100 protein-coding genes and 1 riboswitch (1 of these 101 only partly in view) are annotated in these 114,508 nt (G+C 67.0%); of the genes, 49 read left to right on the forward strand and 51 right to left on the reverse strand.

Going from position 1 to position 114,508, the window contains the following annotated elements:
• Positions 1–32: 32 nt before the first annotated feature.
• Positions 33–875 carry a DUF6635 family protein gene (locus GL279_RS05355; protein WP_155063583.1) on the forward strand — a complete coding sequence of 281 codons (843 nt, stop codon included), beginning with the start codon at positions 33–35 and terminating at the stop codon, positions 873–875.
• A 10-nt stretch (positions 876–885) separates the two neighbouring features.
• On the opposite strand, the gene GL279_RS05360 is transcribed toward GL279_RS05355, so the two are convergent.
• The 6 genes from GL279_RS05360 to pcaD all read right to left on the reverse strand — a co-directional run bounded on the left by GL279_RS05360 (position 886) and on the right by pcaD (position 5,669).
• Positions 886–2,199, reverse strand: coding sequence for a lyase family protein (locus tag GL279_RS05360; protein ID WP_155063584.1), 1,314 nt, complete (start codon positions 2,197–2,199; stop codon positions 886–888).
• Positions 2,200–2,287: 88 nt separating this feature from the next.
• Positions 2,288–3,133: a 3-oxoadipate:acetyl-CoA acetyltransferase gene (locus GL279_RS05365; RefSeq protein WP_155063585.1), complete on the reverse strand. Its 846-nt coding sequence runs from the start codon at positions 3,131–3,133 to the stop codon at positions 2,288–2,290.
• 8 nt (positions 3,134–3,141) lie between these two features.
• The gene (pcaG, locus tag GL279_RS05370; RefSeq protein WP_155063586.1) at positions 3,142–3,765 is read right to left on the reverse strand and encodes a protocatechuate 3,4-dioxygenase subunit alpha; all 624 of its coding nucleotides are present in this window, start codon (positions 3,763–3,765) and stop codon (positions 3,142–3,144) included.
• 1 nt (position 3,766) lies between these two features.
• Positions 3,767–4,489, reverse strand: a complete 723-nt coding sequence (gene pcaH / locus GL279_RS05375) for a protocatechuate 3,4-dioxygenase subunit beta (RefSeq protein WP_155063587.1) — start codon at positions 4,487–4,489, stop codon at positions 3,767–3,769.
• Complete coding sequence (pcaC, locus tag GL279_RS05380; protein ID WP_155063588.1) at positions 4,486–4,893, reverse strand: 4-carboxymuconolactone decarboxylase; 408 nt, start codon at positions 4,891–4,893, stop codon at positions 4,486–4,488. The genes pcaH and pcaC overlap by 4 nt, the downstream gene beginning before the upstream one ends.
• On the reverse strand, positions 4,890–5,669 hold the full coding sequence (pcaD, locus tag GL279_RS05385; protein ID WP_155063589.1) for a 3-oxoadipate enol-lactonase: 780 nt from the start codon (positions 5,667–5,669) through the stop codon (positions 4,890–4,892). The genes pcaC and pcaD overlap by 4 nt, the downstream gene beginning before the upstream one ends.
• 84 nt (positions 5,670–5,753) lie before the next feature.
• Here pcaD and GL279_RS05390 point away from each other — a divergent pair, with 84 nt between their 5' ends.
• The 4 genes from GL279_RS05390 (at position 5,754) to pobA (ending at position 10,272) form a co-directional block, all read left to right on the forward strand.
• Positions 5,754–6,659: a LysR substrate-binding domain-containing protein gene (locus tag GL279_RS05390; RefSeq protein WP_170293925.1), complete on the forward strand. Its 906-nt coding sequence runs from the start codon at positions 5,754–5,756 to the stop codon at positions 6,657–6,659.
• 132 nt (positions 6,660–6,791) lie between these two features.
• Entirely contained in the window at positions 6,792–8,075 is a 1,284-nt protein-coding gene (locus tag GL279_RS05395; protein ID WP_155063591.1) for an MFS transporter, read from the forward strand.
• Positions 8,076–8,123: 48 nt separating this feature from the next.
• Entirely contained in the window at positions 8,124–9,017 is an 894-nt protein-coding gene (locus GL279_RS05400; protein WP_155063592.1) for a helix-turn-helix domain-containing protein, read from the forward strand.
• Positions 9,018–9,105: 88 nt separating this feature from the next.
• Positions 9,106–10,272, forward strand: a complete 1,167-nt coding sequence (gene pobA / locus GL279_RS05405; protein WP_155063593.1) for a 4-hydroxybenzoate 3-monooxygenase — start codon at positions 9,106–9,108, stop codon at positions 10,270–10,272.
• 48 nt (positions 10,273–10,320) lie between these two features.
• Here pobA and GL279_RS05410 read toward each other — a convergent pair whose 3' ends face one another.
• Entirely contained in the window at positions 10,321–12,306 is a 1,986-nt protein-coding gene (locus tag GL279_RS05410; RefSeq protein WP_155063594.1) for a DEAD/DEAH box helicase, read from the reverse strand.
• Between the two features lie 308 nt (positions 12,307–12,614).
• Between GL279_RS05410 and ytfQ the strand changes: the two genes are divergently transcribed.
• Genes ytfQ through GL279_RS05435 form a run of 5 tightly spaced genes read left to right on the forward strand, consistent with a single transcriptional unit; the run spans position 12,615 to position 17,877 of the window.
• On the forward strand, positions 12,615–13,577 hold the full coding sequence (gene ytfQ / locus GL279_RS05415) for a galactofuranose ABC transporter, galactofuranose-binding protein YtfQ (protein WP_155063595.1): 963 nt from the start codon (positions 12,615–12,617) through the stop codon (positions 13,575–13,577).
• Between the two features lie 55 nt (positions 13,578–13,632).
• Positions 13,633–15,165: a sugar ABC transporter ATP-binding protein gene (locus tag GL279_RS05420; protein WP_155063596.1), complete on the forward strand. Its 1,533-nt coding sequence runs from the start codon at positions 13,633–13,635 to the stop codon at positions 15,163–15,165.
• Positions 15,162–16,160, forward strand: coding sequence for an ABC transporter permease (locus GL279_RS05425; RefSeq protein ID WP_155063597.1), 999 nt, complete (start codon positions 15,162–15,164; stop codon positions 16,158–16,160). The genes GL279_RS05420 and GL279_RS05425 overlap by 4 nt, the downstream gene beginning before the upstream one ends.
• On the forward strand, positions 16,157–17,137 hold the full coding sequence (yjfF, locus tag GL279_RS05430) for a galactofuranose ABC transporter, permease protein YjfF (protein ID WP_155063598.1): 981 nt from the start codon (positions 16,157–16,159) through the stop codon (positions 17,135–17,137). The genes GL279_RS05425 and yjfF overlap by 4 nt, the downstream gene beginning before the upstream one ends.
• Positions 17,138–17,139: 2 nt before the next feature.
• Positions 17,140–17,877, forward strand: a complete 738-nt coding sequence (locus tag GL279_RS05435) for a FadR/GntR family transcriptional regulator (protein WP_155063599.1) — start codon at positions 17,140–17,142, stop codon at positions 17,875–17,877.
• Here the strand turns inward: GL279_RS05435 and panC are convergent.
• The 4 genes from panC to GL279_RS05455 form a co-directional block, all read right to left on the reverse strand.
• Positions 17,860–18,741, reverse strand: a complete 882-nt coding sequence (gene panC, locus GL279_RS05440; RefSeq protein WP_155063600.1) for a pantoate--beta-alanine ligase — start codon at positions 18,739–18,741, stop codon at positions 17,860–17,862. The two genes, GL279_RS05435 and panC, sit on opposite strands and share 18 nt — an antisense overlap.
• On the reverse strand, positions 18,738–19,565 hold the full coding sequence (gene panB / locus GL279_RS05445) for a 3-methyl-2-oxobutanoate hydroxymethyltransferase (RefSeq protein WP_155063601.1): 828 nt from the start codon (positions 19,563–19,565) through the stop codon (positions 18,738–18,740). The genes panC and panB overlap by 4 nt, the downstream gene beginning before the upstream one ends.
• Before the next feature lie 205 nt (positions 19,566–19,770).
• The gene (gene rocF, locus GL279_RS05450) at positions 19,771–20,697 is read right to left on the reverse strand and encodes an arginase (protein ID WP_155063602.1); all 927 of its coding nucleotides are present in this window, start codon (positions 20,695–20,697) and stop codon (positions 19,771–19,773) included.
• A 133-nt stretch (positions 20,698–20,830) separates the two neighbouring features.
• Entirely contained in the window at positions 20,831–22,063 is a 1,233-nt protein-coding gene (locus GL279_RS05455; protein WP_343039714.1) for an MFS transporter, read from the reverse strand.
• Between the two features lie 304 nt (positions 22,064–22,367).
• Between GL279_RS05455 and GL279_RS05460 the strand changes: the two genes are divergently transcribed.
• Together GL279_RS05460 and GL279_RS05465 are read left to right on the forward strand one after the other, a co-directional pair.
• Complete coding sequence (locus tag GL279_RS05460; protein ID WP_155063603.1) at positions 22,368–23,834, forward strand: MATE family efflux transporter; 1,467 nt, start codon at positions 22,368–22,370, stop codon at positions 23,832–23,834.
• A 75-nt stretch (positions 23,835–23,909) separates the two neighbouring features.
• Entirely contained in the window at positions 23,910–25,163 is a 1,254-nt protein-coding gene (locus GL279_RS05465; RefSeq protein WP_155063604.1) for an Hsp70 family protein, read from the forward strand.
• Here GL279_RS05465 and GL279_RS05470 read toward each other — a convergent pair.
• A complete protein-coding gene (locus GL279_RS05470; RefSeq protein WP_155063605.1) occupies positions 25,148–25,795 on the reverse strand; it encodes a TenA family protein in 648 nt (215 codons plus the stop codon). The genes GL279_RS05465 and GL279_RS05470 overlap by 16 nt on opposite strands.
• Before the next feature lie 88 nt (positions 25,796–25,883).
• Positions 25,884–25,985: riboswitch (TPP riboswitch) on the reverse strand.
• 195 nt (positions 25,986–26,180) lie between these two features.
• Between GL279_RS05470 and GL279_RS05475 the strand changes: the two genes are divergently transcribed.
• From GL279_RS05475 to GL279_RS05490, 4 genes are all read left to right on the forward strand, one after another.
• Entirely contained in the window at positions 26,181–27,344 is a 1,164-nt protein-coding gene (locus tag GL279_RS05475; protein ID WP_246175190.1) for an AI-2E family transporter, read from the forward strand.
• 175 nt (positions 27,345–27,519) lie between these two features.
• The gene (locus GL279_RS05480; protein ID WP_155063607.1) at positions 27,520–30,846 is read left to right on the forward strand and encodes a transglutaminase family protein; all 3,327 of its coding nucleotides are present in this window, start codon (positions 27,520–27,522) and stop codon (positions 30,844–30,846) included.
• A gap of 8 nt (positions 30,847–30,854) precedes the next feature.
• Positions 30,855–33,269: a circularly permuted type 2 ATP-grasp protein gene (locus GL279_RS05485; protein WP_155063608.1), complete on the forward strand. Its 2,415-nt coding sequence runs from the start codon at positions 30,855–30,857 to the stop codon at positions 33,267–33,269.
• Positions 33,266–34,261 (forward strand): transglutaminase family protein, encoded by a 996-nt coding sequence (locus GL279_RS05490; protein WP_343039715.1) that lies wholly within the window; start codon positions 33,266–33,268, stop codon positions 34,259–34,261. Before GL279_RS05485 ends, GL279_RS05490 begins: the two co-directional genes overlap by 4 nt.
• Positions 34,262–34,339: 78 nt before the next feature.
• On the opposite strand, the gene GL279_RS05495 is transcribed toward GL279_RS05490, so the two are convergent.
• The 5 genes from GL279_RS05495 to rpiA all read right to left on the reverse strand — a co-directional run bounded on the left by GL279_RS05495 (position 34,340) and on the right by rpiA (position 40,628).
• Positions 34,340–35,890 (reverse strand): inorganic phosphate transporter, encoded by a 1,551-nt coding sequence (locus GL279_RS05495; protein WP_170293926.1) that lies wholly within the window; start codon positions 35,888–35,890, stop codon positions 34,340–34,342.
• 251 nt (positions 35,891–36,141) lie between these two features.
• The gene (hflC, locus tag GL279_RS05500) at positions 36,142–37,239 is read right to left on the reverse strand and encodes a protease modulator HflC (RefSeq protein ID WP_155063610.1); all 1,098 of its coding nucleotides are present in this window, start codon (positions 37,237–37,239) and stop codon (positions 36,142–36,144) included.
• Positions 37,239–38,447, reverse strand: a complete 1,209-nt coding sequence (gene hflK / locus GL279_RS05505; RefSeq protein ID WP_155063611.1) for an FtsH protease activity modulator HflK — start codon at positions 38,445–38,447, stop codon at positions 37,239–37,241. Before hflK ends, hflC begins: the two co-directional genes overlap by 1 nt.
• 58 nt (positions 38,448–38,505) lie before the next feature.
• Positions 38,506–39,906, reverse strand: a complete 1,401-nt coding sequence (gene gorA, locus GL279_RS05510; RefSeq protein WP_155063612.1) for a glutathione-disulfide reductase — start codon at positions 39,904–39,906, stop codon at positions 38,506–38,508.
• Complete coding sequence (gene rpiA / locus GL279_RS05515; protein WP_155063613.1) at positions 39,903–40,628, reverse strand: ribose-5-phosphate isomerase RpiA; 726 nt, start codon at positions 40,626–40,628, stop codon at positions 39,903–39,905. Before rpiA ends, gorA begins: the two co-directional genes overlap by 4 nt.
• 175 nt (positions 40,629–40,803) lie before the next feature.
• Here rpiA and GL279_RS05520 point away from each other — a divergent pair, with 175 nt between their 5' ends.
• The 3 genes from GL279_RS05520 to GL279_RS19245 are packed head-to-tail and all read left to right on the forward strand — an operon-like array spanning position 40,804 to position 42,928.
• Positions 40,804–41,958, forward strand: coding sequence for a bifunctional 2-C-methyl-D-erythritol 4-phosphate cytidylyltransferase/2-C-methyl-D-erythritol 2,4-cyclodiphosphate synthase (locus GL279_RS05520; RefSeq protein WP_155063614.1), 1,155 nt, complete (start codon positions 40,804–40,806; stop codon positions 41,956–41,958).
• Positions 41,959–41,963: 5 nt separating this feature from the next.
• Positions 41,964–42,461 carry a phosphatidylglycerophosphatase A family protein gene (locus GL279_RS19240; RefSeq protein ID WP_155063615.1) on the forward strand — a complete coding sequence of 166 codons (498 nt, stop codon included), beginning with the start codon at positions 41,964–41,966 and terminating at the stop codon, positions 42,459–42,461.
• Complete coding sequence (locus GL279_RS19245) at positions 42,458–42,928, forward strand: CinA family protein (RefSeq protein WP_343039717.1); 471 nt, start codon at positions 42,458–42,460, stop codon at positions 42,926–42,928. The genes GL279_RS19240 and GL279_RS19245 overlap by 4 nt, the downstream gene beginning before the upstream one ends.
• Here GL279_RS19245 and GL279_RS05535 read toward each other — a convergent pair.
• The 10 genes from GL279_RS05535 to GL279_RS05580 form a co-directional block, all read right to left on the reverse strand.
• Complete coding sequence (locus GL279_RS05535; RefSeq protein ID WP_343039718.1) at positions 42,919–43,956, reverse strand: threonine aldolase family protein; 1,038 nt, start codon at positions 43,954–43,956, stop codon at positions 42,919–42,921. The two genes, GL279_RS19245 and GL279_RS05535, sit on opposite strands and share 10 nt — an antisense overlap.
• Positions 43,953–44,393, reverse strand: a complete 441-nt coding sequence (locus GL279_RS05540; protein WP_155063617.1) for a YcgN family cysteine cluster protein — start codon at positions 44,391–44,393, stop codon at positions 43,953–43,955. Before GL279_RS05540 ends, GL279_RS05535 begins: the two co-directional genes overlap by 4 nt.
• A complete protein-coding gene (locus GL279_RS05545) occupies positions 44,393–45,322 on the reverse strand; it encodes a bifunctional riboflavin kinase/FAD synthetase (protein ID WP_155063618.1) in 930 nt (309 codons plus the stop codon). The genes GL279_RS05540 and GL279_RS05545 overlap by 1 nt, the downstream gene beginning before the upstream one ends.
• A gap of 32 nt (positions 45,323–45,354) precedes the next feature.
• Positions 45,355–45,798 (reverse strand): MaoC family dehydratase, encoded by a 444-nt coding sequence (locus GL279_RS05550; protein WP_155063619.1) that lies wholly within the window; start codon positions 45,796–45,798, stop codon positions 45,355–45,357.
• A gap of 105 nt (positions 45,799–45,903) precedes the next feature.
• Positions 45,904–46,773 carry a TIGR01459 family HAD-type hydrolase gene (locus GL279_RS05555; protein WP_155063620.1) on the reverse strand — a complete coding sequence of 290 codons (870 nt, stop codon included), beginning with the start codon at positions 46,771–46,773 and terminating at the stop codon, positions 45,904–45,906.
• Positions 46,774–46,789: 16 nt separating this feature from the next.
• Positions 46,790–47,710 (reverse strand): manganese-dependent inorganic pyrophosphatase, encoded by a 921-nt coding sequence (locus GL279_RS05560; RefSeq protein ID WP_155063621.1) that lies wholly within the window; start codon positions 47,708–47,710, stop codon positions 46,790–46,792.
• Positions 47,711–47,770: 60 nt separating this feature from the next.
• Positions 47,771–48,412, reverse strand: coding sequence for a DUF1345 domain-containing protein (locus GL279_RS05565; RefSeq protein ID WP_343039719.1), 642 nt, complete (start codon positions 48,410–48,412; stop codon positions 47,771–47,773).
• A complete protein-coding gene (locus GL279_RS05570; RefSeq protein ID WP_155063622.1) occupies positions 48,409–48,750 on the reverse strand; it encodes a DUF4440 domain-containing protein in 342 nt (113 codons plus the stop codon). The genes GL279_RS05565 and GL279_RS05570 overlap by 4 nt, the downstream gene beginning before the upstream one ends.
• Positions 48,740–49,789 carry a TraB/GumN family protein gene (locus GL279_RS05575; RefSeq protein ID WP_155063623.1) on the reverse strand — a complete coding sequence of 350 codons (1,050 nt, stop codon included), beginning with the start codon at positions 49,787–49,789 and terminating at the stop codon, positions 48,740–48,742. Before GL279_RS05575 ends, GL279_RS05570 begins: the two co-directional genes overlap by 11 nt.
• Positions 49,790–49,878: 89 nt before the next feature.
• Entirely contained in the window at positions 49,879–51,180 is a 1,302-nt protein-coding gene (locus GL279_RS05580; RefSeq protein ID WP_155063624.1) for a glycosyltransferase family 4 protein, read from the reverse strand.
• Positions 51,181–51,372: 192 nt separating this feature from the next.
• On the opposite strand from GL279_RS05580, the gene GL279_RS05585 reads away from it, so the two are divergent.
• The 4 genes from GL279_RS05585 (at position 51,373) to GL279_RS05600 (ending at position 54,760) form a co-directional block, all read left to right on the forward strand.
• Positions 51,373–51,660: a co-chaperone GroES gene (locus GL279_RS05585; protein WP_018000357.1), complete on the forward strand. Its 288-nt coding sequence runs from the start codon at positions 51,373–51,375 to the stop codon at positions 51,658–51,660.
• 38 nt (positions 51,661–51,698) lie between these two features.
• Positions 51,699–53,336, forward strand: coding sequence for a chaperonin GroEL (groL, locus tag GL279_RS05590; protein ID WP_155063625.1), 1,638 nt, complete (start codon positions 51,699–51,701; stop codon positions 53,334–53,336).
• A gap of 186 nt (positions 53,337–53,522) precedes the next feature.
• Positions 53,523–54,326, forward strand: coding sequence for a DUF2971 domain-containing protein (locus GL279_RS05595; RefSeq protein WP_155063626.1), 804 nt, complete (start codon positions 53,523–53,525; stop codon positions 54,324–54,326).
• Positions 54,327–54,400: 74 nt separating this feature from the next.
• Entirely contained in the window at positions 54,401–54,760 is a 360-nt protein-coding gene (locus tag GL279_RS05600) for a GFA family protein (protein WP_155063627.1), read from the forward strand.
• Between the two features lie 151 nt (positions 54,761–54,911).
• Here GL279_RS05600 and GL279_RS05605 read toward each other — a convergent pair whose 3' ends face one another.
• The 7 genes from GL279_RS05605 to GL279_RS05635 all read right to left on the reverse strand — a co-directional run bounded on the left by GL279_RS05605 (position 54,912) and on the right by GL279_RS05635 (position 62,079).
• Positions 54,912–55,682, reverse strand: coding sequence for an L-fucose dehydrogenase (locus tag GL279_RS05605; protein WP_155063628.1), 771 nt, complete (start codon positions 55,680–55,682; stop codon positions 54,912–54,914).
• A complete protein-coding gene (locus GL279_RS05610) occupies positions 55,682–56,959 on the reverse strand; it encodes an L-fuconate dehydratase (protein ID WP_155063629.1) in 1,278 nt (425 codons plus the stop codon). The genes GL279_RS05605 and GL279_RS05610 overlap by 1 nt, the downstream gene beginning before the upstream one ends.
• 61 nt (positions 56,960–57,020) lie before the next feature.
• A complete protein-coding gene (locus GL279_RS05615; RefSeq protein WP_155063630.1) occupies positions 57,021–57,965 on the reverse strand; it encodes an ABC transporter substrate-binding protein in 945 nt (314 codons plus the stop codon).
• A gap of 27 nt (positions 57,966–57,992) precedes the next feature.
• A complete protein-coding gene (locus GL279_RS05620) occupies positions 57,993–58,988 on the reverse strand; it encodes an ABC transporter permease (protein WP_155063631.1) in 996 nt (331 codons plus the stop codon).
• Positions 58,985–60,496 carry a sugar ABC transporter ATP-binding protein gene (locus tag GL279_RS05625; RefSeq protein ID WP_211371257.1) on the reverse strand — a complete coding sequence of 504 codons (1,512 nt, stop codon included), beginning with the start codon at positions 60,494–60,496 and terminating at the stop codon, positions 58,985–58,987. Before GL279_RS05625 ends, GL279_RS05620 begins: the two co-directional genes overlap by 4 nt.
• Entirely contained in the window at positions 60,493–61,308 is an 816-nt protein-coding gene (locus GL279_RS05630) for an amidohydrolase family protein (RefSeq protein WP_155063632.1), read from the reverse strand. Before GL279_RS05630 ends, GL279_RS05625 begins: the two co-directional genes overlap by 4 nt.
• A gap of 33 nt (positions 61,309–61,341) precedes the next feature.
• Positions 61,342–62,079 carry an SDR family oxidoreductase gene (locus GL279_RS05635; protein ID WP_155063633.1) on the reverse strand — a complete coding sequence of 246 codons (738 nt, stop codon included), beginning with the start codon at positions 62,077–62,079 and terminating at the stop codon, positions 61,342–61,344.
• 116 nt (positions 62,080–62,195) lie between these two features.
• On the opposite strand from GL279_RS05635, the gene GL279_RS05640 reads away from it, so the two are divergent.
• Entirely contained in the window at positions 62,196–62,978 is a 783-nt protein-coding gene (locus GL279_RS05640; RefSeq protein ID WP_155063634.1) for an IclR family transcriptional regulator, read from the forward strand.
• A gap of 250 nt (positions 62,979–63,228) precedes the next feature.
• Positions 63,229–64,902 carry an OpgD/OpgG family glucan biosynthesis protein gene (locus GL279_RS05645; protein ID WP_246175180.1) on the forward strand — a complete coding sequence of 558 codons (1,674 nt, stop codon included), beginning with the start codon at positions 63,229–63,231 and terminating at the stop codon, positions 64,900–64,902.
• 55 nt (positions 64,903–64,957) lie between these two features.
• Here the strand turns inward: GL279_RS05645 and GL279_RS05650 are convergent, their stop codons facing one another.
• The 8 genes from GL279_RS05650 to GL279_RS05685 form a co-directional block, all read right to left on the reverse strand.
• Positions 64,958–66,301: an MFS transporter gene (locus tag GL279_RS05650; protein ID WP_211371258.1), complete on the reverse strand. Its 1,344-nt coding sequence runs from the start codon at positions 66,299–66,301 to the stop codon at positions 64,958–64,960.
• Positions 66,302–66,408: 107 nt separating this feature from the next.
• The gene (locus GL279_RS05655) at positions 66,409–68,697 is read right to left on the reverse strand and encodes an arginine/lysine/ornithine decarboxylase (protein WP_155063635.1); all 2,289 of its coding nucleotides are present in this window, start codon (positions 68,695–68,697) and stop codon (positions 66,409–66,411) included.
• Between the two features lie 179 nt (positions 68,698–68,876).
• Positions 68,877–69,395 (reverse strand): GNAT family N-acetyltransferase, encoded by a 519-nt coding sequence (locus GL279_RS05660; RefSeq protein WP_155063636.1) that lies wholly within the window; start codon positions 69,393–69,395, stop codon positions 68,877–68,879.
• 23 nt (positions 69,396–69,418) lie between these two features.
• On the reverse strand, positions 69,419–71,149 hold the full coding sequence (dld, locus tag GL279_RS05665) for a D-lactate dehydrogenase (RefSeq protein WP_155063637.1): 1,731 nt from the start codon (positions 71,147–71,149) through the stop codon (positions 69,419–69,421).
• Between the two features lie 91 nt (positions 71,150–71,240).
• The gene (locus GL279_RS05670; protein WP_155063638.1) at positions 71,241–71,636 is read right to left on the reverse strand and encodes a VOC family protein; all 396 of its coding nucleotides are present in this window, start codon (positions 71,634–71,636) and stop codon (positions 71,241–71,243) included.
• Between the two features lie 64 nt (positions 71,637–71,700).
• A complete protein-coding gene (locus tag GL279_RS05675) occupies positions 71,701–72,903 on the reverse strand; it encodes a glycosyltransferase family 4 protein (protein WP_155063639.1) in 1,203 nt (400 codons plus the stop codon).
• Between the two features lie 12 nt (positions 72,904–72,915).
• Positions 72,916–73,959 (reverse strand): glycosyltransferase 61 family protein, encoded by a 1,044-nt coding sequence (locus tag GL279_RS05680; protein WP_155063640.1) that lies wholly within the window; start codon positions 73,957–73,959, stop codon positions 72,916–72,918.
• A complete protein-coding gene (locus tag GL279_RS05685) occupies positions 73,956–75,083 on the reverse strand; it encodes a DegT/DnrJ/EryC1/StrS family aminotransferase (RefSeq protein WP_155063641.1) in 1,128 nt (375 codons plus the stop codon). The genes GL279_RS05680 and GL279_RS05685 overlap by 4 nt, the downstream gene beginning before the upstream one ends.
• Positions 75,084–75,373: 290 nt before the next feature.
• Between GL279_RS05685 and GL279_RS05690 the strand changes: the two genes are divergently transcribed.
• The 14 genes from GL279_RS05690 to GL279_RS05755 all read left to right on the forward strand — a co-directional run bounded on the left by GL279_RS05690 (position 75,374) and on the right by GL279_RS05755 (position 93,028).
• Complete coding sequence (locus tag GL279_RS05690) at positions 75,374–76,516, forward strand: aminodeoxychorismate synthase component I (RefSeq protein ID WP_155063642.1); 1,143 nt, start codon at positions 75,374–75,376, stop codon at positions 76,514–76,516.
• Positions 76,459–77,100, forward strand: coding sequence for an aminotransferase class IV family protein (locus GL279_RS05695; protein WP_155063643.1), 642 nt, complete (start codon positions 76,459–76,461; stop codon positions 77,098–77,100). Before GL279_RS05690 ends, GL279_RS05695 begins: the two co-directional genes overlap by 58 nt.
• Before the next feature lie 129 nt (positions 77,101–77,229).
• Positions 77,230–79,488 carry a FepA family TonB-dependent siderophore receptor gene (locus GL279_RS05700; RefSeq protein ID WP_155063644.1) on the forward strand — a complete coding sequence of 753 codons (2,259 nt, stop codon included), beginning with the start codon at positions 77,230–77,232 and terminating at the stop codon, positions 79,486–79,488.
• A 95-nt stretch (positions 79,489–79,583) separates the two neighbouring features.
• Positions 79,584–80,300: a response regulator gene (locus tag GL279_RS05705; RefSeq protein ID WP_155063645.1), complete on the forward strand. Its 717-nt coding sequence runs from the start codon at positions 79,584–79,586 to the stop codon at positions 80,298–80,300.
• Entirely contained in the window at positions 80,297–81,622 is a 1,326-nt protein-coding gene (locus GL279_RS05710; RefSeq protein WP_170293928.1) for an ATP-binding protein, read from the forward strand. Before GL279_RS05705 ends, GL279_RS05710 begins: the two co-directional genes overlap by 4 nt.
• A gap of 325 nt (positions 81,623–81,947) precedes the next feature.
• Complete coding sequence (lldP, locus tag GL279_RS05715) at positions 81,948–83,603, forward strand: L-lactate permease (protein WP_155063647.1); 1,656 nt, start codon at positions 81,948–81,950, stop codon at positions 83,601–83,603.
• Positions 83,600–84,427, forward strand: coding sequence for an FCD domain-containing protein (locus GL279_RS05720; RefSeq protein ID WP_211371259.1), 828 nt, complete (start codon positions 83,600–83,602; stop codon positions 84,425–84,427). The genes lldP and GL279_RS05720 overlap by 4 nt, the downstream gene beginning before the upstream one ends.
• Positions 84,424–85,557 (forward strand): FMN-dependent L-lactate dehydrogenase LldD, encoded by a 1,134-nt coding sequence (gene lldD / locus GL279_RS05725; RefSeq protein ID WP_155063648.1) that lies wholly within the window; start codon positions 84,424–84,426, stop codon positions 85,555–85,557. Before GL279_RS05720 ends, lldD begins: the two co-directional genes overlap by 4 nt.
• Positions 85,558–85,649: 92 nt before the next feature.
• Positions 85,650–87,506: a sensor histidine kinase gene (locus tag GL279_RS05730; RefSeq protein ID WP_155063649.1), complete on the forward strand. Its 1,857-nt coding sequence runs from the start codon at positions 85,650–85,652 to the stop codon at positions 87,504–87,506.
• On the forward strand, positions 87,503–88,849 hold the full coding sequence (locus GL279_RS05735) for a sigma-54-dependent transcriptional regulator (RefSeq protein ID WP_155063650.1): 1,347 nt from the start codon (positions 87,503–87,505) through the stop codon (positions 88,847–88,849). Before GL279_RS05730 ends, GL279_RS05735 begins: the two co-directional genes overlap by 4 nt.
• A gap of 186 nt (positions 88,850–89,035) precedes the next feature.
• Positions 89,036–90,010 (forward strand): tripartite tricarboxylate transporter substrate-binding protein, encoded by a 975-nt coding sequence (locus tag GL279_RS05740; protein WP_155063651.1) that lies wholly within the window; start codon positions 89,036–89,038, stop codon positions 90,008–90,010.
• Between the two features lie 55 nt (positions 90,011–90,065).
• Positions 90,066–90,536, forward strand: a complete 471-nt coding sequence (locus tag GL279_RS05745; RefSeq protein WP_155063652.1) for a tripartite tricarboxylate transporter TctB family protein — start codon at positions 90,066–90,068, stop codon at positions 90,534–90,536.
• Between the two features lie 7 nt (positions 90,537–90,543).
• Positions 90,544–92,052 (forward strand): tripartite tricarboxylate transporter permease, encoded by a 1,509-nt coding sequence (locus GL279_RS05750; protein ID WP_155063653.1) that lies wholly within the window; start codon positions 90,544–90,546, stop codon positions 92,050–92,052.
• A 13-nt stretch (positions 92,053–92,065) separates the two neighbouring features.
• Positions 92,066–93,028 (forward strand): Bug family tripartite tricarboxylate transporter substrate binding protein, encoded by a 963-nt coding sequence (locus GL279_RS05755; protein ID WP_155063654.1) that lies wholly within the window; start codon positions 92,066–92,068, stop codon positions 93,026–93,028.
• 4 nt (positions 93,029–93,032) lie between these two features.
• On the opposite strand, the gene GL279_RS05760 is transcribed toward GL279_RS05755, so the two are convergent.
• Positions 93,033–94,241 carry an aminotransferase-like domain-containing protein gene (locus GL279_RS05760; RefSeq protein WP_155063655.1) on the reverse strand — a complete coding sequence of 403 codons (1,209 nt, stop codon included), beginning with the start codon at positions 94,239–94,241 and terminating at the stop codon, positions 93,033–93,035.
• A 142-nt stretch (positions 94,242–94,383) separates the two neighbouring features.
• On the reverse strand, positions 94,384–96,600 hold the full coding sequence (gene katG, locus GL279_RS05765) for a catalase/peroxidase HPI (protein WP_155063656.1): 2,217 nt from the start codon (positions 96,598–96,600) through the stop codon (positions 94,384–94,386).
• Positions 96,601–96,831: 231 nt separating this feature from the next.
• Here katG and GL279_RS05770 point away from each other — a divergent pair, with 231 nt between their 5' ends.
• On the forward strand, positions 96,832–97,011 hold the full coding sequence (locus GL279_RS05770) for a hypothetical protein (RefSeq protein WP_155063657.1): 180 nt from the start codon (positions 96,832–96,834) through the stop codon (positions 97,009–97,011).
• Here GL279_RS05770 and GL279_RS05775 read toward each other — a convergent pair.
• The 5 genes from GL279_RS05775 to GL279_RS05795 all read right to left on the reverse strand — a co-directional run bounded on the left by GL279_RS05775 (position 97,008) and on the right by GL279_RS05795 (position 100,769).
• Positions 97,008–97,976, reverse strand: a complete 969-nt coding sequence (locus GL279_RS05775) for a Fic family protein (RefSeq protein WP_155063658.1) — start codon at positions 97,974–97,976, stop codon at positions 97,008–97,010. The genes GL279_RS05770 and GL279_RS05775 overlap by 4 nt on opposite strands.
• 49 nt (positions 97,977–98,025) lie before the next feature.
• Entirely contained in the window at positions 98,026–98,532 is a 507-nt protein-coding gene (locus GL279_RS05780) for a cell wall hydrolase (protein WP_155063659.1), read from the reverse strand.
• An 89-nt stretch (positions 98,533–98,621) separates the two neighbouring features.
• Entirely contained in the window at positions 98,622–99,053 is a 432-nt protein-coding gene (gene crcB, locus GL279_RS05785) for a fluoride efflux transporter CrcB (RefSeq protein ID WP_155063660.1), read from the reverse strand.
• A 13-nt stretch (positions 99,054–99,066) separates the two neighbouring features.
• Positions 99,067–100,017, reverse strand: coding sequence for a glutathione S-transferase family protein (locus tag GL279_RS05790; protein ID WP_155063661.1), 951 nt, complete (start codon positions 100,015–100,017; stop codon positions 99,067–99,069).
• Between the two features lie 86 nt (positions 100,018–100,103).
• Positions 100,104–100,769, reverse strand: coding sequence for a TetR/AcrR family transcriptional regulator (locus tag GL279_RS05795; RefSeq protein WP_155063662.1), 666 nt, complete (start codon positions 100,767–100,769; stop codon positions 100,104–100,106).
• Between the two features lie 132 nt (positions 100,770–100,901).
• On the opposite strand from GL279_RS05795, the gene GL279_RS05800 reads away from it, so the two are divergent.
• Positions 100,902–102,089 carry an HlyD family secretion protein gene (locus GL279_RS05800; RefSeq protein ID WP_155063663.1) on the forward strand — a complete coding sequence of 396 codons (1,188 nt, stop codon included), beginning with the start codon at positions 100,902–100,904 and terminating at the stop codon, positions 102,087–102,089.
• A gap of 4 nt (positions 102,090–102,093) precedes the next feature.
• On the forward strand, positions 102,094–103,689 hold the full coding sequence (locus GL279_RS05805; protein ID WP_155063664.1) for a DHA2 family efflux MFS transporter permease subunit: 1,596 nt from the start codon (positions 102,094–102,096) through the stop codon (positions 103,687–103,689).
• On the opposite strand, the gene chrA is transcribed toward GL279_RS05805, so the two are convergent.
• Both chrA and fdhA read right to left on the reverse strand, forming a co-directional pair.
• On the reverse strand, positions 103,686–104,942 hold the full coding sequence (gene chrA, locus GL279_RS05810; RefSeq protein WP_155063665.1) for a chromate efflux transporter: 1,257 nt from the start codon (positions 104,940–104,942) through the stop codon (positions 103,686–103,688). The two genes, GL279_RS05805 and chrA, sit on opposite strands and share 4 nt — an antisense overlap.
• A 140-nt stretch (positions 104,943–105,082) precedes the next feature.
• Complete coding sequence (gene fdhA / locus GL279_RS05815) at positions 105,083–106,264, reverse strand: formaldehyde dehydrogenase, glutathione-independent (RefSeq protein WP_155063666.1); 1,182 nt, start codon at positions 106,262–106,264, stop codon at positions 105,083–105,085.
• Positions 106,265–106,618: 354 nt separating this feature from the next.
• Here fdhA and GL279_RS05820 point away from each other — a divergent pair, with 354 nt between their 5' ends.
• The 7 genes in view from GL279_RS05820 to GL279_RS05850 are tightly spaced (at most 37 nt apart) and all read left to right on the forward strand, a layout consistent with a single transcriptional unit that may run on beyond the window.
• Positions 106,619–108,496, forward strand: a complete 1,878-nt coding sequence (locus GL279_RS05820) for a TRAP transporter large permease (RefSeq protein WP_155063667.1) — start codon at positions 106,619–106,621, stop codon at positions 108,494–108,496.
• A 37-nt stretch (positions 108,497–108,533) separates the two neighbouring features.
• Positions 108,534–109,550 (forward strand): TRAP transporter substrate-binding protein, encoded by a 1,017-nt coding sequence (locus GL279_RS05825; protein ID WP_155063668.1) that lies wholly within the window; start codon positions 108,534–108,536, stop codon positions 109,548–109,550.
• A complete protein-coding gene (locus tag GL279_RS05830) occupies positions 109,550–110,368 on the forward strand; it encodes an IclR family transcriptional regulator (protein WP_155063669.1) in 819 nt (272 codons plus the stop codon). Before GL279_RS05825 ends, GL279_RS05830 begins: the two co-directional genes overlap by 1 nt.
• Complete coding sequence (locus GL279_RS05835) at positions 110,365–111,534, forward strand: acetyl-CoA acetyltransferase (RefSeq protein ID WP_155063670.1); 1,170 nt, start codon at positions 110,365–110,367, stop codon at positions 111,532–111,534. The genes GL279_RS05830 and GL279_RS05835 overlap by 4 nt, the downstream gene beginning before the upstream one ends.
• Positions 111,531–113,132: an acyl-CoA synthetase gene (locus GL279_RS05840; RefSeq protein WP_155063671.1), complete on the forward strand. Its 1,602-nt coding sequence runs from the start codon at positions 111,531–111,533 to the stop codon at positions 113,130–113,132. The genes GL279_RS05835 and GL279_RS05840 overlap by 4 nt, the downstream gene beginning before the upstream one ends.
• Positions 113,129–113,956: a PCC domain-containing protein gene (locus tag GL279_RS05845; protein ID WP_155063672.1), complete on the forward strand. Its 828-nt coding sequence runs from the start codon at positions 113,129–113,131 to the stop codon at positions 113,954–113,956. Before GL279_RS05840 ends, GL279_RS05845 begins: the two co-directional genes overlap by 4 nt.
• Positions 113,953–114,508, forward strand: partial view of an SDR family NAD(P)-dependent oxidoreductase gene (locus GL279_RS05850; protein WP_155063673.1) — the 5' portion only. 221 nt of this gene lie beyond the right edge of the window; only the first 556 of its 777 coding nucleotides appear in the window; it begins with the start codon at positions 113,953–113,955; its stop codon lies beyond the right edge, outside the window. Before GL279_RS05845 ends, GL279_RS05850 begins: the two co-directional genes overlap by 4 nt.

Consider the following 114,508-nt stretch of genomic DNA (forward strand, 5'->3'; position numbering starts at 1 on the left):
TCGGGACGAGCCCTGACGCGAGGATCCGCCCCATGCCGACCCGCCCGACGCCGCCACAGCCCGCCGATCCCCGGCCCCGCACCCGGCGCGAGGCCGAGGTGCGCCGCTTTGTGCGCGCCCGCTATGGCCTTGCCGGCACGCTGCGGCTGCACCGTGCGGCGCTTGGCTGGGATCTGTTGCGCGCGCCACTGAACGTCAGCCTGTCGCCGGTTTTCCTGCTGGTGCGGCTGCTGGCCGCCGTGCTGGGCGGGCTGGGGCTGAAGCGCGGTGCGGGCTGGCTGGCGGGGCGGCAGATCTTTCTGACCTCGGATGTGGCGCGGCAATTGCAGGCCGATCTGACCGGGTTCCTTGAGCATCTGCAGGCGCAGGGGCTGGGCCCGCAGGCCGCGCCCGAGACGGTGCGCGCCACCATTGCCGCCCAGACCGAGACCCGCAATGCCGTGGCCGAGATCACCACCTCGCTGATCGTGCTGCTGTCAGGATTTTTGCTGTTTCACCGCGCCACGCCGGGGGTGATGTCGCTGGCCGGCCCCGTGGCCGAGATGCGCGCGCAGGCGCAGGCGGTGCAGGATTTCGCCCTTGGCTCATGGGCCGGCGGTCTCTGGTATGGGATGTTTCCGGCCAGCCTGTCACCTTGGGAGGTGCTGCTGACCGGGGTGGTGCTGGCGGTGCTGGCCTCGGTGGTGACCACCTTTGCCGGGCTGATCGCCGATCCGGTCCAGCTGTGGACCGGCACCCATGCCCGCCGCCTGATGCGGATGCTGGAGCGGCTGGACCGCCAGCAAGGCCCGGCGGGGCTGGAGCGCGAGCATGTGCTGGCGCGGCTGGGCGATCTGGGCGATGTCGCCTCGTCGCTGTGGCGGGCGCTGCGCTAGGCCGGAGGCGCTAGGCGCGGGCCTGTACGGCAAAGGCGCGGGCCTCGGCCGGGGCGGTGCCAAGCCCACCTGCGGCGGACAGATCCAAATCCGGGAAATCGCGCGCGACGAGCTTTTGCAGCGGTTGATGTTCTGCCTGAGCTTCTTTGCACAACCCTTTGATTTTCACCTGCGCTTCTGGACGAGGCATGTGGCGGGCCAAGGCGAATGTATAGGCCTCGGCATGGATCAGCCCGGTGCCGTCATCCAGCCCGCGCGCCATGGCCTGCGCATCCGGGCTGATGCGCCCGGCCAGATCCAGCGCCAGCGCAATCGCGCGCCCGGTCGAGATACACAGCTGCGGCACAGTCAGCCATTCCACGAACCATGCCGCGCCATCGCGCTGCTGGCGGTGGATGCCGGCGTTCTGGATCGCCGCAGACAGCGCCACCGCTTGCCGCGCCAGCGCCACCAGCACCGAGGGCCCCACCGGGTTCTGTTTCTGCGGCATCGTCGAGGAGCCGCCCGCGCCCTCGAGCCGGATTTCATTGATGCCGGATTGGGTCAGCAGGATCAGATCCTCGCCCATCTTGGCGAGGCTGATGGCAAGGCCGGCCATCCAAGCGGCAAAACCATCCATGCGGTCACGCTCGGCATGCCAGCTGTGGCCGGGATCGGCCAGTTCCAGCGCCTCGGCCAGCGCGGCGCGGACCTCGGGGCCCTCGGCGCCCATGGCCGACAGCGTGCCGGCGGCCCCGCCCAGCGAGACGGTGGCGATCTGGGCGCGGATTTCGGCAAGGCGCGCGCGGTGGCGCATCAGCGGATGACCCCAGCCGGCGATCACGGCGCCAAAGCTGGTCGGCGTCGCGACCTGACCATAGGTGCGCGCCGCCATCGGCAAATCGGCATATTGGTCCGCGAGTTTGCCCAGAGCGGCGATCAGCGCGGCCAGCCGTTCATCCCAGATTTCGGTGACCCGGCGCAGGCGCAGCGCCAGCCCGGTTTCCATGATGTCCTGACTGGTCGCGCCCCAATGCAGAAATTGCGCATGATCAGGCGCGTTCATCGCCTTGCGGAAGGCCGCGACAAGCGCCGGGACCGGCACGCCATTGGTGGCGGTTTCCGCCCCCAGTGCCGCAGGGTCGATCTGCACCTCGCGCGCGGCGCGGTCGATATAGGCGCCGGCGGTTTCCGGGATCAGACCCAGCCGACCCTGCACGCGGGCCAGCGCCCCCTCGACCAGCAGCATGGCGCGAACCTCGGCGCTGTCGGTAAAGAGCGCAGCCGTCTGTTCGTCGCCGAAGAGGTTGCGATAGATGGCGCTGTCGGCGGCGGATGCGGGCATGGGCGGTCCTTGTGGTTGAGCGAAGGACCGGGGGCTTTCCGCCCCCGGACCCCCGAGGATATTTGTCCACGAAAGAAGCGACGCGCCCTCAGGCGGCGCGCAGGCCGAGGATCTGGCGGGCTTGTTGCCAGCTCGCGACGGGGCGTTCGTATTTTTCGCAGAGGTCGGTCACGCGTTTGACCAGCGCCGCGTTCGAAGGCGCGAGCGTGTCGCGGTCGATGCGGACGTTGTCTTCGAGCCCGGTGCGGGCATGGCCGCCGGCGCTGACCGCCCAGTCGTTCAGCACGATCTGGTTCGGGCCGATGCCGGCCGCGCACCAAGGCGTGTTTTCGCCAAAGAGACGTTTGACCGTATAGATATAGTAGTCAAACACCTCGCGATCGACGGGCATCGCGTTTTTCACGCCCATGACGAATTGCACATAGGGCGTGTCCTTGATGCGGCCATCCTTGTGCATTTTCGCAGCCTGCAGAATGTGGCTGAGATCGAAGGCCTCGATTTCCGGTTTCACGCCGTATTTCAGCATTTCCGAGGCCAGCCAGTCGACCAGATCCGGCGGGTTCTCATAGACCCGCGTCGGGAAGTTGTTCGAGCCGACCGAAAGCGAGGCCATGTCGGGCGCCAGCGGCAGCATGCCGCCGCGCGTGGTGCCCGCGCCCGAGCGGCCGCCGGTCGAGAGCTGCACGATCATGCCGGGGCAATGCTGTTCAAGGCCTTCTTTCAGGCGGGCGAAACGCTCCGGGTCCGAGGTCGGTTTGCCCTCGTCATCGCGGACGTGGCAATGCGCGATGGTCGCGCCGGCCTCGAAGGCCTCATGGGTCGATTCGATCTGTTCGGCCACCGTGATCGGAACGGCAGGGTTGTTTTCCTTGGTCGGCAGCGAGCCGGTGATAGCCACGCAGATGATGCAGGGCTTGTCGGAAAGATCGCTCATCTGGGTCCTCACACGTCGAAGAAGACGGTTTCGTCTTCGCCCTGCAGGCGGATCTCGAAGCGGTAAACGGTCACGCCGTCGCGGACCGAACGCTTGCCGATCAGGGTGGCGCGGCGGCGCTCCCATTCGATCATGTTGATGACCGGATCCTTGGCATTCGCCTCGGCCTCGTCCTCGAAATACATGCGGGTGTTCAGGCCGATGTTGATGCCGCGCGCCACGATCCAGAAGTTCAGATGCGGCGCCATCATGCGGCCGTTGCGGCCCATGACCGGACCCGGCTTGACGGTGTCGAACCCCCATTCGCCGGTTTCGAAATCGGTGATGACGCGGCCCCAGCCACGGAAGCCCTCTTCGACCGGACCGCCGCCTTCGGGATGGGCGTAATGGCCTTCGGAGTTCGCCTGCCAGACTTCCAGCAGCACGTCCTTGATCGGGCTGTCCATGCCGTCAATGACGATGCCTTCGACGCGGATCTTTTCGCCCTTGGCGTTCGGGCCGGTGATGTCGAAGCCCAGTTCCTGACGGTAGATGTCAAAGCCTGCCGCGCCCGGCGCAAGGCCGATATGGACATAGGGGCCAGCGGTCTGGGACGCGGTTTCGCGCAGGTATTGCGGGTCTTGGAAAGCCATCTCAGTTCCCCTCCAGGCGGTTTTCGAACAGCGTCGAGCGGCGGCCGCGCAGCACGATGTCGAACTTGTAGGCAATGGTATCAAGCGGGATCGTCGCGTTCAGGTCAAGCCGCGCGACCAGCCGGTCGATGGCATCCGCATCCGGGATGGCATGGACGATGGGGCAATGTTTCAGCAGCGGATCGCCCTCGAAATAAAGCTGGGTGATCAGGCGCTGCACGAAGCCGGTGCCAAAGACCGAGAAATGGATATGCGCCGGGCGCCAGTTGTTGACCCAGTTGCGCCACGGATAGGCGCCGGGCTTGATCGTGCGGAAGAAGTAATAACCGTTCTCGTCCGTCAGCGTGCGGCCGCAGCCGCCGAAGTTCGGGTCGATCGGCGCCAGATAGGTGTCTTTCTTGTGGCGATAGCGGCCGCCGGCATTGGCCTGCCAGATCTCGACCAGCGTATTAGGGACAGGGCGGGCGTTTTCGTCCAGCACCCGGCCATGCACGATGATGCGTTCGCCGATGGGGTCGCCGGCCTTGGCGTAGTTCTTGATCAGGTCGTTGTCGATGGCGTCGATGTCGCTATGGCCAAAGGTCGGGCCGGTGATCTCGCTCATCGAATTCTGCAGGCTGATCAGCGAGAAACGGGGCGAACGCGCCACCGAGGTCTTGTAATTGGGGGTCAGCGCGGGGGGATGGATCTCCCGGTTGCGCTGGTAGAATTCTGCGGGTTTCATTGGCTCTCCTCCTGAGTGGCTTCGGCTGCGGCGCGTTCCATTTCGGCGTAGGTCTGCTTGGCGAGTTTCAGCGCGTGGTTGGCGCGCGGAACGCCGGCATAGATGGCGACATGCTGGAATGCCTCAAGCACGTCGCGCTTGCTGGCGCCGGTGCGGGCGGTGGCGCGGACATGCATCGGGATTTCCTCGAAATTCCCGGTGGCGGCCAGAAGCGCCAGCGTCAGCATCGAGCGCTCGCGCTTGCTGATGCCGTCGCTGGACCAGACCGTGCCCCAGGCCGACAGCGTGATCAGATCCTGAAAGGGCTGGTCGAATTCGGTCTTGGCGGCCTCGGCGCGGTCGACATGGGCATCGCCCAGCACGGCGCGGCGGGTGGCCATGCCCTGATCATGAAGGTCGGTCATGCGGCATGTTCCTTGAGAAAGCTGCGAAGGATCGCGGCATAGGCCGCGGGCTGTTCGACGCAGGGCAGATGGCCCGCATCGGCGATGGTCTCGAAGCCGGCCCCGGCAATCAGATCGGCCGTGGCGCGCACCAGCTCGGGCGGGGACGAGCCGTCCTGATCGCCGGCAATGACCAGCACCGGCAGGTCCAGCCCGCGGGTGCCCTCGGTCAGATCGGTTGCGGCCAGCGCGTGACAGGCGTCGATATAGCCGCTGGCCAAGGTGCGCACGACCATGTTGCGCCACAGCGCCAGTTCGGGCCGGGCGCGGAAGGGCGCGGCAAACCAGCGCTCCATGATCGTGTCGGCGATGCTGGCGATGCCGGCGCCCTCGATGGCGGCGATGCGCTGCGCCCAGCTTTCGGCGGTGCCCATCTTGACGGCGGTGTTCGACAGCACGACCGCGCTCAGCAGATCGGGGCGGCGCGCGGCCAGCGCTTGCGCGATCATGCCGCCGATCGACAGGCCGACAAAGACCACCGGGCCCGTGCCCAGATGTTCGATCAGCGCGGCGGCATCATCGGCCAGATCGGCGACCTGATAATCGCCGGCCCGGTCCGACAGGCCATGGCCACGCTTGTCAAAGCGGATAGCGCAGATCTCGGGCATTTCCGCCAGCAGCGGATCCCACAGCCGCAGGTCGGTGCCCAGCGAATTGGCGAAAACGACCGTCGGCGCCTTGGCCGGTCCATCGACGCGGTAATGCATCGCGCCCCAGGGGCGGTTCAGAACTTGCATGGTGATCTCCCTCGACACATAATTTGCCACAGCACTATTGGCTTGGATAATGCAAAATTCGCCATGATGGATAACCAATCTGCTATGCATCCGGCCGTCAAGCTGCGCCATATCCGCGCCTTTCTGGACATCGCGACCGAAGGCGGGCTGTCGGCGGTGGCGCGGGCGCAGGGCATCACCCAGCCCGCGCTGTCGCGCACGCTGGCCGAGCTGGAGACGCTGCTGGGCCAGCCGATGTTCCTGCGTCAGGGCCGCCGGCTGGTACTGACCGAGGCGGGCGCCCTGTTTCGCCGCCATGCCGGCGCGGCCGTGCAGGCGCTGGAGGCCGGGGCCGCCGCGCTGCGCCCCGGCGTCGGCGGCACGCTGCGCATCGGCGTGCTGCCCACGGTCGCCACCCGTGTGTTGCCGCGCGTCGTGCTGCGTTTTCGCGAGCTGCGCCCGGAAATCATGCTGGCCGCCGAGACCGGGCCGCATTTCCACCTGATGCGGCTTTTGCGCGAAGGCGCGGTCGATCTGGTCATCGGCCGCCTGCCCGGCGCCTCGGAAATGGCCGGGCTGCGCTTTGACCATCTTTACGAAGAGGAAGTGATTCTGGCCGCGCGCCACGACCATCCCGCCGGCCAGCGCCCCGCCCCCGAGGCCTTGGCGGCCTCGCCGGTGATCCTGCCGCCGGCGACTGCGCTGATCCGGCCGGTGGTCGATGACTATCTGACCGCGAACGGGCTGGCCGGGCTGCGGCCGCTGATCGAGACGGTCTCGCTGGCGCTGGGACGCGGCATCTGTCTGGCCTCGGACGCGTTGTGGTTCATCTCGCGCGGGGTCGTCGCCCATGAGCTGGGCACCGGCGAGATGATCGCCCTGCCCACCGGCGCGCGCTTCATGTCGGGCGCGGTCGGCGTGACACGGCGGCAGGAAAGCGTTGCGCCGGGACTGGCCGATTTCGCCGAAATCGCCCGCGAAACCATCGAATCCGAGGCTAATGCGGGTTAGTCTGCGAACAATTATTTCAAAATCTGGCTATCGAATGTGCATTTACGAAACCATGCGACGTTGGTAGGGGCGAAAATAGACGCTGTAGCCAGCGCCGGCCCCAAGGCCGGACATTCGAAGGAGGAAGTCATCTTGGTAACGCAATCGCGACCGCAAGCCGGGGCCGCCACGGTCTGGGTAGCCAGCCTGTGCTGGATCGCCGTGGTTCTGGACGGGTTCGATCTGGTGGTTCTGGGCGCGCTGCTGCCCACGCTGACGGGGGGCGATGTGCCCTTCATGACCAAGCCCGAGGCGACCTTCGTGTCGACCATCAGTCTGGTCGGCATGACGCTGGGTGCGCTGACCATCGGCGCGTTGACCGACAAGATCGGCCGGCGCAAGGCGATGCTTTGGGCCGTGGCTGCGTTTTCGATTACCACGCTGCTGTGCGCCTTTTCGCATAACTGGTGGCAGTTGGCGATCTGGCGCTTTCTGGCGGGCTTCGGCTTGGGCGGCTGCCTGCCGACCGCAATCGCGCTGGTGACCGAGTTCTCGTCGGGCAAGGCCGGCAAGGCCTCGACGCGGGTGATGACCGGCTATCACGTCGGCGCGGTGGCGACGGCGCTGCTGGGACTGGCGCTGCTGCCGCTGTTCGGCTGGCGCTCGATGTTCGTCGCGGGCGCGCTGCCGGGGTTCATCCTGATTCCACTTATGTATCGTAACCTTCCGGAATCGCCTGCATTCCTGCTGGCCAAGGGGCGCCGCGCCGAGGCCGAGGCAGTTGCCGCCGCCCATGGGCTGACGCTGGCCGCCACCCCGGTCGAGCCCAGCCCCGCCGATGAGATCAAGGCCGAGGGGCGCGCGCTGTTCCGTCCGCCCTATCTGCGCAATTCGATCGGCATCTGGGTCACCTCCTTCATGGGCCTGCTGCTGGTCTATGGGCTGAACACCTGGCTGCCGACGCTGATGATCGACGCGGGCTACGGGCTGCAACGCGGGCTGTGGCTGCTGATGCTGCTCAATGTCGGCGCCGTGGTCGGGCTGATCGTGGCCGGACAGGTGGGCGATGCCATCGGGCTGAAGACGGCGGCGGTGATCTGGTTCCTTGCCGGCGCGGTGCTGCTGGCGGCGCTGTCGGTCAAGGTCTCGGTCGCGATGCTTTACCCGCTGGTCTTTGTCACCGGCTGCTTCGTGTTCTCGGCCCAGGTGCTGGTCTATGCCTATACCGCCGCGAACCACCCGCCGGCGGTGCGTGCCACCGCGCTTGGCATGGCGGCGGGCATCGGCCGGCTGGGCGCGATCTCGGGGCCGCTGCTGGGCGGCACGCTGGTGTCGCTGGGCATCGGCCACCCCTGGGGCTTTTACGTCTTTGCCGTCGTGGGGCTGATCGGGGCGATCTCGCTGACCACCACCCACGTCATCCGGCAAAAACTGTGATCTTTCGCCCCGGCGTTCGGCGCCGGGGCCACCCGCCGCGAGGGCAGCATGGCCAAAGCCTCGGATCCGGGCATCCCGCGTTTCTATCTTTATGGCGACAGCGGCGCCGATGTCGAACGCGACTTTCTGCATGTCGAGGCGATCCTGACCCGCAGCGGCCCGCATGGCTGGCGCATCCAGCCCCATGCCCATCCCGATCACGCGCAGATCTTTCTGATCCACAAGGGCGGCGGCACCGTCCAGTTCGAGGATCACAGCGCCGAAATCCCCCTGCCGGCCGTCATGGTGCTGCCGGCGGGTTCGGTGCACCAATTCGCCTTTCAGCCCGGCACCGATGGCTATGTCGTCACCGCCGCTTTGGGCTGGCTGAACGCCGTCACCGCCAGCGACCCCAGCCTGCGCGAGGTGCTGGCGCAGCCGGCGGTGCTGCCGCTGCGCGATTCGGGCCTGCATGTGCCGACGGTGATCGACACGTTCGACTGGCTCTTGCGCGAATTCGTCTGGTCGGCGCCGGGCCGGCGCATCGCCATCATGGCGCTGTATCTGCGGCTGCTGGTGATCCTGCTGCGGCTGCGCATTACCACCCAGACCGAGGATCTGCCCGCCGCCCCCGACCGCGACCAGAACCTGCTCGTGCGCTATCGCGGTCTGGTCGAGGAACATTTCCGCCACCAGCGCGCCCCCGGTTTTTACGCCGATCAGCTGGCCGTCACGTCTGCGCGGCTGAACGCTGCCTGCAAGGCGCGGGCAGGGCGCACTGCCTCGGATCTGGTGCATGACCGGCTGATGCTGGAGGCCAAGCGTCTGCTGCTTTACACCGATCATGGCATCGCCCGCATCGGCAATATGATCGGCTTTGACGACCCGGCCTATTTCAGCCGCTTCTTTGCCGCGCGGGCCGGATGTTCCCCCGCCAGTTGGCGCAAGACCCAGAAAGCCTGACGATCCGTCCAAGTTTTTCGACGGCGCGTCCATTCTTTGAAAGGCGCCGATAGGTCATTTTGCCGCAGCGAAATCGGAGGAGAACATCATGCGCCATCAGGTCTGCATTATCGGAGGCGGCCCCTCGGGCCTGCTGCTTTCACTACTGCTGCGCCGGGCGGGCGTGGATGCTGTCGTGCTGGAGCGCCGCTCGCGCGACTACGTCCTGTCGCGCATCCGGGCCGGGGTTCTGGAGCAGGGCCTGTGCGACATCCTGCGCGAGGCCGGGGTGGGCGAGCGCATGGACCGCGAAGGATTCGTCCATGACGGCACCATCATCACCGCCCATGGCACCACGGTCCATATCGACTTCAAGAAGCTCACCGGCAAGTCAGTGATGATCTATGGCCAGACCGAGGTCACGCAGGATCTGTATCAGGCGCTGGACCGCATCGATGCGCCGGTGTTCCATGAGGCCGAGGATGTGGCGATCCACGATGCCGATGGCGACGCGCCCTATGTCACCTTCCGCCACGACGTGCAGCAGCATCGCATCGACTGCGACTATATCGCCGGCTGCGACGGCTTCCACGGCGTCAGCCGCCAGTCGATCCCGCAGGCGGTGCGGCGCGAATACGAAAGCGTCTATCCCTTTGGCTGGCTGGGCATCCTGTCGGAAACGCCGCCGGTGGCCGATGAGCTGGTCTATTCCGGCCATGAGCGCGGCTTTGCGCTGTGCTCGATGCGCAATGCGAACCTGTCGCGGCATTACCTGCAGGTGCCGCTGACCGATACGGTCGAGCAATGGTCGGACGAGGCCTTCTGGACCGAGCTGAAGTGCCGCCTGCCGTCGCATCTGGCCGAAACGCTGGTCACCGGTCCCAGCATCGAGAAAAGCATTGCGCCGCTGCGCAGCTTCATCTCGGAGCCGATGAGCTGGGGCCGCCTCTATCTGGCCGGCGACGCCGCCCATATCGTGCCGCCGACCGGCGCCAAGGGGCTGAATCTGGCCGCCTCGGATGTCTATTACCTCAGCCGTGCGCTGATCGCGAAATATGCGGGCGAGGGTCAGCTGCTGGCCGATTATTCGGCGACGGCGCTGGCCCGGGTCTGGAAAGCCTCGCGTTTTTCGTGGTCGATGACGCGGATGATGCACCAGTTCCCGGCCGAGGGCGCCTTCCTCAGCCGGATGCAGCAGGCCGAGGTCGAATATCTGGCCAATTCACCCGCCGCACAGACCGCGCTGGCCGAAAACTATGTCGGCCTGCCCTATTGATCCACCACCACCACGAGAAAGGCCCGGAGCATGCTCCGGGCCTTTTTCTTATTGATCCTTGCGGTATTTCGCGCCTTTGGGCCCGAAACCGCCCTTGATCTTGCCCGGCTTGCTGGCGGGTTTGGCCCCGGGCTTGCTGCCCGGTTTCGCCCAGCCTGCCTTGGCGGGCTTGGCCTCGCCACGCGGCTTGGCATCGCGCGGCGCATATTCGCGCACGGCACCTTCGCGCGCCGCCGTCTCGCGCTTGTTGGCGACCTTGTCGGCGGTGGACCAGCGCGCCTTTTTCGGCGCGGCCTCGCGCGGGGCGTCGGCACGGACATCTGCCACAACCGAGGCCAGATCCTGCGCGCCTTCGGCAGCTTCGGGGCGCTTCTTGGGATAGCCTTTTTTCACCGGCGCCTCGCGACGCGGTGCAGCGTCACGACGCGGGCCGGCATTGCCGCGTTCGAAATTCGGCATGCCGTCCAGACGAACCATCATCAGCCCGTCTTCCAGCTCGGTCGCTTCGCCGAACTGGCCGGCGGCCTCGCGGGCAATCTGCACGAAGCTTTCGTCATCGCGCACCTTGATGGCGCCGATCACGTCCTTGGTGACGCTGCCGGCTTCGCAGATCTTGGGCAGCAGCCAGCGCGCCTCGGCACGGCCGGAGTAGCCCACCGACAGCGAGAACCAGACCGAATCGCCGAAATCGCGCGGCGTGCGCGGCACCAGCGGATCGGGGCGCGCGGTCACGGCGGCCAGTTCCTCGGGCGCCGGGCGGCCTTCGCGCCACAGGCGGACAAAGGCGGCGGCCATCTGCTCGGGGCCGAAGCGCTCCAGCAGAGCGGCGGCCTGCGCGGCCTCATCCTCGACGGGAGCATGCAGCGCCGGGTGGTCCAGCATGCGTTCGTCGTCGCGGGCGCTGACCTCATCTGCCGAGGGCGCGGCGGACCATTCCGCCTCGACCTTGGCCATTTTCAGCAGGCGCTGCGCCTTTTTGTAATCCGCCGGCGCCACGATCAGCGCCGAAACCCCCTTGGAGCCGGCCCGGCCGGTGCGGCCCGAGCGGTGCAGCAGGGTTTCCGAATTGGTTGGCAGATCGGCGTGGATCACCAGTTCCAGCCCCGGCAGGTCGATGCCGCGCGCGGCCACGTCGGTCGCGATGCAGACCTGTGCCCGGCCGTCGCGCAGGGCTTGCAGGGCGTGGGTGCGTTCCTGCTGGCTCAGCTCGCCCGACAGCGCCACGACCTTGAAGCCGCGGTTGCCCATGCGGGCCAAGAGATGGTTCACATTGGCGCGGGTCTTGCAGAAGATGATCGCCGTGCGCGATTCATAAAGCCGCAGCAGGTTGAAGATCGCCGGCTCGCGGTCGCGGCCCTGCACCGAGATGCCACGATAAAGAATGTCGCCATGCTGGCGCGCCTCGCCCTGTGCGACGATGCGCAGCGCGTCCTTTTGGAAATCCTTGGCCAGCTTTTCAATGGCCGGCGGCACCGTGGCCGAGAACATCAGCGTGCGCCGGTCCTCGGGGGCGGATTGCAGGATGAATTCCAGATCCTCGCGGAAGCCCAGGTCCAGCATCTCGTCGGCTTCGTCCAGCACGGCGGCGCGCAGACCCGACAGGTCAAGGCCGCCACGCTCGATATGGTCGCGCAGACGGCCGGGGGTGCCGACGACGATATGCGGGCCGCGTTCCAAAGCGCGGCGTTCGCTGCGGTAATCCATGCCGCCAACGCAGGTGGCGATGCGGGCGCCGGCCTCGGCATAAAGCCATTCCAGTTCGCGCGCGACCTGCAGCGCCAGTTCGCGCGTCGGCGCGATGGCCAGACCCAGCGGCAGGTCGGAAGGCTCCAGCCTGTCCTGCCCGGCCAGAATGTCAGAGGCGACCGCAAGGCCAAAGGCCACCGTCTTGCCCGAGCCGGTCTGCGCCGAAACCAGCATGTCGCGGCCAGCGGAATCGGCGGCCAGAACCGCCTCCTGCACCGAGGTCAGGCTGTCATAGCCCTTGGCCGTCAAGGCCGCGGCCAAGGGCGCGGCTATCTTCAGATCGTTCATGTCTTCGCCAGAAAAGGGGGGTGCACGGCACCCGGTGACGGCACCCTTGCCCTTGCGACGGCACTCCCGGTCCGTCGCTCCGGACGTGCGGAGCCAAAGCGCGCTGCCTACCTGTAATCGCCGCCGCTGTAAAGTATGACACCACGTCACTTTGACCGCCGGCGTCCGCGCCATTTCATCTGATTAATCGGATGACAGGCCATGCTCAAGGCCACCCGTACCCGGCAATCAAGAATGTTGACGTGCAATAAATCATATTTTATCTCTGATCCATGAGGGTTGAGGAGAGCCCTCCGGGGAGGAAAAACATGAAACGCACGCTTCTGGCGGCCAGTTCGGCTGCCTGTCTGATGCTGTCCGGCGCCGCCTTTGCCGCGGATGGCATGACCGTCGGCTTTTCGCAGATCGGGTCGGAATCGGGTTGGCGCGCCGCTGAAACCACGGTCACCCAGAACCAGGCCAAGGAACGCGGCATCGACCTGAAATTCGCCGATGCCCAGCAAAAGCAGGAAAACCAGATCAAGGCCGTGCGCGGCTTTATCGCGCAAGGCGTCGACGCCATCCTGATCGCGCCGGTCGTCGCCACCGGCTGGGACGATGTGCTGGCCGAAGCCAAGGATGCCGAGATCCCGGTGATCCTGCTGGATCGCCAGATCGACGCGCCCGATGACCTGTATCTGACCGCCGTCACCTCGGATCAGGTGCATGAAGGCAAGGTGGCCGGCGACTGGCTGGTCAAGGATGTGGGCGACAAGCCCTGCAAGGTGATGGAACTGCAAGGGACCACCGGCTCGTCCCCGGCGATCAACCGCAAGAAGGGCTTCGAGGAAGCTATCGCGGGTCATTCGAACATCACCATCGCTCGCAGCCAGACCGGCGACTTTACCCGCACCAAGGGCAAGGAGGTGATGGAAAGCTTCATCAAGGCCGAAAATGGCGGCAAGGACATCTGCGCGGTCTACGCCCATAACGACGACATGGCCGTGGGCGCCATTCAGGCGATCAAAGAGGCCGGGCTGAAGCCGGGCACCGATATCAAGATCGTCTCGATCGACGCCGTGCCTGACATTTTCCTCGCGATGGCTGCGGGCGAGGCCAATGCCACGGTCGAGCTGACCCCGAACATGGCCGGCCCCGCCTTTGACGCGCTGGCCAAGTTCAAGGCCGATGGCACCCTGCCGCCGAAATGGATCCAGACGGAATCCAAGCTTTACACCCAGGCGGACGACCCCAAGGCCGTCTACGAAAGCAAGAAAGACCTGGGATACTGAGCCACCACACCGGGCGGGGCCCAACCCCCGCCCGCTTTTTCGCAGGAGTGCGCCCATGCGCGATGAACTGCTGACGGCCCGTGGGATCGACAAGTCCTTTTACGGCGTCAAGGTGCTGGATGGCGTCGATTTCACCCTGCATGGCGCCGAGATCCACGCGCTGCTGGGCGAAAACGGTGCCGGCAAATCGACCTTGGTCAAGATCCTGACCGGCGCCTATCGCCGCGATGCGGGCCATATGGCGCTGGTCGGGGCCGAGGTCGAGCCGCGCTCGGTCGCCGAGGCGCAGGCGCTTGGCATCGGCACCGTCTATCAAGAGGTGAACCTGCTCGACAATCTGACCGTGGCCGAGAACCTGTATCTGGGCCGGCAGCCGCGCCGCATGGGGCTGGTCGACCATCGCCGGATGCGGCGCGACGCCGCCGCTCTGCTGGCCCGCTATGGCATCGCGGCCGATCCCGACGAAACCTTGTCGCACTATTCCGTGGCTGTGCGCCAGATCATCGCCATCGCCCGCGCCGTCGATCTGTCGGGCAAGGTGCTGTTTCTGGACGAACCCACCGCCAGCCTTGACGCGCGCGAGGTTCAGGCCCTGTTCACCGTGCTGAAACAGTTGCGCGATCAGGGGCTTGGCATTGTCATCATCACGCATTTTCTGGATCAGGTTTATCAGATCGCCGACCGGGTCACCGTGCTGCGCAATGGCCGCATGGTCGGCAGCCGCGCCATTGCCGAACTGCCGCGCCGCGATCTGGTAGCGCTGATGCTGGGCCGAGATCTGGCCGAGGCGACCGCCCATCGCGCCGCCGGGGATGCGCCCTTAGCCGCCCCGGATACGCCCGCCGCCTTCCAGTTCACCGATTACGGCAAGCGCGGCTCGATAGCGCCCTTCGATCTGGCCATCCGGCCGGGCGAGGTGGTGGGCATCGCGGGCCTGCTCGGCTCGGGGCGGACGGAGACCGCGCGGCTGATGTTCGGCATCGACCGGCCCGACAGCGGCAGCGCCATGGTGGACGGCCTGCCCGTCGCCCTGACCTCGCCCGAGGCCGCCATCGCCCAGGGCTTTGGCATGTGCCCGGAGGAACGCAAGACCGACGGCATCGTCGGCGATCTGTCCCTGCGCCAGAACATTGTGCTGGCCCTGCAGGCCCGGCGCGGCTGGGCCTGCCCTGTCCCCCGGCGCGAAGCCGACGCCATCGCCGCGCGCTATATCAAGGCGCTGGACATCCGCCCGCCCGATCCCGACCGACCCATCAAGTTCCTGTCCGGCGGCAACCAGCAAAAGGCCATCCTTGCGCGCTGGCTGGCCACCGATCCGCGCCTCCTGATCCTTGACGAGCCGACGCGCGGCATCGACATCGGCGCCCATGCCGAGATCATCGCCCTGATCCAGCAATTGCGCGCCGATGGCATGGCGCTGGTGGTGATTTCCTCCGAGATCGAGGAGCTTGTCGCCTATGCCACCCGCGTCATCGTGCTGTCGGATCGCCACCATATCCGCGAGCTGACCGGCGATCAGATCAGCGCACAATCCATCGTCGCCGCCATGGCCCTGCCCGGCGACCTGCCAGCGGAGGGCGCGGCATGACAAAGCTTTGGGCGCTGCGCCCGCAACTCATCGCGCTGGCGGTGGTGCTGGCGCTGATCGGGCTGGTTTCGCCCGGGTTTTTCGCGATCACGGTGCAGAACGGGCGGCTTTACGGCAGCCTGATTGACGTGGGCGTGCGCGTGGCGCCGGTCGCGCTGCTGGCGATCGGCATGACGCTGGTGATTGCCACGCGCGGGATCGACCTGTCGGTGGGCGCGGTCATGGCGATCACCGGCGCGGTCGCGGCCAGCCTTGTCGCGCAGGGCCATCCCGTTGCCGTGGTGGTGCTGGTTGCCTTGGCGCTGGGGCTGGCCTGCGGCATCTGGAACGGGGTGCTGGTGGCGTTTCTGGATATCCAGCCGATCATCGCCACGCTGATCCTGATGGTCGCGGGCCGGGGCATCGCGCAGCTCATCACCGGCGGCGTCATCCTGACCTTCAATTCCGACAGCTTCAGCTTTCTCGGCTCGGGCGCGGCATTCGGCATCCCTATGCCGATCCTGATCTGGCTGGCGCTTGGGCTGGCGGTCGGGCTTCTGGTACGGCGCAGCGCGCTTGGCCTGCTGATCGAGGCGGTGGGCATCAACCGCCGCGCCACCCAGCTTGTGGGCGTGCGGGCGCGGTTCCTGATCCTTGCCACCTACGCGATTTCCGGGCTTTGCGCCGCCATGGCCGGCATGATCGTCACCGCCGACATTCGGGGCGCCGACGCCAACAACGCCGGGCTTTGGCTGGAACTGGACGCGATTCTGGCCGTGGTCATCGGCGGCACCTCGCTGGCGGGGGGGCGGTTTTCCATCACCGCCTCGCTGATCGGGGCGCTGATCATTCAGGCGCTGAACACCGGCATCCTGATGTCGGGCTGGCCGCCGGAATTCAACCTGATCGTCAAGGCCGTGGTGATCGTCGCCATCCTGACCCTGCAATCCCCGGCGCTGGCCGACCAGCTGATGATGCTGCGCGGCGCCCTGGCCCGAGGAAAGGCCCCCCGATGATCCGCGCCCGCAATCTGCCCTTTGTCGCGACCGTCGTGATCTTTTTCGCAGCCTACGCGCTTTGCGCCGCGCAGTTCCCCAATATGCTCAGCTGGCGCGTGGCCGGCAACCTGCTGACCGACAATGCCTTTCTTGGCATCGCCGCCGTCGGCATGACTTTCGTGATCCTGTCGGGGGGGATCGACCTCTCGGTCGGTTCGGTCATCGCCTTCACCTCGGTGCTGGTCGCGGTGCTGATCCGGGCAGGCGTGCATCCGGCACTGGCCTTTGGGCTGGCGCTGGTGCTCTCGACCGGATTCGGGGCGCTGATGGGGCTGACCATCCATGCGCTGAAGATGCCGGCCTTTGTCGTCACGCTGGCGGGGATGTTTCTGGCGCGCGGCGCGGCCTTTCTGATCTCGACCGACTCGGTGCCGATCGGGCATCCGTTTCTGCGCACGCTCAAGGGGCTGTTCATCAGCCTGCCAGACAAGGGCAAGCTCAGCTTTCTGGCCATGCTGATGCTGGCGGCCTTTGCCATCGGCGTGGTGCTGGCGCATCGCACCCGCTTTGGCGCCAATGTCTATGCACTTGGCGGCTCGCCGCAATCGGCCGAGTTGATGGGCGTGCCGATCCGGCGAACCACGGTGCAGCTTTACGCATTTTCGGGCTTCATGGCCGGGCTCGCCGGGCTGGCCTATACGCTTTACACCTCGGCCGGCTATTCGCTGGCGACGGTGGGGGTGGAACTGGACGCCATCGCGGCCGTGGTGGTGGGCGGCACGCTGCTGACCGGCGGTTCGGGGCTGGTTCTGGGGACGCTGTTTGGCGTCTTGATCCAAGGTCTGATCCAGACCTATATCGTCTTCGACGGCACGCTGTCGTCATGGTGGACCAAGATCGTCGTAGGCATCCTCTTGTTTTCCTTTATCGTCCTGCAACGGCTGATCCTGCTGGTTTCGGAGCGCCGGGGCGCCGCCCGCAGCGCGCGGGGCTAGCCATGGGGCTGTTGCGCCAGCGCATGTTCGGGCCGGGGCCACGGTCCAGCCATGCCCGCGTGGTCGACGGCCTCGGCCGCGCCATCATCAGCGGCGAATTCCCCGAAGGCAGCATCCTGCCCGGCGATCCGCAGCTTCTGGAACGCTTTGGCGTCTCGCGCAGCGTCCTGCGCGAGGCGATGAAGACGCTGGCTGCCAAGGGGCTGGTGCGCGCCAAATCCCGCGTCGGCACCAGCGTCAGCCCGCGCGAGACGTGGAATTTCGTCGATGCCGATGTGATCTCATGGCAGATGCAGGCCGGCATGGATGTCAATTTCGTCGAGCACCTGCGCGAGATGCGGCTGGCCTTCGAGCCCGCCGCCGCGCGTCTGGCGGCGCTGCACGCCACCGAGGCCGAGATCCTGAACCTCTATAATATCGCCGCGCGCATCGACAATCCGCGCCACAGCCGCGAGTCGGTAGCGCAAGAGGATCTGAACTTTCACCTTGCGGTCGCGGCAATGTCGCGCAACCCGTTCATGCGCTCGATCACCTCACTGATCGAGGCGGCGCTGGCGGTATCGTTCCAGATCTCGTCGCCCGCGCTCTCGCCCGAGGGGATATCGCTTTGCGCCTCGCAGCATCTGCGCATCGCCTCGGCCATCGCCGCCCGCGACCCCGAGGCGGCGGCCAGTGCCATGCGCGTCGTCATCCTTGAGGGCGCGACCCGGGCGACCCGGGCGCTAAGCCGCCCCGAGTGAGCTGCGCGTGGCTGTTTGCGGCAAGGTGACGGGAATATTGTCGATCAGCCGCACGCCTTCCAGCCATGCCGCGACAAGCAGCCGGGCCGGCCGTCCGGGCAGGGGATCGCCCAGGGTGTCGCCATCGCGCAGTTCCAGATATTCCACCGGCGCAAAGCCCAAGTCCGCCAGCCGCGCCCGCGCCTCGGCCAGCGCAGGGGCGGGCGTCGCACCGCGTTCCAGCCGGCCTGCCAGGTCGAATAGCACCCCCGGCAGGGCCGCTGCCTGCGCCCGCCCCTTGGCCGAAAGGCGCTGATTGCGCGACGACAGCGCCAGCCCGTCGCCGGCGCGCACCGACGGACAGGGCACGATCCGGATCGGCAGGTGCAGATCGGCCACCAGCCGGCGCACCACCTGCAATTGCTGCCAGTCCTTTTCACCGAAATAAGCCCGCTCGGCCCGGGTCATGTTGAAAAGGATCGTCACCACCGTCGCCACGCCGTCGAAATGACCAGGGCGATGCGCGCCCTCCAGCGGGCCGCTGACCCCGGCAACCGAAACCGTGGTGGCATGACCCGGCGGATAGACCTCGTCACCCGTGGGCACGAACAGCGCATCGACGCCGTAGGGCGCAAGGATCGCGGCATCGGCCTGCTCGGTGCGGGGGTATCTGGCGAAATCCTCGGGGTTGTTGAACTGGCGCGGGTTGACGAACAGCGTCACGATCACGCGGTCGCATTCGGCTTTCGCGCGCTGGACCAGACTCAGATGCCCCTCGTGCAGCGCCCCCATGGTCGGGACCACGCCGATGCGCTGGCCTGCGGCGCGCCAAGCGTCGGTCAGCGCGTCCAGCGCGTCAAGGCTGCGGATGATCGGCGCGTTCATGACTTGGCCTCGTCGGCGAAACCATGTTCGGGGCCGGGAAAGCGGCGGGCCTGCACGTCCGCGGCATAGGCACGGATGGCGGCGCCGGCATCCTGCCCCAGCTCGGCATAGCGGCGCACGAATTTCGGCCGGAAATCAGTGAACATGCCCAGCATGTCATCGACGACCAGCACCTGCCCGTCGCAGTCCCGCCCGGCGCCGATCCCGATGGTCGGCACCGAAATCTGGCGGGTGATGCGCGCGCCAAGGCTTGCCGGCAGCTTTTCCAGCACCACCGAAAAGGCGCCGGCATCGGCCAGCGCCAGCGCATCCTCGGCTACCAGATCGCCGGCGGCGCCGCGCCCCTGCACCTTGTAGCCGCCAAGCGCATTGACCGATTGCGGCGTCAGCCCGACATGGCCCATCACCGGAATGCCGCGCCGGGTCAGGAAATCGACGGTCTCGGCCATGTGGCGCCCGCCCTCCAGCTTGACCGCCTGACAGTTGGTTTCCGCCATCAGCCGCGCGGCATTGCGCATGGCCTGTGCCGGGCTCTCCTCATAGCTGCCAAAGGGCATGTCCACGACAAGGCAGGCGCGTTCGACGCCGCGCGCCACCGCCTGCCCGTGCAGGATCATCATTTCCATCGTCACGCCAAGGGTCGAGGGCAGGCCATGCAGCACCATGCCGACGCTGTCACCGACCAGCACCAGATCGCAGGCGGCATCGACCAGACGGGCCATGGGCGTCGTATAGGCGGTCAGGCAGGCCAGCGGCAGACCGCCCTTGCGGGCCTTGACGGCGCTGGGGGTTATGCGGATCTGCCGTTCGGGCGTGGCGCTCATCGGTTCTCCTCCCTCGAAAGCACGGCGCTTCAATGGCCCATTCGCCGTCCGTTGTCGCGCGAAAAAGCCGGTGTCGATCCGCTGATTAGCGAAACCGCAGGCGCTTGACCAGCATCCGGGCACACACAGCCCGCGCTAGCGAAAACAAATTAATCTATATATTCTTTTATATAACAATGGCTTGCGATACGAACCTCATTCCATTTCAACCAAAGCTGCGCGTCGGCCGGTCGAACACTTTCTTGCCCATCAGCGAGCCGACCAGATCCACCATCAGCCGCGCCGTGCGGCCGCGGTCATCCAGAAACGGGTTCAGCTCGACCAGATCCAGCGAGGTCATCAGCCCGCTTTCATGAATCAGCTCGTAGGCCAGATGCGCCTCGCGGAAGGTGGCGCCGCCGGGCACGGTGGTGCCGACCGCCGGGGCAATCGACGGGTCAAGGAAATCGACGTCCAGACTGACATGCAGCATGCCGCCGGCCTCGCGCACGCTTTGCAGGAAATCGCGCAGCGGTGCCGCCACGCCGCGTTCGTCCAGCACGCGCATGTCGTTCATCGCGATCCGCGTGCCCAGCAGCGCCGCATGTTCCGCCGGATCGACCGAGCGGATGCCGAACAGGCAGATGTTCTCGCCCGGCAGTGGCGCCGGAAACGGTGGAAAGGCGTCGAACCCCGCGCGCCCGGCGATATAGGCCACGGGCGTGCCGTGCAGATTGCCCGACACCGTGGTCAGCGGCGTGTGGAAATCGCTATGCGCGTCCAGCCACAGCAGGAACAGCGGCCGGCCGATGCGCGCGGCATGTTCCGCCGCCCCCGCGACCGAGCCAAGCGCCAGACTGTGATCGCCGCCCATGATGATCGGCATGTCGCCTTCGGCCAGCGCCCCGGCCAGGGCAGCGCGCAGGGCGCGCGTCCATGCCAGCGTCTCGGGCAATTGGTCGACGGCGGGATTGGGGCTCGTGGCCTCGGGCAGCGGGCCGGGGGTCAGATCGCCGCGATCCTGCACCTGATGGCCCAGCTCGGCCAGCGTGGCGGCAAGGCCCGCGACGCGATAGGCCGCCGGCCCCATCAAACAGCCGCGCCGGCGCTGGCCCGAATCGATCGGCGCCCCGATCAGCGAAAGAGTGGTCATCGGCACCTCCATGGTCGCCAGACTTGTCCGACCCCGCAGGCCCATTTTCAAGCGGATAATGCCCCGGACCCCGCCAATGAAAAAAGGCGGCCCCCGCCGGGAGACCGCCTGCATCCGGGAACGGCCGGGCCGCTCAGACCTCTTCGTGACCCGAGGCCAGCACGCACAGCAGCGTGATCACCGAAGCCGCCAGCAGGTAATAGCCGACATGGCCCAGACCATAGGTCTTTTGCAGCCAGGTCGCAGCATAGGGTGCCAGCGAGGCGCCGAAGATGCCGGCAAAGTTGAAGGTGATCGAGGCGCCGGTATAGCGCACGCGGGTCGGGAACGGGGCGGCCAGCGCCGCGCCGATGACGCCATAGGTCAGCCCCATCAGGAACATGCCAATGGTGACAAAGGCATAGATCCCGGCCTCGCCATGGCCGCCCATCAGCGGACCCAGCAGGAAGGAAAAGCCGCCGATCAGCACCGTCACCACGATCAGGAAGGCGCGCCGCCCGGTGCGGTCGGCGATCTTACCCGCAATCGGGATCGCGATGCCAAAGATCACCGAGCCAAAGATCTGGATCTTCAGCGCGTCAAGGAAGGGGATCTGCAGGACCTTGACGTTATAGGACAACAGCCATGCCGAGCAGATGTAGAACAGCACGAAGGTGACCAGCGCCACGAACGTGCCCAGAAACAGGCTGCGTTTGTAGTTGCGAAAGATCTCGACCACCGGCACCGACACGCGCTGGTCGCGCTTGACCGCTTCGGCGAATTCCGGCGTCTCGGTGATCGACAGCCGCACCCAAAGCCCCAGCACGATCAGCACGATCGAGGCCAGGAAGGGCAGCCGCCAGCCCCAGGCCAGCAGGTCCTCCTGGCTCATGAAATGCAGCAGGATCCAGAAAAAGCCCGAGCTGAGGAACAGGCCGACCGGCGCGCCCAGTTGCGGGAACATGCCATACCAGCTGCGCTTGCCCTCGGGGGCGTTCTCGGTTGCCAGCAGCACCGCGCCGCCCCATTCGCCGCCAAGGCCAAAGCCCTGACCAAAGCGGCACAGCGCCAGCAGCGCCGGCGCCGCGACGCCGATCTGGGCATAGCTGGGCAAAAGGCCGATGATGACGGTCGAGATGCCCATGGTCAGCAGAGCTGCCACCAGCGTGGCCTTGCGCCCGATCCGGTCACCGAAATGGCCAAAGACGACGGCCCCGAAGGGTCGGGCAAAGAAGGCGATCGAGAAGGTCGCGAAAGAGGCAAGCAGTGCCGTGGTCGCGTCCTCGGCCGGGAAGAACAGCGTCGGAAAGACCAGCACGGCAGCAGTTGCATAGACGTAGAAGTCAAAGAACTCGATCGTCGTGCCGATCAGGCTGGCCAGCAGCACGCGGGCGGGCGAGTTGACCTGCTTCCCGCCACCGCGGCAGCGATATTCTGATCAGTCATTTTTCTTGGTCCGCATTCATGGAAAAAAGCGTCGGGAATCACTCGGGATACCGGGCCGCCGCCGGGCGCTAGCGCATTTTGCAGGGAATGTGAATGCCGCATGACCGATGAGCCCCGGCAAAGGACGCGGATTTGCGGCCTGCCGCAGCGGCATCAGGCGCGGGCGATTGGTCTTGCACTTGGCCCCGGCGCGCGGTCTTTCTGGGCGGGCCGGTCCTTGCGACCCCAGCCGCCGGAGACACCCTATGCCGCGCATGGACCTGACCACCGCCCCGATCAACCGCGCCCTGCTGCTTTTTGCCCTGCCGACGCTGGGCTCGTCGGTGCTGCAATCGGCCAATGGCTCGATTGACGCGGTCTGGGTCGGGCGGCTTTTGGGCGAGGACGCGCTGGCCGCGACCACCAACGGCAATCTGGTGATGTTCCTGCTGACGGCCTTTGTCTTTGGCTTCGGGATGGCCGCGACCATTCTGATCGGGCAGGCCATCGGCCGCCACGATCTGGCCGGGGCCAAGGATGTCGTCGGCACCGCCGTCGGCACATTCGCACCGCTGGCGGTGCTGCTGGCGGTGGTCGGCTGGTTTCTGGCGCCGCAGGTGCTGGCGCTTTTGGGCACGCCCGAGCAGATCACACCGCTGGCGCGCGACTTCCTGCGCGTGACCTTTTTCGCCATGCCGGCGATCCTGATGCAGACCATGCTGATGATGGCGCTGCGCGGTGCGGGCGATTCGATCACGCCCCTGATCTTCATGGGGCTGGCGGTGGTGCTGGACGCGCTTTTGAACCCGGTGTTCATCCTTGGCCTTGGGCCGATGCCGCAAATGGGGATCGGCGGCTCGGCCTTTGCCATGGCGGTGGCCAATTACATCAGCCTTGCGGCAATGCTGGCCTATGTCTATCTGCGCCGCCACCCGCTGCGCCTGACCGGGGCCGAGCTGGGGCTTCTGCTGCCTGCCCGGCAGGTGCTGCGGCTGATGCTGGCCAAGGGCCTGCCCATCGGCTTGCAGATGATCGTGGTCAGCTCGTCCATGCTGACGATGATGACGCTGGTGAACCGGCAGGGCGTGGACACGACGGCGGCCTTTGGCGCGACGCAGCAGCTGTGGACCTATGTGCAGATGCCGGCAATGGCGCTGGGGGCGGCGGTCAGCGCCATGGCGGCGCAGAACATCGGCGCCGGGCGCTGGGACCGGGTGGCGCAGATCACCCGCGCCGGGGTGCTGTTCAATTTCCTGCTGACCGGGGGGCTGGTGGTGCTGCTCGTGCTGGCCGACCGCGCGGCGCTGGCGCTGTTTCTGGGCGATACCAGCGCGGCGATCCCCATCGGCCAGCATATCGGCCGGCTGGCGACATGGGGCTTTGTCGCCTTTGGCGTTAGCATGGTGCTGTTTGGCACGATCCGCGCCAATGGGCAGGTGATCGGGCCGCTGCTGATCCTTGCCGTGTCGCTTTACCCGGTGCGGCTGGGGGTGGCGCTGGGGTTGCAGGGCTGGCTGGGCAGCGACGCGCTGTGGCTCAGCTTTCCGGCGGCGATGCTGGCGACAATGGTGATGGCGCTGGCGCTGTATCTGCAGGGCGGCTGGCGCAAATCGCGCGAGCTGACCCGGCTGGACCATCACCCCGCCGAGGCCAGCTCGCTGACCACCGAGGCCGGCCCCCCGGCCAGCCCGCGCAACCCGACCCTGCCGGCCGCGACCGAGCTGCGCCCCTGACCCACCGTCCTCGCGGGCCTTGCCAGCCCCGGAAAACCCCGCTATCAGCGCCGGCTTTCAGCCAGCGGAGCCAGCATGTCCGACGCCATTCTCGCCATCGACTTCGGCACCTCGAACAGCGCCGCCGCCATCCTCGACGCGGGCCAGCTGCGCCGCATCCCGATCGAGGGCGACAGCGAGACCCTGCCAACGGCGGTGTTCTTTCCGCGCCGGGGCGCCATGCGCATCGGTCAGGACGCGGCCGACGCGCTGATCGACGGCGACGAAGGCCGCTATATGCGCGCGCTGAAAAGCGTGCTGGGCACCGCCTTGGTGCATGAACAGCGCCTGATCGGCGGCAGCCGGCGCAGCGTGGCGGGCATCACCGCCGAATTCCTGACCGTGCTGAAATCGCGCGCCGAGGCGGCGACCGGGCTGCGCTTTGACCGCGTGCTCTCGGGCCGGCCGGTGCATTTCCACAGCAACGACCCCGCCCGCGACGCGCAGGCCGAGGCCGATCTGCGCGGCGCCTATGAGGCGGCGGGCTTTCGCAGCATCGGCTTTCTGCCCGAACCCGAGGCGGCGGCGCTGGCCGCACACGGGCTGGGGCGCGGCGGCGCGCTGGGGCTGATCGTCGATATCGGCGGCGGCACCTCGGATTTCTCGGTCTTTGCCAGCGGGCCCGAGGGGGTGCAGATCCTTGCCAGCCACGGCATCCGTCTGGGCGGCACCGATTTCGACCATGCCGTGTCCATGGCCCATGCCATGCCCGCGCTGGGGCATGGCGGCCAGCTGCGCCGCGCGCTTGGCGAAGGGCTGCTGCCGGTGCCGAACGGGCTTTATTCCGACCTTGCGACCTGGGCGCGGATCCCCTTCCTTTACACGCCCGAGACCCGGCGCATGGTGACCGAAATGACCCGGCTGGCCGTGGACCGCCCGGCGCTGGAGCGGCTGGAGACGGTGCTGGAGGACGAGCTGGGCCATGAGCTGGCCTTTGCCGTCGAGCGCGGCAAGATCGCGGCCAATGGCGGGCAGGACGCGGCGATTGCCATGGGTTTCATCCAGTCGGGGCTGAAGCGCCCGGTCACGCCCGCCTCGCTGGCCGAGGCGCTGGCCAGCTATCGCGACGAGCTGATCGCCGCCGGGCGCGAGACGCTGGCCTTGGCCCAGGTCGCGCCCGACCGCATCGGCAGCGTGATTCTGGTTGGCGGCTCCAGCCTGATGGCGCTGGTGTCGGATGCGGCGCGCGCGACCTGCCCGGACGCGGCGCAGCACCGTTCGGACGCCTTTACCGCCGTGGTTGACGGGCTAGCACTGGCGACCGCGCTGCCGGCCTATGCGCCGGCATAGGCATCGTCGAAAAAGGCACGCTCCAACGCCACCGCGCGACCAAAGAAATCATGCGCCAGCGCCGGGTCGCCGGGGCCGACCCGGTCCAGCTCGGCGCGCAGGAAGGCCACGAAATCGCGAAAGAACGGGTTGTCGTGCAGGGTGATCCACTCGGCATGGACGAAATTCGCCGGCAAGGGCTGCGGCGCGCGGCTGGCCCAGTCGAGGTAAAGCCATTCGGCCACGTTCAGCACCGCCAGCACCGCGACATAATCGCGCGTCCGGGCGGCCTCGCGCATCAGCGCCTGAAAGCCCTGCGTGGGTGCACTGTCGGGGATGGCGGCGCGCTGATCGGCACTGACGCCAAGCGCCTCGAAGCTGCGCAGGAAATAGTCGTTTTCCTCGCCCGAGACCATGCCGGCAAAGCGGCCAAAGCGCAGCCGCGCCTCGAAGCGGTCGGCGCTGGCGATGGCCGCGCCCAGCAGGGTCAGGAAGGCGTCCAGAAAGCGGTGATCCTGCACCAGATAGCGCGCCATGACCGCATCGGGCACGGTCCCGGCCATCAGCTCCTCGACAAAGCGGTGGTGGCTGGCGGCGCGCCAGTCGGGCGCGCAGGCGCGGCGCAGGGTTTCGGTAAAGCGGCTTTCGGTCATGGATATGCCCTTGTGATGGGGGCGGGCCCGTCTGTGGTCGTCATCGTCGGCCCCGCCAATGGGGCCGGCACAGGCCGGGCGTCTGGTCCCATCCCTGCGCCGGCATGATCCGGTTCAGGTTCAAAGGGTCGCCGCGCGCCTCCTTGCGGATGCCGTCGGCCTCTCAGCCCCCTGCCGGGACTCCCCTTGGTGCGGGCAGGCTAGAGCCCTGAAACACCGTTGTCACGCCACGACGGTAACATGCCGGGGGATTCACTGCTTGCAGGCGGGCGCGATCTGTTATGAGGTTCGCCAGCACGCTTACAGCCGGAAAGGGACGATGGAGAGCACAGAGCCGCGCGGGCGCCAAACCTCGGCACAGACCTCGGGCGCCACGGGCCGCCGCATGGTGCAGGCGACCGGGCTGCGTGCCCACCGCCAGCCGCTGCTGACCAATATCTCGGCCGCGCGCTGGCTGTTGCTGGCCATCGTCGCCGCCTCGATCTATTTCTTTCACGGCTTTCTGGTGCCGGTGCTGGCGGCGACGGTCATCGGGCTGGCCAGCTGGCCGCTGCGGCACCGCTGCGTGCATCAGCTGGGGCTGGGACGGACGCTGACGGCGGCAGCGATGGTGCTGGTGCTGGTCTGCTTTCTGGTCGTGCCCATCGCCATGGCGCTGGTCTATGCCTTTCGCGAGCTCAAGGAATGGGTGAACTGGATCATCCTGATCAATGCCACCGGCTCGGCCACGCCGCGCTGGATGCTGGATCTGCCGCAGATCGGGTCGTGGCTGGATGAACAATGGCGCGCAACCATCGGTCATCCCGGCGGTATTTCCGAAATCGTGCAGGCGATCTCGGGCTCGAACATCGTCACCATCTACCGGGGGGCGCTGACGGCGGGCTCGCTGGCCTTCCACCTGTTCCTGACCTTGCTGTTCCTGCTGATCACGCTGTTCGTGTTGTATCGCGACGGCGACCGCATCGTGACGCAGCTTGACCGCGTCGGCGCGCGCATCCTGCCCGACCGCTGGGACCGGCTGTCGCGCGTGGTGCCCGCCACCATCAGTTCCACCGTGACCGGCATGACGCTGATCGCCATTGGCGAGGGCGTGATTCTGGGCACGGCCTATTGGATCGCGGGCGTGCCCTCGCCGGTGACATTCGGCGTCATCACCGGCTTCATGGCGCTGGTGCCGGGCGGCGCGCCGCTGTGCTTTACACTGGTTGCGCTTTACCTTGCGGCCAGCGGCACGCCGGTGGCGGGGCTTGCGCTGTTCATCTGGGGCGCGTGCGAGCTGTTCATCGTTGACAAGACCATCCGGCCGATGCTGGTCGGGGGGCCGGTCAAGCTGCCGTTCCTGCCGACCTTTTTCGGGCTGATCGGCGGGGTCAAGACCATGGGCATCGTCGGGCTGTTCGTCGGCCCGGTGCTGATGGCGCTTTTGGTGTCGATCTGGCGCGAATGGCAGCGCGAGATTTCCGAGGATGAACAACAGCAGGCCAGCCTGCCCCCCGGCGCGCCCGACCCAACCCCGATGCCCGCCCCCGGCCAGACGCCGCTGCCCTGACGGGTGCCCGATCCGGGTATTTGCCCGAAATTCAGGCAAATACCACCGATTTCATGCAAAAAGCCGCGCCGCTTTGTCAATCCGCCCGGCAGGCACTGCCGCCGGGCCAGGCCGTATTCCCTGTGCCCATCGGCACTGCTACCCAAGAAGGCAGGCAACCAGGGACAAGCGCGACATGTCGATCAAGGCCGGTATCTATCACCTCACCCATTACAAATACGACAATCCCGTGCTTCTGGGCCCGCAGGTGATCCGGCTGCGCCCGGCCCCCTATTCGCGCACCCGCGTCATCTCGCATGCGCTGAAGGTCAGCCCGGGCGGGCATTTCGTGAACCATCAGCTGGACCCGTTCGGCAACTGGCTGGCGCGCTTTGTCTTTCCCGAACCCGTGCGCGAGCTGAAGATCGAGGTCGATCTGGTCGCCGACATGACCGTCTACAACCCGTTCGACTTTTTCACCGAGGAAAGCGCCGAGCACTGGCCGTTCGAATATCCCGAAGAGCTGCGCGACGAGCTGGTGATCTATCGCCAGCCCGAACCCGCAGGCCCGCTCTTGCGAAAATTCCTCGACAGCATCCCGCGCGACAAGACCCGCACCACCGATTTCATCGTCGCGCTGAACGCCCGCGTTTCGGGTGCGGTGAACTACACCATCCGCATGGAGCCCGGCGTGCAGGAACCCGAGGCGACGCTGGGCCTTGCCTCGGGCTCGTGCCGCGACTCGAGCTGGCTTCTGGTGCAGGTGCTGCGCCATCTGGGCTTTGCCGCGCGCTTCGTCTCGGGCTACCTGATCCAGCTGAAACCCGATCTGCAGGCGTTGGACGGGCCCTCGGGCACCGATCACGATTTCACCGATCTGCATGCCTGGACCGAGGTCTATATCCCCGGCGCCGGCTGGATCGGCCTTGACCCGACCTCGGGGCTTTTGACCGGCGAAAGCCATATCCCGCTGGCCGCGACCCCGCATTACCGCAATGCGGCGCCGATTTCTGGCGGCTATACCGGCGTCGCCAATACCGAATTCGATTTCGACATGAAGATCCGCCGGGTGGCCGAACATCCGCGCATCACCAAGCCCTTCAGCGACGAGGCATGGGAGGATCTGAACGCACTGGGGCACAAGGTCGATGCGGCGCTGGCGGCGGGCGATGTGCGCCTGACCATGGGCGGCGAGCCGACCTTTGTCTCGATCGACGATTTCGAAAGCCCCGAGTGGAACACCGATGCCGTCGGCCCGCAGAAGCGCGCGCTGGCCGATGTGCTGATCCGCCGCCTGCGCAAGCGTTTCGCGCCGGGCGGTTTCCTGCATTACGGGCAGGGCAAATGGTATCCGGGCGAAAGCCTGCCGCGCTGGACCTTCTCGCTGTATTGGCGGCGCGACGGGCTGCCGATCTGGCAAAACCCCGACCTGATCGCGGCCGAGGGCGTCGATCAGCAGGCCACCCCCCTGCAATCGCAAGAGCTCTTGCGCGAGATCGCGGCCGAGCTGGAGGTGCCCGCCGACAACATCGTGCCCGCCTATGAGGATCCGGCCGAATGGCTGGTGCGCGAGGCGAACCTGCCACCCAATGTCACCCCCGAAAACAACAAGCTGAAAGACCCCGAGGAACGCCACCGCATCGCGCAGGTCTTTGATCGCGGGCTGACCACGCCGGTGGGCTTCGTGCTGCCGGTGCAGCCGTGGCAATCGCGCGCGGGCAAGCGCAAATGGTTTTCCGAGGCGTGGCGGCTGCGGCGCGGGCGGGTGTTCCTGACGCCGGGCGACAGCGCCGTGGGCTACCGGCTGCCGCTGAATTCGCTGCCCTATCTGACGCCGGCGCAATACCCCTATGTCAACCCGATGGACCCGACGATCCCGCGCCCGGATCTGCCCACCCCCACGCCGCTGGAACCCGGACGCAAGACGCAGGCCATGGCCAGTTTCGTCGCCTCGTCCCCGCAACAGGTCATCAACCAGCAAAGCACTGTCGAGATCGACGGCTTCGTGCGCACCGCGCTGACGGTCGAACCGCGCGAGGGGCGGCTCTGCGTCTTCATGCCGCCGGTCACCATGCTCGAGGATTATCTGGACCTGCTGCATGCGGCGGAATCGGCGGCGCTGCGGCTGGGGCTGAAGATCCATATCGAGGGCTATGCACCCCCGCAGGATCCGCGCCTGAACGTGATCCGCGTCGCCCCCGATCCCGGCGTGATCGAGGTCAATATCCAGCCTGCCCATGACTGGCAGGATTGCGTCGACATCACCACGGCGGTCTATGAAGAGGCGCGCCAGTCCCGCCTTGGCGCCGACAAGTTCATGATCGACGGCAAGCACACCGGCACCGGCGGCGGCAACCACGTCGTCGTGGGCGGCCATACCACCATGGACAGCCCCTTTCTGCGCCGGCCCGATCTGCTGGCCAGCCTGATCCTGCACTGGAACCGGCACCCCTCGCTCAGCTATCTGTTCTCGGGGCTGTTCATCGGCCCGACCAGTCAGGCGCCGCGCATCGACGAGGCCCGCCACGACGCGCTTTATGAAATGGAGATCGCGCTGTCTGCGATCCCGGTGCCGGGCGCGGGCGCGCCGCCGATGCCATGGCTGGTGGACCGGCTCTTGCGCAACATGCTGACCGATGTGACCGGCAACACCCACCGGGCCGAGATCTGCATCGACAAGCTTTATTCCCCGGACGGCCCCACCGGCCGGCTGGGTCTGGTCGAGTTCCGCGGCTTCGAGATGCCGCCGGATGCGCGCATGTCCCTGGCCCAGCAATTGCTGATCCGGGCGCTGATCGCGCGCTTCTGGGCCAATCCGGCGCAGGGGCCGCTGACGCGCTGGGGCACGACACTGCACGACCGCTTCATGCTGCCGCATTACGTCTGGGAAGATTTCCGCGACGTCTTGCGCGATCTGGCCCAGCACGGGTTTGCGCTGAACGAGGACTGGTTCAAGGCACAGCTTGAGTTCCGCTTCCCCTTCTGCGGCGAGGTGGAATACGAGCGCACGCATCTGGAAATCCGGCAGGCGCTGGAGCCCTGGCATGTGCTGGGCGAAACCGGCGCCATCGGCGGCACGGTGCGCTATACCGACAGCTCGACCGAGCGGTTGCAGGCGCGGCTGACCACCGCCGATCCCGGCCGCTATCAGGTGCTCTGCAACGGCCGCGCCATGCCGATGCGCGATGTGGGCGGCGGACAGTCGGTGGCGGGCGTGCGCTACAAGGCGTGGCAGCCGGCCTCGGCCATGCATCCGGTGCTGCGGGTGGACGCGCCGCTGACCTTCGACATCTACGACACATGGTCGAACATGTCGCTGGGCGGCTGCACCTATCACGTCGCCCATCCCGGCGGGCGCAGCTACGACACCTTCCCGGTCAATGGCAACGAGGCCGAGGCGCGGCGGCTGGCGCGGTTCCAGCCCTCGGGCCATACGCCGGGCCGGGGGGTGCAGCCACAGGCCGAGCGCATTTCACCAGAATTTCCAATGACCCTTGACCTGCGACGGCCGCCGGGCCTCTAGTCGGCAGCATGGAACGTGCAGCATCAGCTTCGGGGGTGGCGGCATCCCGGCCCGGACATTCTGGGCTGGGTCTGGGCGGCTATGCGCCGCCCGCCGGCGTCACCGACGAGATGATCGGCCCCGATGGCCGGCTGCGCCCGGCATGGGCGCCACTGCTGCAGCATCTGGCCGCGCTGTCGCCCGAGGCGATGAGCCGCGCGCTGGCCCGCGCCGACCAGTATCTGCGCGATTCGGGCGTGTTCTATCGCCAATATGGCACCGGCACCTCGACCGAGCGGCCCTGGCCGCTGAGCCATCTGCCGGTGCTGATCGACGAAGACGACTGGGCCGAGGTCAGCGCCGCCCTGATCCAGCGCGCCGAGCTGCTGGAACTGCTGATGGCCGATCTTTACGGCCCGAACCGGCTGGTGGCTGCCGGGCATCTGCCGCCGGCGCTGGTCGCGGGCAATCCGCAATGGCTGCGCCCCATGGTCGGCATCAAGCCGCGTCTGGGCCATTACCTGCATTTCGTCGCCTTCGAGATCGGGCGCGGCCCCGGCGGCGACTGGTGGGTGCTGTCGGACCGCACGCAGGCACCCTCGGGGGCGGGCTATGCGCTGGAAAACCGGGTGGCGACCGCGCGCGCCTTCCCCGATGTGTTTGCGGCGCAGAACGTGCATCGGCTGGCCGGATTCTTTCGCGATTTTCGCGATACGCTGATGAATTACCGCACCGACAGCGATGCCCGCGTCGCCATCCTGACCCCGGGGCCGCTGAACGAAACCTATTACGAACATGCGTGGATCGCCCGCTATCTGGGCTTTACGCTGGTGCAGGGCGACGATCTGGTGGTGGATCATGGCCGGTTGATGGTGCGCACCGTGTCGGGCCTGCATCCCATCGACATCCTGTGGCGGCGGATGGATGGCGATTACACCGACCCGCTGGAGCTGAACGGCGCCTCGCGCATTGGCACGCCGGGCATGGTCTCGGCGCTGCGCCACGGCGGGGTGACCATGCTGAACGCGCTGGGGTCGGGGGTGCTGGAATCGCGGGCCATGATGGCCTTTCTGCCCAAGCTCGCGCCGCTTTTGACCGACGCGCCGCTGGCCATGCCCAATATTGCGACTTGGTGGCTGGGCGGGGCGGCCGAACGCGACCGGGTGCTGGCCGATCCGCAGCGGCTGGTGCTCAGCCCGGCGCTGGACACCGGCCTGCCATTTGACAGCGACCCGCCGCCGGTTCTGGCCAGCAGCCTTGCACCCGGGGCGCTGGCCGGGCGGCTGGCGCGCGACGGCGCCGGGCTGGTCGCGCAGGAACTGGTGACGCTGTCCACCACCCCGGCGCTGGTCGAGGGGCGGATCCGGCCCCGCCCCTTCAGCCTGCGGGTGTTTCTGGCCCGCACCGCCGAGGGCTGGCAGGTCATGCCCGGCGGCTTTGCCCGCATCGGCGCCACCGAAGAGGCGACGGCGCTGGCCATGCAGCGCGGCGGCGGCGCGGCCGATGTCTGGATCCTCAGCCCGGATGACGTGCCCGCCGTCACCATGGCGCCGCCGCCCAAGGGGCCGTTCCGCCGCACGGCGCCCGGCGCCCTGCCCTCGCGCGCGGCAGACAACCTGTTCTGGATGGGCCGCTATGTCGAGCGGACCGAGGACATGGTGCGCATCCTGCGCGCCCGCAACATGCGCTATGCCGAAAGCGGGCGCGGCGCCCTGCCCCTGCAAGAGGCGATGGACGCGCTGCTGGACGATTACGGCGTCACGCCCGGCGATGCCGCCATTCCCGCCGGGCTGATCCATACGCTGTCGCTGGCGGTGGGCAGCGCGGCGCAGATCCGCGACCGGTTTTCGACCGATGGCTGGTCGGCGCTGACCGATCTGGAAAAGACCGCGCGGCGCATGTCGGCGCGCGTGGTCCAAGGCGATGACGCCGCCCGCGCGCTGTCGGCGCTGCTGCGCAAGCTGGCGGGCTTTTCCGGGCTGGTGCATGAAAACATGTATCGCTTTTTCGGCTGGCGCTTCCTGACGCTGGGGCGGATGCACGAACGCGCGATGGCGATGACCGGGATCATGGCGCGGCTGGCCGATCCCGCAGCCCCCGCCGGGGCGCTGGATCTGTGTGTCGAGCTGGGCGACAGCGTGCTGACCCACCGCCGCCGCTTCAGCGTCTCGACCACGCGCGAGACGGTGATCGACCTTCTGGTGCTGGACCCGCTGAACCCGCGCTCGGTCCGCCATCAGGTCGATCACATGACCGCCCAGATCAACGAGCTGCCCGGCGCCGCGCGGCATGGCGAATATTCGGAACTGGGCCGCGCCATGCTGCGCGTGCAGACCGAGGTCGCCACCGCCACACCCGAATCCATGACCACCGACGCGCTGGAACTGTTGGGCGAACGCATCGCCGCACTGTCGAACCTGTTGACCGAGGCATATCTGCGGTGACCATCTATTCGATGCAGGTGACCTTTCGCTATGACTTCGACCGGCCCAGCGGCGCCGGCCGGCAGCTGTTTCGCATCATGCCGGCGACGATTCCCGACCGGCAGACGCTGTTGGACGTGCAGCTGCGGGTCGAGCCGGAGCCGCTGGAATCCAGCCATTTCACCGATTTCTTCGGCACGCAGGTGGTCGAGCTGGTGATGCCGCCCGGCCTGACCCGGCTGGAACTGGTGCTGGAGGCCGAGGTGGAGCGCGCCGCCCTTGACAGTGGGCTGGACATCTCGGCGCCGCTGGCTCAATTGGCGCGCGACATCGCCGCCTATCGTGGTCTGGACCCGGCGGCGCCGCATCATTTCCTTGCCCACACCCCGCGCATCCCGGCCGTGGCCGAAATCGCCGCCTATGCCCGCGCCGCCACCGCCAAGGCGGTCTCGACCCGCGAGGCGGTCGAGATGCTGGGGCTGGCGCTGCATCGCGACATGACCTTCGACGCCGAGGCGACCGATGTGCATACCGCCCCGGCCGAGGCCTTCGCGCTGAAGCGCGGCGTCTGTCAGGACTTTGCCCAGATCATGGTCGGGGCGCTGCGCAGCCTGGCCATCCCGGCGGCCTATGTCGGCGGCTATCTGCGCACCCTGCCACCGCCCGGCCAGCCGCGTCTGGTCGGTGCCGATGCCAGCCATGCCTGGGTCCGGGCGTGGTGCGGGGCGGAAATCGGCTGGGTCGACTACGACCCGACCAATGCCTGCTACGCGCTTGGCGATCACGTCGAGATCGGCTTTGGCCGCGATTACGACGAGGTGGCGCCGGTGCTGGGCATGATGCGGCTGGACGGCAATCAGGCCGGCAGCCACAGTGTCGATATCGAGGAACGGCCGCTGACCCCCGTCGCCCCGCCCCGCCCCGGCGAGGTCGCAATCACCTTGCCCCCCGGCCCACACGCCCGTCTGGCCCGGCCCGCCGCCGATCCCGCCGCGGAACTGGGCGAACCCTGACCCCGACCGACCACGAAAAAGGCGCCCCGCCTAGATGACGGGGCGCCCAAAGCCGTGCCGGATCGCAGGAGCGCCGGCTCAGAAGATCATGCTGAAGATGAAGAACAGACCGCCCGACAGCAGCATCGCCGCCGGCAGCGTCAGCAGCCATGCCAGCAGCAGCGAGCGCACCGTGGCCCATTGCAGGCCCGAGCCATTCGCCGCCATGGTCCCGGCCACGCCCGAGGACAGCACATGCGTCGTCGAAACCGGCAGGCCATACATATCGGCTGCGGCGATGGTGGACATGGCCACCAGCTCGGCGCTGGCGCCCTGCGCATAGGTCAGGTGCGTCTTGCCGATCTTTTCGCCAACGGTGACGACGATGCGTTTCCAGCCCACCATCGTGCCCAGGCCCAACGCGATCGCGACCGCGATCTTGACCCAGGTCGGGATGAACTTGGTGGCGCTGTCCAGCGAGGATTTGTAGGCGCCAAGCGCCTTCATGCCATCGGCATCGACGCCGGTGGCGCTGTTCTTGGACAGGTGGCGGATCGCCTCGGACGCCAGATACATCTGGTTGCGGGTGTTGCCGACCGCAGCCGCCGGCACCTGCGCCAGCGAGTCATATTGCTGCACTTCGGTCTTGAGGCCACCGATCACCGCTTCCAGCGCCGGCAGGGTCTCGGGGGTGACGGTCTTGGTCTTGACGTAATCGGTCAGCGCAGCGCGCGGATCGACGACGGCAACCGGGGCGGTGCCGGTGGCGCGCAGCAGCGCCGCGCTGGCCGCGTCCGAGGTCTGCACAAAGGAAAGGATCGCATCCGCCGGCATCGCGCGGTTCAGCGCATAGGCCGTCGGCATGGTGCCGATCAGGATCAGCATGATCAGGCCCATGCCCTTTTGGCCGTCGTTCGAGCCATGGGCAAAGGACACGCCGGTGCAGGTCAGGATCAACAGGCCCCGGATCCACAACGGCGGCGGCTTGTTGCCCTCGGGTTCCTTGTAAAGCGCGGGGTTCTTGATCACCGCGCGGGCGGCCAGAAACAGCAGCGCGGCGGCGCCAAAGCCGACCAGCGGCGAAATCAGCAGCGATTTGCCGATCTTGATCGCCTGTTCCCAATCCACGCCCGAGGTGCCGCTGGCGCCATGCATCATCGCATTGGCAACGCCGACGCCGATGATCGAGCCGATCAGCGTATGCGACGAGGACGCAGGCAGGCCCAGCCACCAGGTGCCAAGGTTCCACAGCGTGGCGGCGATCAGCAGCGCAAAGACCATCGCAAAGCCCGAGGCCGAGCCGACCTGCAGGATCAGCTCGACCGGCAGCAGGCTGACGATGCCAAAGGCCACCGCGCCGGTCGAGACCAGCACGCCAAGAAAGTTGAAGACGCCCGACCAGACGACGGCGACATGGGCCGGCAGGGCATGGGTATAGATCACCGTCGCGACCGCATTGGCGGTATCGTGAAAGCCGTTCACGAATTCAAAGCCAAGCGCGATCAGCAGCGCGACGAACAGCAGCATGAAGGGCAGCCAGGTCGTCGGCGTCGCGCCGGTGGCGTTCACATCGGCATAGACGCTGTAGGCGATGAACAGGATCGTGCAGGCAATGACCGCGCCAAAGGCCAGAATCGTGACCGGCGACATCGGACGGTCAAGATGCGGCCCGCGCGGGCGGGTTTCCGAGGGGGGAAATGTGGCGTCAGAGGGCATAATGGTTCCGCCTGGTTTCGTTCGCGGCGACGATGCTCCGCAACGATGACAGTTCTGCGACGGAACCGCAGGTTTATTAACCTTTTAGCCGCGGCGCAGCATCCTACGCTGGGGCTGGGTTGCAGTATTGGCGGAGCATTCTATCTAAGCGGTAAAACGGGGCGGGATGAGCCCGCCCCGCGCGATCAGTTCGCCGCCGGCGCTTGCGGCACCACGCTTTTTTCCTGCGGCGGGGTGGCCAGCGATTCCGGCATCGGCGTCAGGGTGACGCCCGCCGCCTCGCCCAAAGGCTGGCCTTCGCGGTCGGTCTCGGTCGGGGCGACATCTGCCGCGACCGGGGCGGGATCGGCCACCGCGCCCTCGATCACCGACAGCGCGGCGGTGGCCGCAGCCGGCACCGGATTGGCACGCTCGGCGCCATCGCTGCGCAGATAGTCGAAGAACTCGCCATCGGGCTTGATCACCAGCGAGCTGTTCTCGCCCTTCAGCGCGCGCTCGTAAGAGGTCATCGAGCGGGTGAAGGCAAAGAACTCGGGGTCGCGGCCAAAGGCGCGGGCATAGATCGCGTTGCGGCTGGCATCGGCCTCACCACGCACGATCTCGGCCTTCTTGCGCGCTTCCGAGGTCAGCTCGACCACGGTGCGGTCGGCGGCAGCACGGACGCGCTGCGCGGCCTCGCCACCGCGGGCGATCTCGTCGGCGGCCTCACGCTCGCGCTCGGCGCGCATCCGGGCATAGGTCGCGGTCAGGTTCTGCTCGGGCAGGTCGGTGCGGGTCAGCCGCACGTCGATCACCCGCACGCCCAGATCCTTGGCGTTTTCGCGCGCCAGATCGCGGATCTGGTTCATCAGCGGCGTGCGGTCATCCGACAGCACCGTGGTCGAGGGCACCGAGCCCAGCACCTGACGGATGGCGTTGGTGACGATATCGGCCAGACGCTGCTGGGCGAATTGCACCCCGCCGGCGGCGGTGGCGCGGCGGAACTGCACCACATCGGTGATCTGCCAGCGCGCAAAGGCGTCGACCACCAGACGGCGGTCGTCCAAGGGCGTCACCTCCATCGGCGGCGTCGGGATGCCAAGGATGCGGGCGTCATAGCGCGCCACCTGGTCGATGAAGGGCACCTTCAGGCCAAGGCCCGGGTTTTCGCGCACATCGACCACCTCGCCAAAGCGCAGCACCAGCGCCTTTTCGCGGACATCGACAATATAGACCGAGGCCATGACCAGAACGGCCACCACGATCAGGAACGGCAGGGCCAGAAGCGAAATCGCACGGTTCATCACTGGGTCCCCCCGGTCTTGGCGTCAGCGGGCGCGGTGCCGCGCAGGCGATCCAGCGGCAGATAGGGCACGACGCCCTGACCGACCTCTCCGTCCAGAATGACCTTGTTGGCCTGACCCAGAACTTTCTCCATCGTCTCCAGATACATCCGGCGGCGCGTGACCTCCGGCGCCTTGATATATTCGTCATAGACCGAGTTGAAGCGCGCGGCCTCGCCCTCGGCGGTGTTCACGGCATCGGCGCGGTAGGCCTCGGCGCGTTCGATCACGGTCGCGGCCTCACCGCGGGCGTTGGCGAGCACGCGGTTGGCATAGGCGTCGGCCTCTTTTTCCAGCCGGTCGCGTTCCTGCTGCGCGGCCTGCACCTCGCGGAAGCTGTCGATCACCTCTTGCGGCGGATCGGCGCGGTCAAGGTTGACCCGCACCACGTTGATCCCCGACTCATAGGCGTCCAGCGTCTGCTGCACGGCCAGCTTCAGATCTTCGCCGATGGTGCCACGATCCCGGTTCAGGATCGGCGCCAGTTCCGAACGCGCCACAATGTCACGCATGGCAGATTCGGCCACCGCGCGGATCGTGTCCTCGGGATCGGCAAGGTTGAACAGGTATTTTTCCGGGTCCGAGATGTTCCAGACCACCTGATAGGCCATGTCGACGATGTTCTGGTCGCGGGTCAGCATCAGCCCCGAATCCATCGGACCGGCGCGGCCGGTGCCGATTTCGGTGGTGCGCTCGCCCGAGACCGAGACGACCTCGGCGCGAACCACCGGCCAGGGGGCAAAGTTCAGACCGGCCTCTGCCGTGGCAAAGGGGCGGCCGAACAGCAGCTCGACGGCGCGCTGGTCGGGACCAACGGTATAGAAGGACATGAAGGCCCAGACCGCGACGACGCCCAGCCCCGCCAGACCCCAGCTGCCGCGCCCCATGTGAAAGCCCGCCCCCTGTGGCCGGCGCGGCCCGCCGCCGGTGCCACCACCGCCGCCCTTGCCGCCCATCAGGACGCGCAGCTTGTCCTGACCCTTGCGGACCAGATCGTCGATTTCAGAGATCTGGCTGCCACCGCGCCCCGGGCCCTGCGGGCGCGGCTTGTTGCGGTCACCGCCTTGGTTGCCCCCGGCATTGCCCCAGGGACGTTGCCCGCCCTGCGGCGGCTCCTTGCCGCCCTTGCCGTCATCTCCGCCGCTGCCCCAGGGGCCTTGTCCTGCCATCCGTCTCTTGCCTCGTCGCTTGTCGATCTGTTTGTAACTGGTGCCGCAAGATTGAAAATCAAGCCGAACCCACGGGATTTTCAGCGATCTTTCCGCCGATATGTCGGGTTGGCCGCCGCATGGTGACCAGTTCCTCGGCCAGCGTCGGATGCACGGCCACGGCGGCATCGAACTGGGCCTTGGTCGCGCCCATGCCCATCGGGATCGCCACCAGCTGGATCATTTCGCCGGCCTCGGGGCCAAAGATGTGACAGCCGACCACCTTGCCGCCGCCGCTTTGCACGATCAGCTTCATCACCATCCGCGCGTCCGACCCCGCAAACAGCGAGCGCATCGGCCGGAAACTGGCGACATAGACATCATGCGGGCCGCTGGCCGCCGCCGCCTCTTCGGTCAGGCCGATCGAGGCCACCTCATGCGGGCGCAGATAGACCGCCGCCCCGACCAGCGCATGATCGACCTTGCGCGGCTTGGCGCCAAAGACCGTATCGGCAAAGCAATGCCCTTCGCGGATCGCCACCGGGGTCAGGTTCACGCGGTCGGTCACGTCGCCCACGGCAAAGATCGACGGCACCGAGCTTTGCGACCATTCATCGACCAGCACCTGCCCCCGGCTGCCCAGACGCACGCCGATCTCGTCCAGCCCCAGCCCCTTGGTATGGGGCGCGCGGCCGGTGGCGAACAGCACCTGTTCATAGACCGCGCTGCTGCCATCGGCAAAGCTGACGCGGATCGCATCGCCCTCGCGCTCCAGCTGCTGGGGCGTGGCGGGCAGGCGCAGCTCGACGCCATTGACGCGCAGCTGTTCGGTGGCGTGGCGGCGCATTTCCTCGTCAAAGCCGCGCAGCACCGCATCGCCGCGATAGGCCAGCGTGACCTGACAGCCCATCCCCTGCAGGATGCCGGCGAATTCGCAGGCGATAAAGCCGCCGCCGACCACCAGAATGCTGCGCGGCAGACGGTCCAGCAGAAAGACATCGTCCGAGACCAGCCCCAGCTCGTCGCCCGGAATGCCGGGCCGCACCGGGCGACCGCCGACGGCGATCAGGATATGCTTGGCGCTGAGCCGGCTGCCATCGGCCAGCTCGACGGTATGGGCATCGACCAGCCGGGCGCGGCTTTTGTGGACATCGACATTGGCCGCGACCAGCCCGCCGGTATAGGCGCCCTCCAGCCGGGTCAGCTCGGTGTCAAGCTTGCGGCGGAATGCGGTCCAGTCAAAGGCGCCGGCCGTGGCGCCGCTCCAGCCATAGCCACGGGCCTCGGCGGCAAATGCCGGCGCCTCTGAGGCAAAGACCATCAGTTTCTTCGGCACGCAGCCGCGGATGACGCAGGTGCCGCCCATGCGGCTTTCCTCGGCGATGCCGACGCGGGCGCCATGTTCGCCGGCCGCGATCCGCGCCGCGCGCACGCCGCCCGAACCGCCGCCGATCACGAACAGATCATAGTCGAAGCTCATTGCAGATCCTCGCGTTCCAGTTCGACCACCGAACCGTCGGCGCGGCCGATGATCGCAAGGTTGCAGATATCCAGAAACAGCCCGTGCTCGACCACGCCGGCGATGGCCGACAAGGCCCGCGCCAGCTGCGGCGCGTCGGGGATCTGGCCCAGATCCAGATCAAGGATCAGGTTGCCTTCATCGGTGATGACGGGCTGGCCGTCCTTTTCGCGCAGGATCACCGGGCGGTCGGCAAGCTCCAGCCGCTCCAGAGCGCGCTCGATCTGCCGGCGCGTGGTCTTCCAGCCAAAGGCGATCACCTCGACCGGCAGCTTGAAGGCCCCCAGCCGGTCCACGACCTTGCCCTGATCGGCCACGACCACCATGCGATCCGAGGCGGTGGCGACGATCTTTTCGCGCAGATGCGCCGCGCCGCCGCCCTTGATCAGGTTCAGGTCGGGGTCCACCTCATCGGCGCCGTCGATGGTCAGGTCAAGCCAGCCGATATCGTTCAGATCCTCGACCACCAGCCCCAGCCCGCGGGCCTGTTCCGCCGTCGCCTTCGAGGTCGAGGCGCAGATCAGGTCCATCCCCTCGGCATGCACCCGCTCGGCCAGACGGTCGACAAAGATATTGGCGGTCGAGCCGGTGCCAAGGCCCAGCTTCATGCCGTTCTGCACCAGCGCCACAGCGGCGCGGGCGGCGGCATCCTTGGCGGGATCGACGGGCGAAGATTGGCTCATGGCGGGGCTCCGATACGCTGGGACCTGGGGTTTGCCCCATCTTATACGCACAAGCCCGGCCGGGGGCCAACCGGCCAGCGCGCAACGTCCCGGCGAAATACGCGTGATCGCCCCCACGTCGCTGCGCCCGCATCGCCCGTTGCCAGCGCCCGGCTGCTGACCTAATCATGCCGCCATGACGACATCCGCGCCCCTTCCCCCGACCTATGCCGCGATCATCACCGCCGCCGGACGCGGCACCCGCGCCGGGGGCGAGACCCCCAAGCAATGGCGCGAGATCGGCGGCCGCAGCGTTCTGAGCCGCAGCATCGAGGCGTTTTCCGGCTTTTCGCGCATCATCGTGACGCTGGCGCCCGAGGATATGGCGCGCGGGGTCGCGGCTCTGGCAGGGCCGGTGGTGCTGGTGGCGGGGGGCGCCAGCCGCAGCGCCTCGATCCGGGCCGCGCTGGAAACGCTGGAAGGCAGCGGCGTGACGCATGTGCTGATCCATGACGCCGCCCGGCCACTGGTCAGCCGCGCGGTGATCGACGGCGTGGTGGCCGCCCTGCAAGCCGGCGCCCCGGCGGCCGCGCCCGCGCTGCCGGTGTCGGATGCACTGTGGCGGGCGCAGGATGGCTTTGTGACCGAAACCGCCGCCCGCGACGGGCTGTTTCGCGCCCAGACCCCGCAGGGCTTTGCGCTGCAGGCAATTCTGGACGCGCATCGCCGCTTTCCCGAGGGCGGCGCCGACGATGTGGAGCTGGCGCTGCGCGCCGGCCTGCCGGTCACGGTCACGCCGGGCTCTGAGGACAATCTGAAACTGACCTGGCCCGGCGATTTCGCCCGCGCCGAAAGGATATTGGGGGAAGCGATGGACATTCGGCTGGGCAATGGCTTTGACGTGCATGCCTTTACCGAGGGCGATCACGTCTGGCTGTGTGGCGTCAGGATCGCGCATGACAAGGCACTTCTGGGCCATTCGGATGCCGATGTCGGCATGCATGCGCTGACCGATGCGATCTATGGCGCGCTGGCGCAGGGCGACATCGGCCGGCATTTCCCGCCCTCGGACCCGCAATGGAAGGGCGCGGAAAGCCATATCTTTTTGCGCCACGCGGCGGAACTGGCGCGGCAGATGGGCTATCAGCTTTCGAACGCCGATGTGACGCTGATCTGCGAGCGGCCCAAGGTCGGCCCCCATGCCGGCGCCATGGCGCTGCGCCTGTCGGAGATCATCGGCGTCGACCCCGACCGCATCAGCGTCAAGGCCACCACCAGCGAGCGGCTGGGCTTTACCGGGCGCGAGGAAGGCATTGCCGCCATCGCCACCGCCACTCTGGTCCGGGGGTGATGGCGATGGACCGGATGATCGCCAGTTTCTTCGGCGCAGGCCACCTGCGGCCCGCGCCCGGCACATGGGGCTCGGCTGCGGCGGTGCTGATCGCGGTGCTGGCCTATGAATATCTGGCGCCCTGGCTGGTGCCGGCAGGCTTTGTGTTGGCAGTGCTCGCCGGGTTCTGGGCGGTGCCGCGCGTGCTGGCGGACAGCGCCGACAAGGATCCGTCCTGGGTGGTGATCGACGAGGTCGCGGGGCAATGGCTGGCGCTATCCTTCACCGTGATCCCGCTGGCCCGGCACGGGGTATCGATCCTGACGGCATGGCCGGGCTATGTCGCGCCCTTCCTGCTGTTTCGGCTGTTCGACATCTGGAAGCCGTGGATCATCGGCCGCGCCGACCGGCGGGGCGATGCTACCGGGCTGATGCTGGACGATCTGCTGGCGGGCTTGTTCGCGGGCGTGGTCTCGGTCATTCTGGCCGGGCTTTACCATGGCCTGCTGGAGCCGATGCTGTGACCAATCCCGCCGATGTGCTGCACCTCGCCCGCCGCCGGGGCGTGATGATCGCCACCGCCGAAAGCTGCACCGGCGGGCTGATCGCCGGGCGGCTGACCGATGTGGCGGGCTCGTCCGACGCCTTTGATCGCGGCTTTGTCACCTATTCCAACGCCGCCAAGGTCGAGATGCTGGGCATCCGCCCCGAAACCCTCGACGCCCATGGCGCCGTCAGCGAGGAAATCGCCGCCGAAATGGCGCAGGGCGCGCTGGCCCGCAGCCAAGCCGGCATCGCGGTTGCGGTGACGGGCATTGCCGGCCCCGGCGGGTCCGAGCACAAGCCCGAGGGCCGGGTCTGTTTCGGTCTCGCCGATCCCTTTGGCACCCATACCGAAACGGTCGATTTCGGCGCCATCGGCCGGGCCGAGGTGCGCGCGGCCACTGTGGACCATGCGCTGGCGCTTTTGGCCGGGGCGCTTCAGCCCTGATCCAGCAGGTGCCGGAAACGGGCCACGTCATCCTCATGCGTGGCCCAAGAGGTCACCAGACGGATCACCACCGGCTCGCCCGCCGCAGGCGGCTGCTCTTGCCACAGCGAATGGCCGACGCCATGGGCGCCCAGCAGGGCGTGGACATGGGCCGGGATACGGGCAAAGACCTCATTGGCCTCGACCGGCACGACCAGCGCGCCGCCCGCCGCCACGATGGCCTGCGCCAAGGCAGCGGCCATGGCATTGGCACGGCGCGCCAGATCCAGCCACAGCCCATCCGTCACCAGCGCCAGCATCTGGGCGGCCAGAAAGCGCTGCTTGGACCAGACATGGCCCGATTGCTTGCGCCGGTAATCCAGCCCCTGCGCGCGGGCCGGATCGGCGATCACCACCGCCTCGGCCGCCAGCGCGCCGTTCTTGGTGCCGCCGAAACACAGCGCATCGACGCCGCGCAGCAGATCCGCCGGGGCACAGCCCAGACCCGCCACCGCATTGGCAAACCGCGCCCCGTCCATATGCAGCGCCAGCCCGGCCGCATGTGTCACATCCGCCAAAGCCGCAACCTCGTCCGGGGCATAGACCGTGCCCCATTCCGTCGCATTGGTGATCGAGACCAGCGCATTGGCGCCGTCGTTCAGGCTGCCCGCCGCACCAAAGCCGATGGCGCCGGCCAGTCCCTGCGGCGCGATCCGCCCGGCCTCGCCCGCCAGCGGCACCAGCTTGGCGCCATGCGAATAGAATTCGGGCGCGGCGCATTCGTCGCGATGGATATGCGCGGCGTCATGGCAATAGATCCGGCCGTAAGAGGGCGCGAATTGCGCGCAGACCAGCGCATTGGCCGCCGTGCCGGTGGCGACGAAACGCACCACTGCCTCGGGCCAGCCCAGCACCTCGCGGATTGCCGCCTCGGCGCGCTGGCTGACCGGATCGGCCCCGTAGGAGGCCATGGCACCTTCGTTGCACTCGACCAAGGCCCGCAGCACCGCCGGATGCGCGCCGGCAGTGTTGTCCGAGCCGAAATTCACGACTGGTCCTCGATGATATACTGCTCCCAGTCATCCTCGGTGATGCTGGCCTCGCTGACAGTCTGGCCGCGCAGGCTGATGCCGGCGGTATGCACCGTTTCGGGATCGCCCGAGATCAGATAGTGCCACGGATACAGGGGCTTGCCCTCGGCCCGCAGGCGATAGGCGCAGGTGGCGGGCAGCCACCAGGCGATTTCCTTCAGCTTCTTCGGCGTCAGCACGATGCAGTCGGGCACATAGTCATGCCGGTTGGCATAGCTGGAACAGCGGCAGGTGTCGTTGTCCAGAAGCCGACAGGCGACGCGGGTGAAATCCACCTCGCCGGTGTCCTCGTATTCGATCTTGTTCAGGCAGCATTTGCCGCAGCCGTCGCACATGGCCTCCCATTCGTCGGGCTTGAGGCTGTTCAGCGGCAGTTCCCAGAAACGCTCACGCATCATCGGCTCGACAGGATTTCGCGCGCACGGGCGCTGTCGCGGTCCATCTGCGCGATCAGCGCCGGCAGGCCGTCGAATTTCTGCTCGGGGCGCAGGTATTCGACCAGCGCGACCGACAGATGCTCGCCATAAAGGCTGGCATCGAAATCAAAGATAAAGCTTTCCAGATTCGGCTGGTTGCGCCCGAACATCGGCCGCACACCCAGACTGGCCACGCCCTTGTAGCTGCCCTGTTCGGGCCCGGTGAGCACATCGACCAGCACGGCATAGACGCCGAGCTTGGGCAGATGCAGCCCGTCCACCGCCATATTGGCGGTCGGATAGCCCAGCTCGCGGCCGCGCTTTTCGCCGTGGATCACCTCGCCGTCGATGCGGTGCCAATGGCCCAGCATCCGCTCGGCGTCGCGCATCCGGCCCTCGGTCAGGGCGGTGCGGATCGCGGTCGAGCTGTATTCGTTCTGCCCGTCGCCGATCAGCGGCGCCACGGTCACATCAAAGCCCAGCTCATGGCCCAGCCGCGTCAGCACCCGCACATCGCCCGAGCGTTTGCGGCCAAAGCAGAAATCGGCGCCAACGGTGACATGGCGCACGCCCAGACCCTGCGACAGCACCTGCCGGGCAAATTCCTCGGGCGAAAGCCCGGCCAGAACCGCGTCGAAGGGCAGTTCGTAAAGCTGTTCCACCTGCAACCGCGCCAGCCGGTTGGCGCGCGATTCGGCGTTCATCAGCCGAAAGGGCGGCGCGTCAGGCTGGAAATATTCGCGCGGATGCGGCTCGAACGTCAGCACGCCCAGCGGCGCGGCGCAGGCATTGCGCGCCAGATCGATGACGGAACGATGTCCCAGATGCACGCCGTCGAAATTGCCCATGGCGATGCTGGCTCCACGGGCGTCCGGCGGCAGAGCTGTCCAGTCGTGATGGATGCGCAATCAGGCCCCCGATGGGCCGCAGGCCGGCCCGGTCAGTCGAATTTACGGCTTGGCGCCAGAACGACGGCCTCACCTTTCAGGACGACCGTATCACCGACAAGACAGCGGGTTGCAAGGGTAACGCGCCGTTTGGCGTGGTCGATCGCCTCGACGACAACCTCGGCGCGCACCATGTCGCCCGGGCGCACAGGTGCCATGAATTTCAGCGTCTGGCCCAGATAGACCGTGCCATGACCGGGCAATTGCTCGCCGATCACCGCCGAGATCAGGCCGGCGGTCAGCATGCCATGGGCAATGCGCCCCTGAAAGATGGTGTCGCGGGCATAATCATCGTCCAGATGCACCGGATTGCGGTCGGTCGAGATCTGCGCGAACATCTCGATATCCTCATCGGTGACCAGCTTTTGCAGATGGCGCATCATTCCGACTTCGAGATCCTCGATGACGATCGTGCCACGGGGAAGATTGTCCAGCATCATTCAATGCCCTCGGTTGCCTTCATGCTGCATAGCAGCAAAAAGACCTTCGAGCAACAAAATAACGCCGAACCTATACCAAACGACTATTTGTTACCGAGCCATTCAGCGCAAGCGGCCAATGCTGTAGCGCGGATTTTCCGAGCGCGTGGCCAGCCATTCCGCCAGCCGCGCCGGATCGGGGTTTTCGACATCATCGCCGAACTGATCGGCCGCCAGACCGCCCGAGACGAACAGCGCGTCGATCCCCTCGCCCGCGGCACCCCGGATATCGGTGGCAATCCCGTCGCCGATGGCAAGGATGCGGGCGTCGTCGCTGACGCCCAGCTTGCGTCGCGCCAGATCATAAATCGGCGGATGCGGCTTGCCGAAATACAGCGACGTGCCCCCCAGATCGTCATAGAACTCGGCCAGCGCGCCGGCGCAATAAAGCCGGGTCTCACCCAGATCGACCACCACATCGGGATTGGCGCACAAGAGTTTCAGCCCGCGTTCGCGCGCCAGCATGAACCGGGCGCGGTAATCCTCGGGGACCTCGTTCACCTCGTCGAAAAGGCCGGTGCAGACGATGCCCTCGGCCTCGTCCAAAGGAACCCTCTGGATCGGCGGCGCACCCTGCCATTCGGGCGGCACGTCGGCGAAAAAGCCCTCGTCCTTGTCCATCATGATCGCCCAGACCTTGCGGCCGACGACGCCGGCAAACATCGCGTCCTGCGCCGCATCGCCCGAGCTGACGATCAGGTCCCAGGCGTCGCGTGCGACCGCCATGCGGTCCAGCTGGGCCGCGACATATTTCCACGGGCGCGGCGCATTGGTCAGCAGGACCACGCGGCCACCACCGGCGCGAAAGCGTTGCAGGGCGGCGACGGCGGCCGGAAAGGCCGCCACGCCATTGTGCAGGCAGCCCCAGAGATCGCAGAACACCACGTCATAGTTCAGCGCAACCTCGTCCAGCGAGGAAATGATCTGCGTCATCTGGGTGCCTTTCGGATCAGACGGCCAGCGCCGGGATGATCTGTTTCTTGCGCGACATGATGCCGGGCAGGACCACGGTGTCACCGCTGACGGTGGCGTTGAAGCTTTTCTCGGCCACGGCCTTGACGAAATCGTTCGGGACCAGCAGCGTCGCTTCCTCGTTCAGGATGTCGACCACGAACAGCAGCACCTCATCGGCACCATCGGCGGCGGCAACGCCCGGCATCGCGGCCATCAGCGCATCCTTGCGGTCCAGCACGACCTTGGGCGCGGTGGTTTCCAGAACCGAGACGCGCAGCTGCTTGCCGCCCAGCTCGTATTCCTTGCTGTCCATGCGCAGCAGGGCTTCCTCGCTAAAGGCCGACACGTCGGATTTCGCGGCAAACATCTCGGCGGCATATTCCGGGATCGAGACGCCCAGATCGGCAGCGACCTTTTCGGCGACCCAGCGGTCATGCGCGGTGGTGGTCGGGCTGCGGAATTCCAGCGTGTCCGACAGGATGCAGGTCAGCATCGCGCCCTTGATGGCTTTCGGCGCGCGGGCATAGGCCTCTTCGCCCATCAGGTCGAACATGATGGTGGCGGTGCAGGCCAGCGGGCGGATGGTGATGTTGATCGGCAGGCGCGTCTTGATGCCGCCGGCCAGCAGGTGGTGGTCGATGATCTCGATCACATCGGCATCATTGATCGAGGCGGGCAGCTCGGCCGGGTTGTTGGTGTCAACGATGACGCATTTGTCGCCGGCGGCCACGTCCGAAAAGATCTCGGGCTTGGGCAGGTCCCATTTCGCCAGCATCCATGCGGCCTCGGTGTTCGGCTCGCCTTGCAGCAGGGCGACGGCTGGCTCCTTGCGCACCTCGGTCAGATACCAGGCCCAGACGATGGGCGAGCCGGTCGAGTCGGTATCGGGGGCCTTGTGGCCAAAAACCTTGATCATGGGCATACCTTATGAGGATCGGAAATTCGCGCGCCTTATAGGCCGGACGCCCCGCATTGTCTATTGACCCAAGCTGACCGCCGCATTGACCGCCAGCGCCAGGATCACCGTGTTGTAGAAGAACGACAGCGCCGAATGCAGCAGCGTGACGCGCCGCATCGCCGATAGCGTCACCGCCGTGTCCGAGGTCTGCGCGGTCATGCCCAGCGTAAAGCTGTAATACAGAAAATCCCAGATCCCGGCCTCGTCGCCCTCGCCAAGGCCGGGAAAGCCCAGCCCGCACCGATAGCCCGTGCCCTTGGGCACATACCACAGGCTGGCATAGTGAAAGGCCATGACGGTGTGGATCATCGCCCAGCCCAGCGGCACCGCGATCAGCGCCATCACCGGCCGCGCCCAGACCCCGCCATGCGGATCGCTGAGCGTCATCACATTGGCCACCAGCCCCACCAGAACCGAGGAAACCGCGATCAGCACGATCAGCCACATGCCCTCGTCATCGTCATCGGCATGGGCGCGCAGCTCGACCGTGGTCATCCGGCGCACCTGCCACCATGCCAGCGCCAGATAGGTCAGGAAAAAGCTGTCGGCGAACACCAAAAGCCGGTCCACCCCCGGCAGCCACCATGTCAAAAGCCCCGCAAAGGCCCCCAGCACAAAGGCCGCCAGAAAGCGGTAATGCCGCCGCAGATCGGGGATCACGCGGAAACCGGCGTCTGCTGATGCTGCAGGATGCGCCAGTCGCCGTCGCGGCGGATCCAGCTGGTGGTGCACAGCGCGCGATAGGTGTCCGCCCCCGCACGGCGGGCGGTGACGCGATAGGCCAGCACGCAGATCTCGTCGGTCTCGATCGAGGCGCGCTCGGCAAAGCCTACCTCTTGCCAGCGGGCGCAGGCCGAAAGATGCTCGACGATCTTGCGCCGGGTCAGGATGCCCAGGGGCGCCAGCGCCATCAGGCAACCGTCATCCAGCCGGCGCGCCGCTTCGGCGGCCCCGGCCAGCCAGAAGTCGCGTTCCTCTGTCCAAAGCTCATCCGCCATCCTGACCTCCCTCTGGGCTGATCGGGCTGATCGTCCAGCCACGTTGTTGCAGCAGCGACAGAACGCCGCTCTCTCCTGGAAGATGCAGGGCGCCGAAGCCGACGACAATGCCCTTGTGCAGACGGGCGGCCTCGGCGGCGGCAGTCTCGATGGGGGCGATCCATGCGCGGTTGCGCTGATCCATCAGCTTGTCCTGCGCCAGCCGCATCTGGTCATCGACCTCGGCCCGGCTGAGGCCGGAATTGCGATAGGCGTCCTGACGGCCGAATTCCCAGATCAGCCAGCTGTCGCCCGAGAAATAGGCCTCGGTCAGGGTGACGGTATAGTCGTCGGCATATTCCGCCGCCGGCATGGCGGCACGGATCATGTCGATTTCCTCTTTCGGGGTCATGCCCGCGAACAGGCCAAAAACGGTGTCCCAAGGCTCCAGCGCGCGGATCGCCACGCCCGAGGCGCGGGCGCGCGCGATCAGCTGATGGTCCAGCCCGCCGGTGTCGCCGGCCGCCTTGATGTCGCGCAACATGCAGGGCGACACCGCCAGCACGACCGAGACATACCATGGCCGCAGCCGGCTGGTCACCACCGCCGGCATGCCGCGCGCCTGCATCGCCTGCCAAAGCGCGCTCCATTCCGCAGCCGACATGCGTTCGGGCAGGGTCGGGCCCTTGGCGTCCATGATCAGCGAAGGATCGTCGCGCATCGCCTGCGCCAGCCGCTTTTCCTCGTCCGGGCCGGCCTCGACCAGCAGGGCGGCGGCCCCGTCCAGTTCGGGGCCGAATTGCGCCATGACCTGCTGATGGCGCGGATCGGCAAAATGATAGGTGCCCAGCAGGGTGACGTGCTGATCGCCCTTGGTCGCGCGCCAGAACAGCCCCTGATGGAACGGCACCCGGGCGCTGGCCTCGTGGATCGCCTGCAAATCTGCGGGCGCCATGTCCTGCAACAGGTTCCGGCCCCGGCATTCCGCCAGCACCGGCGCCGCCGCCAGCGCGGCGGCAAGGCCCAGGCCACAGGCAAGGATCAGGGATTTCAGGCGCATCGGGCATCCATCAGCTTGTGGCGCGCCAGACCGCGCCGGGGTGGGTGCCAGCATGGCACGGCGGGCCGCCGCTGGCGAGGCCGCCTGCCCTAGCGGCGGCGCGGCAGCTCTTGCGGCAGGGGCTGGCCTGCCAGCACCGCGCGCCAGATGCGTTCGACCTGCGCCGCCTTGGCCGGCCATGTGAAATCGCGCATCACCCGCGCCTGCGCCGCCCGCGCCATGCCGGGCAGGACCGAAGGATCCGCCGCCAGCCCCTGCAGGCAGGTGCGCAGCCCGGCCACGATCTCGGCCCGCCGGCCCAGCGGGATGCGCAGGCCGGTGCCCTCCTCGACCAGTTCGCCCGGCCCGGCGTAATCGACGATCACCGGCACCACACCAAGCGCCATCGCCTCAAGCACGACGCCGCCGCCGAATTCGCGCACCGACGGAAACACCAGCAGCTGCGATTGCGCGGCGACGGATTGCACCTCGTGATGCTCCATCCAGCCGTGGAAGGTGACCGCCGCGTCCACGCCCTCGCGCGCGACCAGCGCATGCAGATCGCCGGCCTGCGGTCCGTCCCCGATGATGTCGAGCGTCAGCGCCCCCGAGCGCAGCAACGGCAGTGCCGCCTCGATCGCCATGTCGGCGCCCTTGTAGGGCACCAGCCGGCCGATGAAGCAGCCGCGCAGCGGCAGCGTGCCCGGCTGCGGCGCGGTCAGGCTGAAGCGCGCCGGGTCGATGGCGTTTTCCGGCAGCCAGACGCATTTGCCCTGCAACCGGCGCGGGATCTCGGACAGGGTATGTTCGCTGCCGCAGATGATGGCGCTGGCGGCCGCCAGCGTGGCGCCGCGCCCCGGCATCGCCTTATAGGCGCCCCGGATATAGGACAGCCATTCCTTTTCCCGCCGCCGCTCGCTGTCAAAGCCCGCAGGCCATGGCACGCCGCCATTCAGCGGCCCCATGACAAAGGGCACGCCCGCGCGTTTGCAGCGCGGCGCGATCAGGCTGTTGGCGGTGGGCGTCAAGGGCGTGACGCGATGCACGATGTCATAATCGCCGGCCCGGATCGCCGCGCCGAAGCGGCGCCAGACCAGCCGCTCGAAATAGCCATAGCCCAGCGTGGTGACGGCGGTCTTCATCGTCCAGCCGACGCCCTTGCCCATGCTGAGCCGCTCGGCCAGCTTCCACAGCGGCGCGGCCAGCTTTTCGCTGTCGATGGCGGTAAAGTCGCGGCCTTCGACCAGGCCTGCGCGCAAAAAGGCGTCGCGATTGCGGATCTGGGTGACGATATGGACATCGGCCACCGCGCGCAGCGCATTGGCCAGCGACCAGCCGACCAGCGGCACCGAGACCCATTCGGGATTGGCCGCCTCGGCAATGACAAGGGCCTTGATCCGTCGTTCCTGCATCGGCCCCGCCATGCTTGCCACCACCTCTGGCCTAGCCGGGGGCAGGAAATGCCGTCAAGCGCGAATGCGCGGAAAATTTTCTTTGCCGCCATCGTTGACAGACTTCGGGAGCGGGCCTAGATCTGCGGCACTGGCACTCATCAAGATCGAGTGCCAACAACATACAGCAACCTGTAACACCGGAGTGTTCACATGGCTTTCAAACCGCTGCACGACCGCGTTCTGGTCCGTCGCGTCCAGTCGGACGAGAAAACCAAGGGCGGCCTGATCATCCCCGATAGCGCCAAAGAAAAACCCGCCGAAGGCGAAATCGTTTCGGTCGGCGAAGGCGCGCGCAAGGATTCGGGCGAACTGATCGCCCCCGCGGTCAAGGCTGGCGATCGTGTCCTGTTCGGCAAATGGTCGGGCACCGAAGTCACCGTCGATGGCGAAGAGCTGCTGATCATGAAGGAAAGCGACATCCTGGGCATTATCGCCTGATCGTCCTTCCTTTCTAACCCATTCAAGGAGCAGAACAAATGGCTGCGAAAGAAGTCAAGTTCAACACCGATGCCCGCGACCGCATGCTGAAAGGCGTGAACATCCTCGCGGATGCCGTGAAAGTCACCCTCGGCCCGAAAGGCCGCAACGTGGTGATCGACAAGTCCTTCGGCGCCCCGCGCATCACCAAGGACGGCGTTTCGGTCGCCAAGGAAATCGAACTGTCGGACAAGTTCGAAAACATGGGCGCCCAGATGGTCCGCGAAGTCGCTTCGCGCACCAATGACGAAGCTGGCGACGGCACCACCACCGCCACCGTCCTGGCCCAGGCCATCATCAAAGAAGGCATGAAGTCGGTTGCGGCCGGCCTGAACCCGATGGACCTGAAACGCGGCATCGACCTGGCCACCGCCAAAGTCGTCGAAGCGATCAAAGCCGCCTCGCGCCCGGTCAATGACTCGGCCGAAGTCGCGCAAGTCGGCACCATCTCGGCCAATGGCGAAGCCTTCATCGGCCAGCAGATCGCCGAAGCCATGCAGAAAGTTGGCAACGAGGGTGTGATCACCGTCGAAGAAAACAAAGGCATGGAGACCGAAGTCGAAGTCGTCGAAGGCATGCAGTTCGACCGCGGCTACCTCTCGCCCTATTTCGTGACCAACGCCGACAAGATGGTTGCGGATCTGGAAGACGCCTACATCCTGCTGCACGAGAAAAAACTCTCGTCGCTGCAGCCGATGGTCCCGCTGCTGGAAGCCGTGATCCAGTCGCAAAAGCCGCTGCTGATCATCGCCGAGGACGTCGAAGGCGAGGCTCTGGCCACGCTGGTCGTCAACAAGCTGCGTGGCGGCCTGAAAATCGCTGCCGTCAAGGCTCCGGGCTTCGGCGATCGCCGCAAGGCCATGCTGCAGGACATCGCGATCCTGACCGGCGGTCAGGTCATCTCGGAAGATCTGGGCATGAAACTGGAAAACGTCACCGTCGATATGCTCGGCCGGGCGAAAAAAGTTTCGATCAACAAGGACAACACCACCATCGTCGATGGCAATGGTGAGAAAGCCGAGATCGAAGCCCGCGTTTCGCAAATCCGTCAGCAGATCGAGGAAACCACCTCGGACTACGACCGCGAGAAACTGCAAGAGCGCGTGGCCAAACTGGCCGGTGGCGTTGCCGTCATCCGCGTCGGCGGCATGACCGAGATCGAAGTGAAAGAGCGTAAAGACCGCGTCGATGACGCCCTGAACGCGACCCGTGCAGCCGTGCAAGAAGGCGTTGTCGTCGGTGGCGGCGTGGCGCTGGTGCAAGGCGGCAAGGCGCTGGAAGGTCTGACCGGTGCGAACTCGGATCAGGACGCCGGCATCGCCATCGTCCGCCGCGCTCTGGAAGCTCCGATGCGCCAGATCGCTGAAAACGCCGGCGTCGATGGCGCTGTCGTGGCCGGCAAGGTCCGCGAGTCGACCGACAAGACCTTCGGCTTCAACGCCCAGACCGAAGAATATGGCGACATGTTCAAATTCGGCGTGATCGACCCGGCGAAAGTCGTCCGCACCGCTCTGGAAGACGCGGCGTCGGTGGCTGGCCTGCTGATCACCACCGAGGCGATGATTGCCGAAAAGCCCGAGCCGAAAGCCGCTGCCGGCGGCATGCCCGACATGGGCGGCATGGGCGGCATGATGTAATCATCCGCTGTCGCAAGACTGCAGAGAGGGCCGTCCCGAAAGGGGCGGCTTTTTTGGGTTTGGAGGGCATTTTGCATAGTCGTCGACGAACATTTGTGAAGATGTCATGCTCGTCATACCAAAAATTTGACTGGCACGCTTCTCTCATTATTCTTGACGAAAATTTTCCGCGCTGTGAGAGCTACCTTGACTGACGCACTTCCTGATACACTCTGCCACTATACTACCTACTCTGGATTGGCAGGAATTCTACAATCCAAAGAGCTGTGGTGCACTCACTTACATTATCTTAACGACAGCCAGGAACTCTTTCATGGCGCAGGTGCGCTCGGAAGAGTTTTTTCAATGGGTGGACTTGGACCGATAGAGGGGATAAGTATTGATGAAATCGAACTTGAAATTTCAAGATCGAATATATTTGCTGGATCATTCTGCAAAAACGACGATCTCTTGAGTCAATGGCGGGGCTACTCAGGCGGCAGCGGCGTGTCAATTTCATTTGACCCCCAGTCCCTGAAAGAGAACGCGATCTCTCAAGGCTTTACCCTTAAGGAATGTCTTTACGAATTTAACAGCCAAGGCACTTCCCTTCAGGGCCTTTCCGTCAGCCACATGACCAATCGTAAACTTGACATGAGAGACGAGGGGAAGAAAGAAAAATATATCCGTCAACTCCTCGATTTTATAGCTAGGTGCAAACACCCATCTTTTAGCGAAGAGCAAGAATGGAGGATTCTAAAAAATGCAGAGAGCAAAACCAACGATATATGCGTAAGTCCTCAACCGAATGGACTTAGGCCTTACGTAAAATTCAGTCTCGATAGAAAAGATACAGGCGGAAGGAACGACCTGTGCATAAAGTCAATCAGGATTGGACCCCACCCTCATCAAGATCTGCAGGCGAATGCCGTCAAAAAACTGGCCCGGCAGCACGGCATTTACCTACACGAGGACCCGAAAATATCCGAGATTCCGTTCCGCCAAGTATAAGTATACACTACATGTGAAAGCATAAACGCTGGTCGGAAGCATAGGTTCTTTGTAGAAACTGAAAGTAGGGACAAATGACCACCGCCTCCTGCCTCTGCACCGCCGTCCGCGTCATCGCGCAAGGCGCGCCCAACCGGGTGGCGATCTGCCATTGCATGGATTGCCGCAAGCATCACGGCGCGGTCTTCTACGCCGCCGCGATCTTTGCGCGCAGCGCCGTCGCGATCACCGGTCCCACCGCCTCATGGCAGGGCCGGCATTTCTGCCCGACCTGCGGCAGCTCGGTCTTTGCCGAGACCGGGGACGAAATCGAGCTGCATCTGGGCGCGCTGGACGCGCCCGATCAGTTCCGCCCCGATTACGAAAGCTGGACCATCCGGCGCGAAAGCTGGCTGCCGCCACTCGCAGCCGTGCAACATCCCCGCGACCGCTGAAACCGCCCGCGCCACATGGCCGACACCCGGTGTACGCGCGGTGTACGGCCGCTGCACGTCCGGATCAGAGAAAAACCCGGCAAATGCCGGGTTTTCCGCCGTTTCACGCCGGACGCTGCATCACGCAACGCGCGCCGCCGTTGCGCGGGCGTCAGCGCAGGCTGCCCACCGCGCGATCCAGATGCGTATAGCCGCCGTCCGGGAACAGCCATTGCCCGGTGGTGTGGCTGGCGCGGTCCGACAGCAGAAAGGCGCAGGTGTCGGCGATCTCGCGCGCGGTGGTCATGCGTGCCTCCAGCGGGATGCGGCGGGTGATCGCCTCCAGTGCGGCCTCGGGGTCGGGCAGCGTCTCCAGCCAGCGGCTGTAAAGCGGCGTCATCACCTCGGCCACGACGATGGCATTGACGCGCACGCCATAGGGCAGGAACTCGACCGCCCATTCGCGGGTCAGGCCCAGCTGCGCCGCCTTGGCCGCGACATAGGCCGAGGTGCCGCCCTGCCCGGTCAGCGCGGTTTTCGAGGTGATGTTGACCACCGCGCCCCGGCTGGCCTTGAGATCCTCGGCCAAGAGATCAAGCATGGTATAGTAATGCACCAGATTCTGGTTAAGGCTGGCGCGGAACGCCTCGGGGCCGCAGCCCAGACCGACGCCATCATTGGCGCCGGCATTGTTGACAAGACCATGCACTGCGCCATGCCGGTCCCGGATCGCCTGAACCGCCGCGCGGCAGGCGGCATCATCCGCCAGCTCGGCCTGATGAAATTCGGCACCGACGCGCGCCAGCCAGCCGGCATCGGGCCCGCTGCGCGAGACGATGGCGACGCGCGCGCCCTCTTCACGCAGCACCTCGGTAATCCCCGCGCCGATGCCCGAGCCGCCGCCCGTCACCACCACCAGCCGGTCTTGCAGATGCAGATCCATCACAGCCCCCGAAAGCGATAAGTTTCAAGGCTCTCCGGCCGCATCTCGATCGAGAACCCCGGCAGGGACGGCGGCATATAGGCCGCATTCACAATGGTGCAGGGGTCCAGGAAATGCTCGTGCAGGTGATCGACATATTCGATCACCCGGCCCTCGCGCGTGCCGGCGATGCACAGATAGTCGATCATCGACATGTGCTGGACATATTCGCACAGGCCCACGCCGCCGGCATGCGGACAGACCTTCAGCCCGTATTTCGCCGCCATCAGCATCACCGCCAGCACCTCGTTCAGGCCGCCCATGCGGCAACTGTCGATCTGCACGACGTCGATGGCGCCCTCCATGATGAACTGCTTGAACATGATGCGGTTCTGACACATCTCTCCGGTGGCGACCTCGACCGGGGCCACGCCCGCGCGGATGCGGCGGTGGCCGGCGATGTCGTCGGGGCTGGTCGGTTCCTCGATGAACCACGGCTTGGCGAAGGCCAGCTTGCCGACCCAGTCGATGGCCTGATCCACCTCCCAGACCTGATTGGCGTCGATCATCAGCTTCACATCCGGGCCGATCTCGTCGCGGGCGATGGTCAGGCGGCGGATGTCGTCATCAAGATCGCGGCCGACCTTCATCTTGATATGGCGAAAGCCCGCATCGACCGCTTCGCGGCAAAGCCGGCGCAGCTTGGTGTCGTCATAGCCAAGCCAGCCGGCGCTGGTCGTGTAACAGGGGTAACCTTCGGCCCTGAGCGTGGCGATGCGATCCGCCTTGCCCGCCGCCTGCGCGGTCAGAAATTCCAGCGCCCATTCCGGCGTGATGCAATCGGTCAGGTAGCGAAAGTCGATGCAGCGCACCAGTTCGGCCGGCGTCATCTCGGCCACCAGCTGCCAGACGGGCTTGCCCGCGGATTTCGCCCACAGATCCCAGGCGGCATTGACCACGGCCCCGGTCGCCAGATGGATCGCCCCCTTGTCCGGGCCGATCCAGCGCAGCTGGCTGTCGCTGGTCATATGCCGCCAGAACCGGCCCATGTCCTGTGCGATCCAGCCCAGATCCAAGCCCACGACCAAGGGCCGCAGCGCCTCGATGGCGGCCACGCAGATCTCGTTGCCGCGCCCGATGGTAAAGGTCAGCCCATGCCCCTGATGCGGCCCATCCGTTTCAAGGATCACATAGGCCGCCGAGTAATCGGGGTCGGGGTTCATCGCATCCGAACCGTCCAGCTGCGCGCTGGTGGGAAAGCGCACATCCACGGTGCGCAGGCCGGTGATCTTGGTCATGGTCTTGCCTTGTCATGCTGGACCTCCGCCCCGGCCACGCGCCGGGGCGGAGGCAGGGTCATCAGTCGTAGAGCACGGCGGCGATCTTGGGATCGTCGATATTGCTCTTGTCATACCAGTAAAAGCCGGTGTCGATCTGCTTGGGCACCGCCTCGCCCTTGGCGGCGGCGACGGCGGCCTTGACCGTCTCATAGCCGATGCCGACCGGGTTCTGGGTGATGGCGCCGGCCATGCTGCCGTCGCGGATCGCATCCTTTTGCGCCCTGCCCGAGTCAAAGCCGATCACCACGATCTTGGCGCCCATCTCGCGCACGCCGTTCAGGACGCCGATGGCCGAGCCCTCATTGGTGCCGAAGATGCCCTTGATATCGGGATTGGCGGCAAGGATCGCCTTGGTGATCTCGGTCGATTTCAGCTGGTCGCCGTCGCCATATTCGGTCGCGATCACCTCGATCTTGGGGTATTTCTCCTTGATCTCGTTCAGGAAACCGTCGCGGCGGTCGATGCCGGTGGTCGAGGTCTGGCTGTGGCCGACGACGGCGATCTTGCCCTCGCCGCCCAAGAACTCGGCCATCTTGTCGGCGGCCAGCGCCGAGGCGGCAAGGTTGTCGGTCGAGGCGGTGGCGACGGGAATGTCGCCCTCGACCCCCGAGTCAAAGGCGATGACCGGGATCTTGGCCGCCTGCGCCTGTTTCAGTTGTGGGATCAGCGCCTGACTGTCCAGCGCCGCCAGCCCGATGGCCGAGGGCTTTTTCGCCAGCGCCGCCGCCAGCATGTCCATCTGCTTGTCGACCTGGGTTTCGTTGTCGGGCCCGTCGAAGCTGACATCGACGCCCAGATCAGCCCCGGCCTTGTCGGCGCCCTGCTTGACCGCCTGCCAGAACTGGTGCTGGAACCCCTTGGAGATCAGCGCCACATACATCTTGTCCTGAGCCATGGCCGCATGGCCGCCGCCCAGAAGCGAAAGGGCAGCAACCGCCCCCATCAACGCGCGTCTAGTGAACATGTGTTCCTCCCTGATGTTCACGGTGAATCAGTGGCTGCCGCGGCGACGCAGCTGGTCGGCATAGACCGCGACGATGATGATGACGCCGGTGACGACCGTCTGCCATTCCGGCGCGACCGACAGCACCCGCAGCCCGTTGGTCAGCACCGACATGATCAGCGCCCCGATCAGCGTGCCAAGGATGGTGCCGCGCCCGCCCGACAGCGAGGTGCCGCCGATGACCACGGCCGCAATCGCCTCCAGCTCATAGCCCAGCCCCAGCGCCGGCTGCGCCGAGTTGAGCCGGCTGGAGATCAAAAGCCCCGCAATGCCGCAGATGCCGCCGGCCAGCGCATAGATCGCCATCTTCCAGCGGTCGGTATTCACGCCCGACAGGCGCACCGCCTCTTCGTTCGATCCCAGCGCGAATGTATAGCGCCCCAGCACCGTGCGGCCGAGGATCCATGCGACCAGACCCGCCACCGCAAACAGGATCAGCACCCCGTTCGGGACCGGAAACGCCGGCAGCATCCGGCCGATGACCGAGCCCTGCGAGATCAGCGTATAGCCCTCGGTGCCGTTGAAATAGATCGGCTTGGTGCCGGTCACGATCAGCGACAGTCCCTTGAGCACCAGCATCATCCCCAGCGTGGCAATAAAGGGCGGGATGCGCGCCTTGGCGACCAGCGTCCCCGAGATCAGCCCGCAGGCCGCCCCGGTGCCGATCGCGGCCAAGATGCCCAGCGGCAAGGGCATCCCGCCCCAGGTCAGCACCACCCCGGTCATCACGGCGGTAAAGGTCATCATCGTGCCGATGGACAGGTCGATCCCGCCGGTGATGATGATCATGGTCACGCCGACGGCCAGAACGCCGTTGACCGAGGTCGCCTGCAGGATCGACAGGATATTGTCGATCTGGAAAAAGCGCGGGCTGGCCAGCGAAAAGCCCGCCACCAGCACGATAAGGCTGGCGAATGCCAGCAGCTTTTGCTGTGCGCTGCCCGAACGGCGCGCCTCTTGCCGCTCGATGCCGATATCGGTCATGCGGTGCCCCCCTGCCGCTCTGTGGCCAGTTCCATGATCGCCTGCTGCGATGAGGCCGCCGGCAGGATGCCTGTCAGCCGCCCCTCGCACATCACCGCGATGCGATGCGACAGGCGCAGCACCTCGGGCATCTCGCTGGAAATGACGATGATCGCCTTGCCCGCCGCCGCGAGATCAGTGAGCAGGTGATAGATTTCCGCCTTGGCGCCGACATCGATGCCGCGCGTCGGCTCGTCAAAGATCAGGATGTCGCAATCGCGCAAAAGCCATTTCGCGATCACCACCTTTTGCTGGTTGCCGCCCGACAGGAAACGCACCTCCTGCCGGTCGCCGGGGGTACGGATGCGCAGCCGCGCGATATGGTCGCGCGCCACCTTGCGCAGCCCCGGCTCATCAAGCCGCCCCAGCCGGTCGGTAAAGCGCGCCAGACTGGCCATGGCGATATTGGCGCGCACATCCATGCCAAGCGCCAGCCCGTAATGCTTGCGATCCTCGGAGAGATAGCCGATCCCGGCCCGCACCGCGTCATGCGGGCTGCGGATGCGCGCCGGGCGGCCATGGATCAGGATCTCGCCGCCATCAGCAGGCTCGGCGCCAAAGATGGCGCGGGCAAGCTCGGTCCGGCCGGCACCCATCAGCCCGGCAAAGCCCAGAATCTCGCCCTTTTTCAGCGAAAAGCTGATGTCGCGCAGCTCGGTCCCGCGCGTCAGGCCGCGCACCTCCAGCGCCACCGGCGCCTGCGCCAGATCGGGGACCACCACCTGTTCATCGCCGATCTCGCGCCCGACCATCATTGCGATGATGCTGCCGATGGCGGTGGTGGCGGCATCGACGGTGGCGACATGGGCGCCGTCGCGCATGACGGTGATGCGGTCCGAGATGCGCTTGATCTCGTCCATCTTGTGGCTGATGTAGATGATGCCCACGCCCTCGTCGCGCAGCTGGCGGATGATGCTGAACAGCTCGGCGATCTCGGCATCGTTCAGCGCGGCGGTGGGTTCGTCCATGATCAGCACGCGCGGGCGATAGCTCAGCGCCTTGGCGATCTCGATCATCTGCTGGCGCGCGATGGACAGGCTGGCGACCGGCGTGCGCGGGTCCAGCCGCAGGTTCATGCGCGCAAAGATCGCGGCGGTATCGGCGTTCTGGCGCGCCTCGTCGATGCGGCCCAAGGACAGGCGCGGCTCGCGCCCGATCCAGATGTTCTGCGCCGCCGTCAGGTCGCGCATCAGCGCCAGTTCCTGATGGATGATGCCGATGCCAAGCGCCTGCGACGCGCGCGGATCGGCGATCTGGACCTCGGCCCCGTCGATCAGGATGCGGCCGCCATCGGGGCGATAGACGCCGGACAGGATTTTCATCAGCGTCGATTTGCCGGCGCCGTTTTCGCCCATCAGCGCGTGAACCTCGCCGGCGCGCAGCTCGAAGCCCACCGATTTCAGCGCGTGGACGCCGGGGAAATGCTTGTCGATCCCCTGCATCCGCACCAGTTCGCGCCCGGCCGTCATGGCGCCACCCCGTAGAAACGCGCGCCATTGCCGCCCATGATCGCGGCGCGCTCGGGCGCGGCCAGCCGGGCCAGCAGGCTGTCGGTCAGCTCCAGCCAGTCGCCATGGCTGGCCGCCAGCGTCAGCACCGGCCAGTCGCTGCCCCAGATCAGCCGCTCGGGCCCGAACCAGTCCAGCAGCGGCGCAAGGATGGCGTGCAGCGCCGGCAAGGGATCGCGCAGCGCCTCGGGCGGCAATTCGGTCATCAGGCCCGACAGCTTGCAATGCACACCCGGCAGCGCCGCCAGCACCCGCATCCCCGCCGCCCATGCGGCCTGTTCGCCCGGCTGCGGCTTGGCGGCATGGTCGATCACCACCGGCAGGCCGGGATTGCGGGCGATGAACTGCGCCAAAGGCCCCAGATGGCGCCGCGTCACCAGCGCGTCGAAGCGCAGACCCAGGGCCGGCAGAGCGGCCAGCACCTCGGGATGCGGCGCGGTCAGGATCCAGTCATCCTCGGCAATGTCCTGCAACATCGGGCGGATGCCGACCAGCCGGCCCGCGCGGGCGCGCAGCGCCGCGACCGAGTCGGGATCGGCCAGATCGGCCCAGCCCACCACGCCGCGAATGCGCGGATCGTCCAGCCCCAGCAGGAAATCCGTCTCGGCCAGCGTGGGCGCGGCCTGCACCGCGATCACCGCAATATCGGCGGGATAATCCGGCGGCAGGAAATCCCGGCGGATCGGTGCCAGCGGGCTGCCGCTTCCGGCCAGCCAGCCATAATCGCCCCGATCAAGGCGCCAGAAATGACAATGGGCATCCAGTTTCTGCATCGCCGCCCCTCCCCTGGCTGCGGATGAGACGGATCAGATGGTCACGCCTCCGTCGACAAGCAGCGCCTGGCCGGTGACGAAACGGCTTTCATCCGACAGCAGGTAGACGACCATCGGCGACATGTCGTCGACCGTGGCCAGCCGCCCCATCGGCTGGCGGGCGATAAAATCCTTTTCCGCCTGCACCGGATCGGCCGAGGCGGCGATGCGGCCGCGCAGGCTGGGCGTGTCCACGGTGCCGGGGCAGAGCGCGTTGCAGCGGATGCCCTGTTTCACGAAATCGGCGGCGATGGCCTTGGTCAGCCCGATCACCGCCGCCTTGGTCGTGCCATAGGCGCAGCGGTTCGGGAACCCTTTCACCGACGAGGCCATCGAGGCCATGTTCAGGATGGAGGCGGTGCCGGTGTCGCGCGCCCGCTGCAGCATTCCCGGCAGGCAGGCCCGCGTCAGCCGCATCATCGCGGTGACGTTCAGCGCCAAGGCGAAATCCCAATCGGCGTCGGTCAGCTCCAGCACCGAGCCGTTGTGCACCACGCCCGCGCAGTTGAAGAGCCCGTCGAGCGGCCCGACTTCGGCGGCGATCGCGGCGACGGCGCTGGCATCGGTCACGTCCAGCACGGCGGTGCGGATGCCCTCCAGCCCCTGCAACAGCGCGCCGTCGCGGTCGGTGGCGATGACCGTCGCGCCCTCTTGCGCCATGGCAATCGCGGCGGCGCGGCCCATGCCCTGCCCGGCGGCGGTTACCAGAATGGTCTTGCCCGAAAGCCGCATCCGACCCTCCCCTGTCGTCAGCAATTCTTATATGAATAGTCTATTCATCTATGAATACTTGACGCAAGCAGATTCAGGCGCAGGATTTGCGAAACCGGCACGAAGGGGGCGGCACGATGCAGACGGGCACAGAGGATCCGGCCGAGGGCCGTTATCGCGCGCCGGCGCTGGACAAGGGGCTGGACATTCTTGAGGTGCTGGCCGAGCAGGCGCGCGGCCTGACCCGGACCGAGATCGTCAAGGCGCTGGGACTGAGCCCGTCGCAGATCTACCGGATGCTGGAACGGCTGGTGGCGCGTGGCTATGTGACGCGGCTGGACGGCGACCGCTATGCGCTGACCATGCGCATGTTCCTGCTGGCGACGCGCCACCCGCCGCTGCGCCGGCTTTTGGCCGAGGCGCAGCCTCTGATGGACGAATTTTCGGGCCGGATCGGGCAATCCTGCCATCTGGTGGTGCCCGAACGCGGCGCGGGTATCGTGGTGGCGCAGGCCAGCCCCATCGGGCATTGGGAATTCCGGGCGCGGCTGGGCGCGCAGCTTGACCTGTTCACGACCAGCTCGGGGCTGACGCTGCTGGCATTTCAAGACCCGGCCGGGATCACGCAGACGCTGGGCTGCTGGGGCATCGCGGGCGCCGACGAACGGCTGGCCGGGGTGGCGCCGCATCTGGCAGAGGTGCGCGCACGCGGCGCGCGTGTCGCCCCCTCGGGGCAGCTGGCCGGCGTCACCGATATCAGCGTGCCCGTGCCGGGCCCGGGCGGCATGGCGGTGGCGGTGCTGACCTGCGCCTTTATCGACCATCCCGATGCGGCGCAAATCCATGACCGCGACTCCGCGCTGGCGGCGCTGCACGAGGTCGCCCGGACGCTGGCCGCGGCCGAGGCACCACCTGCCTGATACGGCCCGCCGGACGTTTCGGCACAATCGCAAGAAGAACAGCCGCGCGCCGCAGCGCCACGCCGCAATCATGGGCAGAACGGCCCTGCCCCGGCCGCAGGCGGCGGCAATGGGCAAGATCCCGCAGCTTCTGGGATTTTCGCGCTTTCCTTTGTATTTTGCTTGCCATTCCGGCCTGTCAGGCCCTAGCGATGACTCCGTCCGGGCTTGCTTGGCCCGCGTTCCGATCCGACCGAACGGAGTTTCGATCTTGCGCCTTCGCAGACCCGCCCCCTTGCGCGCCACAGCCCTTGCCCTGATGCTGGCCCCGCTGCTGTCCGCACCTGCCGCCCTTGCCCAGGACGGTGCCGGCACGACCGCCAGCACCGCCACCGCCGCGCCCGCCGCCGAGCCCGCCTTTGCCCCCGTGCTGGGTCAGGCGCAGGTGTTCAGCTTTGACGTGCTGACCCAGCGCGCCCGCGATCTGGCACGCCAGCCGTGGCAGGCGCCGGTGGTCGAACAGCCCGATGTGCTGGAAAAGATCGACTATGACGCGCATTGGAAGATCCGCTTCCGCCCCGAGGAAACCGTGCGCGTCGGCGATGTGCCGGTGCAGTTCTTTCATCTGGGCACCTATTTCCGCACCCCGGTCAAGATCAGCACGGTCGACGACGGCAAGGCCCGCCAGATCCAGTATGACCCGCGCTTCTTTGACATGCCCGCCGACAGCCCGGCGCGGCAACTGACGCGCGGCACCGGCTTTGCCGGCTTCCGGCTGATGGACCCGGATCTAAAGACCGACTGGATCAGCTTTCTGGGCGCGAGCTATTTCCGCACCTCGGGGCCCTTCGGGCAATATGGCCTGTCGGCGCGCGGGCTGGCGATCGATTCGGGCATGTCCACGCCCGAGGAATTCCCGCTGTTCACCGAATTCTACATCGAAAAGCCCAGCGATGGCCGCGCCGATGTGACGCTTTATGCGCTGATGGACAGCCCCTCGGTGTCAGGCGCCTATCGCATGGACATCAGCAAGGGCGCCACCGGCGAGGGGCAGGTGATGCAGATCAGCTCGAAGCTGTTCTTCCGCAATTCGGTCGAACGGCTGGGCATCGCGCCGCTGACCTCGATGTATTGGTATTCGGAAACCAACCGCGTGCTGGCCTTTGACTGGCGCCCCGAGGTGCATGACGCCGACGGGCTGATGATGGTCATGGGCAATGGCGAACAGATCTGGCGCCCGCTGATGAACCCGCCGCGCGTGGTCACGTCAAGCTTTGCGACCGAAAACCCGCAGGGCTTTGGCCTGATCCAGCGCGACCGCGACTTTGACAATTACGAAGACGACGGCGTGTTCTACAACAAGCGCGCCTCGGTCTGGATCCAGCCGCAGGGCGATTGGGGTCAGGGTCAGGTTCAGCTGATCGAGATCCCGACCGATGACGAGGTCTATGACAATATCGTCGCCTTCTGGAACCCGGCGCAAAAGCCGCAGCCGGGGCAAGAGATGGACTTTTCCTATACCCTGTCATGGGTCGATCAGCCGCCGGTCGCGCAGCCGCTGGCCCATACGGTGGCGACCCGCATCGGCGCCGGCGGTGTGCCCGGCCTGCCCCGGCCCGATGACGAGCTGAAGATCGCCATCGATTTTGACGGCGGCCAGATCGGCAAGCTGGGTCAGCAGGATGGCGTGACCCCGGTGGTCAGCGTGCCCGATGGCGTCAAGGTCGTGCAAAGCTATGCCCTGCCGGTGGTCGGCACCACGCGCTGGCGGCTGATCTTTGACATCGCCGCCCCGGGGATCGAGACCGCCGATCTGCGCGCCTATCTGGAAAAGGACGGGCAAGCCCTGACCGAGACATGGCTGGGTCAGGTCCATCCCGAACAGTTCGCTCGCGCCCGCCCCGGCTACAACCCGCCCGATCCGCAACCAGCGGCGGCGCAGTAAGAAACGCACCCTTCGCGCGGACCAACCGCGCGGAGGGGATCTGACCGGGCCGCGCCTAGCCCTGTTCGCTGCCGTCCAACCGCTCGACACGGCGCAGCTGCGGGAACAGCCGCATCCACAGGATGACGACGCCGATGGTGCCGATCCCGCCCAGCACCGCCGTGGCGACCGGCCCGATGGCCCCGGCCAGCATCCCCGATTCGAACTCGCCCAGCTGGTTCGAGGTGCCGATGAACAGCGAGTTCACCGCATTGACCCGACCGCGCATTTCGTCCGGGGTCATCAGCTGCACCAGCGAGCTGCGCACCACGACGCTGACATTGTCCGCAGCCCCGGTCACGGCCAGTGCCGCAATCGACAGCGCGATATTGCGCGACAGCGCAAAGACCACGGTGGCAAGGCCAAAGACCGCGACCGCCATGAACATCTTGCGTCCCGCGCCCTGCGTGATCGGCCGCCGCGCCAGAACAAAGGACATGAGCAGCGCCCCGACCGCCGGCGCCGCCCGCAACAGCCCCATGCCCAAAGGCCCGGCCCTGAGGATGTCGCTGGCAAAGATCGGCAACAGCGCCGTCGCGCCCCCCAGCAGCACCGCGAACAGATCCAGCGAGATCGTGCCAAGGATCGCCGGGCGCGAACGGATGAAGCTGATGCCGGCGAAGACGCTGCCAAGGCTGATCGGCGTGCGCGCCACCGCCCGCACCGCCAGCCGGATCGAGATGACATTATAGGCCGCGACCGCAAACAGCAGCGCCGCGACGATAAAGGGCACCCGCTCGCCCAGACCATACATCAGCCCGCCCAGCGACGGGCCGACGATAAAGGCGGTCTGCATGAACGAGGTCGAGGTGGCGATGGCGCGCTGCAACATCGACACCGGCACGATATTGGGCAAAAGCGAGGCCATGGTCGGCCGCTCAAAGGCCTGACAGGCGCCCATCACCCCGGCGGCCAGCAGCATCAGCACCGGCGTCAGCACGCCCAGCCAGACCCCGACCGCGACGGCGGCCACGGCCAGCGCCTCGATCCCCTGACAGGCCAGACCGATGCGGCGGCGGTCGAAACGGTCCACCACCGGCCCCGCCACCAGCGTCAGCACCGCCATCGGCGCGAATTGCGCCAGCCCCAGCCAGCCCAGCATATAGGCGTTCTGGGTCTGGTCATACAGCATCCAGCCAAGCGCCACCGCCAGCGACTGGAACCCCAGCTGCGAGCAGACTCGGGACGAGATAAAATGCCGGTAATTGCCATTGGCCAGAACCCGGTCCTGTCCGGCCGGATTGGCTGTGCTGTCGTCGCTGGTCATGCCTGTCGCCCCCGCAAGGCGGCGCTCGCCATCACCGGACACGACGCGCCGCGCCGGCAGGCGGCGGATGGCCGCGCGCCGGTCCAATTCCATGCGCCGACCGGCATCGGCGCCCTCGTCCGGCGAACTGCCATACCAGCCGCCTTCACCGCGCCCTAGTCCCGCCGGCGGCCCCTGTCAAGCCAGCCGGCAGGCGCCGGTTACTCGGCGACGCAATCGGCGTAGAAATGGATCCGCCCGTCCGGCCCGACCTCTTGCACCAGACCGTGGATATCGGTTTCGAAACCGGGGCACTCCTGCGCGAATTCGCGGTTGAATTTCAGGTATTGCACGATCTTTTCGTTAAAGACCTCGCCCGGGATCAGCAGCGGGATGCCCGGCGGATAGGGCGTGACCAGACTGGTGGTGATGCGCCCCACCAGATCGTCGATCGGCACGCGCTGGGTGGTGCGCTGCGCGATATGGGCGAAGGCGTCGGTGGGCTTCATCGCCGGGGTCAGGTCGCTGAGATACATCTCGGTCGAGAGCACGGCGACATCGTATTTGGCATAAAGCGCATGGACGTGATCGCACAGGTCGCGCAGGCCCATCTGCTTGTAGCGCGGCTGTTTCTGGCAGAATTCCGGCATGACGCGCCACAGCGGCTGGTTGCGGCCGAAATCGTCCTTGAACTGTTGCAGCGCGGTCAGCAGCGTGTTCCAGCGGCCCTTGGTGATGCCGATGGTGAACATCACGAAGAAGCTGTAAAGCCCGGTCTTTTCGACCACGACGCCATGTTCGGCCAGATATTTGGTGACGATGCTGGCCGGGATGCCCCATTCCTCGAAGCGGCCATCAAGGTTCAGGCCGGGGGTGATGATCGTGGCCTTGATCGGGTCGAGCATGTTGAAGCCCGGCGCCATGTCGCCAAAGCCATGCCAGCTGTCCTCGCCATCGCGCTGCACGCCCTCGGCGTCGGTGCGGCGCAGCACCCAGTCCTTGGTGCGGCCGATGCCCTCTTCTTCCAGCTCTTCGGGGCCCCAGACCTGGAACCACCAGTCGTCATCGCCGAATTCGGCATCGACCTTGCGCATGGCGCGGCGGAAATCCAGCGCCTCAAGGATGGATTCCTCGACCAGTGCGGTGCCGCCCGGCGGCTCCATCATCGCCGCCGCCACATCGCAGCTGGCGATGATCGAATATTGCGGACTGGTCGAGGTGTGCATCAGATAGGCTTCGTTGAAGAGATGCCGGTCCAGATGCGTGGACTGGCTGTCCTGCACCAGAACGTGGCTGGCCTGACTGATGCCGGCCAGCAGCTTGTGGATCGATTGCGACGCATAGACCATCGATTCCTTGGTCCGCCCGCGCTTGCGGCCCATGGCGTGATAGCTGCCATAGAAGGGGTGGAAGGCGGCGTGCGGCAGCCATGCCTCGTCGAAATGCAGGTTCTCGACATAGCCGTCCAGCAGGCCCTTGATGACCTCGGTGTTGTAAAGCACGCCGTCATAGGTCGATTGCGTCAGCGTCATGATGCGCGGCTTGACGGAGTCGGCATCGACCCCCTGCAACAGCGGGTTGGCGCGGATCTTGTCCTTGATCGTCTCGGGCTCGAACTCGCTATAGGGGATCGGGCCGATGATGCCGAAATGGTTGCGCGTCGGTTTCAGGAACACCGGGATCGCGCCGGTCATGATGATCGAATGCAGGATCGACTTGTGGCAGTTGCGGTCGACGACCACGACATCGCCCGGCGCCACCGTGTGGTGCCAGACCATCTTGTTGCTGGTCGAGGTGCCATTGGTGACAAAGAAACAGTGATCGGCGTTGAAGATCCGCGCCGCATTGCGTTCGGATTCGCCGATGGCGCCGTTGTGGTCCAGAAGCTGGCCCAGTTCCTCGACCGCGTTGCAGACATCGGCGCGCAGCATGTTTTCACCATAGAACTGGTGATACATCTGGCCGATGGGCGACTTCAGAAAGGCCACGCCGCCGGAATGGCCGGGGCAGTGCCACGAATAGGACCCATCCTCGGCGTAATCCAGCAGCGCCTTGAAGAAGGGCGGCTGGATGCCTTCCAGATAGCTCTTGGCCTCGCGGATGATGTGGCGGGCGACGAATTCCGGCGTATCCTCGAAGGCGTGGATAAAGCCGTGCAGTTCGCGCAGGATGTCATTGGGCAGGTGGCGCGAGGTCTTGGTCTCGCCATAGACATAGATCGGCACATCGGCGTTCTTCCAGCGCACTTCCTCGATGAAGTTGCGCAGGTTGACGATCACCGGGTCCAGTTCCGGGCCGGGGCTGAATTCCTCGTCGTCGATAGAGAGCACAAAGGCCGAGGCGCGCGACTGCTGCTGCGCGAATTGCGACAGATCGCCATAGCTGGTGACGCCCAGCACCTCGAAGCCCTCATCCTCGATGGCCGTGGCCAACGCCCGGATGCCAAGCCCGGACGAGTTCTCGGACCGGAAGTCTTCGTCGATGATCACGATGGGAAAGCGGAATTTCATGGGCATCCTCGCAGGGTGCAAACAGCGGGCGGCAGGGCAGACCGTGCCGGACGAGACGAACCCCCTGCCCGCTTGCGCCGGTCAAGGATCGGATGCTTTCTTTCCGCTGATCCGCGCAAGGTCAAGGGCCGCCATGCCGCGGAACGCCGCTTGGGCGCGATTGTGACCCAAGGGCGCGGTCAGGGTGCCAGAGGTGTCACACGATCGTCAAGTTGCAGTTGCAAAAACGTCAGATCCAGCCATTGCCCGAACTTGGCGCCGACCTCGCGCATCTCGCCCACGCGAGCGAATCCCAGCGACTCGTGCAGCCGGATCGAGCCGGTGTTGCCCGCCTCGATGGCCGCGACCATGACATGCCTGCCCTGATCGCGCGCCCGGCCGATCAGCGCCTGCATCAGGGCCCGCCCGATGCCCGCGCCGCGCCGCGCCTGATCGACATAGACCGAATGTTCGACCGTATGGCGATAGCCGTCAAAGGCGCGCCATGCCCCGAACGTGGCATAGCCCAGCACGCCATCCTGATCATCGACCGCCACCAGCACGACATAGCCCTGCCGCTGACGCTCGGTCAGCCATGCCAGCCGGTTGGCGGCGTCCACCAGCGTCTCGTTCCAGACCGCCGTGGTATGCGCCACGGCATGATTATAGATCGCGGCAATCGCCGCAGCGTCGCGCCCTTCGGCGTCGCGGATCCGCATGGTCCTGCCCCCGTTCCCGTCCGTCAATGGCCGCCGCAGTCACAGCCGCCCTGCCAATGCGCCTTGCGCGAGGTCTGGCCGATGCCGGGGTTCATGGTATTGGTCGGATCGAGCGCGCGATAGAACCCGGCCAGCGCCGGCTTGGCGTGATAGAGATGGCCGACGTTATGCTCGGCCGGGTATTCGGCGCCGCGCCGGTCCAGCAGATCCCACATCGCATGTTCCAGCGCCAGACAATCCTGACCCTTGGCCACGACGTAATCCTGATGGAAGACATGGCAAAAGAAATGCCCGTAATAGAGCTTTTTCAGGATGGCGCCGTCGATCTCGGGCGGAAGGTGTTCGACCCAGTCGCGGTCATTGCGGCGCAGCGCGATGTCCAGCGCCACGATATCCTCGACCTCGCGGGCATGAATGGCACGGTAGCGGTTCGCGGCCCCCGCCACGGCAAAGCGGTGCAGAAAGGCCGCTGCGCCCTCGTCGGGGGTGCATTCGAAAAAGCCGCCCTGCGCGGTCGGGAACATCGCCGACAGCAGCGCCCGCGCCTCGGCGATGCCGGGGCCGGCCATGCGCAACAGCAGGTGATGTTCATAGCGGTCGCGGAAATCGTTCATCCGCGCCGGCAGGTGCTGCGGCATCAGCCCGGCGATGCCCTGCGCGATCCGGTCCGACAGGGTGGTGCCCAGCCGCAGCCTTTCGGTCAGCGCGTCGATGCGCGCCTTGGTGGCAAACAGCGCCGGCACCCGCTGCGCGCCCAGCTTGCGGATGAACAGGAACGTGTCCTTGCCATAGCGCGCCGCCACGTCATAGGCATCGCGGTGGATATATTCCCCGGCCACCGGCAGGTTCTGGAAATCGGCCAGAATGGTGCGGCGGATCGCGGTCAGCTCGGCCGGGTCGTTGCTGCCGATATAGAACACCGCCGTCTCGCGCTCGGCCTGAAACGTGTCCAGCCGCACGGCAAAGACCGCAAGCTTGCCGGCGCAGCCCGCCACCTCGCGCAGCCGGCGCGGGTCGGCGTTGAAGCGCGCGGGCGTGTCGGCATCGACCTGACGCACATGGTCCTGATATTCGTGGTCCGAGGCCCAGGCCTCGGTCGGCGCGGGCACGGGCAGCTGGCCCGCCTCGACGCGCTGCAGGATGGTTTCCGGGTCGTCGCCCAGATCCAGCCCCAGATGGTTGACCAGCGCGACCGAGCCATCGGCGCGCACCTCGGCATAAAGCGACAGCTCGGTATAGGCCGGACCACGCCGGATCAGCGCCCCACCCGAGTTGTTGCAGATCCCGCCCAGAACCGAGGCGCCGATACAGCTGGAGCCGATCACCGAATGCGGCTCGCGGCCCAGCGGGCGCAGCGTGCTCTCCAGCCGGTCCAGCGTCGCGCCGGGCAGACACAGCACCTGCTTGCCCGCCTCCAGCAGATGGATGCCGGTCAGACGCATGACGCTGATCAGCACGATCTCGCGGTCATAATCCTCGCCCCAGGGGGTCGAGCCGCCGGTCAGCCCGGTATTGGCCGCCTGCACGATCACCGCCCGGCCAGCCGCGACGGCGGCCTGCAGCACGCGCCACATCTCGACCAGCGAACCGGGGCGCACCACGGCCGCGACCGGCCCGCCGCCAAAGCGGATGCCGCGGGTATAGCGCCGGGTGGCGCGCGGCGCCGTCAGCACCTCGCCCGGCCCGACGATTGCCGCAAGCTGGCGCAACAGATCCTGCCGGTCGGGAAGAGAGGGGGTCGTCTGAGGCATCATGGCATGGTCCTTGTTGGCCGGGCGCGTCGATCCTAACGCGCGCCCGGGCGAATGTCAGGGCCGTGCGGCAGATGACATTTGGCCGCAGCCCTCACAGATACCGGCCGCCGCGTTGCAGGACTTCGATCTCATAGCCATCGGGGTCCTGAACAAAGAAGAACCGCGCGATCACCTCGCCGCCGGGGGCGAAATCCACCAGCTTGCGCGGCGCAAGGCCCAGATCGGTCAGCCGGGCGTGTTCGGCCGCCACATCCTCGACCGAGACCGCCAGATGGCCATAGCCATTGCCAAGCTCATAGGGCAGATCGCGCCCCTTGTTGATGGTCAGCTCCAGCTCGAAACCGCTTTCGGCATTGGACAGATAGACCAGCGTGAAACTGTCGAAATCCAGCCGCTGCGCCACCTTCAGCCCGAAGGCGCGGTCGTAGAATGCGACCGAGCGCGCCTCGTCCTGCACCCGGATCATCATATGGATCATCTTGGCCATGGGGGGCCTCCTTTCTCATCGCGACCAGCCCTGTCGGGCCGGGGCGGCGCTGTCAAGGCACCCTTCAGGCGGCGGTCTGGCGCAGCGGCTCGGGCAGGCGGCTGTTGCGGATGAAATGCGCGACCCGGCGGCCAAAGGTCAGCTCGAACACATGCTGGGCGGCAAAGTCGCGCGCGGCACGGGCATGGGCGGCCAGACTGTCGCGGTCGCTGGCCAGCGCGGCGATGCGGCGCGCCAGCCCCGGCGTGTCGCCGATCGGCACCGTCCAGCCCGAGCCCGATTGCGCCACGATGCCGCGCAGCGCGTCATTGGCATAGCCGATGATCGGCACGCCGCAGGACATGACCTCGGGATAGGTGCTGGACGGATCGCCCTGCGGGTGGCAGCACAAGAACAGATCGGCGCCCCGGCGCAGATGCGGGATCCAGCCGGTCTGGAAATCCAGCACGCCGCCCAGCCGCACCCGGTCCTGCAGGCCGCGCGCGGCGATCTGGCGGGCCAGCTCTTGTTCCAGGGGGCCGCCGCCATAGATCTCCAGCCGGAAATCGACGCCCAGCCGGACCAGCTCGGCCGCGACCTTGGGCAGATCGTCCACGCCCTTCATCGCCACCAGACGGCCGCCAAAGACCAGACGCAGCGGCCCGCCGCCGGCGATCTGCGTTTCCTTGTCATGCAGCGCCTCGGCCGAGATCACCTCGCCGCCCCGCACGCGGTTGTCAAAGAACAGCAGCGTGTCGGGACAGATCCCGTGATAGGCCTCATAGGTGGGGGTGCCGCTGCATTGCAGCCCGTCGACATGGCGCAGCATGCCGCGCCGGATGCGTTCGGTCCGCCACAGCCAGAGCAGCCGGCGCAGATGGCGCGGCAGCGACAGGTGCTCGGCGGCCAGAATCTGACGCTCGGTGCGCGCGGAATATTCCGACACCAGAACGACGGGCAGGCCCAGCCGGTGGCACAGCGCCAGCGTCGGGCGTTCGTTGCGGGCCAGAAACCCCACCACCAGCGCCGCATCGGCCAGCCGCGCGGCCAGCGCCTCGGGGCGGTCGGGGCGCAGCTCCAGCCCGGTCTCGGCATCGCCGGGATGATATTCGACATGGTCCATGTCGGTGGTCGGATGCGTGTCCAGCCGCAGCAGGCTGGTCACCGGCCCGGGCCAGCATCTGGCATATTCCGCCGCCCCCTCGACATATTTGCGCGTCAGCACCAGACCGCCGTTCGGCCCCCGTTGCGCCGTCAACGAAGGAAGCAGGATCAGCTCGTTTCCCATCTCGCCGCTCTCCTAAAGCAGCCGGTCCAGCATCTGCGCGATGTCGTCAAGATCGACGGCGAACCCGCCCGGCTCGGCCCGGCCAAGAACAAAGCCAAAGCGCATCTCCATGCAGTCGGCAAATTCCTTGTAGGGCATGGCAAAGCGGTCCGGCGGTTGGATCACCAGAAAGGCGCCGGCCTCGGCCAGCGTATAGATGGCATGGCCCAGATGGCTGCCCTCGACCGCGACCACGACCGGCGCATCCAGTGCGCGGCGCGCGATCTCGGCCGGGGTCAGCGCCTCGGGGTCCAGAATGTCAAAGCCCAGCCCGGCCAGATAGGCGGTCAGCGCGGCCTCATTGGTCAAAAGGCGCTCTGATCCGGTGCCGCCCCGGCGCAGAAAGATCCCCGCCGGTGGCTGGCCCGGACCCAGCGCCGCGCGCAGCCGCGCCCGCAGCCGGCGATAGCGTTCGACCTTCAGCGCATTCTGGGCAAAGTCGCGATACAGCGTCAGCCGCCGGATCAGCACATGCTGGGGCATCTCGGGTTGCGGCAGGTCCAGCAGCGCGCGATAGCCCGGCGCATGCTGATAGGGCTTGACCGGGGCGCCGATGCGCGGCGCGCCCTCGGGGGGCAGCATCTCCAGCGCCAGACTGTCCTGCATGAAATTGCCGAAGAAATCGGCGCCGGTCCATGTCGCCACCAGATGCGCGTCGGGCAGCTCGCGGCGCGGCGGCAGGCGCTGGCCGGGGCGCGAGTCGCCCAGACCGACACGCGCCCGCGCCCCCTTGCGGTAAAGCCAGCCGGTGGCCAGCACCACATCGGGAATCTCCAGCGCCTCGGTCGCGGCATGTTCGCCGCCGCGACCCTCGATCAGCGCCCATTCGGTGTCGCGGTCACGCCAGGGCGACAGCGCGGTGATCCGTTCCAGCGCGCCGGCCGGATAAAGCGCGGGCTGCGCGCGATAGGGCACCGCCGGGCACAGTACCCGGCGCGCGGTGGCATGACGCTCCAGATCGGCCGGGCCCAGACGCAGCGCCCGATGCGCCAGGCGCAGCAGGCTGGCCCGGTTCATGCGACCGGCCTTTGGATGATCCCGATGATCCGCGCCTGATCGGCGGGGTCCAGATCGGGATAGATCGGCAGGCACAGGATATGGTCGGCCACATCGCGCGCCACCGGCAGATCCTGCGGCGCCGCCGAGGCCAGATCGCGATACATCGGCATGTCCGAGATCAGCGGATAGAAATAGCGCCGGGCAAAGATCTGATCCTGTCGCAGCCGGTCGTAAAGCCCGTCGCGGTCCAGCGGATAGTCGGCCCCGACCCGGATCGGGAAGGCATAGGAATTGTGCCCGTCCCGCGCCGGGCACAGGCAATCCAGCCCCGCCACCCCGGCAAGCCCCTCGCGGTAGCGGGCGGCGACCGCCGCGCGCGCGGCCAGCGCATCATCCATATGCGGCAACAGCGCCAGCCCCATGGCGGCATGCAGCTCGCTGATCTTGGCGTTCAGCCCGGTCTCGGTCACCGTCAGCTCATCGACGATGCCGTAATTGCCCATTCGGTCCAGCGCCAGCTTTGTTTCCAGATCCGGCGCGACGATGGCGCCGCCCTCGAAGCTGTTGAAGACCTTGGTGGCGTGAAAGCTCAGCACCGACAGATCGCCCTCGGCCACCAGAGGCTTGCCGTCCACGCGCACGCCAAAGGCATGGGCCGCGTCATAGATCAGCCGCAGCCCGTGGCGGCGGGCGACATCGGCCAGCCCTTCGGTGTCGCAGGGGATGCCATAGCAATGCACCGCCATGATGGCCTGCGTGCGCGGCGTGATCCGCGCCTCGACCGCCGCCGGGTCAAGTCCCATGCTGCCTGCCTGAATATCGGCAAAGACCGGCTCGGCCCCGGCCCAGCGGATGGCATGGCTGGTCGCGACAAAGGAAAACGGCGAGGTGATGACCTCGCCGGTGATGCCGTAATGACGCAATGCCACGACCAGACTGATCGAGGCATTGCATTGGATCGACAGGTGTTCCACCCCCATCCATGCGGCCAGCTCGGCCTCGAAGCGTTTCAGCATGGGGCCGCCGTTCGACAGGATGCGGCTTGACCAGATCTGCTCCAGATAGGGCATGACCTCGGCAAGGGGCGGCAGAATCGGACGGGTGACGTAGATCGGGGAATCGACGGCCGGAGAATCAGTCATTTCGGAACTCGTTAACCGGTGCCTTGCACCTAATTCCCATAGATTAGCGACATTCCCGGCGCCGTCACCCGCTTTCAGCAAAAGCGGCACAAAAGGGCAGATTCCGCGCATGTTCCCGCTGAAAAACTCTACCGTTGCGCGATAATGGTGACATTTCTCACATTGCGGCGCGGCAGGCGCTGCGGGGCCCTGCCGCAGTCCTGCGGCGGCGGCGTCGCGCGCATGGCTGGACAGGCCGGGGCGCACTGGTGCATCAGCGCCCCATCCCGGCAATGAAAGGGCAATCGGCGATGATCCTTGTGGAAGACGGGCCCGAGGGATCGGCCGCGCTGTTCACCGCCCCGCAGCGGCTGGTGGCGGCATGGACGCCCGAGGCCGTCGCCCCCGCCCTGACCGAGATCGAGGCGGCGCGCGCCGCCGGCGCCTGGGTCGCGGGCTGGATCGGCTATGAGGCCGGCATGGCGCTGGAACCGCGGCTGCGCCCGCTGATCCGCCATGACGCGCGCACGCCGCTGCTGGTCTTCGGGATCTATGACGCGCCCCACCCGGGGGATGCCTTTTTGCGTCAATGCGCTGCCGAGGCCGGGGCGGCGGCGCTGGCCCCGCCCGTGCCCATGATCACCAAGGCCGATTACATGGCGGCATTCGCGCGGCTGGCCGATTACATCGCGCAGGGCGATTGCTATCAGGTGAACCTGACATTCCCGATGCAAAGCCGGCTGCTGTCGGGGACGGCGGCAGGGCTTTACGGGGCGCTGGCCGCGCGCCAGCCGGTCGGGCATGGCGCCTTTGCCGATCCGGGGCTTGGGCCGGTGGTGCTGTCACGCTCGCCCGAGCTGTTCTTTCGGCTGGATGCCGATGGCCGCATCGAAACCCGCCCGATGAAGGGCACAGCGCCGCGCGACCCCGATCCGGCGCGCGACCGCGCCCTGGCCCAAGAGCTGCACGACAGCGAAAAGACCCGGGCCGAAAACCTGATGATCGTCGATCTGCTGCGCAATGACATCGCGCGGCTTAGCCGGCCCGGCTCGGTCAAGGTGCCGGAACTGTTCCGCGTCGACAGCCTCAGCACCGTGCATCAGATGATCTCGCGCGTGGTGGGCCAGCTGGAGCGGCCGGCGCGCTTTGACGATCTGATGCGGGCGCTGTTTCCCTGCGGCTCGGTCACCGGCGCGCCCAAGATCCGCGCCATGCAGATCATCGCCGAGCTGGAGCCGCATCCGCGCGGCGCCTATTGCGGTGCCATCGGCTGGATGGCCCCGGACGGCCGCGCCGCCTTCAACGTCGCCATCCGCACCTTGCGGCTGTTCCCGGATGGCGAAATCCTGATGAACGTGGGCGGCGGCGTGGTGATCGACTCTACCGCCGAGGGCGAATGGGAGGAGGCGCTGTGGAAGGCACGCTTTGCGGATCTGCACCCGGGCTTGAACTGATCGAGACGCTGGGCTGGGACGGGCACGAGCTGATCCGGCTAGACCGGCATCTGGCGCGGTTGGACCGTTCGGCCGCGCGGCTGGGCTGGCCCCGGCCCGAGGGCGCGGCCGAGGCGCTGCGCGCCGCCTGCCCGCCGGGCCCCGCGCGGATGCGGCTGACGCTGGATGCGGGCGGCCGGATCGCGGTCAGCCACGGGGCGCTTGCGCCGGTGCCGCCGGTCTGGCGGCTGGATCTGGCGCCCACGGCCCTGAATGCAGACGACCCCTGGCTGCGGCTCAAGACCAACCGCCGGGCGCTTTACGACGCCGCCCGCGCCGCCCTGCCCGCCGGCATCGACGAGCGCATCTTTCAAAACCAGCATGGCGAAATCTGCGAGGGCACGATCAGCAACCTGTTCTTCGACCTTGGCCAAGGGCTGATGACGCCGCCGCTATGCTGCGGACTTTTGCCCGGTATCCTGCGCGAAACCCTGCTGGCCGAGGGCCGCTGCCACGAGGCGGTGCTATACGTTCACGACCTGCCGCGCGCCCGGCTTTGGGCCGGCAATTCGCTGCGCGGGCTGATCGCGGCCCGCATGGCCTGAGCCGCTTGCGACATTTCGCGACAAAATAACCGCCCGCAGCGGATTGATGCCGGGGCCGACAAATGCTTGAAGCGGGCAAGCCCGCGTTCGTCGCCAGCCAATCCCCGATCATTGTCACAGGATCATGCGATGGCGACGCCTTTCCCGCGCCCGGCCACGGGCACCGCACTTTGTCTTGTCCTGTCGCTGCCGGCCCTTGCCGGGGCGACATTCGCGCAAGACGCCCCGATCCCCGAAACCCCCGCCGGAACCGTCGTGCTGGACACGGTGGTGCTGACGGCCGAACAGCAGGCCAAGCAGGCGCTTGGCGCCTCGACCGTGACGGCCGAGGATCTGGACAAGCAGCCAGTGCGCAACGACATCTCGGAAATCGTGCGCAAGATGCCGGGCGTCAACCTGACCGGCTCGACCGCGACCGGCCAGCGCGGCAACCAGCGCCAGATCGACATTCGCGGCATGGGCCCGGAAAACACCCTGATCCTGATCGACGGCAAGCCGGTCATGTCGCGCAATGCCGTCAAGATGAGCCGGGGCGGCGAACGCGACTCGCGCGGGGATTCCGGCTGGGTGCCGCCCTCGATGATCGAACGGGTCGAGGTGCTGCGCGGCCCGGCGGCGGCGCGCTATGGCTCGGGCGCCTCGGGCGGCGTGGTCAATATCATCACCAAGCGCCCCGACACCTTTGGCGGGCAAGTGTCGATGCACATGAACCGGCCCGAAAACAGCAAGGAGGGCGCGACCAACCGCGCCGGCTTCATGCTGGGCGGCCCGGCAGCCGAGAACCTGACCTTTCGCGTCATGGGCAATTACAGCGACACCGAGGGCGACGCCGCCGACCTGAACCCGCCGCTCTGGGATCCCGAAGATCAGGTCTGGACGCCGCCGCTGGCCGGCAACGAGGGCGTCATCTCCAAGGATCTGGGTGTGCTGCTCAGCTGGGCCGTCGCGCCCGGCCATGTGCTGGATTTCGAGGCCAGCGTCTCGCGGCAGGGCAACCAATATGCCGGCGACACCCGCAGCGGCGCCATCGACGATGCCTCGGTCGATCTGGTCGGCAGCGAGACCAGCCGCATGTATCGCCGCACCTATGCGCTGACCCATCGCGGCGAATACGGTTTTGGCGAATCCAACAGCTACATCCAATGGGAAAACACCCATAACACCCGGCTGTGCTCGGGGACGGCGGGCCGGGTCGAGGACAACTATATTCCCTGCATCGACAGCGACGGCGACGGCGAAAACGACGCCTTCCGCTATGACACGATCGTGCTCGACACGGTCTCGGCCAAGTCGGAATGGATCCTGCCGCTGCAATTGGCCGGCAAGGACAGCCGCGTGACCTTTGGCGCGGAATATCGCGGCGAGTTCATGGACGACCCCTTCAGCATCACCAACAGCCTGCCGCCGGGCTGGGGCGGTGGCACCGATCCCGACCCGGAAAACCGCGATCCCAAGACGCATCAGAACACCATCGGCCTTTATGCCGAGGCCAATATCGAATGGAACGACAGCCTGACCCTGACGCCGGGCCTACGCTATGACCATAACGACAATTTCGGCTCGAACTGGTCGCCCAGCCTGAATGCCACCTATCGGTTCGACGACGCCTGGACGATGAAGGTCGGCATCGCCCGCGCCTTCAAGGTGCCGAACCTGTTCCAGCTGAACCCGAATTATGTCTACAACACGCGCGGCAACGGTTGCCCCTGGGTGGGTGGCGTGCAGCTGTCTGGCCCCTGCTATGTGCTGGGCAACCCCGATCTGGAACCCGAGCGCAGCGTGAACAAGGAAATCGGCGTGGCCTATGCCGGTCAGAACGGCATCGAGGCCAGCCTGACCTATTTCCACAACGATTACGACAACCGCATCGGCTCGGGCTTCGTGCAGTATAACGACGACATCGAGAACGGCCGGCTGTTCCGCTGGGAAAATCAGGGCAAGGCGGTGATCTCGGGGCTGGAGGGCAATTTCTCGACCGAGCTGGGCGAGCGCTTTGGCTTCAACGCCAATTTCACCAAGATGATCAAATCCGAAAAGGACGACGGCCAGCCGCTGAGCTTGGTGCCGGAATACACGCTGAATGCCGCGCTTGACTGGTATGCGACGCCGGATCTGACGGTGACGCTGTCGGCCACGCGCTATGGCAAGATCAAGGCGGCGACCGCCAGCTCGATCACCAATGCCGAATTCGATGAAACCAATACCCGCGATCCCTATACGCTGGTCAACCTTGGCACGAGCTGGCAGATGAACGATCGCGTGCAGATGTCGGCGGGGGTCACCAACCTCTTTGACAAGACCGTGCTGCGCACCGATTCCAGTTCGGGCGCCAATACGTTCAACGAGCCGGGACGGGCCTTCTACCTGTCGCTGACCTCGACATTCTAGGCCGGGCACGGTCCACTTGGCCGACCCTGCGGGCGGCGGTGCTGCACGGCGCCGCCGCCCCGACCCGTTCCCCCCTTTCAGCCCAAGGCGATGCCATGTCCGACAATTTCGAGCCGCGCATCCTGATCGTCGATGACGCCCGCGACATCCGCGAACCGCTGGGCCAGTTCCTGCGCCGGCATGGCTATCGCACCCGTCTGGCCGCCGATGCCGCCGAGGCGCGCGCGTTGCTGATGCGCGAGCCGGTGCATCTGGCGATCATCGACGTGATGATGCCGGGCGAGGACGGGCTGAGCCTGTGCCGGGCGCTGGCCGGCGAGCGCCGGCTGCCGGTGATCCTGCTGACCGCCCGCACCGGCCATGACGACCGCGTGGCGGGGCTGGAGCTGGGCGCCGACGATTACGTGATCAAACCCTTTGACCCGCGCGAATTGCTGGCCCGCATCCGCGCCGTGCTGCGCCGTGCCCCGCCCGCCATGGCCCCACCCGCGACCGGGCCGCGCCGCTTTGCCGGGATGATCCACGATCCGGGCGGGCAGCGGCTGATCCTGTCCTTGGGGCAGGAAGTGGCGCTGACCTCGGGCGAAAGCCGGATGCTGGGCCTGTTTCTGGACGCGCCGGGTCAGGTGCTGAGCCGGGCGCGGCTTTTGGAACTGCACGCCGGGCGCGAGGCCCGCGCCTATGACCGCACCGTGGACAACATCATCAGCCGCCTGCGCCGCAAGATCGAGCCTGATCCGCGCGCGCCGCGCCTGATCGTCACCGAATGGGGCGGCGGCTACCGGCTGGTGGCCGAGGTCGAGGCGCCATGACCCTGACCCGCCTGCTGCCACAGGGCCTTGCCGGGCGGTTTTCGGCGCTGCTGGTGGTCGCGCTGCTGGCCGTCAATCTGATCGCCGCGCTGCTGCTGGCGCGCGAGGGCAGCACCTTTGACCGCGCCATCCGGCTGGAGGGCGACCGGCCGCGCCTGCAGGCGCTGATCACCGCGCTGGAGGCCGCCGACCGCGCGACCGGCCTGATGCTGCCCGGCTACAGCAGCACCGGCTTTACCCGCTTTTCGGTGGGACCCACGCCGCTGGACCTGCCCGGCAGCCAGCGCCTACCCGCACTCGAAGCGCGTCTGGCGCTGGAGATGGGCACGCATCCGGTCGAGCTGCGCGAAGGCCCCGGCCCGCTGCCGGGCGAGGCGCGCGAGCCGCTGCTGATGGTCTCGGTCCAGTTGCAGCGCGGCGGGCTGGCCGGGCAATGGCTGAATGCGCTGTCCTATCCGCTGCCGCAGCCGCGCGCCTGGGTCTGGAAGGCGGGGTTCTTCGTGCCGCTGCTGGCTTCGCTGATCGGCACGCTGCTGGTCGGGCTGGTCTTTGTGCGGCGCATGACCCAGCCCCTGCGCGCGCTGGCCGAGGCGGCGCGGGCAGCAGGGCGCGGCGACCGCAGCGCCCGGGTCACCGAATGCGGTGCCAGCGAGCTGCGCGACGCCGCCGCCGCCTTCAACGACATGCAGCGCCGCATCGCCGGGTTCGAGGCCGAGCGCCTGCGCATGCTGGCCGCCGTCGGCCATGACCTGCGCACGCCGATCACCGGGCTGCGCCTGCGCGCCGAGTTGCTGGACGATGACAGCCAGCGCGGCGACATGATCCGCATGCTGGACGACATGGCCGCCATGGCGCAGGGCCTGCTGGACAGCGCCAGCGCCAGCGCCGAACCCGAGCCGCCGCAGCCGACCGATCTGGACGCGCTGATCGGCCAGCTGTGCCGGGATCGCGGGCTGGCCCATGTCGCGCAGGGCCCGGTGATGGCACGGGTGCCGCCCGTTGCGCTGCGCCGCGCGCTTGGCAATCTGGTGGACAACGCCCTGCGCTATGCCGGCCCGCCCCGGCTGCACCTGCAAGCGGGGGCCAGCGACATCCTGATCACGGTCGAGGATGACGGCCCCGGCATCCCCGAACCCCTGCTGGCCCGCATGACCGAGCCTTTCGTGCGGGGCGAGGCCAGCCGGTCCGCCGCGACCGGCGGCGCCGGGCTGGGCCTGTTCATCGCGCGCGACATCCTGCGCGCGCATGGCGGCAGCCTGCGCCTGCGCAACCGGCCCGAGGGCGGGCTGTGCGTCGAACTGCGCCTGCCGCGCGTGCCCTGACCGGCATATTCGACCTCTGGTCTGACCATCGGTGCAGGCCACGCCGAATCAACCGCGTTCCGGGGATTCGACGACGCAGAACCGGCGCCGGACGCCCGATATTCCGTTGCGTCACTTGCGACCTTTGTGCCAGAGGCATCGCGCCATTTCCGCCGTTCCGCCAATCTTTTCCATGCCTTGCGGCCTGAATTCGCCCGCCTGCGCATCTTGGTCTGACCACAATATGCGGCATTTCGTCCAAATTCATTTGACGGATGCCGGAATCACAAGGATATGCCACGCAGAAGAACGCATTTATGGTCATACCAAACCTCGGGAGGAATCGATGGTCTGGGCTCAGAATTACACACCGCTGGGGAATATCTGGCTATCCAGCCTGATCGCCGCAGTGCCGATCCTGTTCTTTTTCCTTGCCCTGACGCGCTTGCGCCTCAAGGGCTATCAGGCGGCCACGATTACCGTGCTGCTGACCCTGCTCATCGCCATCCTCGTCTATGGCATGCCGGTTTCGGCGGCGCTGGCCGCCTCGGTCTACGGGTTCTTCTACGGGCTCTGGCCGATCGCATGGATCATCATCGGCGCGGTGTTTCTTTACAAGATCTCGGTCGCGACCGGCCAGTTCGAGATCATCCGCCGCTCGATCCTGGGCATCACCGAGGACCAGCGGCTGCAACTCCTGCTCGTCGGCTTCTGCTTTGGCGCCTTCCTTGAAGGGGCGGCGGGCTTTGGCGCGCCGGTGGCGATCACCGCGGCGCTGCTGGTGGGTCTGGGCTTTCGCCCGCTTTACGCCGCCGGCCTGTGCCTGATCGCCAATACCGCGCCGGTAGCCTTTGGCGCCATGGGCATTCCGATCATCGTCGCCGGTCAGGTCACCGGGATCGACCCGTTCCACATCGGCCAGATGGCCGGCCGGCAATTGCCGCTGCTGTCGGTGCTGGTGCCCTTCTGGCTGATCATGATCATGGACGGCTGGCGCGGCGTGCGCGAAACTTGGCCCGCGATTCTGGTCTGTGGCGGCTCTTTTGCCATCGTGCAATTCCTGACCGCCAATTTCATCGGCCCGGAACTGCCCGACGTGACCGCAGCCATCGCCGCGCTGATCGCGCTGCCGCTGTTCCTGCGGGTCTGGAAACCCAAGCGCATCTTCCGCTTTGACCCCGAGCCGGGCACCCCCGTCGCTGCCCCCGTCGAAACGGCCACGCATTACACCAAGGGCCAGATCGCCCGCGCATGGTCGCCCTTCGTGATCCTGACGATCTTTGTCACGATCTGGAGCCTGATGCCCTTCAAGAACCTGTTCGCCGCCGGCGGCGCGCTGGAAAGCTGGGTGCTGAAACTGCACGTGCCCTATCTGGACAATCTGGTGCAGAAAACGCCGCCGATCGTGGCCGAGCCGACGCCCTTTGCCGCGCTCTACAAGTTCGACTGGTTCTCGGCCACCGGCACCTCGATCCTGTTTGCCGCCATCGCGACCATCCTGCTTTTGGGCATGAAACCCGCCAAGGCGGTCGGCGTCTTTGCCGAAACGGTCAAGGGCCTGCTGATCCCGATCTATTCCATCGGCACCGTGCTGGCCTTTGCCTTCCTTGCCAACTACTCGGGGCTGTCGGCGACGCTGGCGCTGGCGCTGGCCCATACCGGCCATGCCTTCACCTTCTTCTCGCCCTTCCTGGGCTGGCTCGGGGTCTTCGTGACCGGCTCGGACACCTCGTCGAACGCGCTCTTCTCGGCGCTGCAGGCGACGACGGCGCATCAGATCGGCGTGCCTGACGTGCTGCTGGTCGCGGTCAACACCACCGGCGGCGTCACCGGCAAGATGATCTCGCCGCAATCCATCGCCATCGCCTGCGCGGCGGTGGGTCTGGTCGGACGGGAATCGGATCTGTTCCGCTTTACCGTCAAGCACTCGCTGGCGCTGGCGGCGCTGGTGGGGGTGATCACCACGCTGCAGGCCTATGTCCTGCCCTGGATGATCCCGTGACCACGCTGGCCGGCCGCAGCCCCACCCGGGCGTCGCCCAGCCGCAAGCCGGTCGCCGACCGCGTCGCGGCCGAGATCGAGGCGCTGATCCGGCGCCGCGATCTGCGGCCGGGCCAGCGCCTGCCCTCGGAGCGGGCGCTGTCCGAACAGCTCGGCGTCTCGCGCACCAGTCTGCGCGAGGCGATCACGCGTCTGGCCACGCGCGGCGTGGTCGAGGTGCGCAAGACCGGGCTGGTCGCCGGCCAGACGCGGCCGGGCGACTGGGCGCAGCGCACCATCGCCGCACCCCTGGCGCCGCTGGTCACCGAACATGTCGGCTATGGCCATGACGTGATGGAGATCCGCCACGCGCTGGAAGGCGCCGCCGCGCAGGCCGCCGCCACGCGCGCCGATGCCGAGGATCTGGCCCGCCTGCGCATCGCCTATGAGCGCATGCGCGAAGCCCATGGCGGCACCACGCCGCCGATGGACGAGGCGCGGCTGGATGCGGCCTTTCACCTTGCCATCGCCGAGGCATCGCATAACGCGATCCTCTACCAGGTCATGTCCAGCCTGTTCGGCCTGTTGCAGGCCAGCATCTCGGAAAGCCTGGAAAAGCTCTATCTGCTGCCGCGCGACTTCGAGGCGGTGTCCCAGCAGCACGACCGGCTGTATCACGCCATCCTGGCCGGCGATGCCGCCGAGGCGCGCCGCGCCTCGGACACGCATCTGACCTTTGTCGAAACCACCATCCGGCAGATCGACGACGATCTTGCGCGCAAGGCCCGCGTCAATGCCCTGCGCGCCGCCGGCATTTCCCCTGACGAACCGGAGCTGAACAGATGATCATTTCGTCGATTTCCGACTATCGCGAGGCCGCGCGGCGCAAGGTGCCGCCGTTTCTGTTCCACTATCTCGACGGTGGCGCCTATGCCGAATACACGCTGGGCCGCAACACCGCCGACCTGTCGCAGATCGCGCTGCGCCAGCGCATCCTGCGCGACGTGGCCGCGCTGAGCCTGGAAACCGAGGTGCTGGGCCGGAAAATGGCGATGCCGGTGGCGCTGTCGCCGGTGGGGCTGACCGGGATGTATGCCCGGCGCGGCGAGGTGCAGGCCGCCCGCGCCGCCGCCTCGCGCGGCATCCCCTTTACGCTGTCGACGGTTTCGGTCTGCCCGATCGCCGAGGTGCAGGCCGCCTCGTCGGCGCCGATCTGGTTCCAGCTTTACGTGCTCAAGGACCGCGGCTTCATGAAGGACGCGCTGGAACGCGCGCAGGCGGCAGGGATCAACACGCTGGTCTTTACCGTGGACATGCCGGTGCCCGGCGCACGCTACCGCGACGCCCATTCCGGCATGTCGGGCCCGAATGCCAAGTTCCGCCAGATCTTTCAGGCCGCGACCCATCCGCAATGGGCATGGGACGTGGGCATCAAGGGCAAGCCGCATGATCTGGGCAATATCTCGGCCTATCGCGGCAAGACGACCAAGCTTGAGGATTACATCGGCTGGCTGGGCGCAAACTTTGACCCCTCGATCAGCTGGCGCGATCTGGAATGGATCCGCGATTTCTGGAAGGGGCCGATGGTCATCAAGGGCATCCTTGATGTCGATGACGCCCGCGACGCCGTGCGCTTTGGCGCCGATGGCATCGTGGTGTCGAACCACGGTGGCCGGCAGCTCGACGGCGTGCTCAGCTCGACCCGGGCGCTGCCGGCGATTGCCGATGCCGTCAAGGGCGATCTGACCATCCTTGCCGACAGCGGCGTGCGCTCGGGGCTGGATGTGGTCAGGCTGCTGGCCCTTGGCGCCGATTGCGCGATGATGGGACGCGCCTTCATCTATGCGCTGGCGGCGGCGGGCGAGGCCGGGGTGCAGAACATGCTGGACCTCGTGGCCAAGGAGATGCGCGTGGCCATGGCGCTGACCGGCGTCAAATCCATCGCCGAGATCGACCGCAGCTCGCTGGTCATCTGAAGCTGCCCCGGCCGGCGGGGCCGCAGGGAACCCGCCGGCCGGGCATTGCACAAGATTGCACTGATGCGCCGTTGCTGGCAGGCTGCGGTGCCATGGAGATCGACGCCTCTGGTCCCGCCCCCGCCTCTGGCCCCGCCCGCGCGCCGCTGCGCCGCGTGCTGATGCTGGCGGCCCTCGCCGGGCTGGTGGTGCTGCTGTTGGCGGCGGGCAACCGTCTGGCCCAGCAGCGCGCCTTGGGTCAGGGGCATCTGCGCGCCGAAACCGCGCTGCGGCTGACGGTCAATGCGCTGCAGGCCGATCTGGCGCGCTATGAAATGCTGCCGCAGCTGATCGGCGATCTGGACCTGATCCGGCAACTGGCCGCCGCTCCCGGTGATCCGGCGTTGCGCCGGGCCACCAACCAGTGGCTGGCGGCCCAGAATGCGGCGCTGCAAAGCTCGAACATCTATCTGATGCGGCCCGACGGGCTGACCATCGCCGCCTCGAATTTCGGCACGGCGGTCAGTTTCCTCGGCCAGAATTTCGCCTATCGGCCCTATTTCATCGACGCCATGCGCGGCCATCCGGCGCGGTTCTATGGCGTCGGCACCACCTCGGGCGTGCGTGGCTATTTCTTTTCGGCGCCGGTGCGCGATGCGGCGGGCGGCATTGCCGCCGTGGTCGCGGTCAAGATCGGCGTCGACCGGATCGAGGAGGCATGGCGCGGCGGCGACTATCAGGTCATGGTCACCGATCCCGACGGCACCGTGTTTCTGGCCTCGGATCCGGGCTGGCTGTATCACAGCCTGAACCCGCTGACACCGGTGCGGCTGGCGCGGACGCAGGCCGCGCGCCGCTATGCCGACACGGCGCTGACCGAATTTCCACAGGCGGCGCTGCACCGGGCCGGGGTAGAATTGCTGCGCCTGCCCCATGCGGGCGGCGGCACGCGCGATTTCATTGCCGCCACCCAAGCCATGCCCGGGGCCGGCTGGCGGGTGCATGTGCTGCTGGACAGCGCCGAGGCCATGGCGCAGGCGCGGCTGATGCTGGCCAGCATGGTTCTGTTGCTGGCGGCGGGGCTTTCGGGCGCGCTGATGCTGCGCCAGCGCCGCGCCCGCATCGCCGAAAGGCTGGCCGCCACAGCCGAGCTGGAGCACCGCGTCATCGCCCGCACCGCCGATCTGGCCCGCGTGAACCAGCGCCTGCAACAAGAGATCGCCGAGCGCCGCGCCACCGAGGCCGAGCTGCGCGCCGCGCAGGCCAGTCTGGTGCAGGTCGGCAAGCTGGCGGCGCTGGGGCAGATGTCGGCCTCGCTCAGCCATGAGATCAACCAGCCGCTGGCGGCGGCGCGCAACTATGCCGACAGCGCCGCCATCCTGATCGAGCGCGGCGACTATCCCCGCGCCCGCGAAAACATCGCCGAGATCCTTGCGCTGGTCGACCGCATGCCCGCCATCGGCAAGCATCTGCGTCAGGCCGCGCGCCAGCCCGGCGATGGCACCGGCGCGGTGGCGCTGGCACCGCTGCTGCGCGAAACCCGCACCATCGTCGCCCAGCGGCTGGCCGCCAGCGGCGCCACGCTGGAACTGGACATCCCCGCCGACCTGCCGCCGCTTTGCGCCGGCCCGACCCGGCTGCAACAGGTGCTGGTCAACCTGATCAGCAATGCCGCCGATGCCGTCGAGGGCAGCGCGGACCGCCGCATCGAACTGGCCGCGCGCGCCGGCGACGGCCGGGTGACGATCACCGTGCGCGACCACGGCCCCGGCGTGCCACAGGCCATCGCTGCGCGCATTTTCGATCCGTTCTTCACCACCAAGGGCATCGGCGCCGGTCTGGGCCTTGGCCTGTCGATCACCGCCAATATCCTGCGCGATCTCGGCGGCCAGATCAGCCTGACCGATGCCCGCCCCGGCGCCTGCTTTCGCGTCAGCTTGCCCGCCTGCCCGCCCGAGGCCGCGCCATGACCCCGCGCGTGCTGCTGATCGAGGACGACGCCCAGATGCGCGGCTCGACCGCGCAGGCGCTGGAACTGGCAGGCTTTGCCGTCGAGGCATTGGCCTCGGGCGAGGAGGCGCTGGCGCTGGCCGGGCCCGGCTTTGCCGGCGCGGTGGTCAGCGACATCCGCATGCCGGGCATGGACGGGATGACGCTGCTGGGCCGGCTGCACGAGGTCGATCCCGAACTGCCGGTGATCCTTGTCACCGGCCATGCCGAGGTGCCGCTGGCGGTCGAGGCGATCCGGGGCGGCGCCTATGATTTCATCGAGAAACCCTTTGTGGTGCAGGAGCTGGCGACGGTGATCCGCCGCGCCATCGACCATCGCGCGCTGGTGCTGGAAAACCGCCGGCTGCGCGCCGTGGCCGGCAAGCGCGACGACATCGAGGCCCGCCTGCCCGGCCGCACCCCGGTGATGATCGACCTGCGCCACCGGCTGCGCGCCATCGCCGCCTCGGATGCCGATGCGCTGGTGATCGGCCCGACCGGCGTCGGCAAAGAGGTGGTGGCGCGGGCGCTGCATGACATGTCGCCCCGGCTGGGCCGGCCCTTCATCGCCATCAACTGCGCGGCGCTGCCGCAGGCGCTGATTGAATCCGAGCTGTTCGGCCATGAGGCCGGCGCATTCCCCGGCGCGCTGCGGCCGCGCTATGGCAAGTTTGAACACGCCCGCGGCGGCGTGGTGCTGCTGGACGAGATCGGCTCGATGCCGCTGGAACTGCAGGCGAAACTTCTGCGTGTGCTGCAGGAACGGGTGATCACGCGGCTGGGCTCGAACGATCCGGTGGCGCTGGACCTGCGCTTTATCGCCACCAGCAAGACCGGGCTAGCCGATCTGGTCGCCAGCGGCCAGTTCCGCGAGGATCTGTATTGGCGGCTGAACGTGGCCGTGCTGCATGTGCCGCCGCTTTCGGCCCGGCGCGAGGATATTCCGCTGCTGTTTCTGCAACTGGTCCGCGAATCCGCCGCCCGGCACAAGACCGCCGAACGCGCGCTGCCGCCGGCGCTGTTGTCGGGGCTGGCGGCGCGCGACTGGCCCGGCAATGTGCGCCAGCTGCGCAATCTGGCCGAGCGTTTCGTGCTGGGCCTCGACACCGGCGAGATCGTCGCCGCCAGCGGCGCGCGACTGGCCGATCAGGTCGCCGTATTCGAACGCGGGCTGATCGCCGGCGCCATCGCAGCCCATGGCGGCCGGCTGCGCGCCGTCTATGAATCCTTGGGCATCTCGCGCAAGACGCTTTACGAAAAGATGCAGAAATACGGGCTCGACCGCCGCCTGCTGGCCGATCCCGCCGAGGATGAACAGCCCTGATCCGGGCGGAATGGGTGGAAATCCACCCATGCCCGGGGCCAGCTGTCACCCTTTCCACCCATTTCCACCCCAACCGGCGTGGAAATCCCGCGCCATGGCCCGGTTTCGCATTTGTGACACGCCCGGCCGCGCGCAGGCTGTTGGCCGCCGCGGGGGAGCGCGGCCCAACTGCCATGGGAGGAAAGAATGGCCCATCCAAAGCTGGCCGCCGCGCTTGCGGTGGCACTGACCCTTGCCGGCGCGGCCTCGGCACAGGATTATCCGACCCGCCAGATCACCATGGTGGTGCCCTTCTCGGCGGGCGGGCCGACCGATACCGTGGCGCGGCTGGTCGCCGAACGCATGTCGGGCGATCTGGGCCAGCAGATCGTGGTCGAAAACGTCGGCGGCGCCGGCGGCACACTGGGCGCGGGTCAGGTCGCCAAGGCCGCGCCCGACGGCTATACCCTGCTTTTGCAGCATATCGGCATGGCGACCTCGGCCACGCTGTATCGCAAGCTGGCCTATGACCCGCTGACGGCCTTCGACTATGTCGGGCTGGTGACCGAGGTGCCGATGGTCGTGGTCGCGCGCAAGGATTTCGAGCCGGCGGACTTCAAGGGCTTTACCGCCTATGTCAAGGAAAACGCCGACAAGCTGACGCTGGCCAATGCCGGCATCGGCTCGGCCAGCCATCTGTGCGGGATGCTCCTGATGCAGGCGCTTCAGGCGCAACTGGTGACGGTGCCCTACAAGGGCACGGGCCCGGCGATGACCGATCTGCTGGGCGGGCAGACCGACATCATGTGCGACCAGACCACCAACACCACCCAGCAGATCAAGGGCGGCACGATCAAGGCCTATGCCACCACCACCGCCGAACGCCTGCCGCTGTTCCCCGACCTGCCCACCGCGACCGAGGACGGCTTGCCCGCGCTGCAAGTGGGTATCTGGCACGGCATCTACACCCCCGCCGGCACCGCGCCCGAAATCAACGAACGCCTGTCGCAATCGCTGCAAAAGGCGCTGGCCGATCCGGGCGTGACCAAGGCCATGGCCGATCTGGGCACCGCGCCCGAGCCCGCCGAAAACGCCACCCCCGCCGCGCTGAAGGCCAAGCTCGGCGCCGAAATCGCGCGCTGGCAGCCGGTGATCGAATCCGCCGGCGTCTATGCCGACTGATCCCTGACCCGCCCCGCCGCACCCCGGCGGGGCCACCCGAGCAAGGGGAACCCCCATGTCCACAAGACCCACGAAACCCCGCGACACCACCGATCTTGCCGCCGGCCTTTTGCTGATGGCGGCGGCGGCCTTCTTTGGCTGGCAGACCCGAGAGCTGGAGATCGGCAGCTCGCTGCGCATGGGGCCGGGCTATTTTCCGATGCTGCTGTCGGGGCTGCTGTTCATCCTTGGCGCGCTGGTGGCGCTGAAATCGCTGGGCCGCGAGGACGAGCCCTTTGGCCGCATCGCCTGGCGCGGCATCCTGTTCATCCTGCCGGCGCCGGTGTTCTTTGGCCTGACGGTGCGCGGGCTGGGCTTCGTGCCGGCGCTGTTCGTCACCACGCTGATCGCGGCGCAGGCCTCGGTGCGGATGCGGCCCCTGCCGGCGCTGGGGCTGGCGGTGGCGGTCACGATCCTGTCGACGCTGATCTTCAGCTACGGGCTGGGCCTGCCCTTCCGCCGCTTCGGGCCATGGCTGGGGATGTGAGGACAAGATGGATCTTCTGAACAACCTCGCCATGGGATTTTCGGTCGCCTCTTCGCTGGCGAACCTGCTGTTCTGCCTGATCGGCGTCATTCTGGGCACGCTGATCGGCGTGCTGCCCGGCATCGGCGCCACCGCGACCATCGCCATGCTCATGCCGATCACCTTCCAGCTGGAGCCGGTCAGCTCGCTGATCATGCTGGCGGGCATCTATTACGGCGCGCAATATGGCGGCTCGACCACCGCGATCCTGATCAACATGCCGGGGGAAAGCTCGTCCGCGGTGACGGCCATCGACGGCTACCAGATGGCGCGCAAAGGCAAGGCCGGCACGGCGCTGTCGGTCGCGGCGCTGGGGTCGTTCTTTGCCGGCACCGTCTCGACCTTCCTTGTGGCGCTGTTCGCGCCGCCCTTGACCGCCGTGGCGCTGAAATTCGGCGCGGCCGAATATTTCAGCCTGATGGTGCTGGGTCTGGTGATGTCGGTGGCGCTGGCGCATGGCTCGGTGCTGAAGGCGCTGGCCATGGTGGTGCTGGGGCTTTTGCTGGGCATCGTCGGCACGGATATCTATACCGGCACGCCGCGCTTCACGATGGGCATCACCGAATATGCCGACGGGCTGAATTTCGTGGCGCTCGCCGTCGGCGTCTTTGGCATCGCCGAGATCCTGCGCAATCTGGAAGACGAATCCGACCGCGAGGTGATGACCAAGAACATCAACCGCCTGTTCCCGACGCGCGAGGAATTCCGCGAGATGATCGGCCCGGTCCTGCGCGGCACCGGCATCGGCTCGGTCCTCGGCATCCTGCCGGGCGGGGGCGCGATCCTTGCCAGCTTCGCGAGCTATACCGTGGAAAAGAAGATCTCGAAGCACCCCGAGGAATTCGGCAAGGGCGCGCTGGCCGGGGTCGCCGGACCGGAATCGGCCAATAATGCCGGCGCGCAGACCAGTTTCATCCCGCTGCTGACGCTGGGCATCCCGGCCAACCCGGTGATGGCGCTGATGATCGGCGCGATGATCATTCAGGGCATCGTGCCGGGGCCGAACGTGGTCAGCGAACAGCCGCAACTCTTCTGGGGCATCATCGCCAGCATGTGGATCGGCAACCTGATGCTGGTGGTGCTGAACCTGCCGCTGATCGGGCTATGGGTGAAACTGCTGAGCGTGCCTTACTACGTGCTGTTCCCGATCATCATGGCGATGTGCTCGATCGGGGTCTACTCGGTCGCCTCGAACACCTTCGACCTTTATGCCGTCGCCTTCTTCGGCCTGCTTGGCTACCTGATGTCCAAGCTGCGCTGCGAGCCGGCGCCGCTGCTGCTGGGCTTTGTCCTTGGCCCGCTGCTGGAAGAAAACCTGCGCCGGGCCATGATCCTGTCGCGCGGCGATCCTTCGACCTTCCTGACCCGTCCGATCAGCCTTGTGATTCTGGTGATGGCGCTGGCCGTGCTGGTGCTGGTGTTCCTGCCGCAGATCCGCAAGCGCCGCGACGAAGTCTTTACCGAAAGCGATGCGTGAAATGGAGAACACCATGACAACCACCCTGACCCGCCGCCTGCTGCTGGGCGCGGCCCTCGCGCTGGGGCTGGCCGGCACCGCCGCCGCCTTTCCCGACCGCCCGGTGACGCTGGTCATCCCCTTTGCCGCCGGCGGCTCGACCGATGTCGTGGGCCGCATCGTCGCCGACAAGATGGGCGCGGCGCTTGGCCAGCAGATCGTCGTGCAGAACGTCGGCGGCGCCGGCGGCAGTCTGGGCGCGCAGCAGGTCGCCAAGGCCGACCCGGACGGCTATACGATCCTGATGGGCACAGTCGCGACACACGCACTGAACCCGCTGATCCTGAAACAGAAACCCTATGACCCGGTCGCCGATTTCGCGCCGGTGTCGCTGCTGGTTCTGGTGCCGAACGTGCTGGCGGTGAACCCGCAGCTGCCGGTCAACACCGTGCAAGAGCTGATCGATCTGGCGAAAAAGGAACCTCTGGCCTATGCCTCGTCGGGCAATGGCACGCCGCTGCACCTGTCGGGGGCGCTGTTCAACTCGATGGCCGGAACCGAGATCACCCACATCCCCTACAAGGGCTCGGGCCCCGCGCTGACCGATGTGCTGGGCAATCAGGTGCCGATCATCTTTGACAACCTGCCCTCGGCCTCGGGGCATATCGCCTCGGGCAAGCTCAGGGCGCTCGGGGTCACGACCAAGGAGCGCGCGCCCAGATTCCCGGACGTGCCCGCCATCGCCGAGACCCTGCCGGGATATGAGACCTACAGCTGGAACGCGCTGTTTGCCCCTGCGGGCACACCGCCCGAGGTGATCGCGGCGCTGAACAAGGCTGCCGTCGCCGCCATGGCCGATCCGGCGGTGGTCGCGCGGATGAAGGATTTCTCGGCCAGCATCGTCGCCTCGACGCCCGAGGAACTGGGCGCCCATGTCGCCGCCGAGATGGCGAAATGGGAACCTGTCGTGCGCGAGGCCAACGTCAGTCTGGACTAAGCCGTCAGCTCTGGCGCAACAGCCGGCCCAGACGGGCGATGCCCTCGTCGATCTGGGCGTCGCTCGCGCAGGAAAAGCTCAGCCGCAGCGTGTTGCGCCCCGAGCCATCGGCAAAGAACGCCCCGCCGGGGACAAAGGCCACGCGTTCGTCGCGCACGGCGCGCGCCAGCAGCTCGGCCGCGTCGATCGCAGGGTCCAGCGTCAGCCAGACGAACATGCCGCCCTCGGGCCGGGTGAATTCGACACCGGCGGGCATCTCGCGCGACAGCGCCGCCAGCATGCGGTCGCGCCGCCCGGCATAGACCGCCTTGATGCGCGCGACATGGGCGTCGAATTCGGCGCGGGCGACGTGATTGGTCGCGATCTGGTTCAGCGTCGCCGAATGCAGATCGGCGGCCTGTTTCATCAGCACGAGCCGGCCGATCACCTCGCGCGCGGCGCAGACCCAGCCGACGCGCAGCCCCGGCGCCAAGGTCTTGGAAAAGCTGCCGCAATAGATGGTGCGGGTGTTTTCGATGCCCCCGCTGCGCGCCACATCCAGCGCCAGAATCGGCGGCACCGGGGTGCCGTCATAGCGCAGCTCCTGATAGGCGGCGTCCTCGATCACCGCGATGTCCAGGGCCGCGGCGCGGTCCAGCAGCGCCTCGCGTCCAGCACGGCTCAGCGTCTCGCCGGTCGGGTTGGCGAAATCGGCGGAAAGGTAGGCAAACTTGATGGCACTGCCGGCGTCCGCCGCCTCGGCGGCCAGCGCCGCAGGTTCGGCATTGCGCATCGGGTCCAGCCGGGCATAGCGCGGCTCATAGGCGTTGAAAGCGCCAAGCGCGCCCAGATAGGTCGGCGAGGTCACCAGCGCCGTATCGCCCGGGCTCAGCATCAGCTTGCCCAGATAATCCAGCGCCTGCTGCGAGCCCGAGGTGATCAGGATATTGTCGACGCCGCAGGGCACGCCCAGACCCGCCATCCGCGCCGCGATCCATTCGCGCAGCGGCTTGTAGCCTTCCGAGACGGAATATTGCAGCGCCACCCCCGCCTCGCCGGGACGCATGGCATCGGCAAAGGCGCGGGCAAAGGCATCGGCAGGAAACAGCGCCGGATCGGGAATGCCGCCGGCAAAAGAGATGATGTCGGGCTGATCCAGCAGCTTGAGCAGCTCGCGGATTTCGGATGCCTTCATCCGACCCATCCGCGTCGCGAAAACCTGGCTCCAATCCATTGCGCGTCCCCCATCTGGCTGTGGCGCCCCCTTGCGCCCAACCGGCGGGATTGACAATCCCCGTCATGCGCCCGCCCGACGAATGCCGGACATGAATGGGGGCGCCGACCCGCAAGCCCACGCCCCCGATGCCGCCCCGCCCTTAGCGCAGGTCGAAGCGGTCGGCGTTCATCACCTTGGACCATGCGGCGGCAAAGTCGCGCACGAACTTCTGGGAAGCGTCGTTCTGGGCATAGACCTCGGCAATCGCCCGCAGTTGCGAGTTCGAGCCGAACCCCAGATCCACCCGCGTCGCGGTCCATTTCGGCGCGCCGCTGGTCCGGTCGGTGCCGTCAAAGACGATCTGGTCGTCGGATTGCGCCTTCCAGACCGTATCCATGCTGAGCAGGTTGACGAAGAAGTCGTTCGTCAAGACGCCGGGCCGGTCGGTCAGAACGCCATGCGCGGTATGGCCCCAGTTCGCATCCAGCGCCCGCAGCCCGCCGATCAGCACGGTCATTTCCGGCGCGGTCAGCGTCAGAAGCTGCGCGCGGTCGATCAGCAGCTCTTCAGCCGGGACGTTGAATTGCTGGCGCTGATAGTTGCGGAAGCCGTCGGCCTTGGGCTCCATCCAGTCAAAGCTTTCCACATCGGTCTGCTCTTGCGTGGCGTCGCCACGACCGGGGTGGAAGGGCAGCGCCAGATCATGGCCTGCCGCCTTGGCCGCCGCCTCGACCGCCGCATCGCCCGCCAGCACGATCAGATCTGCCAGCGAGACCTTTTTCGCACCCTTGGCGTCAAAGCCGGCCTTGATGCCCTCCAGCACCGACAGCACGCGGGCCAGTTGCTCGGGCTGGTTCGCCTCCCAGTCCTTTTGCGGCGCAAGGCGGATGCGCGCGCCATTGGCGCCGCCGCGATAATCCGAGCCACGGAAGGTCGAGGCCGAGGCCCAGGCCGTTGCCACCAGTTCCGGCGCGCTGAGCCCCGATGCCAGCACCTGCGCCTTGAGGTCGGCCACGTCGGCTGTGTCGATCAGCGGCTGCTGCGGCGCCGGGATCGGGTCTTGCCACAGCAGATCCTCGGCCGGAACCTCCGGGCCCAGATACAGCACCTTCGGTCCCATGTCGCGGTGGGTCAGCTTGAACCACGCGCGGGCAAAGGCATCGGCGAACTGGTCGGGGTTTTCGTAGAAGCGACGCGAAATCGGCTCATAGATCGGATCAAAACGCAGCGACAGGTCGGTGGTCAGCATGCCGGGCGCAATGCGTTTGGCGGGATCATGCGCGTCGGGCACACTGCCCGCGCCGGCATCGCCCACCGGCTTCCATTGCCAGGCGCCGGCGGGGGATTTGGTCAGCTCCCATTCGAATTCGAAGAGGTTGCGGAAAAAGCCCATGCCCCATTGCGTGGGCGTCTGGGTCCAGACCACTTCCAGCCCCGAACCGATGGCATCGCCGCCAATGCCGGTGCCATGACCGTTGACCCAGCCCAGACCCTGCAACTCGATGGCCGAGCCTTCTGGGTCGGCGCCGACATGGCTGGCATCGCCCGCGCCATGCGTCTTGCCAAAGGTGTGGCCGCCGGCGATCAGCGCCACGGTTTCTTCGTCATTCATCGCCATGCGGGCGAAAGTGTCGCGAATGTCGCGCGCGGCGGCCTGCGGGTCGGGCTTGCCGTCCGGACCTTCGGGGTTCACGTAGATCAGCCCCATCTGCACGGCAGCCAGCGGGCTTTCCAGCTCGCGGTCGCCGGAATAGCGGCTGTTGGGATTGTTGCTGGCGGCCAGCCATTCGGTTTCCGAGCCCCAGTAGATATCCTCCAGCGGCTCCCAGACATCGGGACGCCCGCCGCCAAAGCCGAAGGTCTTGAAACCCATCGATTCCAGCGCGACGTTGCCGGTCAGGATCAGCAGATCGGCCCAGCTGAGGTTGTTGCCGTATTTCTGCTTGATCGGCCAAAGCAGGCGCCGGGCCTTGTCCAGATTGACGTTGTCCGGCCACGAGTTCAGCGGCGCAAAACGTTGCGCCCCGGCCCGCGCGCCACCACGCCCGTCGGCGGTGCGATAGGTGCCGGCGCTGTGCCAGGCCATGCGGATGAACAGCGGGCCGTAATTGCCCCAATCGGCCGGCCACCAATCCTGGCTGTCGGTCATCAGCGCGCGCAGGTCTGCCTTGACCGCGTCGAGGTCGAGCTTGCGGAAGGCCTCGGCATAGTCAAAGCCGCGCCCCAGCGGGTTCGGCAGGTCGTTGTTCTGGTGCAGGATCTTCAGGTTCAACTGGTTCGGCCACCATTCGCGGATGCTCCGCGCCTTGTGGCGCACATTGGGATTGCCTCCGTGCATCACCGGGCAGCCGCCCGTCTTGGGATTATCGCCGTCCATGGCCTTCTCCTTGGCTGGTTGGCACCACGGGCGCCGAAGCGCGGGTGGCGACTTGCTGTGCCAGACAAGTGTTAGCCCCGCAGAATCATCATTAAAATTTGATATTTGTGATGGAGGCGATAATCTGGAATTATGATCGCGCGGCGACCCGTCGCGCAGCCCGCCCGGCGGGATCTCCGGGCCCGCCCGGATCCGGGTTCCACCATGCGCCGCAAGCGGCTATGAGGGGTCATGCTCGTCGATCCCAAACACCCGTTCTTCAATGCCCTGTGGGTGCGCCTGCTGTGCACCATTGCGCCCTTTGCCTGGTCGCTGGTCGAAATCTCGACCGGCTCTTACCTGTTGGCAGCGGGCTTCATCGCGGCAGGGCTTTACCTCGTCTATGCGCTGTTCTGGCTGCGCAACCGCTAACCGCCGGCGGTCCACAACCGAAAGCGCCGCGCGCCGGTGACCTCGCGGATCAGGCCCATGGCCTGCAGCCGCGCCAGCAGGCGCTCGGCGGTGTCGCGGCTGATGCCGGTTTCCGCCTCGACCATGGCCGCGCCCAGCAGCGGTTGCGCGGCCAGCGCGGCGATGACGCGGGCGGGGTTGTCGCCCTTGATCGCGGCTGTGGCGCGGCGGGCGCGCTCGGCCCAGTCCAGCACGCGCAGGATCTCGCGCCGCGCCTCTTCGGCGCCCATGGCCACGGCCTCCAGCTGGCGCTGCATCCGCGTCACAGCCGGGCCGCCGTCGATCCAGACCGCGCGCCCATGCCGACCCAAAGGCACAAAGACCAGCGCCTCGCAGCCCGCCGCCATGTCGCGCGCGCTCCAGCAGCCCGGCTCGACCAGACATTCCGGGGCCGAGAGTTCCGCGATGCGCCATGCCGCGCGCAGCGCGGGGGCGCGCGCCGCGGGCTCGATGCCCGCAAGCATGCCGGCCGTGGCCAGATATTCGGCCGCGCCGGCATCAAAAGCCTCGCCCACCGGGCGCTGCGCCAGCCCCTCGGCCAATCCCGAAACCTCGCTGCGATAGAGCCCCAGAAAGGCGCGCAGGTCGCCCAGGCCCCCCTGCCCCTCAAGGCGCCGCAACCCCCAGCGCGCCAGCCGCATCGCCTCAAGATCCGAACCCGCGCGCGCATCCATCGCCTCGCGGCCGATTTCCTCGCGCCGGACCGGGGTGCCTTGCGCCCACAGCATCGCCTCCAGCTCGATCAGCGCCAGCCGGCGCGTCGCACCCGCGCGCGCCTCGGGGGCCAGCCCCGCCAGCGTCGCGTCCAGCCGCCCGATCATCGCGCTGGCGCGGGCCAGCGCGCCCGAACAGGCCTGTTGCGCCGCCAGCCAATCCTCGGAGCTGGGCGAGACGGCGGCGCGGGCACGGTCGGGAATCATCTGCATATCGGCAGCCTAGCCGATCCGGGCGCGCCGCCCCAACCGCAGATCGCGATCAGCGCCGGGTGATGCCCTCAAGCGGCGCGGGCGGCGCCGGCTGGGTCACCAGCTCGCGCTTGCGCCGCTCGTAAAAGGCGTTGCCGCCCGTCACCAGCACATAATGCATGTTGTCATAGCCAAAGCGGTGCCCGGCGGTGTGAAAGAACATCGCCCGCCCGATCAGCGGATGGCGCTCGCCGCGCATCACCGAACGCGCCGCCTCGCGCACCATCGGCAGGGATCGGTCGTCCATGCGCTTGGTCATGATGCCGGGGGCGAATTGCCCGCGCTGGCCGACCACGCCGCAGATCGAGCGCGGATATTGCCCGGATTCGACCCGGTTCATCACCACGCTGCCGACCGCGATCATGCCGTCGCGGCTGGAGCGGTTCGATTCGAAATACATGGCGCGGGCCAGACATTCCTCGGGGCTGTGACGGCGCAGCCCCGAACAGCCGGCCAGCCCCGCCAGCGCCACCACCAACGACACGGCCAGCCGTGCCCTGCGATTCCAGATTGCCATGATTCTGCCTGATCTGCTGCCCAAATGGATGTTTTCATCCTTGGCACGCAGATTAGCAGCAGCAGCCCCCCCGCATCAACTGTCGCTCGTCACGCATCATCCAGCGTCGAGATGCGGGCGATCTCGGCCCGGCCGCCGTTCAGATGCGTGGCCAGCGCATGGCCGATGGCCACGGCCGCCAGACACAGCAGCACCGACAGCGCGATGTTCAGCCCCGCGCGCAGCATGGCGCCGGCACGCATCAGCTCCAGCGTTTGCAGGCTGAAGGACGAAAACGTGGTAAAGCCGCCGCAGATCCCGACCATGACGAACAGCCGCGCCCCCTCGGACAGCGGATAGCGGCCCTGGGCAAAGCTCAGCGTGCCGAAAAAGCCGATGACGAACGAGCCTGCGACATTGATCAGGATCGTGCCCCAGGGCAGGTCGCGGCTGACCGGCTGGGCCAGCACCGACAAAAGGTAGCGCGCCAGCGTGCCAAGGGCGCCGCCGGCCATCACGATCAGGCAATTCAGCAGCGACATCGCCCGCGCCCCCTTAAAGCTGCGGCGGCCACCACGGCAGTTCAGGCCCCTTGGGCACAATGCCGACCGGGTTCAGCGCCTTGATCGAATAATAGCCGCGCTTGATGTGGTCGATGCTGACCGTCGGCGCCACGCCCGGCAGCGCCAGAATGCGCTGCATATAGGCCTGCAAGGCCGGGTAATCGGCGATGCGGCGCAGGTTGGTCTTGAAAAGGCCATGATAGGCCGCGTCAAAGCGCACCAGCGTCACGAACAGGCGGATATCGGCCTCGGTGAACGCGGGGCCGGTCAGATAGGGGCCGCCCGCGGCCAGCCCGGCCTCCAGCAGGTCCAGCTCGGCAAAGACATCGGCAAAGGCCTCGTCATAGGCGGCCTGCGTGGTGGCGAAACCGGCGCGATAAACGCCATTGTTCAGCCGGGGATAGATGCGCTCGTTCAGCGCGTCGATGCGCGCGCGCAGGGCTTCGGGATAGAGATCCGGCCCCGAGGCCAGCGCGCCGAAGCCCGCGTTGAACATGCGCAGGATATCGGCCGATTCGTTGTTGACGATGGTGCCGGTTTCCTTGTCCCACAGCACCGGCACGGTGGCGCGCCCGGTATAATGCGGATCGGCCTGCACATAGATCTGATGCATGAATTCGGCGCCGTTGACCGGATCGGCGCCGGCGGCAAAGGCCCAGCCCTGATCGCCCAGTTCAGGCTCGACCACGGAAACCGAAACGACGTCTTTCAGCCCCTTCAGTGCCCGCCCGATCAGCGTGCGCGAAGCCCAGGGGCAGATCAGCGCGACATAAAGGTGATAACGCCCGGCCTCGGCCTTGAAGCCGCCCTGCCCGGTCGGGCCCGGCGCGCCATCGGCGGTGATCCAGTTGCGAAAGCCCGAGACCTGACGGACAAAGCCGCCCTTGTCGTCCTTGGCCTGCACCGGCTGCCAGTTCTCGACCCATTTGCCATCGACAAGCATGTTCCGCCCCTTCTGGCCCATTTCCATGATTACCCGACCGGGTATAATCCGCGCCGGTCGGATTGCAACGCCGCGCGAAGCGGGGGTCAGCCCTGCGCCGCACCGGGACAGCGCCCGGCCAGAAACCGGCCGACACGGGCGCGGGTATGTTCGGTGATCTCGCTCTCGGACAGCGGCGGCATCATCAGCAGCGCGCGGCGTTGCAGCCCCGAAACCACCAGATCCATGAATTCGCCCGCCGCCGCCTCGCAATCGCCGATCAGCAGATCGCCCGCCTCGACGCGCCGGCGAAGGTAATCGGCAAGGATCCGGCGCGTGCGCATCGGGCCCGCATCATAGATCTGGCGCGCCAGCTCGGGGAATTTCTCGCCCGCGCCGATGGTCATGCGCATCACGGCCAGCACCTCGGGCTGCAACAGCCGGGTCAGGATCTGGCGGGCGACGGCCAGAAGCTCATCCCCGACCGCGCCGCTGCCGCTGGCCAGCCGCCGCACGCTGTCCTGCAACAGGCCGCATTCCTGCCGCACCAGCGCGCCGAACATCGCCTCCTTGCTGTCGAAATAGACGTAAAGCGTGCCCTTCGACACGCCGGCGCTGCGCGCGACATCCTGCATCGAGGTGCCTTCGAAGCCATTGGACAGGAACATGCGCCGGGCGCCGTCCAGAATCTGTCGGCGCTTGGGGGTGTCCGCTTCGGCGCAATCGGTCGAGCAGTCGGACGAAGCTTCGGGTTGGGCGTCGGCTGCGGTCATTTCGTCTCCTCGCTGCCGGCTTTTATATTGACCGAACCGTTCGGTCAATATACATCCTGCCTCAAACCGCCGCCGGATTCGCCGGCCCGCGGCTGCCCGGTTTCCGGCGAACATTCTTGATAAAGGTGCAACATGGCTTCCGACCAACAGGCCGCCCCGGCTGCAACGGGGCGCGGTGGCAAGGCCAAGCGGGTGCTGGGCATCCTTGCCGTGGTCGTGCTGGCGCTTGGCGCCTATGAGGGCTGGCACTGGTTCAGCTATGGCCGCTTTCACGAGGAAACCGACGACGCCTATCTGCATGCCGATCTGATCACGCTGCAGGCCCGCGACAGCGGCTATATCGCCGAGGTGCTGGTCGGCCCCAATGCCGCCGTCACCCGCGATCAGGTCATCGCCCGCATCGACGCCGAGGATTACCGGCTGGCGCTGGAAAGCGCCCGCAACGCGCTCGCCAGCGCCGTCAGCGCGCAGGCGCAGCTGGCAGCGCAGGTCGTGGCCGGCGGTGCCGGCATCGCGCAGGCCGAGGCGGCGCTGGCCGCCGCCAATGCCACCAATGACGGCGCCCAGAAAACCTATCGCCGCGCGACTGAACTCAAAACTAGTTCGGCCGGCACGCAGGCCGCCGTCGATGCCGCCGAAGCGACCGCGAAATCCGCCGCAGCTCAGGTGCAAAGCGCGCAGGCCGCGCTGGCACAGGCCAAAGCCGAGCTGACCGTCCTGCAGGCCCGCGCCGACATCGCCCGGCTGGACGTGCGCGCCGCCCAGACCAAGGTCACCCAGGCCGAGCGCGATCTGGCCTTTACCGAGATCCGCGCCCCCTTCGACGGCATCCTGACCCAGCGTCAGGTCGAGGTCGGCTCATTCGTCAACACCGGCTCGCGCATCGGCACGCTGGTCCCCGTCGCCGACATCTATGTCGAGGCGAATTTCAAAGAGACCCAGATCGGCGGCATCCGCCCCGGCGCCAAGGTCTCGATCACCATCGACGCCTGGCCGGGCAAGGTGCTGTCGGGCACGGTGGACAGCCTGACCGCCGGCACCGGGCAGGTGTTCAGCCTGCTGCCGGCCTCGAATGCGACCGGCAATTTCACCAAGGTGGTGCAGCGCGTGCCCGTGCGCATCAACATCGACCCCGCCGACCGCGCGCGCCTGCCGCTGCGCCCCGGCATGTCGGCGGTGACCACGGTCGATATCCGCACCGGCAGCGACGCGCCGCTGGCCCCGGCGGCGCCCGCAGCCACCCCGGCCCCCGCCAGATCCGGTGCCGCGACCAGCGCCCTGCCCACGGCGGACGCGGCCCAGCCCAACCGGGAAGGCTAGGACCATGGCGGGCGCCAGCGCAGCCCCTGTTTCGACCCCGGCCGCGATCCCCGCGCCGGCCGACGACCGCATCGACCCGCGCAAGCTCATCACCTTTCTGCTGATGGTGCTGGGCATGTTCATGGCGATCCTCGACATCCAGATCGTCTCGGCCTCGCTGTCGGAAATTCAGGCCGGGCTCTCGGCCTCGGGCGATGAGATCCCGTGGATCCAGACCGCCTATCTGATCGCCGAGGTCATCATGATCCCGCTGTCGGGCTATCTGTCGCGGATGCTCTCGACGCGCTGGCTGTTCACCATTTCCTCGGGCGGGTTCACGTTGATGAGCCTGCTTTGCGGGCTGTCGAATTCCATCGACGAGATGATCCTGTGGCGCGCGCTGCAGGGCTTCATCGGCGGCGCGATGATCCCGACCGTCTTTGCCAGCGCCTATACGATCTTTCCGCGCTCAAAAATGCATATCGTCTCGCCGATGATCGGGCTGGTGGCGACGCTGGCGCCGACCATCGGCCCGACGCTGGGCGGCTATCTGACCGAGCTGATGAGCTGGCACTGGCTGTTCTTCATCAACGTCATCCCCGGCATCATCGTCACCACGGCGGCCGTCACGCTGATCGATTTCGACAAGCCCGACCTCAGCCTGCTCAACCGCTTCGACTGGTGGGGTTTTCTGGGGCTGGGCCTGTTTCTGGGCGCCATGGAATATGTGCTGGAAGAGGGGGCCAAGGACGACTGGTTCGCCTCGGGCACCATCGCCGGGCTGACGGCGGTGATGCTGTTCGGCGGCTTTCTGTTCTTCTGGCGCGCCTTCACCGCCGAGGAACCGGTGGTGCGGCTGGACGCCTTTGCCGACCGCAACTTTGCCATGGGCTCGATCTTTTCCTTTGGCATGGGCATCGGGCTTTACGGCATGATCTATGTGATCCCGGTCTATCTGTCGGGCGTGCGCGACTATACCGCGCTGCAGACCGGCGAGGCAATGATGGTCACCGGCATCGCCATGTTCGTGACCGCGCCCATTGCCGGGCGGCTGACCCAGACCATGGACCCGCGGCTGATGATGGGCATCGGGCTGGCGCTGTTTGCATGGAGCTGCTGGGATCTGTCGCGCATCACCGCCGACTGGGACTATTGGGAGATCTTCCTGCCGCAACTGACGCGGGGGGTGTCCTTGATGCTGTGCATGGTGCCGGTGTCGAACATCGCGCTGGGGATGCTGCCGCCCGAAAAGGTCAAGAACGCCTCGGGGCTGTTCAACCTGACGCGCAACCTTGGCGGTGCGGTGGGCCTTGCGCTGATCAACACCATCCTGACCAACCGTCAGGCCATGCATTTCGAGCGCCTGTCCGAGGCGGTGAACCCCGGCCGCGACGCCACCTCGGCGGCGATGGCGATGCTGGAACAGGCCTATGCCCCCTTGGGCGATGCCGCCCCCACGGCGGCGCTGTCGGCGATCACCGGCATGGCGCGGCAACAGGCGCTGGTGATGTCGCTGGCCGATATCTTTGTCCTGCTGGCCGGGGTGTTTCTGGCGCTGGGGCTGATGCTGATGCTGGTGCAAAAACCGGCCATGGCCGGGGGTGGTGGCGGCGGGCACTAAAGCGCGCCCAGCCCCACGCCCCCCGCTGCCCCCGCCAGCACCACCAGCCATGGCGGCGCCCGCCACAGCACAAGCGCCACGAAACAGGCCAAAGCCAGCGCCAGATCACCCAGATCGGCCACCGCGCCCGTGAACACCGGCGTATAAAGCGCCGCGCCAAGGATGCCGACCACGGCGGCATTGGCGCCGCGCATCGCCGCCTGCGCCCCGGCCCGGGCCCGCAGCCGGTCCCAGAACGGCAAGGCGCCGATCAGCAGCAGGAACCCCGGCAGAAACAGCGCCAGCAGCGCGATGCCCGCGCCCGCCAGCCCGTTCGGCCCCGGCTGCAACACCGCGCCCAGATAGGCCGCCAGCGCAAACAGCGGCCCCGGCACTGCCTGCGCCGCACCATAGCCGGCCAGAAACTGGTTGGGGCTGACCCAACCCGGGGCCACGACCTCGGCCTGCAACAGCGGCAGCACGACATGGCCGCCGCCAAAGACCAAAGCGCCGGCGCGAAAGAACCGCCCGAACACATCCAGCCCCGGCGCCAGACCCGCCAGCAAGGGCAGCCCCAGCAGCAGCCCGGCAAAGACCGCCAGCGCCAGCGCCGCCTGTCCCCGCGTCACCGGCAGCGCCAGATGCCCGCTGGCTGGCGCCGGCACGCCGCGCCCGCCCAGCACCCCCAGCCCGGCCCCCAGCGCAATCGCCGCAATCATCGCCACCGCCGCCGGTAGCACCCCCAGCAGCGCCACCGCCAGCACTGCGATGCCCGCGCGCAGACGGTCCGGGCACAGGCTGCGCGCCATGCCCCAGACCGCTTGCGCGACGATGGCCACCGCCACCAGCTTCAGCCCATGCAGCGCGCCCAGACCCACCGGCCCCGAGATCGCCCCCGCCCCGCGCGCAAAGACGATCAGGATCAGCGCCGAAGGCAGGGTAAAAGCGATAAAGGCCGCCAGCGCCCCCAGCCAGCCGGCCCGCATCATGCCCAAGGCAAAGCCCAGCTGCGACGAGGCCGGCCCGGGCAGGAACTGGCACAGCGCCACCAGATCGGCATAGGATTGCTCGGACAGCCAGCGCCGGCGCTGCACCAGCTCGGCGCGGAAATAGCCCAGATGCGCGATGGGTCCGCCGAAACTGGTCAGCCCCAGCTTCAGAAAGGCGGCAAAGACCTCGCCCGGTGACCCCTTGGCCGCCGCGGCCGGCCCTTTTTCTGGCCCCGTTTCTGGCGCAGTCCCCGTTCCCGTCTGCGCGTCCTGCCGGTCGGTCATCCCGCCACCCTGCTTGCGACCCCTGTCCGCCCGCTTATACGACGCGCCGCGCGCCGCGACAGGGCCCGACGACCGGCGGCAACGGAAAAAGGCGGCCCTTGCAGGCCGCCTTTCCCAGGGAAACTCTGATCCGGCCGGCCTTACGCCGCCAGGATCCCATGCGGGTCGAGCACGTATTTGCGCGCAACACCGGCATCAAAGCTTTCATAGCCCGCAACCGCCTGATCCAGCGGGATGATGGTGGCGTTCACGATGTCGGCGATGGGCAGACGGTCGTGCAGAATGGCCTGCATCAGTTGGCGGTTGTATTTCAGCACCGGGGTCTGGCCGGTGTGGAAGCTTTGCGCCTTGGCCCAGCCCAGACCGAAGCGCATCGACAGGCTGCCCTGTTTGGCAGCGGCATCGACCGCACCCGGGTCCTCGGTGACGTAAAGACCCGGAATGCCGATCTGGCCGGCGGCGCGGGTGATTTCCATCATCTGGTTCAGCACGATGGCCGGCTGTTCGCCGCCCGAATGGCCGCGCGCCTCAAAGCCCACGGCGTCGATGGCGGCATCGACCTCGGGGGTGCCGGTGATCTGGGCGATCATGTCCCCCAGACGGTCGCTGGCCGACAGGTCCACCGGCTCAAAGCCGACGCGGCGGGCGTGTTCCAGACGTTCCTTGTTGAAATCGCCGATCATGACGACGGCGGCGCCAAGAATGCGGGCCGAGGCCGCAGCGGCCAGACCCACGGGGCCGGCGCCCGCGACATAGACGACCGAGCCGACGCCGACGCCGGCCTTGACCGCACCGTGAAAGCCGGTGGGCAGAATGTCCGACAGCATCGTCAGATCGCGGATCTTGTTCATCGCGCGGTCGCGGTCGGGGAATTTCAGCAGGTTGAAATCGGCATAGGGCACCATGACATAGCGCGCCTGACCACCGATCCAGCCGCCCATGTCGACATAGCCATAGGCACCGCCGGCGCGCGACGGGTTCACCGTCAGGCAGACGCCGGTATCGCCTTCACGGCAGCAGCGGCAGCGGCCGCAGGCCACGTTGAACGGCACCGAAACGATGTCGCCGATTTCCAGCATCTCGACATCGGCGCCCTTCTCGATCACTTCGCCGGTGATCTCGTGGCCCAGGACCAGACCCGGCTCGGCGGTGGTGCGGCCGCGCACCATGTGCTGGTCCGACCCGCAGATATTGGTCGAGACCACTTTCAGGATCACGCCATGCTCGATCTTGCGCCCGTCGGGCGATTGCAGCTTCGGATCGCCGATGTTCTGCACTTCGACTTTGCCCGGCCCGATATAGACCACACCCCTGTTGCTCATGAAGCTCCCCTCCTCAATGCATAGGTCCCGGGCAGTGCTGCCCGGCTGTCCGGCAAGGTTATCCGCTTGCGACCGGGCAGATGCGTCAATTGCGACGATTGGACGACTGAAACAGACAGCCGCCCTCGCCGCGACGCCACCGGCAAGGGATTGCCGGGCGGGTTTGGCGCGTTATTCCACATTGTGGAACTATCCGGACCGGAATCGGCAATTTGACGGGGGCGCCATTTTTCCCTCTTGCATTTTTGACGCGAATCCCGCGAAGTTTGCGCCATCATGCGCCAGACGGCCCGTCCATATCGTGGACCGCCGCCAGGGGAAGGGGAGAGCCCCGGCGCCAAGGAGGAAAAACGGATGCAATTGACCGACACGCAGGCGGATGCCGAGCTGGCGCTTGGCGGCGTCGAGGCCTTGGCCGAGCCGAAACGCGCCGAGCGCTGGATGCGCCCGGTCGAGATCGTCGCCGCCGGGCTTTTGTCGGTGATGATCGTCACCGTGCTGGCCAATGTCTTTTGCCGCTATGTGCTGGCCAAGCCGCTGATCTGGGGCGACGAGGTTGCCTCGCTCAGCTTCATCTGGATGGCGATGCTGGGCGCGGCGCTGGCAGTGGACCGGCATGAACACATGCGCCTGACCGTATTCCTGCCGCTGCTGCCCGAGCGGGTGGCGCGCGTCGCCGATGTCACCGGGCAGATTCTGGTCTGCGTGCTGTTGCTGCGGCTGCTGCCGGTGGCGGTGGAATACGCCTATGAGGAAAGTTTCGTCACCTCGCCCGCGCTGCAGATCCCGATGTCATGGCGCGCCTCGGCGCTGCCGGCGGGGATCGGGCTGATGGCGCTTTTGATGGTCATTTCGGTGCTGCGCACGCGGGAGTGGCGGGTGATCGGCACGGTGGTGCTGGTGCTGGCCATCGTCGCGGGCGCGCTGTGGCTCTCGCGCCCGGCGCTACTGACCCTTGGCAACTGGAACCTGCCGATCTGGCTGGGCCTTCTGGTCGCGGGGCTCTTGTGCATCGGCGTCCCCATCGCCTTTTGCTTTGCGCTGGGGACGCTGGCCTATCTGACCTTCGCCAGCCACGCCCCGGTCTTTGTCATGCTGGGCCGCATCGACGAGGGCATGTCGGCGCTGATCCTGCTGTCGGTTCCGGTCTTTGTGCTGCTGGGCTGCATCCTTGACGCCACCGGCATGGGCAAGGCCATCGTCAATGTGCTGGCCTCGATGTTCGGGCATGTGAAAGCGGGGATGAGCTATGTGCTCTTGGGTTCGATGTTCCTTGTCTCGGGGATCTCGGGCTCGAAGGTGTCGGACATGGCGACCGTCGCCCCGGCGCTGTTCCCCGAGATGCGCCGGCGCGGCCATTCACCGTCCGAGATGACGGCGCTGCTGGCGACCGGCGCGGCCATGGCCGATACCGTGCCGCCCTCGATCGTGCTGATCGTGCTGGGTTCGGTCGCGGGCGTGTCGATCGCGGGGCTGTTCACCAGCGGTTTCGCCATCGCCATGGTGCTTCTGGTCATGCTGGCGATCCTGGCGCGTTGGAAGGCGCGCAAAGAGGATATGTCCAACGTGCGCCGCGCCAGCGGGGCCACCATCCTGAAAGCCGCCGTGATCGCCACCCCGGCGCTGGTGCTGCCCTTCATGATCCGCAGTCTGGTCGCAGGCGGCGTCGCCACGGCAACCGAGGTCTCTACCATCGCCGTGGTCTATGCCTTCGTGATCGGGGTCGTGCTTTATGGCGGCATCCCGCTGCGCAAGCTGGGCGCGATGCTGATCGACACCGCCGCCATGTCGGGCGCGATCCTGCTGATCCTTGGCGCGGCCAGCGCCATGGCATGGGCGCTGACGCAATCGGGCTTTGCCCGCGATCTGATGACCATCGTCACCGGGCTGCCGGGCGGCTGGGTGGTGTTCATGCTGGCCAGCATCGTGATCTTTCTGGTGCTGGGCTGCTTTCTGGAAGGTCTGCCGGCCATCGTGCTGCTGGCACCGATCATGTTCCCGATTGCGCGCGGCCTTGGCATCCATGACATCCATTACGCCATGGTCATCGTCACCGCGATGAACATCGGGCTGATGGCGCCGCCGGTCGGCATCGGCTTTTACATCGCCTGCAAGATCGCCAATGTCCCTGCCGACAAGGTGATGCGCGACATCTGGCCCTATCTGGCCGCGCTGATGGTCGGACTGCTGGCGATTGCCGCCGTGCCATGGTTCTCGACCGCGCTGCTCTAAGCCTAAAACAACACCCATTCGGGGAGGAGGAAACCCAATGATGACCACCCGCCGCCACATCCTGCTGGGCGCTGCCGCAGGCGCGCTGGCCGCGCCCTTCATCCGCCCGGGCATGGCCCGCGCCGCCGAATTCAGCTACAAGATCGCCAACAACCAGCCGCTGGAACACCCCAGCAACGTGCAGCTGACGCAGGCGATCAAGGCGATTGCCGAGGAAACCTCGGGCGCGGTCGACATCCAGATCTTTCCCTCGAACCAGCTCGGCGCCGATACCGACGTGCTGGGGCAACTCCGCGCCGGCGGGGTCGAGTTCTTCCAGCTCTCGCCGATCATCCTGTCGACGCTGGTGCCTAAATCCTCGCTGAACGGTGTGGGCTTTGCCTTCCCCGATTACGACACCGTCTGGAAGGCGATGGACGGCGCGCTTGGCGCCTATGAGCGCAAGGAGATCGAGGCCGCCGGCCTGATCGTCATGGACAAGATCTGGGACAACGGCTTCCGCCAGATCACTACCTCGACCAAGCCGATCACCAGCCCCGCCGATCTGGAAGGGTTCAAGATCCGCGTGCCGGTCAGCCCGCTGTGGACCTCGCTCTTCTCGGCCTTCGGTGCAGCGCCCGCCTCGATCAACTTTGCCGAGGTCTATACCGCGCTGCAGACCGGCATCGTCGACGGGCAGGAAAACCCCCTCGCTATCATGAAGGTCGCGAAACTGTGGGAGGTACAGAAATACCTGTCGCTGACCAACCACATGTGGGACGGCTTCTGGCTTCTGGGCAACCGCCGCGCCTGGGCGGCCCTGGGCGAGGCCAACCAGCAGATCGTCGCCAAGCATTTCAACGAAGGCGCCATGCGCCAGCGCGCCGATGTCATGGCGCTGAACGCCAGCCTGCGCGGCGATCTGGAAGGCCATGGCTTTGTCTTCAACGAGGTCGATCCCAAGCCCTTCGAGGACAAGCTGCGCGAGGCCGGCTTCTACGCCGAATGGAAGAAATCCTTTGGCGACGAGGCATGGGAGATCCTTGAAACCGCCATCGGGCGCAAGCTGGCCTGATGCGCGCCCCGGCCGCCCCCCAAACCGACCCGCAAGGCGGTCAAGGCGCGCAGGCGGTGGCCCGTGCGCTGTCGCTGTTGTCGCTGGTCGGGCGGGGCGGCGGGCCGGGGCTGACGCTGGCGGCGCTGGCCGAGGCGGCTGGCCTGCCCCGCCCCACGGCGCGGCGGTTGCTGCTGGCGCTTTGCGCCGCGCGGCTGGTCGAACAGGACCGTGACAGCCGTCGCTATCACCTTGGCCCCGAGGCCTATCTTCTGGGCAGCTTCGCCGAGGAACGCCACGGCCTCTTGCAACACGCCCGCGCCTCGATGCTGCGGCTGGCCGACCAGACCGGCGACACCGTGTTGCTGACCGTGCCGCAGGGCGACCATACGCTGTGCCTCGACCGCGTCGAGGGCAGCTTTCCGGTCCGCACCCATGCGCTGATGAAGGGCGACCGCAAGCCCGCCGGCATCGGCGCCGGCGCCATGGCGATCCTGGCCGCCCTGCCCCCGGCCGAGGCGCAGGCGGCGCTGCTGCGCACCCGCCCGCTGATCGCCGAATTCGGGCCGGGGCTGGTCAATGATCTGGCCGCCGATCTGGCGCTGGCGCGGGACACCGGCCACGCGCTGAACCCCGGTCGCATCGTCGCAGGTTCATGGGGACTGGGCGTCGCCATCCTGTGGCCCGACGGGCGGCCTGCGGGCGCGCTGTCCATCGCCGCCATCGAAAACCGTATGGGCTTTTTGCGGCAGGCCGAGCTGGTCGCCGCCCTGAACCGTGAATGTCATCTGATCGGGCGCAGCCTTGCCGCCCTTGAACCGCAAAGGAGATCCGCATGACCGACCCCCTGATCGTCGGCTGGGCGCATACGAAGTTCGGCAAGTCCGAGGCCCCGGACACACTCGCCCTGATGGCCGAGGTCGCGCGCCCGGCGCTGGACCACGCAGGCGTCCCGCCCGAGGCCGTCGATGGCATTTTCGTCGGCGTCTTCAACAACGGCTTTTCCCGGCAGGACTTTCAGGGCGCGCTGGTCGCCATGGGCACGCCGGAACTGGCGGGCGTGCCATTCCTGCGCACGGAAAACGCCTGCGCCACCGGCTCGGCCGCGCTGTATGCCGCCGCCGATTTCATCGCCTCGGGGCGCGGCAAGGTGGCGCTGGTGATCGGCGCCGAAAAGATGTCGGCCACGCCCAATGCCGAAGTGGGCGACATCCTTTTGTCCGCGAGCTTTGTCCCCGAAGAGGGCCAGATCCCCGGCGGTTTTGCCGGCGTCTTTGGCCGTATCACCGAGAATTATTTCCAGCGCCACGGCGACCGCTCGGAAGAGCTGGCGATGATCGCGGCCAAGAACCACGAAAACGGCATGCGCAATCCCTATGCGCATCTGCGCAAGCCCTTTGACGTGGCCTTCTGCAACACGCCCTCGGACAAGAACCCGCTGGTGGCGGGCCCGCTCAGGCGCACCGATTGCTCGCTGGTCTCGGACGGGGCGGCGGCGCTGGTGCTGGTCGCGCCGGAACTGGCCGAGGGGCTGGGCCGCGCCATCCGCTTTCGTGCCCGCGCGCAGGCCGGCGACTATCTGGCGCTGTCGCGGCGCGATCCCATCGCCTTTGACGGGCCGCGCCGGGCCTGGGCCTCGGCCTTGGCGCAGGCGGGCGTCGGCATCATGGACCTGTCGCTGGTCGAGACGCATGACTGCTTCACCACCGCCGAGATGATCGAATACGAGGCGATGGGGCTGGCCGAGCCCGGTCAGGGCTGGCGCGTGATCCGCGAAGGCACCACCCGCTTTGACGGCGCGCTGCCGGTGAACCCCTCGGGCGGGCTGAAATCCAAGGGCCATCCCATCGGCGCCACCGGTGTCTCGCAGCATGTCATGGTCGCGATGCAGCTGGCCGGAGAGGCAGGCGAGATGCAGCTGGCCGATCCCGGCCTTGGCGGCATCTTCAACATGGGCGGCGCGGCGGTCGCGTCCTATTGCTCGATCCTGGAGCGGCTGAAATGAGCGATCCTGCGGGCGGGCTGGCCCCGGTCAGCACCCGGGTGATGAACCTTGCGACCTTCCTGACCCAGGCCGCGCGCCGCGATCCGGGCGGCGTCGCGCTGGTCATGGGCACGGCGCGCTGGTCATGGGCCGAATTCGAGGCCCGCACCGATGCACTGGCCCATGTGCTGCAAACCCGCTACGGTCTGCACAAGGGCGACCGGGTGATGTGCCAGTCGCAGAACTGTCTGCAGATGATGCAGGCCATGTTCGCGGTCTGGCGCGCCGGCGGCGTCTGGGTGCCCGCGAACTTTCGCCAGACGCCCGAGGAAGTCGCCTATCTGACCGCGGCCTCGGGCGCGCGGCTGATGTTTTGCAACGCAGGCTTTCCCGATCATGCGGCGGCCTGCGACGTGGAAACGCTGGTCTTTGGCGAGGCAGCTTTCGGGCCTTCGGTCGATGCGCTGACCGAGGCGGCGATGGGCAACCGCCCGCAGGTGGCGCCGGTGGATCGCGACGATCCCTGTTGGTTCTTCTTCACCTCGGGCACCACGGGCCGGCCCAAGGCCAGCGTCCTGACCCATGGCCAGATGGCTTTTGTGGTCACCAACCATCTGGCCGATCTGATGCCCGGCCTGACCGGGGATGATGCCTCGCTGGTGGTGGCGCCCCTGTCGCATGGCGCGGGCGTGCATCAGCTGACGCAGGTGGCGCGGGGAGTAAAAACCGTGCTGCTGCCGGGCGAGAAATTCGACGTGGCGCAGGTCTGGGATCTGGTCGCGGAATGGCGCGTCTCGACCATGTTCACCGTGCCGACCATCGTGAAGCTGCTGGTCGAACATCCCTCGACCGCGACGGCCGACACCTCGTCGCTGCGCTATGTGATCTATGCCGGCGCGCCGATGTACCGGGTCGATCAGCAAAAGGCGCTGAACGTGCTGGGCCCCGTGCTGGTGCAATATTTCGGGCTGGGCGAGGTCACCGGCAATATCACCGTGCTGCCCGCGCATCTGCATCAGGCCGAGGACGGTCCCACGGCCCGCATCGGCACCTGCGGCCATGCCCGCACCGGCATCGAGGTGCAGATCCAGGACGATCAGGGCCGTGAAGTCGCCCCCGGCCAGACCGGAGAGATCTGCGTCATCGGCCCCGCCGTCTTTGCCGGCTATTACCAGAACTCGGCGGCCAATGCGAAAGCCTTTCGCGACGGCTGGTTCCGCACCGGCGATCTGGGCCATATGGACGAACAGGGCTTCGTCTATATCACCGGCCGCGAAAGCGACATGTTCATCTCGGGCGGCTCGAACGTCTACCCGCGCGAGATCGAGGAAAAGATCCTGACCCATCCCGCCGTGACCGAGGTCGCGGTGCTGGGCATGCCCGACCCCTTGTGGGGCGAGGTCGGCTGGGCGGTCTGCGTGACCTCGGCCCCGGTGACCGAGGCCGAGCTGGCCGCGTTCCTTGAGCCCAAGGTCTCGCGCTACAAGCTGCCCAAGCGGTTCCTGATCTGGGAGGCGCTGCCGAAATCGGCCTATGGCAAGATCACCAAGAAGATGATCCGCGACGAGATCATCGCCCGCGGTCTGGTCACGCCCCCGGACGAGGCAAGGCGGGCATGAGGATGATCCACCCCGGCCCCCGCCACCCCGACCGCGCCCAGACCCGGCGCGCCGATCTGCTGCCCATCGCGGGCGTGCTGCCCGCAGGGCAAAGCGTCATGCAGGCGGTGGGCGATCTGTTCGCGGCACATGGTTGCAAGGGCGGCACCCTGTCGCTTGCGGGTCTTGTCTGCGATCCGATGCGCTATGTGCTGCCCGCGCCCGCGACCGACGGGCTGCATGCGGCATGGTATTCCGACACCCACGCCCCCGCCGGGCCCTGGACGCTCGAATCCGCCAGTGCCAGCATCGGCTGGCGCGACGGCGCGCCCTTTCTGCATTGCCACGGCATCTGGAGCGACGGCACCACCCGCGCCATGGGGCATCTGCTGCCCTTTGACAGCATCATCGCCCGCGACACGCCCGTGACCGGCCTTGGCGCGCGCGAGACATGGTTCGAGGCCCTGCCCGACCCCGAGACCGCCTTCACCCTGTTCACGCCCGAAGGCGCGGACCATGGCGCGGGGCTATTCGCCCGCATCCGCCCCGGCGAGGATGTGGTCAGTGCCATCGAGGCACTGGCCGCCCGCCACGGCATGACCGATGCCCGGCTGCACGGCGTCGGCAGCATCGACCACATCCGCTTTGCCGAGGGCCATCGCATGGATTGCCACGCGACCGAGCTGCGCCTTGACGGCGCGCGTCTGGCGGCGGGCCGCGCGCATATCCCGATCGAGGTCGTGGACATTCACGGCCATATCGCACGCGGCACCCTGACCCGGGGCGAGAACCCGGTCGGCGTGACGCTGGAACTGATCTTTGAACCGACAGAGGACCACCCATGAGCCAAACCGCGCAAAAAGTTGCCATCGTCACCGGCGGGTGCCGGGGCATCGGCCTTGCCGCAACCGAGATCTTTCTGGAACAGGGCTGGGCCGTGGCCGTCGTCGACCGCGACACCGAGGAATTGCACCGTGCCTGCGACCATCTGACCGACGTGCTGCCGGTCGAGGCCGACATTTCGGACCCGCAGGCCGTCGACGGGGTGATCCGCAAGGTCGTCGCCCGCTTTGACCGCGTCGATGCGCTGGTCAACAACGCGGGCGTGGCGCTGTTTGCGCAAACCGGCCAGACCAGTTTCGAGGCGTGGCGCGAGGTGATGGCCACGAACCTTGACGGCGTGTTCCTGTGCACCCAGGCCGCGACCGAGGAACTGGCCAAGACGCGGGGCGCCATCGTCAACATCGCCTCGATCTCGGGGCTGCGCGCCTCGACCCTGCGGGTGGCCTATGGCACCTCCAAGGCCGCCGTCATCCACCTGACCAAGCAATTCGCCGCCGAACTGGGCGAGCGCGGCATCCGCGTCAACTGCGTGGCCCCCGGCCCCGTGCGCACCA

Source organism: Paracoccus limosus (assembly GCF_009711185.1).
Classification (GTDB): domain Bacteria; phylum Pseudomonadota; class Alphaproteobacteria; order Rhodobacterales; family Rhodobacteraceae; genus Paracoccus; species Paracoccus limosus.

What these genes read in the sequence shown, in the direction of transcription:
- GL279_RS05355 (WP_155063583.1), top strand. Translation starts at nt 33, where the DNA reads ATGCCGACCCGCCCGACGCCGCCACAGCCCGCCGATCCCCGGCCCCGC.
- GL279_RS05360 (WP_155063584.1), bottom strand. Translation starts at nt 2,199, where the DNA reads ATGCCCGCATCCGCCGCCGACAGCGCCATCTATCGCAACCTCTTCGGC.
- GL279_RS05365 (WP_155063585.1), bottom strand. Translation starts at nt 3,133, where the DNA reads ATGAGCGATCTTTCCGACAAGCCCTGCATCATCTGCGTGGCTATCACC.
- pcaG (WP_155063586.1), bottom strand. Translation starts at nt 3,765, where the DNA reads ATGGCTTTCCAAGACCCGCAATACCTGCGCGAAACCGCGTCCCAGACC.
- pcaH (WP_155063587.1), bottom strand. Translation starts at nt 4,489, where the DNA reads ATGAAACCCGCAGAATTCTACCAGCGCAACCGGGAGATCCATCCCCCC.
- pcaC (WP_155063588.1), bottom strand. Translation starts at nt 4,893, where the DNA reads ATGACCGACCTTCATGATCAGGGCATGGCCACCCGCCGCGCCGTGCTG.
- pcaD (WP_155063589.1), bottom strand. Translation starts at nt 5,669, where the DNA reads ATGCAAGTTCTGAACCGCCCCTGGGGCGCGATGCATTACCGCGTCGAT.
- GL279_RS05390 (WP_170293925.1), top strand. Translation starts at nt 5,754, where the DNA reads ATGCATCCGGCCGTCAAGCTGCGCCATATCCGCGCCTTTCTGGACATC.
- GL279_RS05400 (WP_155063592.1), top strand. Translation starts at nt 8,124, where the DNA reads ATGGCCAAAGCCTCGGATCCGGGCATCCCGCGTTTCTATCTTTATGGC.
- pobA (WP_155063593.1), top strand. Translation starts at nt 9,106, where the DNA reads ATGCGCCATCAGGTCTGCATTATCGGAGGCGGCCCCTCGGGCCTGCTG.
- GL279_RS05410 (WP_155063594.1), bottom strand. Translation starts at nt 12,306, where the DNA reads ATGAACGATCTGAAGATAGCCGCGCCCTTGGCCGCGGCCTTGACGGCC.
- ytfQ (WP_155063595.1), top strand. Translation starts at nt 12,615, where the DNA reads ATGAAACGCACGCTTCTGGCGGCCAGTTCGGCTGCCTGTCTGATGCTG.
- GL279_RS05420 (WP_155063596.1), top strand. Translation starts at nt 13,633, where the DNA reads ATGCGCGATGAACTGCTGACGGCCCGTGGGATCGACAAGTCCTTTTAC.
- GL279_RS05425 (WP_155063597.1), top strand. Translation starts at nt 15,162, where the DNA reads ATGACAAAGCTTTGGGCGCTGCGCCCGCAACTCATCGCGCTGGCGGTG.
- yjfF (WP_155063598.1), top strand. Translation starts at nt 16,157, where the DNA reads ATGATCCGCGCCCGCAATCTGCCCTTTGTCGCGACCGTCGTGATCTTT.
- GL279_RS05435 (WP_155063599.1), top strand. Translation starts at nt 17,140, where the DNA reads ATGGGGCTGTTGCGCCAGCGCATGTTCGGGCCGGGGCCACGGTCCAGC.
- panC (WP_155063600.1), bottom strand. Translation starts at nt 18,741, where the DNA reads ATGAACGCGCCGATCATCCGCAGCCTTGACGCGCTGGACGCGCTGACC.
- panB (WP_155063601.1), bottom strand. Translation starts at nt 19,565, where the DNA reads ATGAGCGCCACGCCCGAACGGCAGATCCGCATAACCCCCAGCGCCGTC.
- rocF (WP_155063602.1), bottom strand. Translation starts at nt 20,697, where the DNA reads ATGACCACTCTTTCGCTGATCGGGGCGCCGATCGATTCGGGCCAGCGC.
- GL279_RS05460 (WP_155063603.1), top strand. Translation starts at nt 22,368, where the DNA reads ATGCCGCGCATGGACCTGACCACCGCCCCGATCAACCGCGCCCTGCTG.
- GL279_RS05465 (WP_155063604.1), top strand. Translation starts at nt 23,910, where the DNA reads ATGTCCGACGCCATTCTCGCCATCGACTTCGGCACCTCGAACAGCGCC.
- GL279_RS05470 (WP_155063605.1), bottom strand. Translation starts at nt 25,795, where the DNA reads ATGACCGAAAGCCGCTTTACCGAAACCCTGCGCCGCGCCTGCGCGCCC.
- GL279_RS05475 (WP_246175190.1), top strand. Translation starts at nt 26,181, where the DNA reads ATGGTGCAGGCGACCGGGCTGCGTGCCCACCGCCAGCCGCTGCTGACC.
- GL279_RS05480 (WP_155063607.1), top strand. Translation starts at nt 27,520, where the DNA reads ATGTCGATCAAGGCCGGTATCTATCACCTCACCCATTACAAATACGAC.
- GL279_RS05485 (WP_155063608.1), top strand. Translation starts at nt 30,855, where the DNA reads ATGGAACGTGCAGCATCAGCTTCGGGGGTGGCGGCATCCCGGCCCGGA.
- GL279_RS05495 (WP_170293926.1), bottom strand. Translation starts at nt 35,890, where the DNA reads ATGTCGCCGGTCACGATTCTGGCCTTTGGCGCGGTCATTGCCTGCACG.
- hflC (WP_155063610.1), bottom strand. Translation starts at nt 37,239, where the DNA reads ATGAACCGTGCGATTTCGCTTCTGGCCCTGCCGTTCCTGATCGTGGTG.
- hflK (WP_155063611.1), bottom strand. Translation starts at nt 38,447, where the DNA reads ATGGCAGGACAAGGCCCCTGGGGCAGCGGCGGAGATGACGGCAAGGGC.
- gorA (WP_155063612.1), bottom strand. Translation starts at nt 39,906, where the DNA reads ATGAGCTTCGACTATGATCTGTTCGTGATCGGCGGCGGTTCGGGCGGC.
- rpiA (WP_155063613.1), bottom strand. Translation starts at nt 40,628, where the DNA reads ATGAGCCAATCTTCGCCCGTCGATCCCGCCAAGGATGCCGCCGCCCGC.
- GL279_RS05520 (WP_155063614.1), top strand. Translation starts at nt 40,804, where the DNA reads ATGACGACATCCGCGCCCCTTCCCCCGACCTATGCCGCGATCATCACC.
- GL279_RS19240 (WP_155063615.1), top strand. Translation starts at nt 41,964, where the DNA reads ATGGACCGGATGATCGCCAGTTTCTTCGGCGCAGGCCACCTGCGGCCC.
- GL279_RS05540 (WP_155063617.1), bottom strand. Translation starts at nt 44,393, where the DNA reads ATGCGTGAGCGTTTCTGGGAACTGCCGCTGAACAGCCTCAAGCCCGAC.
- GL279_RS05550 (WP_155063619.1), bottom strand. Translation starts at nt 45,798, where the DNA reads ATGCTGGACAATCTTCCCCGTGGCACGATCGTCATCGAGGATCTCGAA.
- GL279_RS05555 (WP_155063620.1), bottom strand. Translation starts at nt 46,773, where the DNA reads ATGACGCAGATCATTTCCTCGCTGGACGAGGTTGCGCTGAACTATGAC.
- GL279_RS05560 (WP_155063621.1), bottom strand. Translation starts at nt 47,710, where the DNA reads ATGATCAAGGTTTTTGGCCACAAGGCCCCCGATACCGACTCGACCGGC.
- GL279_RS05570 (WP_155063622.1), bottom strand. Translation starts at nt 48,750, where the DNA reads ATGGCGGATGAGCTTTGGACAGAGGAACGCGACTTCTGGCTGGCCGGG.
- GL279_RS05575 (WP_155063623.1), bottom strand. Translation starts at nt 49,789, where the DNA reads ATGCGCCTGAAATCCCTGATCCTTGCCTGTGGCCTGGGCCTTGCCGCC.
- GL279_RS05580 (WP_155063624.1), bottom strand. Translation starts at nt 51,180, where the DNA reads ATGCAGGAACGACGGATCAAGGCCCTTGTCATTGCCGAGGCGGCCAAT.
- GL279_RS05585 (WP_018000357.1), top strand. Translation starts at nt 51,373, where the DNA reads ATGGCTTTCAAACCGCTGCACGACCGCGTTCTGGTCCGTCGCGTCCAG.
- groL (WP_155063625.1), top strand. Translation starts at nt 51,699, where the DNA reads ATGGCTGCGAAAGAAGTCAAGTTCAACACCGATGCCCGCGACCGCATG.
- GL279_RS05600 (WP_155063627.1), top strand. Translation starts at nt 54,401, where the DNA reads ATGACCACCGCCTCCTGCCTCTGCACCGCCGTCCGCGTCATCGCGCAA.
- GL279_RS05605 (WP_155063628.1), bottom strand. Translation starts at nt 55,682, where the DNA reads ATGGATCTGCATCTGCAAGACCGGCTGGTGGTGGTGACGGGCGGCGGC.
- GL279_RS05610 (WP_155063629.1), bottom strand. Translation starts at nt 56,959, where the DNA reads ATGACCAAGATCACCGGCCTGCGCACCGTGGATGTGCGCTTTCCCACC.
- GL279_RS05615 (WP_155063630.1), bottom strand. Translation starts at nt 57,965, where the DNA reads ATGTTCACTAGACGCGCGTTGATGGGGGCGGTTGCTGCCCTTTCGCTT.
- GL279_RS05620 (WP_155063631.1), bottom strand. Translation starts at nt 58,988, where the DNA reads ATGACCGATATCGGCATCGAGCGGCAAGAGGCGCGCCGTTCGGGCAGC.
- GL279_RS05625 (WP_211371257.1), bottom strand. Translation starts at nt 60,496, where the DNA reads ATGACGGCCGGGCGCGAACTGGTGCGGATGCAGGGGATCGACAAGCAT.
- GL279_RS05630 (WP_155063632.1), bottom strand. Translation starts at nt 61,308, where the DNA reads ATGCAGAAACTGGATGCCCATTGTCATTTCTGGCGCCTTGATCGGGGC.
- GL279_RS05635 (WP_155063633.1), bottom strand. Translation starts at nt 62,079, where the DNA reads ATGCGGCTTTCGGGCAAGACCATTCTGGTAACCGCCGCCGGGCAGGGC.
- GL279_RS05640 (WP_155063634.1), top strand. Translation starts at nt 62,196, where the DNA reads ATGCAGACGGGCACAGAGGATCCGGCCGAGGGCCGTTATCGCGCGCCG.
- GL279_RS05650 (WP_211371258.1), bottom strand. Translation starts at nt 66,301, where the DNA reads ATGGAATTGGACCGGCGCGCGGCCATCCGCCGCCTGCCGGCGCGGCGC.
- GL279_RS05655 (WP_155063635.1), bottom strand. Translation starts at nt 68,697, where the DNA reads ATGAAATTCCGCTTTCCCATCGTGATCATCGACGAAGACTTCCGGTCC.
- GL279_RS05660 (WP_155063636.1), bottom strand. Translation starts at nt 69,395, where the DNA reads ATGCGGATCCGCGACGCCGAAGGGCGCGACGCTGCGGCGATTGCCGCG.
- dld (WP_155063637.1), bottom strand. Translation starts at nt 71,149, where the DNA reads ATGATGCCTCAGACGACCCCCTCTCTTCCCGACCGGCAGGATCTGTTG.
- GL279_RS05670 (WP_155063638.1), bottom strand. Translation starts at nt 71,636, where the DNA reads ATGGCCAAGATGATCCATATGATGATCCGGGTGCAGGACGAGGCGCGC.
- GL279_RS05675 (WP_155063639.1), bottom strand. Translation starts at nt 72,903, where the DNA reads ATGGGAAACGAGCTGATCCTGCTTCCTTCGTTGACGGCGCAACGGGGG.
- GL279_RS05680 (WP_155063640.1), bottom strand. Translation starts at nt 73,959, where the DNA reads ATGAACCGGGCCAGCCTGCTGCGCCTGGCGCATCGGGCGCTGCGTCTG.
- GL279_RS05685 (WP_155063641.1), bottom strand. Translation starts at nt 75,083, where the DNA reads ATGACTGATTCTCCGGCCGTCGATTCCCCGATCTACGTCACCCGTCCG.
- GL279_RS05690 (WP_155063642.1), top strand. Translation starts at nt 75,374, where the DNA reads ATGATCCTTGTGGAAGACGGGCCCGAGGGATCGGCCGCGCTGTTCACC.
- GL279_RS05695 (WP_155063643.1), top strand. Translation starts at nt 76,459, where the DNA reads ATGGGAGGAGGCGCTGTGGAAGGCACGCTTTGCGGATCTGCACCCGGG.
- GL279_RS05700 (WP_155063644.1), top strand. Translation starts at nt 77,230, where the DNA reads ATGGCGACGCCTTTCCCGCGCCCGGCCACGGGCACCGCACTTTGTCTT.
- GL279_RS05705 (WP_155063645.1), top strand. Translation starts at nt 79,584, where the DNA reads ATGTCCGACAATTTCGAGCCGCGCATCCTGATCGTCGATGACGCCCGC.
- GL279_RS05710 (WP_170293928.1), top strand. Translation starts at nt 80,297, where the DNA reads ATGACCCTGACCCGCCTGCTGCCACAGGGCCTTGCCGGGCGGTTTTCG.
- lldP (WP_155063647.1), top strand. Translation starts at nt 81,948, where the DNA reads ATGGTCTGGGCTCAGAATTACACACCGCTGGGGAATATCTGGCTATCC.
- lldD (WP_155063648.1), top strand. Translation starts at nt 84,424, where the DNA reads ATGATCATTTCGTCGATTTCCGACTATCGCGAGGCCGCGCGGCGCAAG.
- GL279_RS05730 (WP_155063649.1), top strand. Translation starts at nt 85,650, where the DNA reads ATGGAGATCGACGCCTCTGGTCCCGCCCCCGCCTCTGGCCCCGCCCGC.
- GL279_RS05735 (WP_155063650.1), top strand. Translation starts at nt 87,503, where the DNA reads ATGACCCCGCGCGTGCTGCTGATCGAGGACGACGCCCAGATGCGCGGC.
- GL279_RS05740 (WP_155063651.1), top strand. Translation starts at nt 89,036, where the DNA reads ATGGCCCATCCAAAGCTGGCCGCCGCGCTTGCGGTGGCACTGACCCTT.
- GL279_RS05745 (WP_155063652.1), top strand. Translation starts at nt 90,066, where the DNA reads ATGTCCACAAGACCCACGAAACCCCGCGACACCACCGATCTTGCCGCC.
- GL279_RS05750 (WP_155063653.1), top strand. Translation starts at nt 90,544, where the DNA reads ATGGATCTTCTGAACAACCTCGCCATGGGATTTTCGGTCGCCTCTTCG.
- GL279_RS05755 (WP_155063654.1), top strand. Translation starts at nt 92,066, where the DNA reads ATGACAACCACCCTGACCCGCCGCCTGCTGCTGGGCGCGGCCCTCGCG.
- GL279_RS05760 (WP_155063655.1), bottom strand. Translation starts at nt 94,241, where the DNA reads ATGGATTGGAGCCAGGTTTTCGCGACGCGGATGGGTCGGATGAAGGCA.
- katG (WP_155063656.1), bottom strand. Translation starts at nt 96,600, where the DNA reads ATGGACGGCGATAATCCCAAGACGGGCGGCTGCCCGGTGATGCACGGA.
- GL279_RS05770 (WP_155063657.1), top strand. Translation starts at nt 96,832, where the DNA reads ATGCTCGTCGATCCCAAACACCCGTTCTTCAATGCCCTGTGGGTGCGC.
- GL279_RS05775 (WP_155063658.1), bottom strand. Translation starts at nt 97,976, where the DNA reads ATGCAGATGATTCCCGACCGTGCCCGCGCCGCCGTCTCGCCCAGCTCC.
- GL279_RS05780 (WP_155063659.1), bottom strand. Translation starts at nt 98,532, where the DNA reads ATGGCAATCTGGAATCGCAGGGCACGGCTGGCCGTGTCGTTGGTGGTG.
- crcB (WP_155063660.1), bottom strand. Translation starts at nt 99,053, where the DNA reads ATGTCGCTGCTGAATTGCCTGATCGTGATGGCCGGCGGCGCCCTTGGC.
- GL279_RS05790 (WP_155063661.1), bottom strand. Translation starts at nt 100,017, where the DNA reads ATGCTTGTCGATGGCAAATGGGTCGAGAACTGGCAGCCGGTGCAGGCC.
- GL279_RS05795 (WP_155063662.1), bottom strand. Translation starts at nt 100,769, where the DNA reads ATGACCGCAGCCGACGCCCAACCCGAAGCTTCGTCCGACTGCTCGACC.
- GL279_RS05800 (WP_155063663.1), top strand. Translation starts at nt 100,902, where the DNA reads ATGGCTTCCGACCAACAGGCCGCCCCGGCTGCAACGGGGCGCGGTGGC.
- GL279_RS05805 (WP_155063664.1), top strand. Translation starts at nt 102,094, where the DNA reads ATGGCGGGCGCCAGCGCAGCCCCTGTTTCGACCCCGGCCGCGATCCCC.
- chrA (WP_155063665.1), bottom strand. Translation starts at nt 104,942, where the DNA reads ATGACCGACCGGCAGGACGCGCAGACGGGAACGGGGACTGCGCCAGAA.
- fdhA (WP_155063666.1), bottom strand. Translation starts at nt 106,264, where the DNA reads ATGAGCAACAGGGGTGTGGTCTATATCGGGCCGGGCAAAGTCGAAGTG.
- GL279_RS05820 (WP_155063667.1), top strand. Translation starts at nt 106,619, where the DNA reads ATGCAATTGACCGACACGCAGGCGGATGCCGAGCTGGCGCTTGGCGGC.
- GL279_RS05825 (WP_155063668.1), top strand. Translation starts at nt 108,534, where the DNA reads ATGATGACCACCCGCCGCCACATCCTGCTGGGCGCTGCCGCAGGCGCG.
- GL279_RS05830 (WP_155063669.1), top strand. Translation starts at nt 109,550, where the DNA reads ATGCGCGCCCCGGCCGCCCCCCAAACCGACCCGCAAGGCGGTCAAGGC.
- GL279_RS05835 (WP_155063670.1), top strand. Translation starts at nt 110,365, where the DNA reads ATGACCGACCCCCTGATCGTCGGCTGGGCGCATACGAAGTTCGGCAAG.
- GL279_RS05840 (WP_155063671.1), top strand. Translation starts at nt 111,531, where the DNA reads ATGAGCGATCCTGCGGGCGGGCTGGCCCCGGTCAGCACCCGGGTGATG.
- GL279_RS05845 (WP_155063672.1), top strand. Translation starts at nt 113,129, where the DNA reads ATGAGGATGATCCACCCCGGCCCCCGCCACCCCGACCGCGCCCAGACC.